General features: G+C 58.9%; 113 protein-coding genes, 2 tRNA genes and 1 pseudogene (2 of these 116 cut by a window edge). 71 read left to right on the forward strand and 45 right to left on the reverse strand.

The genetic code is table 11. The features are described 5' to 3' along the window. A protein-coding gene (locus D1224_RS14675) for a Zn-dependent alcohol dehydrogenase (protein ID WP_119380687.1) crosses the window boundary here: on the forward strand, positions 1–661 show its 3' portion. The gene continues 440 nt to the left of window position 1, outside the view; 661 of the gene's 1101 nt are visible here — the last part of the coding sequence; the start codon falls outside the window, past its left edge; its stop codon occupies positions 659–661. A 126-nt stretch (positions 662–787) separates the two neighbouring features. On the opposite strand, the gene D1224_RS14680 is transcribed toward D1224_RS14675, so the two are convergent. After that, positions 788–1531 carry a hypothetical protein gene (locus D1224_RS14680; protein ID WP_119380688.1) on the reverse strand — a complete coding sequence of 248 codons (744 nt, stop codon included), beginning with the start codon at positions 1529–1531 and terminating at the stop codon, positions 788–790. A gap of 249 nt (positions 1532–1780) precedes the next feature. On the opposite strand from D1224_RS14680, the gene D1224_RS14685 reads away from it, so the two are divergent. Further along, positions 1781–3022, forward strand: coding sequence for an AI-2E family transporter (locus D1224_RS14685; protein ID WP_119380689.1), 1242 nt, complete (start codon positions 1781–1783; stop codon positions 3020–3022). Here the strand turns inward: D1224_RS14685 and D1224_RS14690 are convergent. Next, complete coding sequence (locus tag D1224_RS14690; protein WP_119380690.1) at positions 3019–4329, reverse strand: MFS transporter; 1311 nt, start codon at positions 4327–4329, stop codon at positions 3019–3021. The two genes, D1224_RS14685 and D1224_RS14690, sit on opposite strands and share 4 nt — an antisense overlap. Positions 4330–4467: 138 nt before the next feature. Between D1224_RS14690 and D1224_RS14695 the strand changes: the two genes are divergently transcribed. Beyond that, the gene (locus D1224_RS14695) at positions 4468–5073 is read left to right on the forward strand and encodes a YqaA family protein (RefSeq protein ID WP_119380691.1); all 606 of its coding nucleotides are present in this window, start codon (positions 4468–4470) and stop codon (positions 5071–5073) included. An 84-nt stretch (positions 5074–5157) separates the two neighbouring features. Continuing rightward, entirely contained in the window at positions 5158–6360 is a 1203-nt protein-coding gene (locus tag D1224_RS14700) for a serine hydrolase domain-containing protein (RefSeq protein WP_119380692.1), read from the forward strand. Between the two features lies 1 nt (position 6361). Here the strand turns inward: D1224_RS14700 and D1224_RS14705 are convergent, their stop codons facing one another. Beyond that, a complete protein-coding gene (locus D1224_RS14705) occupies positions 6362–8260 on the reverse strand; it encodes a putative bifunctional diguanylate cyclase/phosphodiesterase (protein WP_182482323.1) in 1899 nt (632 codons plus the stop codon). A gap of 269 nt (positions 8261–8529) precedes the next feature. Between D1224_RS14705 and hslO the strand changes: the two genes are divergently transcribed. Together hslO and D1224_RS14715 are read left to right on the forward strand one after the other, a co-directional pair. Next, the gene (gene hslO / locus D1224_RS14710) at positions 8530–9450 is read left to right on the forward strand and encodes an Hsp33 family molecular chaperone HslO (RefSeq protein WP_233350570.1); all 921 of its coding nucleotides are present in this window, start codon (positions 8530–8532) and stop codon (positions 9448–9450) included. A gap of 155 nt (positions 9451–9605) precedes the next feature. After that, positions 9606–10616, forward strand: a complete 1011-nt coding sequence (locus tag D1224_RS14715; protein ID WP_407647475.1) for an NADP-dependent oxidoreductase — start codon at positions 9606–9608, stop codon at positions 10614–10616. Here D1224_RS14715 and D1224_RS14720 read toward each other — a convergent pair. Then, the gene (locus D1224_RS14720) at positions 10613–11200 is read right to left on the reverse strand and encodes a 1-acyl-sn-glycerol-3-phosphate acyltransferase (RefSeq protein ID WP_182482324.1); all 588 of its coding nucleotides are present in this window, start codon (positions 11198–11200) and stop codon (positions 10613–10615) included. The genes D1224_RS14715 and D1224_RS14720 overlap by 4 nt on opposite strands. A gap of 44 nt (positions 11201–11244) precedes the next feature. Then, the gene (locus tag D1224_RS16560) at positions 11245–11400 is read right to left on the reverse strand and encodes a hypothetical protein (protein WP_182481923.1); all 156 of its coding nucleotides are present in this window, start codon (positions 11398–11400) and stop codon (positions 11245–11247) included. Positions 11401–11492: 92 nt separating this feature from the next. Here D1224_RS16560 and D1224_RS16680 point away from each other — a divergent pair, with 92 nt between their 5' ends. Both D1224_RS16680 and D1224_RS16685 read left to right on the forward strand, forming a co-directional pair. Then, positions 11493–12362: a terminase large subunit domain-containing protein gene (locus D1224_RS16680; protein ID WP_233350572.1), complete on the forward strand. Its 870-nt coding sequence runs from the start codon at positions 11493–11495 to the stop codon at positions 12360–12362. Continuing rightward, a complete protein-coding gene (locus D1224_RS16685; RefSeq protein ID WP_233350593.1) occupies positions 12304–12750 on the forward strand; it encodes a phage terminase large subunit family protein in 447 nt (148 codons plus the stop codon). Before D1224_RS16680 ends, D1224_RS16685 begins: the two co-directional genes overlap by 59 nt. On the opposite strand, the pseudogene D1224_RS16890 reads toward D1224_RS16685, so the two are convergent. Continuing rightward, positions 12751–12819, reverse strand: a pseudogene (locus D1224_RS16890) (hypothetical protein); the annotation flags it as partial. 99 nt (positions 12820–12918) lie between these two features. On the opposite strand from D1224_RS16890, the gene D1224_RS14730 reads away from it, so the two are divergent. The 19 genes from D1224_RS14730 to D1224_RS14820 all read left to right on the forward strand — a co-directional run bounded on the left by D1224_RS14730 (position 12919) and on the right by D1224_RS14820 (position 27552). Further along, entirely contained in the window at positions 12919–14034 is a 1116-nt protein-coding gene (locus D1224_RS14730; RefSeq protein ID WP_119380697.1) for a phage portal protein, read from the forward strand. After that, positions 14031–14255, forward strand: a complete 225-nt coding sequence (locus tag D1224_RS14735) for a hypothetical protein (RefSeq protein ID WP_119380698.1) — start codon at positions 14031–14033, stop codon at positions 14253–14255. Before D1224_RS14730 ends, D1224_RS14735 begins: the two co-directional genes overlap by 4 nt. After that, complete coding sequence (locus D1224_RS14740; RefSeq protein WP_119380699.1) at positions 14252–14662, forward strand: HK97 family phage prohead protease; 411 nt, start codon at positions 14252–14254, stop codon at positions 14660–14662. Before D1224_RS14735 ends, D1224_RS14740 begins: the two co-directional genes overlap by 4 nt. A gap of 12 nt (positions 14663–14674) precedes the next feature. Beyond that, positions 14675–15850, forward strand: a complete 1176-nt coding sequence (locus tag D1224_RS14745) for a phage major capsid protein (RefSeq protein ID WP_119380700.1) — start codon at positions 14675–14677, stop codon at positions 15848–15850. 108 nt (positions 15851–15958) lie between these two features. Next, entirely contained in the window at positions 15959–16507 is a 549-nt protein-coding gene (locus D1224_RS14750; RefSeq protein WP_119380701.1) for a head-tail connector protein, read from the forward strand. After that, on the forward strand, positions 16504–16938 hold the full coding sequence (locus D1224_RS14755) for a DUF3168 domain-containing protein (protein ID WP_119380702.1): 435 nt from the start codon (positions 16504–16506) through the stop codon (positions 16936–16938). Before D1224_RS14750 ends, D1224_RS14755 begins: the two co-directional genes overlap by 4 nt. Continuing rightward, complete coding sequence (locus D1224_RS14760) at positions 16935–17354, forward strand: phage major tail protein, TP901-1 family (protein WP_119380703.1); 420 nt, start codon at positions 16935–16937, stop codon at positions 17352–17354. Before D1224_RS14755 ends, D1224_RS14760 begins: the two co-directional genes overlap by 4 nt. Beyond that, the gene (locus D1224_RS14765; protein WP_119380704.1) at positions 17351–17641 is read left to right on the forward strand and encodes a GTA-gp10 family protein; all 291 of its coding nucleotides are present in this window, start codon (positions 17351–17353) and stop codon (positions 17639–17641) included. The genes D1224_RS14760 and D1224_RS14765 overlap by 4 nt, the downstream gene beginning before the upstream one ends. Next, entirely contained in the window at positions 17625–17810 is a 186-nt protein-coding gene (locus tag D1224_RS14770) for a phage tail assembly chaperone (RefSeq protein ID WP_182482325.1), read from the forward strand. Before D1224_RS14765 ends, D1224_RS14770 begins: the two co-directional genes overlap by 17 nt. Further along, the gene (locus D1224_RS14775; RefSeq protein ID WP_119380705.1) at positions 17785–18174 is read left to right on the forward strand and encodes a phage tail tape measure C-terminal domain-containing protein; all 390 of its coding nucleotides are present in this window, start codon (positions 17785–17787) and stop codon (positions 18172–18174) included. Before D1224_RS14770 ends, D1224_RS14775 begins: the two co-directional genes overlap by 26 nt. Beyond that, positions 18171–18791 (forward strand): DUF2460 domain-containing protein, encoded by a 621-nt coding sequence (locus tag D1224_RS14780; RefSeq protein WP_119380706.1) that lies wholly within the window; start codon positions 18171–18173, stop codon positions 18789–18791. The genes D1224_RS14775 and D1224_RS14780 overlap by 4 nt, the downstream gene beginning before the upstream one ends. Positions 18792–18804: 13 nt before the next feature. Then, positions 18805–19446, forward strand: a complete 642-nt coding sequence (locus D1224_RS14785) for a DUF2163 domain-containing protein (RefSeq protein WP_119380707.1) — start codon at positions 18805–18807, stop codon at positions 19444–19446. Continuing rightward, on the forward strand, positions 19443–19874 hold the full coding sequence (locus D1224_RS14790; protein WP_119380708.1) for an NlpC/P60 family protein: 432 nt from the start codon (positions 19443–19445) through the stop codon (positions 19872–19874). Before D1224_RS14785 ends, D1224_RS14790 begins: the two co-directional genes overlap by 4 nt. A gap of 5 nt (positions 19875–19879) precedes the next feature. Then, positions 19880–23557 carry a baseplate multidomain protein megatron gene (locus D1224_RS14795; RefSeq protein WP_119380709.1) on the forward strand — a complete coding sequence of 1226 codons (3678 nt, stop codon included), beginning with the start codon at positions 19880–19882 and terminating at the stop codon, positions 23555–23557. A gap of 42 nt (positions 23558–23599) precedes the next feature. Beyond that, positions 23600–24457: a DnaJ C-terminal domain-containing protein gene (locus D1224_RS14800; protein WP_119380710.1), complete on the forward strand. Its 858-nt coding sequence runs from the start codon at positions 23600–23602 to the stop codon at positions 24455–24457. Positions 24458–24533: 76 nt separating this feature from the next. Then, positions 24534–24845, forward strand: a complete 312-nt coding sequence (locus D1224_RS14805) for a PepSY domain-containing protein (RefSeq protein ID WP_119380711.1) — start codon at positions 24534–24536, stop codon at positions 24843–24845. 10 nt (positions 24846–24855) lie between these two features. Beyond that, on the forward strand, positions 24856–25539 hold the full coding sequence (locus D1224_RS14810; RefSeq protein WP_119380712.1) for a response regulator transcription factor: 684 nt from the start codon (positions 24856–24858) through the stop codon (positions 25537–25539). A gap of 7 nt (positions 25540–25546) precedes the next feature. After that, the gene (locus D1224_RS14815) at positions 25547–26962 is read left to right on the forward strand and encodes an ATP-binding protein (RefSeq protein WP_119380986.1); all 1416 of its coding nucleotides are present in this window, start codon (positions 25547–25549) and stop codon (positions 26960–26962) included. Next, on the forward strand, positions 26959–27552 hold the full coding sequence (locus D1224_RS14820) for a tetratricopeptide repeat protein (protein ID WP_147372411.1): 594 nt from the start codon (positions 26959–26961) through the stop codon (positions 27550–27552). Before D1224_RS14815 ends, D1224_RS14820 begins: the two co-directional genes overlap by 4 nt. Here D1224_RS14820 and D1224_RS14825 read toward each other — a convergent pair whose 3' ends face one another. Continuing rightward, positions 27553–27897 (reverse strand): nuclear transport factor 2 family protein, encoded by a 345-nt coding sequence (locus D1224_RS14825; RefSeq protein ID WP_119380714.1) that lies wholly within the window; start codon positions 27895–27897, stop codon positions 27553–27555. It abuts the gene before it with no gap. Between the two features lie 140 nt (positions 27898–28037). Here D1224_RS14825 and D1224_RS14830 point away from each other — a divergent pair, with 140 nt between their 5' ends. From D1224_RS14830 to D1224_RS14885, 12 genes are all read left to right on the forward strand, one after another. Beyond that, positions 28038–28433, forward strand: coding sequence for a cytochrome c maturation protein CcmE (locus D1224_RS14830; protein ID WP_233350573.1), 396 nt, complete (start codon positions 28038–28040; stop codon positions 28431–28433). After that, a complete protein-coding gene (locus tag D1224_RS14835) occupies positions 28430–30334 on the forward strand; it encodes a heme lyase CcmF/NrfE family subunit (protein ID WP_119380716.1) in 1905 nt (634 codons plus the stop codon). The genes D1224_RS14830 and D1224_RS14835 overlap by 4 nt, the downstream gene beginning before the upstream one ends. Next, on the forward strand, positions 30331–30738 hold the full coding sequence (locus D1224_RS14840; protein ID WP_119380717.1) for a cytochrome c-type biogenesis protein: 408 nt from the start codon (positions 30331–30333) through the stop codon (positions 30736–30738). Before D1224_RS14835 ends, D1224_RS14840 begins: the two co-directional genes overlap by 4 nt. Positions 30739–30818: 80 nt before the next feature. After that, a complete protein-coding gene (locus tag D1224_RS14845; RefSeq protein ID WP_119380718.1) occupies positions 30819–32090 on the forward strand; it encodes a bifunctional alpha/beta hydrolase/OsmC family protein in 1272 nt (423 codons plus the stop codon). A 77-nt stretch (positions 32091–32167) separates the two neighbouring features. Next, positions 32168–33703 (forward strand): Do family serine endopeptidase, encoded by a 1536-nt coding sequence (locus D1224_RS14850; RefSeq protein WP_119380719.1) that lies wholly within the window; start codon positions 32168–32170, stop codon positions 33701–33703. Between the two features lie 23 nt (positions 33704–33726). Next, on the forward strand, positions 33727–34401 hold the full coding sequence (locus D1224_RS14855; RefSeq protein WP_119380720.1) for a response regulator transcription factor: 675 nt from the start codon (positions 33727–33729) through the stop codon (positions 34399–34401). Next, positions 34398–35801, forward strand: a complete 1404-nt coding sequence (locus D1224_RS14860; RefSeq protein WP_119380721.1) for a sensor histidine kinase — start codon at positions 34398–34400, stop codon at positions 35799–35801. Before D1224_RS14855 ends, D1224_RS14860 begins: the two co-directional genes overlap by 4 nt. Before the next feature lie 9 nt (positions 35802–35810). Next, positions 35811–38537, forward strand: a complete 2727-nt coding sequence (locus D1224_RS14865; RefSeq protein WP_119380722.1) for a bifunctional [glutamine synthetase] adenylyltransferase/[glutamine synthetase]-adenylyl-L-tyrosine phosphorylase — start codon at positions 35811–35813, stop codon at positions 38535–38537. A 48-nt stretch (positions 38538–38585) separates the two neighbouring features. Then, entirely contained in the window at positions 38586–39092 is a 507-nt protein-coding gene (locus D1224_RS14870) for an EF-hand domain-containing protein (RefSeq protein WP_119380723.1), read from the forward strand. 98 nt (positions 39093–39190) lie between these two features. Beyond that, positions 39191–39733, forward strand: a complete 543-nt coding sequence (locus tag D1224_RS14875) for a sigma-70 family RNA polymerase sigma factor (protein ID WP_233350574.1) — start codon at positions 39191–39193, stop codon at positions 39731–39733. Beyond that, positions 39730–40209 carry a hypothetical protein gene (locus D1224_RS14880; RefSeq protein WP_119380725.1) on the forward strand — a complete coding sequence of 160 codons (480 nt, stop codon included), beginning with the start codon at positions 39730–39732 and terminating at the stop codon, positions 40207–40209. The genes D1224_RS14875 and D1224_RS14880 overlap by 4 nt, the downstream gene beginning before the upstream one ends. Next, a complete protein-coding gene (locus tag D1224_RS14885; RefSeq protein ID WP_119380726.1) occupies positions 40202–40744 on the forward strand; it encodes a periplasmic heavy metal sensor in 543 nt (180 codons plus the stop codon). The genes D1224_RS14880 and D1224_RS14885 overlap by 8 nt, the downstream gene beginning before the upstream one ends. Here D1224_RS14885 and D1224_RS14890 read toward each other — a convergent pair. Next, positions 40741–41133 (reverse strand): GFA family protein, encoded by a 393-nt coding sequence (locus D1224_RS14890; protein ID WP_119380727.1) that lies wholly within the window; start codon positions 41131–41133, stop codon positions 40741–40743. The two genes, D1224_RS14885 and D1224_RS14890, sit on opposite strands and share 4 nt — an antisense overlap. Positions 41134–41140: 7 nt before the next feature. Next, positions 41141–42574, reverse strand: coding sequence for an amidase (locus tag D1224_RS14895; protein WP_119380728.1), 1434 nt, complete (start codon positions 42572–42574; stop codon positions 41141–41143). A 191-nt stretch (positions 42575–42765) separates the two neighbouring features. On the opposite strand from D1224_RS14895, the gene D1224_RS14900 reads away from it, so the two are divergent. Continuing rightward, positions 42766–43467: a hypothetical protein gene (locus tag D1224_RS14900; protein ID WP_119380729.1), complete on the forward strand. Its 702-nt coding sequence runs from the start codon at positions 42766–42768 to the stop codon at positions 43465–43467. A 20-nt stretch (positions 43468–43487) separates the two neighbouring features. On the opposite strand, the gene D1224_RS14905 is transcribed toward D1224_RS14900, so the two are convergent. Genes D1224_RS14905 through D1224_RS14925 form a run of 5 tightly spaced genes read right to left on the reverse strand, consistent with a single transcriptional unit; the run spans position 43488 to position 49430 of the window. Next, entirely contained in the window at positions 43488–43841 is a 354-nt protein-coding gene (locus tag D1224_RS14905) for a metallopeptidase family protein (protein ID WP_233350575.1), read from the reverse strand. 45 nt (positions 43842–43886) lie between these two features. Further along, complete coding sequence (locus D1224_RS14910; RefSeq protein WP_147372412.1) at positions 43887–44891, reverse strand: endonuclease/exonuclease/phosphatase family protein; 1005 nt, start codon at positions 44889–44891, stop codon at positions 43887–43889. A 21-nt stretch (positions 44892–44912) separates the two neighbouring features. Further along, positions 44913–47069, reverse strand: a complete 2157-nt coding sequence (gene scpA / locus D1224_RS14915) for a methylmalonyl-CoA mutase (protein ID WP_119380732.1) — start codon at positions 47067–47069, stop codon at positions 44913–44915. 5 nt (positions 47070–47074) lie between these two features. Further along, the gene (locus D1224_RS14920) at positions 47075–47482 is read right to left on the reverse strand and encodes a hypothetical protein (protein WP_119380733.1); all 408 of its coding nucleotides are present in this window, start codon (positions 47480–47482) and stop codon (positions 47075–47077) included. Between the two features lie 4 nt (positions 47483–47486). Continuing rightward, positions 47487–49430 (reverse strand): methylmalonyl-CoA mutase family protein, encoded by a 1944-nt coding sequence (locus D1224_RS14925; RefSeq protein WP_119380734.1) that lies wholly within the window; start codon positions 49428–49430, stop codon positions 47487–47489. A 179-nt stretch (positions 49431–49609) separates the two neighbouring features. On the opposite strand from D1224_RS14925, the gene D1224_RS14930 reads away from it, so the two are divergent. Together D1224_RS14930 and D1224_RS14935 are read left to right on the forward strand one after the other, a co-directional pair. Further along, the gene (locus tag D1224_RS14930; RefSeq protein WP_119380735.1) at positions 49610–49837 is read left to right on the forward strand and encodes a hypothetical protein; all 228 of its coding nucleotides are present in this window, start codon (positions 49610–49612) and stop codon (positions 49835–49837) included. Positions 49838–50060: 223 nt separating this feature from the next. Continuing rightward, positions 50061–50687 carry a hypothetical protein gene (locus D1224_RS14935; RefSeq protein WP_119380736.1) on the forward strand — a complete coding sequence of 209 codons (627 nt, stop codon included), beginning with the start codon at positions 50061–50063 and terminating at the stop codon, positions 50685–50687. 55 nt (positions 50688–50742) lie between these two features. On the opposite strand, the gene D1224_RS14940 is transcribed toward D1224_RS14935, so the two are convergent. Further along, positions 50743–51492 carry a pyridoxine 5'-phosphate synthase gene (locus tag D1224_RS14940; protein WP_119380737.1) on the reverse strand — a complete coding sequence of 250 codons (750 nt, stop codon included), beginning with the start codon at positions 51490–51492 and terminating at the stop codon, positions 50743–50745. Positions 51493–51657: 165 nt separating this feature from the next. On the opposite strand from D1224_RS14940, the gene D1224_RS14945 reads away from it, so the two are divergent. Beyond that, the gene (locus D1224_RS14945; RefSeq protein ID WP_119380738.1) at positions 51658–52227 is read left to right on the forward strand and encodes a carboxymuconolactone decarboxylase family protein; all 570 of its coding nucleotides are present in this window, start codon (positions 51658–51660) and stop codon (positions 52225–52227) included. A gap of 7 nt (positions 52228–52234) precedes the next feature. On the opposite strand, the gene arsH is transcribed toward D1224_RS14945, so the two are convergent. Both arsH and D1224_RS14955 read right to left on the reverse strand, forming a co-directional pair. Then, complete coding sequence (gene arsH, locus D1224_RS14950; protein ID WP_119380739.1) at positions 52235–52951, reverse strand: arsenical resistance protein ArsH; 717 nt, start codon at positions 52949–52951, stop codon at positions 52235–52237. A gap of 21 nt (positions 52952–52972) precedes the next feature. Continuing rightward, positions 52973–54595, reverse strand: a complete 1623-nt coding sequence (locus tag D1224_RS14955; protein ID WP_119380740.1) for an ABC-F family ATP-binding cassette domain-containing protein — start codon at positions 54593–54595, stop codon at positions 52973–52975. A gap of 185 nt (positions 54596–54780) precedes the next feature. Between D1224_RS14955 and D1224_RS14960 the strand changes: the two genes are divergently transcribed. Beyond that, positions 54781–56073 (forward strand): NADH:flavin oxidoreductase/NADH oxidase family protein, encoded by a 1293-nt coding sequence (locus D1224_RS14960; RefSeq protein WP_119380741.1) that lies wholly within the window; start codon positions 54781–54783, stop codon positions 56071–56073. Positions 56074–56170: 97 nt separating this feature from the next. Here the strand turns inward: D1224_RS14960 and D1224_RS14965 are convergent, their stop codons facing one another. Beyond that, positions 56171–56455, reverse strand: a complete 285-nt coding sequence (locus D1224_RS14965) for a hypothetical protein (RefSeq protein ID WP_119380742.1) — start codon at positions 56453–56455, stop codon at positions 56171–56173. 131 nt (positions 56456–56586) lie between these two features. After that, complete coding sequence (locus D1224_RS14970) at positions 56587–57393, reverse strand: SDR family NAD(P)-dependent oxidoreductase (RefSeq protein WP_119380987.1); 807 nt, start codon at positions 57391–57393, stop codon at positions 56587–56589. 97 nt (positions 57394–57490) lie between these two features. On the opposite strand from D1224_RS14970, the gene D1224_RS14975 reads away from it, so the two are divergent. The 4 genes from D1224_RS14975 (at position 57491) to D1224_RS14990 (ending at position 60335) form a co-directional block, all read left to right on the forward strand. After that, on the forward strand, positions 57491–58237 hold the full coding sequence (locus tag D1224_RS14975; protein ID WP_147372413.1) for a hypothetical protein: 747 nt from the start codon (positions 57491–57493) through the stop codon (positions 58235–58237). 95 nt (positions 58238–58332) lie between these two features. Then, positions 58333–59316, forward strand: coding sequence for an NAD(P)H-dependent flavin oxidoreductase (locus D1224_RS14980; RefSeq protein ID WP_119380744.1), 984 nt, complete (start codon positions 58333–58335; stop codon positions 59314–59316). A 201-nt stretch (positions 59317–59517) separates the two neighbouring features. Then, entirely contained in the window at positions 59518–59877 is a 360-nt protein-coding gene (locus D1224_RS14985) for a D-Ala-D-Ala carboxypeptidase family metallohydrolase (RefSeq protein WP_233350594.1), read from the forward strand. Further along, positions 59865–60335, forward strand: a complete 471-nt coding sequence (locus D1224_RS14990) for a hypothetical protein (RefSeq protein WP_119380746.1) — start codon at positions 59865–59867, stop codon at positions 60333–60335. The genes D1224_RS14985 and D1224_RS14990 overlap by 13 nt, the downstream gene beginning before the upstream one ends. A 66-nt stretch (positions 60336–60401) precedes the next feature. Here the strand turns inward: D1224_RS14990 and D1224_RS14995 are convergent, their stop codons facing one another. Next, entirely contained in the window at positions 60402–63320 is a 2919-nt protein-coding gene (locus D1224_RS14995) for a TonB-dependent receptor plug domain-containing protein (RefSeq protein WP_119380747.1), read from the reverse strand. 271 nt (positions 63321–63591) lie between these two features. On the opposite strand from D1224_RS14995, the gene D1224_RS15000 reads away from it, so the two are divergent. Further along, positions 63592–65616 carry an alpha/beta hydrolase family protein gene (locus D1224_RS15000; protein ID WP_119380748.1) on the forward strand — a complete coding sequence of 675 codons (2025 nt, stop codon included), beginning with the start codon at positions 63592–63594 and terminating at the stop codon, positions 65614–65616. 175 nt (positions 65617–65791) lie between these two features. Here the strand turns inward: D1224_RS15000 and D1224_RS15005 are convergent. After that, positions 65792–65866, reverse strand: a tRNA-Thr gene (locus D1224_RS15005). Between the two features lie 77 nt (positions 65867–65943). Between D1224_RS15005 and D1224_RS16565 the strand changes: the two genes are divergently transcribed. From D1224_RS16565 to D1224_RS15025, 5 genes are all read left to right on the forward strand, one after another. Beyond that, positions 65944–66090, forward strand: a complete 147-nt coding sequence (locus D1224_RS16565; RefSeq protein WP_182482326.1) for a hypothetical protein — start codon at positions 65944–65946, stop codon at positions 66088–66090. A gap of 91 nt (positions 66091–66181) precedes the next feature. After that, positions 66182–67465, forward strand: coding sequence for a UDP-N-acetylglucosamine 1-carboxyvinyltransferase (murA, locus tag D1224_RS15010; RefSeq protein WP_119380749.1), 1284 nt, complete (start codon positions 66182–66184; stop codon positions 67463–67465). Between the two features lie 14 nt (positions 67466–67479). Beyond that, the gene (locus D1224_RS15015) at positions 67480–67938 is read left to right on the forward strand and encodes a DUF2948 family protein (RefSeq protein WP_119380750.1); all 459 of its coding nucleotides are present in this window, start codon (positions 67480–67482) and stop codon (positions 67936–67938) included. A gap of 1 nt (position 67939) precedes the next feature. Continuing rightward, positions 67940–69250 (forward strand): histidinol dehydrogenase, encoded by a 1311-nt coding sequence (hisD, locus tag D1224_RS15020; protein ID WP_119380751.1) that lies wholly within the window; start codon positions 67940–67942, stop codon positions 69248–69250. Then, positions 69240–69725 (forward strand): UPF0262 family protein, encoded by a 486-nt coding sequence (locus tag D1224_RS15025; RefSeq protein WP_119380752.1) that lies wholly within the window; start codon positions 69240–69242, stop codon positions 69723–69725. The genes hisD and D1224_RS15025 overlap by 11 nt, the downstream gene beginning before the upstream one ends. On the opposite strand, the gene D1224_RS15030 is transcribed toward D1224_RS15025, so the two are convergent. Next, complete coding sequence (locus D1224_RS15030; protein ID WP_119380753.1) at positions 69722–70765, reverse strand: HWE histidine kinase domain-containing protein; 1044 nt, start codon at positions 70763–70765, stop codon at positions 69722–69724. The genes D1224_RS15025 and D1224_RS15030 overlap by 4 nt on opposite strands. Before the next feature lie 188 nt (positions 70766–70953). Between D1224_RS15030 and infA the strand changes: the two genes are divergently transcribed. Further along, positions 70954–71172, forward strand: coding sequence for a translation initiation factor IF-1 (gene infA, locus D1224_RS15035; RefSeq protein ID WP_018147535.1), 219 nt, complete (start codon positions 70954–70956; stop codon positions 71170–71172). A gap of 2 nt (positions 71173–71174) precedes the next feature. After that, positions 71175–71783 (forward strand): Maf family protein, encoded by a 609-nt coding sequence (locus tag D1224_RS15040; protein ID WP_119380754.1) that lies wholly within the window; start codon positions 71175–71177, stop codon positions 71781–71783. Here the strand turns inward: D1224_RS15040 and D1224_RS15045 are convergent. Further along, positions 71744–72574 carry a fimbrial biogenesis chaperone gene (locus D1224_RS15045; protein WP_119380755.1) on the reverse strand — a complete coding sequence of 277 codons (831 nt, stop codon included), beginning with the start codon at positions 72572–72574 and terminating at the stop codon, positions 71744–71746. The genes D1224_RS15040 and D1224_RS15045 overlap by 40 nt on opposite strands. 135 nt (positions 72575–72709) lie before the next feature. Between D1224_RS15045 and D1224_RS15050 the strand changes: the two genes are divergently transcribed. The 5 genes from D1224_RS15050 (at position 72710) to D1224_RS15070 (ending at position 76157) form a co-directional block, all read left to right on the forward strand. Further along, positions 72710–73447 carry a fused DSP-PTPase phosphatase/NAD kinase-like protein gene (locus D1224_RS15050; RefSeq protein WP_119380756.1) on the forward strand — a complete coding sequence of 246 codons (738 nt, stop codon included), beginning with the start codon at positions 72710–72712 and terminating at the stop codon, positions 73445–73447. A gap of 75 nt (positions 73448–73522) precedes the next feature. Further along, positions 73523–73831, forward strand: a complete 309-nt coding sequence (locus D1224_RS15055) for a hypothetical protein (RefSeq protein WP_119380757.1) — start codon at positions 73523–73525, stop codon at positions 73829–73831. A 33-nt stretch (positions 73832–73864) separates the two neighbouring features. Then, positions 73865–74137 (forward strand): hypothetical protein, encoded by a 273-nt coding sequence (locus D1224_RS15060; protein ID WP_119380758.1) that lies wholly within the window; start codon positions 73865–73867, stop codon positions 74135–74137. A gap of 222 nt (positions 74138–74359) precedes the next feature. Next, positions 74360–75154: a hypothetical protein gene (locus D1224_RS15065; RefSeq protein WP_119380759.1), complete on the forward strand. Its 795-nt coding sequence runs from the start codon at positions 74360–74362 to the stop codon at positions 75152–75154. A 64-nt stretch (positions 75155–75218) separates the two neighbouring features. Then, complete coding sequence (locus tag D1224_RS15070) at positions 75219–76157, forward strand: hypothetical protein (RefSeq protein ID WP_182482327.1); 939 nt, start codon at positions 75219–75221, stop codon at positions 76155–76157. A gap of 12 nt (positions 76158–76169) precedes the next feature. Here D1224_RS15070 and uvrA read toward each other — a convergent pair whose 3' ends face one another. Beyond that, positions 76170–79085, reverse strand: a complete 2916-nt coding sequence (uvrA, locus tag D1224_RS15075) for an excinuclease ABC subunit UvrA (protein WP_119380988.1) — start codon at positions 79083–79085, stop codon at positions 76170–76172. Positions 79086–79298: 213 nt separating this feature from the next. On the opposite strand from uvrA, the gene ssb reads away from it, so the two are divergent. The 3 genes from ssb (at position 79299) to D1224_RS15090 (ending at position 81926) form a co-directional block, all read left to right on the forward strand. Beyond that, entirely contained in the window at positions 79299–79784 is a 486-nt protein-coding gene (gene ssb / locus D1224_RS15080) for a single-stranded DNA-binding protein (protein WP_119380989.1), read from the forward strand. 76 nt (positions 79785–79860) lie between these two features. Continuing rightward, complete coding sequence (locus D1224_RS15085) at positions 79861–81228, forward strand: amidohydrolase family protein (protein ID WP_182482328.1); 1368 nt, start codon at positions 79861–79863, stop codon at positions 81226–81228. 101 nt (positions 81229–81329) lie between these two features. Then, entirely contained in the window at positions 81330–81926 is a 597-nt protein-coding gene (locus D1224_RS15090) for a hypothetical protein (protein WP_147372414.1), read from the forward strand. A 3-nt stretch (positions 81927–81929) separates the two neighbouring features. Here the strand turns inward: D1224_RS15090 and D1224_RS15095 are convergent, their stop codons facing one another. Genes D1224_RS15095 through D1224_RS15105 form a run of 3 tightly spaced genes read right to left on the reverse strand, consistent with a single transcriptional unit; the run spans position 81930 to position 84170 of the window. After that, positions 81930–82457 (reverse strand): GrpB family protein, encoded by a 528-nt coding sequence (locus tag D1224_RS15095; RefSeq protein WP_119380763.1) that lies wholly within the window; start codon positions 82455–82457, stop codon positions 81930–81932. Between the two features lie 27 nt (positions 82458–82484). Beyond that, positions 82485–83117 carry a YitT family protein gene (locus D1224_RS15100; protein WP_119380764.1) on the reverse strand — a complete coding sequence of 211 codons (633 nt, stop codon included), beginning with the start codon at positions 83115–83117 and terminating at the stop codon, positions 82485–82487. 30 nt (positions 83118–83147) lie between these two features. Next, positions 83148–84170 (reverse strand): Kelch repeat-containing protein, encoded by a 1023-nt coding sequence (locus D1224_RS15105; protein ID WP_119380765.1) that lies wholly within the window; start codon positions 84168–84170, stop codon positions 83148–83150. A 178-nt stretch (positions 84171–84348) separates the two neighbouring features. Between D1224_RS15105 and D1224_RS15110 the strand changes: the two genes are divergently transcribed. From D1224_RS15110 to tgt, 6 genes are all read left to right on the forward strand, one after another. Next, positions 84349–85584, forward strand: coding sequence for an acyl-CoA dehydrogenase family protein (locus tag D1224_RS15110; RefSeq protein ID WP_119380766.1), 1236 nt, complete (start codon positions 84349–84351; stop codon positions 85582–85584). Between the two features lie 154 nt (positions 85585–85738). Then, complete coding sequence (gyrA, locus tag D1224_RS15115) at positions 85739–88510, forward strand: DNA gyrase subunit A (protein WP_119380990.1); 2772 nt, start codon at positions 85739–85741, stop codon at positions 88508–88510. A gap of 54 nt (positions 88511–88564) precedes the next feature. Beyond that, a complete protein-coding gene (gene coaD / locus D1224_RS15120; RefSeq protein ID WP_119380767.1) occupies positions 88565–89059 on the forward strand; it encodes a pantetheine-phosphate adenylyltransferase in 495 nt (164 codons plus the stop codon). After that, positions 89056–89952 (forward strand): peptidylprolyl isomerase, encoded by an 897-nt coding sequence (locus D1224_RS15125; RefSeq protein WP_119380768.1) that lies wholly within the window; start codon positions 89056–89058, stop codon positions 89950–89952. Before coaD ends, D1224_RS15125 begins: the two co-directional genes overlap by 4 nt. 9 nt (positions 89953–89961) lie before the next feature. After that, a complete protein-coding gene (gene queA / locus D1224_RS15130; protein ID WP_119380769.1) occupies positions 89962–91014 on the forward strand; it encodes a tRNA preQ1(34) S-adenosylmethionine ribosyltransferase-isomerase QueA in 1053 nt (350 codons plus the stop codon). A 45-nt stretch (positions 91015–91059) separates the two neighbouring features. After that, complete coding sequence (gene tgt, locus D1224_RS15135; protein WP_119380770.1) at positions 91060–92205, forward strand: tRNA guanosine(34) transglycosylase Tgt; 1146 nt, start codon at positions 91060–91062, stop codon at positions 92203–92205. On the opposite strand, the gene D1224_RS15140 is transcribed toward tgt, so the two are convergent. Next, a complete protein-coding gene (locus D1224_RS15140; protein ID WP_119380771.1) occupies positions 92150–92869 on the reverse strand; it encodes a hypothetical protein in 720 nt (239 codons plus the stop codon). The genes tgt and D1224_RS15140 overlap by 56 nt on opposite strands. Positions 92870–92983: 114 nt before the next feature. Here D1224_RS15140 and D1224_RS15145 point away from each other — a divergent pair. Continuing rightward, positions 92984–93059 (forward strand) — tRNA-Lys (locus D1224_RS15145). Positions 93060–93131: 72 nt separating this feature from the next. On the opposite strand, the gene D1224_RS16895 is transcribed toward D1224_RS15145, so the two are convergent. The 17 genes from D1224_RS16895 to tviB all read right to left on the reverse strand — a co-directional run. Further along, positions 93132–93575 carry a site-specific integrase gene (locus tag D1224_RS16895; RefSeq protein ID WP_119380772.1) on the reverse strand — a complete coding sequence of 148 codons (444 nt, stop codon included), beginning with the start codon at positions 93573–93575 and terminating at the stop codon, positions 93132–93134. 21 nt (positions 93576–93596) lie between these two features. Next, entirely contained in the window at positions 93597–95174 is a 1578-nt protein-coding gene (locus D1224_RS15155) for a glucosamine inositolphosphorylceramide transferase family protein (RefSeq protein ID WP_119380773.1), read from the reverse strand. 63 nt (positions 95175–95237) lie between these two features. After that, on the reverse strand, positions 95238–96254 hold the full coding sequence (locus D1224_RS15160; RefSeq protein WP_182482329.1) for an EpsG family protein: 1017 nt from the start codon (positions 96252–96254) through the stop codon (positions 95238–95240). 73 nt (positions 96255–96327) lie between these two features. Continuing rightward, positions 96328–97515: a carboxylate--amine ligase gene (locus tag D1224_RS15165; RefSeq protein WP_119380775.1), complete on the reverse strand. Its 1188-nt coding sequence runs from the start codon at positions 97513–97515 to the stop codon at positions 96328–96330. Continuing rightward, positions 97496–98602 (reverse strand): glycosyltransferase family 4 protein, encoded by a 1107-nt coding sequence (locus tag D1224_RS15170; protein ID WP_119380776.1) that lies wholly within the window; start codon positions 98600–98602, stop codon positions 97496–97498. The genes D1224_RS15165 and D1224_RS15170 overlap by 20 nt, the downstream gene beginning before the upstream one ends. After that, a complete protein-coding gene (locus D1224_RS15175; RefSeq protein WP_119380777.1) occupies positions 98599–99828 on the reverse strand; it encodes a glycosyltransferase in 1230 nt (409 codons plus the stop codon). The genes D1224_RS15170 and D1224_RS15175 overlap by 4 nt, the downstream gene beginning before the upstream one ends. Before the next feature lie 31 nt (positions 99829–99859). Further along, positions 99860–100999, reverse strand: coding sequence for a glycosyltransferase family 4 protein (locus D1224_RS15180; protein ID WP_182482331.1), 1140 nt, complete (start codon positions 100997–100999; stop codon positions 99860–99862). 113 nt (positions 101000–101112) lie between these two features. After that, positions 101113–102153, reverse strand: coding sequence for a glycosyltransferase (locus tag D1224_RS15185; protein WP_233350595.1), 1041 nt, complete (start codon positions 102151–102153; stop codon positions 101113–101115). Positions 102154–102158: 5 nt separating this feature from the next. Further along, the gene (locus D1224_RS15190; RefSeq protein ID WP_119380780.1) at positions 102159–102956 is read right to left on the reverse strand and encodes a sulfotransferase family 2 domain-containing protein; all 798 of its coding nucleotides are present in this window, start codon (positions 102954–102956) and stop codon (positions 102159–102161) included. Beyond that, complete coding sequence (locus tag D1224_RS15195) at positions 102953–104278, reverse strand: glycosyltransferase (protein WP_119380781.1); 1326 nt, start codon at positions 104276–104278, stop codon at positions 102953–102955. Before D1224_RS15195 ends, D1224_RS15190 begins: the two co-directional genes overlap by 4 nt. A 9-nt stretch (positions 104279–104287) precedes the next feature. Next, positions 104288–106129, reverse strand: a complete 1842-nt coding sequence (locus tag D1224_RS15200; protein WP_119380782.1) for an ABC transporter ATP-binding protein — start codon at positions 106127–106129, stop codon at positions 104288–104290. A gap of 206 nt (positions 106130–106335) precedes the next feature. Then, entirely contained in the window at positions 106336–107496 is a 1161-nt protein-coding gene (locus D1224_RS15205) for a glycosyltransferase (protein ID WP_182482332.1), read from the reverse strand. Further along, a complete protein-coding gene (locus D1224_RS15210) occupies positions 107489–108586 on the reverse strand; it encodes a DegT/DnrJ/EryC1/StrS family aminotransferase (protein WP_119380784.1) in 1098 nt (365 codons plus the stop codon). The genes D1224_RS15205 and D1224_RS15210 overlap by 8 nt, the downstream gene beginning before the upstream one ends. Beyond that, positions 108583–109167: an N-acetyltransferase gene (locus D1224_RS15215; RefSeq protein ID WP_119380785.1), complete on the reverse strand. Its 585-nt coding sequence runs from the start codon at positions 109165–109167 to the stop codon at positions 108583–108585. Before D1224_RS15215 ends, D1224_RS15210 begins: the two co-directional genes overlap by 4 nt. Position 109168: 1 nt before the next feature. Further along, on the reverse strand, positions 109169–110254 hold the full coding sequence (gene wecB, locus D1224_RS15220) for a non-hydrolyzing UDP-N-acetylglucosamine 2-epimerase (RefSeq protein WP_119380786.1): 1086 nt from the start codon (positions 110252–110254) through the stop codon (positions 109169–109171). A 149-nt stretch (positions 110255–110403) separates the two neighbouring features. After that, positions 110404–111348 carry a Gfo/Idh/MocA family oxidoreductase gene (locus D1224_RS15225; RefSeq protein ID WP_119380787.1) on the reverse strand — a complete coding sequence of 315 codons (945 nt, stop codon included), beginning with the start codon at positions 111346–111348 and terminating at the stop codon, positions 110404–110406. A gap of 13 nt (positions 111349–111361) precedes the next feature. After that, positions 111362–112020: the 3' portion of a Vi polysaccharide biosynthesis UDP-N-acetylglucosamine C-6 dehydrogenase TviB gene (gene tviB, locus D1224_RS15230; protein ID WP_119380788.1), read on the reverse strand. Its footprint extends 616 nt past the window's final position; 659 of the gene's 1275 nt are visible here — the last part of the coding sequence; its start codon lies off the right edge, out of view; its stop codon occupies positions 111362–111364.

Raw genomic sequence — 112020 nt, forward strand, 5'->3', positions numbered from 1 at the left:
GCTGTGCGCCATCGATCCGGAAATGCCGATGGCGCAGGCGGCCTTGATCGGCTGCGGTGTCATTACCGGTGTCGGGTCGGTGTTTCACGCGGCGAAAGTCGAGCCAGGCTCGACTGTGGCGGTTGTCGGCTGCGGCGGGGTTGGTCTGTCGGCGATCAATGGCGCGGCGATTGCTGGCGCTTCGCGGATCATCGCGGTCGACCTTTCTGACGAAAAGCTGGAGATGGCGAAAAAGTTCGGCGCGACAGATTTCGTCAATCCCAAGAATGGCGATCCGGTCGAGCAGGTCAAAGAGCTGACCGGCGGCGGCGTGCATTACTCGTTCGAGTGTATTGGCCTGAAGCTGACGGCCGAGCAGTCCTATCTGATGCTGCGACCGCGCGGCGTCTCGACGATTATCGGCATGATCCCGCCCGGCGTGAATATCGAGGTGCCGGGCATCGAGCTTCTGGTGACCGAGAAGCGGCTGCAGGGCGCTGTCATGGGCTCGAACCGGTTCCGGGTCGATTTCCCGCGCCTGATCGAGCTCTATAAGCAGGGCAGGCTCCATCTTGATGATCTCGTGTCTGACCGGATTGGCCTCGATGGGATCACCGGGGCGCTACAGAACCTCAAGGACAATAAGGGCACGGTTGCCCGCCAGGTCGTGACGTTCGACTAGCTGATTTCTGACTTTCGCCGGCTGAGACGATGGCGGGTCCAACGCCTTGTTTGCGCTCATCCGGCGCGAGATAGAGAGAAACTCACGCGCTGTGGAGATGGCGACTGTGCGCCAGAGCGGCGGGCATCAGAAGCTTTTGGTGATCCAGAAGCGAATATCGTGATCAGGAGCACGGTCGGTCACACCGAAAAGCGCGCCAAGCGTCCAGCCCACGCCATTCCCGAAACTGCCATCGACCGCAGGCCCAAGCTGATGCCCTCGACCATTGGCGCCGAAGTCATCTGTGTTGCCAAGGTCGGTGAAGCTCAGCAGTGACAGGCTGTATTGATCGCTGGCTTTCCAGATGAGGCTCGAGCGGAGTTCAAAGTCGATCGTTTCGCCGGCATTGCTTCCGATTTCACGCGTTGCGATAAACTGGGCGCGGGCACGAAGGCGTGCCGGAAACTTCCACTGGTTCAGCCAGTTCAGACCCAGCCTGTCAGGATTGGGGCCATCGGAGAGCCTGCCATCAAAACGAATGCCTGTTTGCCAGAAGGGCGCATCCTCGGGCGAAAGCTCGATCAGGTATTCGGCATTGAGATTGCCGAAGCTGAAATCGCCGCCGGGATTGTCATCGAAATTGGCGAAGATCTTGATGGCAGTTCGCTCACTGAGTGAGAGTCCAAGATCAAACCGATGGCGAAAATCATCGTCGCGGCCGTCAGTGCCCGGCACCCAACCAAGGCGATATTCGGCTTCCCTTTCGCCGGCTGACACGGTTGGGCCTGATACAGAGGAGGTGTTCTGCGCTTCAGCAACCTGCTGCGCGCAGATCAGGAGCGATGCCAAAGCAAGCAGTGATCGGATATTGGCGTTCAGGGCGACACTCATTTGAGGATCCATACAGAGAAGACGTGTGGAGAATTTCAGCATGACACTTCTGTGTCAGCTTGGGTAGTCCGAGGCATGGCAGGAAGGGTGCGAGAAAGGTACGGTGCAAAAACATCCGTGGTCCATGTCTTTACGCAGTGATCTGGCGAGCGCGCTCAGCTAGCGCCGGGAACGCTCCCCGCATTAGCCCGTTATCGACCTGAGCTCCTGGCGCCTCTGCCTGGAGAAGGGCAATTCGGGTAGGGCGATTTGAAAAGCGGTATTCTGTCAGGCAAGGTCGAACCGGCCACACACTGGGCGATTATTGGACTGTTTGTTCTGATGTCGGTCGGCGCGCTTTCTTTCGCTCAGTCGTTCTTTATTCCCGTTGTCTTTGCTGTCTTCCTCGCGCTGATTTTCAGCCCTGTCCGCCGTTGGCTGGGCAGGGCCGGAATTGGCCCCGCATTGGCGGGCGCCATCATCATGACGGTCTTCTGTCTTGCTGCTTTCATAACGCTTTATGTCATTTCCAACTCACTCGCGACGATCCTGAGCGATGAGCCCCAGATCATGAACCGGATACAGGAGCGCCTGCAGGAGATTTCAGGCGTGCTTGAGCCTGTCCGTGAGGCTGGCAAGCAGATCGAAGAGATGCAGGCGAACAATGAAGGCCCGGAACGCGTTGTCGTGCGAGAGGAAGGGATATTCAGCCTCTGGGCAGAGACGACGCCTTACGTGTTAGGGCAAGCCGCGCTGGCTATTGTTCTTGCCACTTTCCTGATCGGGTCAGGCGACATGTTCTACGAGAAGCTTGTGCGCGTCATGCCGACCGCATCGCGCAAGCGCACATCCGTGGGTATCGCCCGCGAGGTGGAAAACCAGCTCTCCACCTATTTCCTGACCATTTTTGCGATCAACCTGATCCTTGGCGTCGTCGTTGCCCTGGCAATGTGGGCGCTGGGAATGCCCGACCCCGTTTTCTTCGGCGTGATCGCTTTCGCGCTGAACTTCATTCCCTATGTCGGCTCGCTCGCCGGGATCGGCTTTGCGTTCGTCATGGCGCTGGTGACCTTTGACAGCCTGTTCATGACGCTCGCGCCGCCCTTTGTTTACTGGTTGATCAATACGGCTGAAGGTCAGTTCATCACACCAGTCGCCGTCGGACGCCGCCTCAAGCTGAACGCGGTGGCCGTTTTCCTGTCGCTCGCCTTCTGGGCCTGGCTCTGGTCTTTCGTCGGCATGTTCCTGTCCACGCCGATGCTCATCGCGCTGAAAGCCTTCACCGAGCGCACGCCAGAGCTGTCCTGGCTTGATACCTTCCTGCAGGGCCGTACCGAGTGCGACCCGGAAGACAATGCTATCGTAAGTGAGGCACTGGACGATGAGGGCGCGGATGTCTGCGACGCGCCGGACGCCATTCCACAGGATGAGCTGGCCGATAATGAAGAGCAGTCTGGCGACGATGTGCCGGATGATGATGAGGATGACCGGCTGGCCCCTGCCATTACCTAGTCTTCGCTTTCCTGCACTTCCTTGAGACCGAGACTGGCCAGAACGGAAAGTGCGCTCATCGCGGCCAGCACGCCGATGACGACGGGGACGCCAGCATACTCTGCGATCAGGCTGAATGCGCCGCCAGCGGCAAGTAACAGGCCGATGATCGTATTTGACAGCGCTGTGTAGGCTGCGCGCGTGTCCTGTGTCGCCATATCAACGAGATGGGTGGAGCGGCCGAGACGTACGCCTTGATACGCAAGCATCAGGGCAAAGATGACCGCGGGCAGGCCCCAAATAGCACTCAGAAGTCCAGCCGCGTTCAGGCTGAGCGTTGCGACCAGGGCGATCGTCGCTGCGACTGCAGAGAAGATCAGAACCTTCCGGCTGGAGCGGTCTGCAAGGCGTCCCCAGACATAGGAGCTCAGGAGCGAGGCACCCGCTGACGCGATGACGAGCAGGCCGAGCCCGCCGAATGCGTTTTCGGTGTCGCCTTCAGAGCCGAGCGCCACCATGAAGGGCGGCGCAAGCGCGGTGGATATGAGAAGGCCTCGCGCAGCGATGAAGCGGCGTAGCTGCGCGTCCTTTGCCAGCAGCCCAAAGTTTTCAAGGGCTGCGTTCAGAGGATTCGCGCCGCCCTCGGTCGCGCCTGCTTCTTCCTGCAGCGTAGAGAAAAGTATGGCGGCGAGAAGCCAGAGTCCGGCGGCCACCAACAGCCCAGCAAGAACGACCGGCATTCGCGGCACGGCGCCCGTAGCGAGGAGGGCGCCGAAGATGATGACGAAGACGGCCGCCAGCGAGCTTGCCGTGCCCGTCGCCGTGCCGCGCCTTGCCTTGGAAACGGTCTTTCCCAGCACGTCCTTATAGGTCACCGAACAGACACTCCGCGCGAGTGCGAGGACCCCTAGCGCGCAAACGATGGCGAGACCTGCTGCGGACCCTTTGAGAAATATGGCAGCGAGCGCGATGGACGCGGCGCTCAGCCCCTGCACGGCACTGCCGACACTCCACGCCCATTTGCGTTTTGAAAGCCGCCGCAAGCTGGCCGCGGTGAGAAGCTGGGGCAGGAGCGCGCCGGACTCGCGAACTGGCACAAGCAGGCCGATAAAGACGGCAGGCGCGCCAAGCTGGGTCAGCAGCCATGACAGGACGAGTTTCGGGTCGATCAGGCCGTCGGCTGTCTTCGTAGCGCCGAGTGACGCAATATGGGTGACAAAGTTGCGTGGTTGGTCGTTGCAGGCGCTTTCGGGGATGTCCTTACAGACCCGTCCCTCATCTTCTGACGTCAGCATTCGGTATGCCTTGTCGAGTGTCGTGTCGGACATCCCTTCAGATCCCTCCTGCCGCCCCGGGCTTCAGCGCAATTAGGGCAAGGTCATCGCGCGTCAATAAGGGGGCATCGGCGGGGTGCGGGTTTACCGGCGAATGAGGGAACATCGCGGTCGCCCTATCGTTTGCGATGCATGACGGAGACCCTGACAGAGCAGCCCGACCAATCAGTACGAGCCAGAATTGTGTCCTGGGCCAAGGGGCCGCTCTTTTATCCCATCGCCGTGCTGGTGGGCTTTCTGGAAGGCAGCTTTGTCGTCGTCCCGATGGAGCCCGTCTTTATTCCAATGATGGTGATGAGGCGAAAACAGGCCTGGCTGGTCGCGCTGGCGCTACTGCTTGGCAATGTGATCGGCGGCCTCGTGATCTACTGGCTGGGCGCGGTGCTGGCGGATGACCTGTTGCAGCCCATGATTTCCATGTTTGGAGCGCAGGAAACCTATGATGCCACGCTGCAGAAGCTAAGAGATGATGGCTTCACCACGCTGTTCATGATCGGCGTGACGCCGTTCCCGTTTCAGCTAGGTGTGGCGGCAGCGGGGGCAGCTGGCTTTTCCGTGCTCCTTTTTGTCGTTGCGGTCGCGACATCACGCTCAATCCGGTTTCTGGTCATAGCAATCCTTGTGATGATTGTCGGCCAGAGCGCCGAGAAGCTTCTGAAGAAGTATGATGTCGAAATCTTCATCGGCGGTCTTTTGCTCTTTGTCGGCTTTGCAACCTATCTCCTCTTCTTCAGCTGACGCTGGGTCAGAAATCTCTTGGCTTGATATCGCAAGAACGCTCGGCTCTTATCCGCGTCAAAAGACGAGGGAGAAGAAAGCATCATGTCAGATCAGGTCCACGGACATTGCGATCCGAAGTTCGCTGAAGTCCGCGAAGAGTTTGAGCGCAATTTTGCTGAACGCGGTGAGCAAGGCGCGTCGGTGTGCCTTAGCGTTGGCGGCGAGACACTGGTCGACCTCTGGGGCGGTGTTGCCGATGTGAAGACGGGCGACGCCTGGCGCGAAGATACCGTCTCCATTGTTTTCTCCTGCACCAAGGCGGCGACGGCGATCTGCGCGCACATCCTGATCGACCGTGGCGAACTGGAGTTGCAGGCGCCCGTATCCAAGTACTGGCCGGAGTTTGCAAAGGCCGGGAAGGAAAAGACTACCGTTCAGATGATGCTGAACCATGAGAGCGCCATCCCAGCACTGCGTGAGCCCGTGAAGGAGAAGGGGTTCCTCGACTGGGACTATATGATCAAGCGCATGGAAGACGAGCCAGCCTGGTGGGAACCGGGCACACGGAACGGCTATCACATGGTCAACTTTGGCTGGACAGTTGGCGAGCTGGTGCGCCGCGTGTCCGGCAAGTCTCTGGGGCAGTTTTTTGCCGATGAGGTGGCCGGGCCGACCGGCGCCAAGTTCTGGATCGGCCTGCCTGATGGCGTCGATCCACACATGGCAGACATTCTGCCTTACATTCCGCAAAAGGGAGATCCCGTATCCGATTTCGCTGGGTTACTGATGGGGGACCCGACATCGATCCAGGCGCTGTCCTTCATGAACAATGGCGGTTGGGGCGCCAATGACAAGGATGCGCACAAGGCAGAAATCGGCGGCGCGGGCGGTATCTCCAATGCGCGCGGACAGGTTGCGATGTACACACCGCTGGCGGTGAATGACGGCTCGCTTGTGTCGAAGGATCGTCTCTCGGCGATGTCGATGGTGTCGACGGCGACGCAGCGGGACGCGACGCTTTTGGTACCGACACGCTTTGCGTCCGGCTTCATGAAGTCGATGGACAATCGCGCCCTGCCGGGGGCGCAGGCACAGTCTGCGATTATCGGCAAGGAAGCATTCGGTCATGTCGGCGCGGGCGGTCATATCGGTTTTGCCGACCCGGAATGCGGCCTCGCCTTCAGCTATACGATGTCACAGATGGGCCTCGGCCTTCTGATGAACGATCGCGGTCAGTCCCTGATTGACGCGGCGTATCGTGCCTTGGGCTATCGGTCGAATGCGCCCGGTGCCTGGGTTAGATAGATCAGCTGGCGAGCGACATGAGCTGATCGTGAAACTCGATCTGCAGGACCATGTGAGTGTCGCCGCCAGATAGCGGTTTAGAGTAATAGAAACCCTGTATCTGGCCGGCGCCGAGGTCGCTGATCAGGTCGAATTGTTCCTGGGTTTCCACGCCTTCAACGACGCAGGAAAGGCTCATGTTTTCGCACAGGTCGAGGATTGAGCGCAGGACGTTCGCGCTCTTCTCATTATGGACCACGTCCCTGACGAAGCTGCGGTCGACTTTCAGCGCGTCAATTGGCAGGCGATGGACATAGGCGAGGCTGGAAAATCCGGTGCCGAAATCGTCGATGGCAATGCGGGCACCCGCAGTCTTGATTTCTTCCAGAACCTCGAGCGCTGTTTCGAAGTCCTTGAGAACCGCAGATTCCGTGATCTCGAAAACCAGCCGGGACAAGGGAAAGCCGGCTCTCCGGGCGATTGAGAGAAGGCGTGAGACGGCCCCCGGCGTGTTGAGGCTGACGGCGGAGAGGTTGAAGCTGAGCGTCAGCTTCCCCGGCCACTGGCAGGCTTCGGTGACCGCCTTGCGGAACAGGACTTCGCTCAGCCGGCCAATGATGCCAGTGTTTTCGGCGATCTGGATAAAACGATCCGGACGCACATTGCCGAGCGTTGGCGAGTACCAGCGCGCGAGGGCTTCGAGCCCGGAAGTGTGACCCGCGTGCAGGTCGAGGACAGGCTGGAACTCAACCGACATTTCCTTTTCCAGGTCCGCATGGCGCAGCCCCTGCTCAATGGCGCTGTTCTCGAAGACGAGGCGCTCATGTTCCTGGGAGAAGAAAACCGGTTCAGACTTGTTGTGATGTTTGGCGAAGTAAAGCGCATAATCGGCCCGGTCGAAGAGATGGCTACGCGTCTCGGCGCTGTGTGGGAAGCGCGCCAGGCCAACCGTAGCTGACAGGTTTGCCGAGCCGTCTCCAAAATCGAAGGGGTGCCGAAGCGCTTCGCACGCCTGGCGTGCAATCTCGGTCACTTCGTCATCGCTCAATTTGCTGCGGATGAGCAGGCCGAATTCGTCGCCAGCCAGTCGGGCAACTGTCGCGTTATAGTCGGCAAAGACCGTGCTGAGCCGTTTTGCGGTTTCGATAAGCACGGCGTCGCCGGCGGGGTGCCCGAAGACATCGTTGACGGCCTTGAAGCCATCAAGGTCGAGCAGCGCGACGACGAAGGTGCAGTCTTTGCCCTGGCAGGCCTCAACAAGTTCATCGATCTCATAGAGGAACTGGCGGCGGTTTGGCAGCGAGGTGAGACTGTCGGTATTGGCGAGGCGATAGTTTTCTTCGGAGAGCGTCTGTAGCTTCGTGTTCTGGCGGCCATGCTCGATCTCCTGCTCAACCATCTGAACGAAGTCGCGCTCAAGATTGATCAGCATATAGCCGAGCACGATCGAGACCAGGAGCAGGTTGAAGGCCACTGACGAATAGGCGAACGAGCCCTGAGAGAAGAGGAGGATACATGTCAGCGGCGTGACCGTTGCCAGCACGAGGACCGACGCCTGGCGAAGGTGCACGAGGCAGAAGGCGCAGGCGGAAACGGAGACAGCGTTGAAGAAGATCGCCTGGGCATTCTGGCCAGTGTCACCATAGGGCAGAAAGAAAATGCCCCAGACGCCAAAAATCGCACCGATCGGAACGACGAGAAGGTTGGTGTTGCGGAGGCTGGCGAAAATCTGGGCGTCCGTCAGCGACTTGTCTCGATTGCGCAGGTATTTGATGGTTCGCAGCACCATGAAGCTGAGCATCACAGCAGGCAGGTAGATCGTCATGAAACTCGGCGCGGCGCCAATATGGGTCAGCGACAGGCCAAGCAGGTTGATACCAAGGATGGAATACATCAGCGGTATCTGTTTGCTGAGAGCCACATACCGGGCGCGGTTGACTTCGACGTCTTCTGGATCAAGTGTTAGAAATGAACGCAGGTTCAAAAGCACAGCGACGTCCTCTTTGATCTACTGGGACTCCTGCTTAGGTAATTGAGCCTAATTTGCGCTTTCAGGCTTATGTTCGATTTCAACTAATTCGGTAAGATGCAGGCATTCGGCCAGTTTCCAAGGCCTGCAACCGCCTTCTTGTCTGTGGACACGCCTGCCGCCACATAGCGCGCGAAGACGAGAAAGAGCGAGGACTGAAATTGAGCTCAGTATCACCAGCGCAAGACGATTTCGTGGCGGCATTCACCTCCGAGACACTACCTATTTCGGGGCGTGTCGTACGGATGGGGCCGCGGTCGCTGTCGCCAATACTACAGCGCCACGCCTATCCAGACCATCTGGGTGAAATCCTTGGTGAAGCCGTTTTGCTGTCCACGCTGATCGGGTCGGCGATGAAGTTTCAGGGCCGTATTCTGGCGCAGGCAGAAGGCGACGGGCCTGTCTCCATGCTGGTCGGCGAGTACAATACAGATGGCAGTGTGCGGGCCTATTCGCGCTATGAGGCCGAACGCTGGGCCTATCTGGAAAAGGTAAACCGCGGAGAGAAACCGCACATGCCCCAGCTCTTCGGCCCACAAGGTGCGCTTGCGCTTATCATTATTCAGGATGATCGCAATGTTCAGCCCTATCAGGGTATCGTTCCGCTTGTAAAAGGGTCGTTGGCAGACTGTGCGGAAGACTATTTCCATCAGTCACAGCAGGTACAGACCTGCCTGGCGCTCTCCGTAAAACGCGATGCGGCCGGTGAGTGGCATGCCGGCGGTATGATGATCCAGAAGATGGCCGGCGACGATGCACGCGGCGACACCGATGAGGGCTGGCGCGAAGCGATGGCGTTGTTCAACACGCTGGACCCCGAGGAGCTGTGCTCTGAAGAACTGCCCGCGCAGGATCTGCTCTACCGCCTTTTCCATGAGGGCGGCGTGCGGATGCAGTCGCCAGAACCGCTGGACGACAATTGTACCTGTAATGAGGAAAGACTTCGCCACACGCTTGCCGGTATGCCGGACGAGTCACTGCGCGAAATGGCTGAAGACGATGGCATGCTTGGCGTCGACTGCCAGTTCTGCGCGCGCCATTACGATATTCCCGTGGAGGCAGTGACCGGCGCTGCGAACTAGAGTCCTGATACACGGCCGCAGGCGGCGCCCAGCTGCTTCCCGTGAGGTCAATGTTGATCAGGACGCGGGTTCTGCGCTTCAAACGGGTGAGCGAGACTGCGCCTCTGGCGTAGCCGGTATCATGCATGAAGCGCGAGGAGCTTACCGTGGCACGAGTGAACAAGACCTGGATCCTGAAGAAGCGACCCGTTGGCGATGTCGGCGAGGGCGACCTTGATCTCGTTGAAAGCCCTGTTCCCGAGTTAAAGGATGGCGAGGTCTGCCTGCGCACGATCTATCTCTCACTGGACCCGACCAACCGCATCTGGATGTCGGACCGCGAGCAGTACATGCCGCCCGTACAGATCGGCGATCCTATGCGGGGCGGTGGTATCTCCGTGGTTGAGGAGAGCAAGTTCGACGGCCTCAAAGCTGGCGATATCGTCAATACCGGTCTCGGCCAATGGTCGCTCTACCAGGTGAAGCCGGGGGCTGAAGTCAACAAGCTGCCGGAACTGCCGGGAGTGCCGCTGACGGCCTTCATGGGGCCGATCGGCATGACGGGGATGACGGCTTATTTCGGCTTGATGGATATCGGTAAGCCAAAGCCGGGTGAAACAGTTGTGGTGTCCGCCGCTGCTGGCGCTGTCGGCTCCATGGTCGGGCAGATCGCCAAGATACAGGGGTGCCGCGTTGTTGGCATCGCGGGCTCTGATGAGAAGTGCAAATGGCTGACAGAGACGGCTGGGTTCGACGCCGCGATCAACTACAAGACGGAAGATGTTGGCGAAGCGCTGGACCGTCATTGCCCGAACGGCATCGACATCAATTTCGAGAATGTCGGCGGCGAGATCATGGACGCGATCCTGATGCGCCTGAATGACTTTGCACGGATGGCGCTTTGCGGCCTCATCTCGTCCTATAATGCGACCGAGCCGGTGCCGGGACCCTACAACTTCTCCATGCTGCTCATGCGCCATGTCACGCTGAAAGGCTTCATTGTGACCGACTATATCGAACGCTTTCCGGAAGGGATGCAGGCGATGGCCGGATGGCTGATGGAAGGCAAGCTGAAATTCGAGACCGATGTGGTCGAAGGTCTTGAGAACGCGCCGTCTTCACTGGATCGGCTTTTTACGGGCAAGAACCTCGGCAAGCTGGTGGTCGAAGTTTCGAAACCGGACTAGGCGCTTTCGTCATCCGCAATCGAGAATTTTGCGCGATGCTTGCCTTTGGCGTTGGCGTATTTTTCGCGGATGGCCGGCAGGTCTGCTTCATAGTCGCCGGTTGTGTGAAAGAGACCGCGCACCTCAACGGTGCGTGAGCCATAGTCCAGAACCGTGATGAGCAGGGGGACCCTTGCGCGAAGGGCAATACGGTAGAAACCGCTCTTCCAGACAAGGGTGCCTGCGCGTGTGCCTTCCGGTGCAACGGCAAGGATAAGCCTGTCGGCGGTTTCGAATGCATCGGCCATCTGGTCGACGAACTCGCCCGCGGCATCCCGGTCTACAGGCACGCAGCCGAGCCAGCGGATAAAGCCGCCAAGCGGGTGATCGACGAGAGATTTCTTTCCCATCCAGCGCAGCTTTACCCGATAATAGCCGGCCGCCATAAGCATCCAGAAGCCGTCCCAGTTCGACGTGTGCGGGGCTGCGACGAGGACCACCTTGTCTTCCTGTGGCCAGTCGCCATCAACCTTCCAGCGTCCGGCCCAAAGAATGAGGGCACAGATCTGCCGCCAGACCCATGAGACGGCTGACGAACCGCCCAAGGGGGCCGGCCGCTTGCGCGAAAGTGTCGAGGTGGCTGCCACCGTCAGTCTTTGCGCTTCTTCACCGCACCTTGCAGCGTGAAACTGAAAGCAAGCGAGAGGATGAGGGGGACCCAGATCGGCAGCGTGCCGAGCCCTGGTGTTTCCAGCGCGGCAGCCAGATGATCGTCTACGCACCACCAAAGCAAAAACAGGAACATGATGACTTTCTCCCCACGCGTGCGACCTTAGCAGGATAGGGCGGGGCGGCAATCTCTCCGACCGTGTTGCTCGCACGATTAGTCTGCCAAGCATGACAGATACGACAATTTCAATGGCAAGCGATACCGCGCTGCCATTCGTGCTGACGGCGCGTGCGACGCAGTGTGCGCCAGAGGGTGACTGGAATAGCTGGCTGGCGCTTGGTGGGCGCGGCGCTGGTAAGACAAGAGCAGGGGCCGAATGGGTGCGCTTCGGCGCGCTGTTCGGTGGGCTCCGCTCCATCGCTCTGGTCGGGCCGACATTGCATGATGTGCGCGAAACGATGATCGATGGGGTTTCCGGTCTTTGCCAGATCGCACGGCTAGGCGAAACGCCGCCCGTTTATGAAAGCTCGCGCCGGCGGCTCGTCTGGCCGAATGGCGCGGTAGCGCAGGCTTTTTCTTCCGAGGATCCAGACAGTCTGCGCGGTCCGCAATTCGATGGCGCCTGGTGTGACGAGGTGGCGGCCTGGACGCGGGACAAGGACACGTTCGAGATGCTTCAACTCGGCCTGCGGCTGGGTCGGCATCCGCGCACGGTCATCACGACGACGCCGCGGCGAACGCCGCTCATCCGGCAGCTTATGAGCGAGGGTGGGGTCGCCGTTTCCAGAAGTGCGACGCGGGACAATGCCGGCTTCCTGTCGCCTGCCTTCATCACCCATATTGAAGCGCGCATGGGCGGCACACGGCTTGGCAGACAGGAGCTGGAAGGCCAGTTCCTTGAGGCCGAAGACGGTGTTTTCTGGACGCGTGCCATGCTGCTGGCCGCGCGCGCAGGCAGGCCGCCCGCGAAACTTAGAGACGTTATTGTATCGGTAGACCCGCCTGTGAGCGTCGGGGAGGGGAGCAGATGCATGCGGCCTGGTCGCGGCAGCTACGGCGAATGCCCCGGGTGGCGGTGTCCAGTTCTGGGTCCTTGAGGATGCCACGCTACAGGGACGGTCGCCCGCGGTATGGGCCGAAGCCGCGGTGTCTCTGGCCCAGCGTATCGGCGCAAGCCGGATTGTTGCGGAGGCCAATCAAGGCGGTGAACTGGTCCGCTCAGTACTTCGGTCGGGTGGGTGCGACATACCCATCCAGCTCGTCCATGCGCGCCTGTCGAAGACGGCGCGAGCTGCACCCGTCATCGCGCTTTATGAACGTGGACGTGTGTCCCATGCCGGTCAGTTTTCCGAGCTGGAAGAAGAGATGCTGGAGTTTGGAAGTGGCGCCATGCAAGGCTCTCCCGACCGGGTCGATGCGCTGGTCTGGGCGGTTACCACCCTGGACGCTGCAACCGGGCGCCAGCCGAGTATCCGCTCGCTTTAGTCATGATAGGCGGACGGACGGCGCCGTGTCCCGTGCGAAAGTACCGTCACTGTTGGCGAATACGCGCTCGGTCCGACCGGATGCCTCTCCCGTCTAGGACTTCCTCAACGCTGAGAAACAGGGAGAGCGCCCCAGCGGCGCGCCCCGAGCGAAGGAGAGCGGTGAGATATGAGATGGCCCTGGCAGACAGTCGAAACGCGTTCGGCGCAGACCTCCTTCATCGCGCTGGCAAGCCTGCCGGGCGCGGGATGGGGCAGTCATGATGCGAGTGCGCTGATGCGCGACGGCTATGCCGGAAACGCAATCGCCTACCGGTGTGTGCGGATGATTGCCGAGGCAGCCGCGTCCATTCCGCTGAACACGAATGTTGCGGATGTCGGCGCGCTGCTGTCGCGGCCGTCACCCGATGAAGCGGGCAGGGTGCTGCTCGAGCGGCTCTATGGCGACCTGCAGATTACCGGCAACGCCTGGGCAGAGGCCGTGACGCTTGCGGGCGAGGCGGCCCCAAAGGGGCTATTCACGTTACGTGCGGATGCAGTCCGTCCACAAACAAATAGCGAAGGCGGCCTGATAGGCTGGGCCGTGCGCAAGCGGCGCGGCGAGCGGATCATCTACCGCGAAGCCGATGGCTGGAGCCCCGTGCTGCACCTAAAACTCTATCATCCATCGGACAGCGTAATGGGGCTTTCGCCGCTAGCGGCCGCCCGCAAGGCGCTCGACCTGCACAATGGCGCAGCAGCCTGGGCAAAGGCGCTGATCGAGAATGCGGCGCGGCCCTCCGGCGCACTGGTCTATGACGGTGAGGGGGCGGGGCTGACGCCCTCGCAATTCGACCGTCTGAAAGAAGAGTTGGAAAGCGCGCATTCCGGCGCGGCAAATGCCGGTCGCCCTCTGCTGCTGGACGGCGGTCTCGACTGGAAGCCTATGTCGCTGTCGCCCGCAGAGATGGATTTTGCAGGCACACGCCATGCGGCCGCGCGGGAGCTCGCGCTTGCCTTTGGCGTGCCGCCGATGCTGCTCGGCATCCCGGGCGACAATACTTATGCGACCTACAAGGAAGCAAACCTTGCTTTCTGGCGCCTGACGATTCTGCCGCTGGTCCAGAAAGTGGCGGATGCCCTCAGTGTCTGGCTGTCCGGACGGTTCGACGATGTCGAGGTGCGCCCCGACCTTGAGGACGTGCCCGCCTTTTCAGGCGAGCGTGATGGCCTGTGGGCGCGGCTTGAGGCGGCAAGCTTCCTGACCAGTGAAGAGAAACGCGCCCTGGCAGGGCTAAGCCAATGATCGAGCGCAAGATAACGGCCGGTTTTGTACTGGCGCTCGCGCTACAGACGGGTGGCGCGCTCGTCTGGGCAGGGGCCGCAGCAGAGCGGATTTCCATGCTGGAGCAGCGCGCTGATATCGCACGTCCGGTCGCAGAGAGACTGGCGCGGGTGGAAGCGCACCTCGAGGCCATCGAGAACCAGCTGGACCGCATTGAAGCGCGGCTGGAGGCCAAGCCGTGAGGTCCGCGCCGTTTCTTGTCGAAGGCTATGCCGCCTTGTTTGGGGCGCCTGACCTGTCTGGCGACGTGGTGAGGGCCGGTGCCTTTGCGCGCAGCCTGCGGGCGGGCGCTGTGCCGATGCTGTTGCAGCACCGGTCCGGTGCAGTCGCCGGACACTGGACACGCATGATGGAAGACGGGCGGGGGTTGTTCGTCCGTGGGCTGATTGATGGTGAGGTCACTATGCGTGCTGTCACGGCAGGTCTTTGCGGGCTGTCGATCGGGTTTCGCGCGCGTCTCTGGAAGCCGCGGCCAGAAGGTGGCCGCGATCTGATCGACATCGACCTTGTCGAGATTTCGCTGGTGGCGGCGCCAATGCAGCCACTCGCCCGGTTCACGCAGATTGGAGGGGCCGCACGTGCGGCCTGAGGAAGGAGAAAAATGACCAAGGAAACAAAAATGGCAGCCGATGCAGGCACTGCTGCGACGGCCGAAGTGATGGCGGCGTTCGAGGCCTATAAGCAGGCCAATGATGAGCGCCTTGCAGAGATCGAGGCGAAGGGCACGCATGATCCGCTGCTGGATGCAAAGCTGAGGAAACTTGACCGCCGCCTCGATGAGATCAGCCTGAAAGCTGCGCGCCCGGAAGAGGCCTCCTCGGCACCATCGGGCACGGAGCAGCGCGAGGCCTGGTCGCGCTATCTGCGCAGCGGCGACGAAAGCGGGCTTGCGCGGCTCGACGTCAAATCGCTGTCCGCAGGCACGGACGATCAGGGCGGCTATACCTCGCCGCCAGAGCTCGACCGCTTGATCGAGGCAAGGCTGACGCAGGCCTCGCCGATGCGTCAGATCGCAAGCGTGCGCCAGACGAATGCTGGCGTTTATCGCAAGCCTGTCAGTCTTGGTGTTGGGGCAGCCTGGGTCGCTGAAACGGGGGCGCGGGCGCAGACGACGACGGCGGGGCTCAGCCTGCTCGAATTCCCGGCGGGTGAGCTATATGCCATGCCGGCAGCAACGCAGACCCTCCTCAACGACAGCTATGCCGATGTCGATGCCTGGCTGGCCGATGAGGTTGAGGCGGCCTTCTCAATTCAGGAGAGCGCAGCCTTCGTAACGGGCGACGGTGACGGCAAACCTCGGGGCTTCCTCGACTATGATGTCTTGACTGAGGCCAGCCATGTCTGGGGCAAGATCGGTTCGGTCGCGGGCGACTTTACAGCGGATGATGCGGGCGACCAGATCATCGACCTTATCCAGACGCCGAAGAGCCAGTACCGGTCCAATGGCCGCTTCGTAATGAACCGCAAGACCGTCGCAGCCGTCCGTAAGCTGAAGGATGGAGATGGCCGATATCTCTGGCGTCCCGGCATGAATGGCGAGGCTCAGTCGATCTTTGGTTATCCAGTCACCGAGCTCGAAGACATGCCGGATATCGGCGTGGGCAATGCGGCGATTGCGTTTGGTGATTTCCGACGCGGCTACCTGATCATCGACCGCCAGGGCGCGCAGGTATTGCGCGATCCATACTCTGCCAAGCCCTATGTTCTGTTCTACACGACCAAGCGCGTTGGCGGTGGCGTACAGAATTTCGATGCCATCAAGGCCATGGTCTTCTAGCGCGGTGAAACCTCTCAGCCTGCGAGTGATCGCAGGCTGATACCGCCCCGCGAAGCGACCTCCGCGTCGCTAAACGGTCAGGCAGTATTTAACAAACGGATAACGAACATGACGCTGACGGTTCTCACACCGCCAGACGAAGAGCCTGTGTCTCTTTCAACGGCGAAATCATATCTGCGCATCGGGCATGACGGCGAAGACGAGCTGGTCGCCGCCCTCATCGCGGGGGCGCGGGCTGCGCTGGAAACGCAAGCCGGGCTGTGCCTGGTGCGCCGCACGCTGCGGTGGAGCCTCTCGGTCTGGCCGCGTGATCTCGTGGAGAGGTTGCGGATCAGGCTGCCTGCGGGGCCTGTCAGCGGGCTTGTGTCTGTCCGAAGCATTGCGGGGGAGGTGGTGACCGGGCTTACCAGCCGTTTCGTGTTGGACGGCCAACGGTTGTGTCTGCGCACAGGTAGCTGGCTGTCGGCAATCGAGACCGGAGCGCGAGTCGAGGTCGACTTCACCGCGGGCTTTGGCGGCGCAGAGGATGTGCCCGAGGATCTCTCGCTTGCACTACTGGCCATGGTCGATGCAGCCTATAGCCGCGGCGGTGTGAATGGTGGCTTGCCTGAGACTGCCGAGACGCTGATCGCGGCGCGCCGGGAGGTGCGGCTATGACTACCGCGCCCATGCAAGCTGGTGCGGAGAAGGCTCTTCAGCTTTCCTTGCTCAACGCACTTCGCAGCGACCCGAATATCCAGGCCTTTCTCGGCAATCCGGCGCGCATCTTTGATGGTGAAAGCGATCAGCCGATCTTCCCTTGCGTTGAACTAGAACGCCACGATGTGCGCCCTAATGGCAGTGCAGGTCATGCGGGCAGCACCCATACGCTGACATTTGGCCTGCGCGCCAGGGCAGGTGGGCGTGCCGAAGCCATGCGTATCCTTGGTGAGTTGCGCCGGGTCATCGACGCATTTGCGTTCAGCTCTGAGGGGCTGCGATCTGTGCTCTCCCAGACCGTTTATTGCGATGTCATGCGAACTCCGGACCTGCGCGAATTTCGAGGCGTCATTCGTGCACGTATTATCCTGGATGAGGTGGTGGCATGAGCGGTCAGAAAGGGCGCGATGTCCTGATCAAGATTTCTGATGGCGGGGCACCTGAAGCTTTCACTACAGTCGCCGGTATCCGCACGAGTAGTTTCGATCTTAAGCAGAAGAGCGTCGACGCCACCAGCATGGACAGTCCGGGTGGATGGCGTGAATTGCTAGGCGGGGCAGGGCTGCGGTCCATGAGGGTGCGCGGTCGCGGGCTGTTCAAGGATGCTGCAAGCGATGCCCGGCTGCGCGCGGTTTTCCTGTCGGGAGAGCTATGCGGCTTCAAGCTTTGTGTGCCGGATTTCGGTGACTTCACAGGGCCGTTCCAGATCGCTCAGCTTGGCTGGGCGGGTACGTTTGATGGCGAGGCGACATTCTCGATCGACCTTCGGAGTGCAGGCCAGGTCACGTTCGAGGAAAGCGCATGAATGGCGCGCGTGGAGAGGTCGCACTCGAAATTGGCGGAAAGAGGCGTGTTCTCTGCCTCACGCTTGGCGCTCTGGCGGAGATCGAAAGTGTGTTCGGATGCGCCTCACTGGCGGAGCTTCAAGCTCGGATGAGGGGGCTGTCCGCCAGCGAGCTCCTACGAGTAGTGGGTATACTGATGAAAGGTGGCGGCGAGGGCGTCGAGCCAGGCGAGCTTCAGCGGTTGAATATTCGACCTGCAGCTGCGGCAGCCGCTGTCGCGGAGACGTTCCATGCTGGCCTGGGCTGAGATGCTGAGGGCTGCCGCCCTGATCGGCATCCCACCCGAACAATTCTGGAAGTTGAGCTTGCGCGAATGGCGGGCGCTGACGGCGCAGGCCGGTCGGTCCCTGCCGCGCAAGGAATTCGACCTGATGATGAAGAAACAGCCAGATGAAAGGGCTGATGCGGATGGATGATTTTACCAAAGAGCTGGACCACGCGGGCGACGCGCTTACCGCACTCGTAGATGGGCCGGGACGAGATGCGGCCGCTTCGCTGGAAGCGGCGTTCAGCGAGGCCGGCGCCAGTATTGAGGCCGCGCTGTCACGCGCGGCACGTTCTGGCGAACTCGACTTCTCGCAGATGACGCGAGCGATTTTCGCTGACCTGGCAAGCATGGCGGCAGAGGCTGTGCTCGCGCGGGCCGGTATTGGCGCGGCGGGAACATCTTTGACCTTCAACCTGCCGCAGGCCGCTGAAGGCACCCCGAAGACTGCCACGGCGCGCGAACTTTCCAAGGCTGTCGCGAAAGCCGCCGCAATCGGCCGGAGGTTCGCATGAGCCTTGTTGGATTCCATGAAGAACGCCTGCCGGTGCCTTCCGGCTTTGGGTCTACGAGCGGTCCGGTCTGGCAGACCGAAACACTTGTCCTGTCGAGCGGTAAGGAGGTGCGGAATGCCCGATGGTCTCGCCCGCAGCACCGCTGGGATATCGTGACGCCGCCGCTAAGTGCAGAGGCGTTCGAGCAGCTGGTCAGCTTTTACAATGCGCGCCTTGGCCGCTTGAACGGGTTCCGCTTTCACGACCCCTCAGCATTTTCGAGCGCGGCGCCAGGTATGATTGTTGCGCCTCTGGATCAGGTGCTTGGCACCGGCGACGGTATGCGCGCCGAGTTTCAACTCGTGTTCGCTGATGGCGGCATTGAGCGCCCTGTCCTGAAGCCCGTCGCAGGGACTGTGAGCATCGCCGTGGACGGGGCGGAGCTCACCGGCGGTTGGTCAGTCGATACGACGACAGGCGAGCTCACTTTTGACGTTGCCCCCGAGCCGGGTGCGGTCCTGACGGCCGGTTTTGAGTATGACTGGCCAGTCCGTTTCGACACCGATGCGCTTGAAGTGAGCTTCGACACAGCCGGGGCTGGCCGGGTCGTGAGCCTTCCTCTGATCGAAATTTTCTAGGGGGCGATCAGCGATGAAGCAGATAGATGAATCATTTCAGGAGAAGCTCTTGAGCGGTGCGGTCACGACCTGTCTTTGCTGGCGTCTGGAACGCCAGGATGGGCTGACAGTCGGCATTACCGATCATGAACATGTGCTGACTTTCGATGAGGTGAGCTACACGCCGGGGGCTGCGTTGACGTCGGCGAGGTTCGAAACAGCAGGCGGTCTTCGGCCCGGCCGGGCGAGCGCGGATGGCGCGCTTATTGCCGACGCGCTGACAGAGGAGGACCTTGCTGCAGGGCTGTGGACGCGGGCGCGGGTTTATGTCTACCGCGTCGACTGGCAAGAGACCGACAATCGCATCCTGACCTGGACAGGCTTTCTGAGTGAAGTCACCAAACGCGGAGATCAGTTCGAAGCTGAGTTGATCTCTCTCAAGGCAGAGCTTGAGCGGCCCGTTGGGCGCCTTGTCTCGCGCCATTGCGATGCAGCGTTGGGAGATGCCAGATGTGGGCTGTCTGATGTTGGGGGGCAAAGCTGTGACAAGCGGTTCGAGACCTGCCGCGATGTCTTCTCGAATGCAGAGAACTTTCGAGGTTTTCCGCATCTACCCGGACAGGACGTTGTACTCTCAGGGCCTGCAGCCGCGGGTAATGATGGGGGCCATCGATGAGGCGCGCCGATATCGTAAAGGCTGCGCGCGGCTGGCTTGGCACGCCGTACCAGCACCAGGCGAGCCGACGGGGGGCCGGAACTGATTGTCTTGGCCTCGTGCGCGGCGTCTGGCGCGAGCTGATTGGCGAGGAGCCAGAACCCGTACCGCCATACACTCCCGACTGGGCGGACCTCAGCGATGAAGACATGCTTTTGCTGGCAGGGCGAACCTGGCTGCGCGAGATCCCTCTCGGGGCGGCTGATGCCGGCGACGTACTGATGTTTCGGATGGGCGCAGGCTGCGCGGCCAAACACTGCGCTATCGCAACCGGGCCCGACACAATCATCCACGCCTATTGGGGGCGCAGCGTCTGCGCGACGCGGCTGGTGCCGTGGTGGCGACGGCGCGTTGCAGGGGCTTTTTCATTTCCCGGTCTGGAGGACTGACACAGATGGGACAGATCATTTTATCGCAGGCCGGTCAGGCGCTTGGCAATGCACTGCTGCCGGGCGGGCTAAGCGTGCTGGGCGCGGATGTCTCTGGCGCGGCATTGGGCGGTGCGCTGGGCGGGCTTGCGGGCCGCACCATAGACGGCGCTTTCGCCGGCGACGTTCACGGCCCGCGAATAAGCTCGCTTCATCTGATGGAGAGCCGCGAAGGGGCGGGTCTGCCGCTCATCTACGGACGCGCGCGTGTCGGTGGGCAGGTGATCTGGGCCGCCCGTTTCAAGGAGAAGCGCCGCGAGCGATCTGCTGGAAAGGGCGGGCCGAAGATCAACGACTATAGCTATTCAGTCAGCTTTGCGGTCGCGATCGCTCAGGGAACCGTAAGCCGCCTCGGCCGCGTCTGGGCGAATGGCGAAGTGCTGGCGCTCTCAGATCTGAATTACCGTTTCTATCGCGGTGATGAGAGCCAGCTGCCCGACCCCCTTATCGAAGTCATCGAAGGCACCGGCAGTGCGCCAGCCTATCGGGGAACGTCCTATATCGTCTTCGAAGACTTGCCGCTGGACCGCTTTGGTAATCGGCTGCCACAGCTCAGCTTTGAAGTGTTTCGTGCGCTTGAGGATGAAGGCAGCCTGCGCCGCGTCGTTGAGGGAGTGAACATCATTCCCGCCACCGGTGAGTTTGCCTATGCAACGGATATCGTCCGAGAGCGGAGCTTTCCCGGTGTCGAAACGCCCCTCAACATGGACAATTCGACCGGTGCTGCGAACTTCGTACAGTCGCTAACGCAGGCACAGGATGACTTTCGCCAGCTTCAGCGCGCCGCCCTGACGGTTGCATGGTTCGGGGATGACCTTCGCGCAGGCACGTGCCGCATCCGGCCCGGCGTCGAAACGCGTGAGCGTATTAGTGTTCCCTTCGGCTGGGAGGTGGCCGGCCTGTCACGTGCCGAAGCGCGTCTGGTCAGCCAGTCTGACGGCAAAGCGAATTTTGGCGGGACACCTGCGGACAGGTCAGTGCTAGAGGCGATTGCGCTAATGAAGTCAGACGGGCTCGAGGTGACGCTGTCGCCCTTCCTGCTGATGGATATTCCGCCCGGAAACGGATTGCTGGACCTTTATGGCAGCGAAGAGCAGGGGGCGTTTCCCTGGCGCGGACGCATCAAAACATCAAGCGACGGTACAGCGGCGGCCCGAACCGAGATCGACGCATTCATGGGTGAAGATGGCGGGTTCGGATATCGTCATTTCATACTTCACCATGCGCGCCTCGCAGTCGCGGCCAGTGGTGTCGATGCTTTCCTGTTAGGCAGTGAGATGGTTGCCCTGACTCGACTGCGCGATGACGCAGGCGCGTTCCCATTTGTCGAGGCGCTGGTCGCACTGGCGGGCGAAGTTCGCGAAATCGTTGGTCCCGGTACGGCCATTTCCTATGCTGCAGACTGGACCGAGTATGGCGCTCACGTGCCGGAGGGTGGGTCTGGGGATGTCCTTTTCCCACTCGACGCGCTCTGGGCTTCGCCTGATGTCGATTTTGTGGGCATCGACTGGTACCCACCGCTTGGAGACTGGCGCGGCGACGCGAACCATCTCGACGTCCTTGCAGGTTTCAGAGGGTCTTCAGACGCGGCGTATCTCGCCGCCAATCTGCAGGGCGGTGAAGCCTATGACTGGTGCTATGCCTCACCGGAGGCACGCGCGGCGCAGGACCGATCGCCGATCCTCGATAGCGCTTATGGTGAGCCCTGGGTCTTCCGGCAGAAGGATATCGAGAACTGGTGGAAGAATGCGCACTATCCAAGGCCGGGTGGCACCCGGTCTTCGACGCCGACCAGCTGGACGCCGGGCCTGAAACCCATCCGCCTGATGGAGATCGGCTTTCCGGCCGTCGATCGGGGCACGAACGCGCCGAACGTATTTTACGATCCGAAGAGTTCTGAAAGCGCGTTACCTCATTTCTCGGACGGGACGCGAAATGACGCGCTGCAGCGGCGTGCCCTGGAGGTTTCCCTTTCCTATTGGCGGTCGCAGCCCTTCGTCGAAGCCACCTTTGCCTGGGCCTGGGATGCGCGGCCCTGGCCGGATTTCCCAGTCCGCGAGGAGGTCTGGAGTGATGGACCAAACTGGTCGCTTGGTCACTGGCTGAACGGGCGCTCAGGGCTTGTTCCGCTATCTGCCGTGATCGAGGATCTATCATCGCTAACAGGTGTCGAAATGGTGTCTGACGGTCTTGAAGGGCTGGTCGAGGGCTTGGTCATACCGACGCCGTCCACGCTTCGATCAGTGCTCGAACCCCTGCAAGCGTTACACCGGTTTAGCTGCCATGAAGACGAGGCAGGGCTATCATTGCAGCCAGTACCGGACCGTTCCGTGCGGGAAGTTGCGGCCGGCGACATTGCAGGCGATGGCACATCCATGACGCACGTTCTGCTCGACAAGCGTCCGGGCCATCTCACGCTCACCTATATCAGCTCAGACAACGCCTATGGATCAGCTATGGCGCGGGCACGCAGAACGGATGGCGATGAGGGCTACCGGATCGAAGCGAGCCTGCCATTGCTAATGTCAGAGGCGGAAGCAAACCGCGTCGCGAACGATCTCCTCAAGGCGGCGGTGGAAAGCGAGCGAGCCTCTGTAAAACTACCGCCTCATTTCCTGAGCCTCCAGCCCGGTGACCGGATATCGGTTGCGACGCTTTCCGGGGCGTGGATGATTGACGACATTACGGATGACGGGATCGCCCGCATTCTGGAGCTGTCGCGTCCAATAGAGGTGATATCGGTGATCGCTGGCAGCGTGCCAGAGGCGGGGAAGGCAGCCGTGCTTCCAGCTTCGCCTGAACTTATCCTGATAGATGCGCCTGCCTTGCCCGGCTTTTCGAGCGCGGGTCCGCTGACCGCAGCCGCGGCATCGCCATGGACTGGGCCCGTCAGCGTGAAAGCCGGACGCGGTCTGGCTGATCTGTCGATACGCGCAAACGTTTCTGCGCCAGCAGTCATGGGTAGACTGCTCGCGCCATTGTCGGCTGGGCCAACGCACCGATGGGACGGGGCATCACAAGTTTCGGTCGAACTATTCGGCGGAGAGATCGCAAGCGCGTCACCTGAGAGAGTACTGGCCGGCGCAAATCGCCTGATGGTGCAGGGCAACGGCGGTTGGGAGGCTCTATCCTTTGCGCGGGCTGACCTTCAGGAAGCCGGACGATGGCACCTCTCGGTACTGCTTCGCGGCCTCTATGGCACTCAGCCCGCGCCAGCCCTGCGAGGGGCGACCGTCGTACTTGTTGATGACAGTCTTGAGCAGTCGGTCCTCACGCGCGATGAAATTGATGTCGATTTGTCCTGGCGCACCGGCAGCGCAGACCCGCAAGTCTTCAGGCACGAGGACAAGGCGGGCCTGCCCTGGCAGGTTGCCCAGCTGCGGGTTAAGAGAAAGGCTGTCGGCACGCAAGTGAGCTGGCTCGCCTGCGGGCCGGATATCCCAGATGGCTGGGATCTGCCGGACCCGACGACGCCGCGATTGTTTGAAGTCAGCGGTCTATTCGAAGGCACAGAAATGGTGAATTGCCGAACGGCGGAATCCGCCGTCACGGTTGAGGTTCTGGTGGATGAGGTGCGTGTCGCCGAGGTCGCAGCTGACGGTCGATTAGGACGATGGGTTTCAATCGGCGCGGGCGCACTCTAACTAGGCATTGGAATTTCAGCGTGAAGAAAGAGAAAGACGTCCTTGACCCGCGATCCCTATCAGACACTCGGTGTGACCAAATCTGCCTCGACCGAGGAGATCAGGAAAGCCTATCGCAAGAAGGCCAAGGAGTTTCACCCCGATCTTCACCCCAATGATGAGGAGAAGGCCAACGCCTTCAAGGAAGCGTCCGCCGCCTTCGAGATCCTGAGCGACGAGACCAAGCGCGCGCAGTTCGACCGCGGTGAGATAGATGCAGATGGCAACCCGACCGGCTTTGCCGGTGCAGGCGGGGGTTATGGCGGCGGCTTTGGCGGGTTCCGCAACCAGGGTGGCTCGTTCCAGGGAGATCCGTTCGAGGACATCCTGTCGGGCATGTTCGGCGGGCAAAGACGCCGCGCCGGGCCGCGAAAGGGCGCGGATATTCGCTACCGGGTCGACATTTCGTTCGAAGACTCGGTGCTTGGCGCGAAGCGTCAGATGACCATGGCGGACAATAAGAGCCTGAACGTATCGATCCCGCCCGGCGTCACGACAGGGCAAGTGCTACGCCTGAAAAGCCAGGGCGAGCCGTCGCATACTGGCGGTCCCCCGGGTGATGCGCTGCTCGAACTGCATGTCCGGCCGAACAAGACCTGGACACGCGAGGGTGCCGATCTTCGCATGTCGCTGCCCCTGCCGCTGAAGAAAGCGGTGCTCGGCGGAAATGTCGATGTTGCGACCCCCGCAGGCTCAGTCACGCTCAAAGTGCCAGAAGGCTCAAATACCGGAATGGTCCTGCGCCTGCGCAACAAGGGCGTCCAGTTCAAAGATACGCCGGGGCATCTATATGTCCGTCTGGAAGTTACGCTGGAAGATCCAAAGGATGAAGGCCTCCGCGAATGGGCTCGCCAGCATTGAGCAGTCTTGAAACCTGACTAAACTCCCGTCTTGTCATTCAGCATGTATTCAGGGCGAGGGGTGCATAAACCGTCACATGAAACGGATCATTCTTTCTCTCTGCGTTGGCCTTGCCGCCATTTCGCCATGTGCCACGGCACAGGGCCAGTGGAGCAATTCCTTTACCGCAGATGATGCACGCAATGCGCGTGAGCGCGGAGAGATACTTCCGTTGAAGGATATCCTACGTCCTATTGAGTCGCGCTACGGAGGCGAGATGCGCCGTTTCGTCGGCCTCTTTGATAGGAACGGACAAAAAGTCTATGTCATTGACTGGACAACGCGTCAGGGTGAACTCGTGCAGTTCACGATCAACGCGCAGACCGGTCGGATCATAAGCGTTAGCTAGGTAAATATTTATGCGAATTCTTGTTGTTGAAGACGATGCAGATCTTCGCCGGCAGCTTGCCGATGCGCTGACCCAATCGGGTTATGCGGTCGATCTGGCTGCGGATGGCGAAGACGGGCACTTTCTTGGTGATACCGAGCCTTATGATGCTGTTATCCTCGATCTCGGCCTGCCCAAGATGGACGGCGTGACGATTCTCGAGCGCTGGCGCGATGACGGTAAGGACTTCCCCGTGATGATCCTCACGGCACGTGACCGCTGGAGCGAAAAGGTGGCTGGCTTCGATGCAGGCGCTGATGATTACCTCACCAAGCCTTTCTACACCGAAGAGCTTCTCGCCCGCCTCCGCGCGCTCCTGCGCCGGGCAACCGGCCACTCTGCCGCCGCGATTGAAGCCGGAAGCCTGCGTGTCGATACCCGCGCTGCCCGCGCCACGGTCAATGGCCGGCCGGTCAAGCTGACCGCGCATGAATATCGCGTTCTGTCCTATCTGATGCACCATCAGGGCCGGGTCGTGCCGCGCACGGAGCTGGTCGAGCATATCTACGATCAGGACTTTGACCGTGACTCCAATACGATCGAGGTCTTCATTGGACGGCTTCGCAAGAAGATAGGGACCGACCGGATCCAGACCGAACGCGGACTTGGCTATCGACTGGTCGTGCCGGAAGGTGAGACAGCGGGTCTTGCCTGATCAGGAGATGACTGGCGATGCCGGGCGGGTTGATGCCGCGCAGTCCGCCAAGCCGAGCCTGTCGCTGTCGCGTCGGCTGTTTCTTGGCGCGATCGTCTGGAGCCTGATCGTCGTAGTTGGTGGCGTGATCGCCATGACGGCGGCGTATCGCACGCAGACGGTCCGCATCCTGCAGCAGGAACTCGACTCGACACTCGTCACCTTGCCGCGTGCTCTCGAAATTCTGCCTGACGGCCGGGTCGTGGACATTCCCGAACGACTCCCAAGCGATTCGCGCTTCCAGCTTCCGCTGTCGGGCCGGTACTGGGCGATGATTGCTGTCCAGGAAGATGGCAGTTTCGGCAATGATATCCGCTCACAGAGCGTCTGGGACGGCCCCTTGCCGTTGCCGCGTGAGCTCGCAAGTGCTGCACTCGCCGCGCCGGGTGTGACCCAGTATGGCAACACAGATGGCCCGAATGATGAGCGCCTGCGCGTAGCTGTTCGCTCTATCACGGTGCCGAATCGCGAAAACCCGATCCTGTTGATGGCCGCTGCAGACCGCGCTGTGACGGATGAAGGTGCAAACCAGCTTCGACTTATCCTGCTGACAGCGATGGCGACACTGGCTGGGGGCACGCTTCTCGCCCTCTGGATCGGCCTTCGCATGGCGCTTCGCCCATTTGATCGTGTACAGGCGCACATCGCAGAGATTAGCGAGGGACAGCGGGCACGGCTCGATGGCGAATACCCGGCAGAAGTCCTGCCGCTCACTGATGAGCTCAACAAGCTGCTCGACAGTAATCGCAAGATTGTCGAGCGTTCCCAGACCCATGTCGGCAATCTCGCTCATGCTTTAAAGACGCCGCTGGCGGTGCTGCGCAATGAAGCTACTGGCGAAACCGGGTTGGACGATGTCGTCCGGCGCCAGACTGAGTCGATGCGCGCCAATGTCGAGCATTATCTGAAGCGGGCGCAGGCGGCGGCACGGTCTGAAGCGCTTGGCGTTCGCACGGAGATCGCGCCCGTCGCTGCCGGGCTTGCGCGTCTCCTGAACCGCCTGTTCGAGGCGCAGGGTATCAGTGTCAGCACAGAAATAAGTGCAGACCGGGTCGCGCGTATCGAACAGCAGGATCTTGAAGAGATGCTGGGCAATCTGATGGAGAATGCCTGCAAGTGGGCCAATTCGCGCGTTGAAGTTTCCTGCAGCCGCGGCCAGAACGGCTTCATGCACATTCACATTGATGATGACGGCAAAGGTCTTGCGCCTGAGGCCCGCGAAGCAGCGCTCCAGCGAGGCGTGCGCCTCGACGAAACCGCGCCGGGGACCGGGCTCGGCCTGTCGATCGTGGCGGACATTTCCGAGATGAATGGTGGACGGCTGGACCTGTCCGAAAGTCCTCTTGGCGGACTTCGCGCTACAATAACGCTGCGCGGCCAATGAAACACGCAACCTTGATATGGATGGGCGTGGCAGTCCTGCTCGCAGGCGGGGCCTATTTGTTGAAAGGCCAGCCGCTGCTTGCGGACCAGCCCTATGCCGAGCGGGAGGCTGAGATTGCGTCACGGCCAGCCGAAGACCTGTCTCCGGGGGAAATGCTGGCGCGCCTGCAACGCACCGCGCGTGAACGCCCGGATGAGGCAGAGCCGCAATACTATATCGGCGTCCTTCTGCGCGCGCAGGGACGCACAGATGATGCTCTTCGGGCGTTTCAGTCAGCGCTCCGGCGCGACTCCGAGCATATTCCAGCGCTGATCGCGCTCGCAGACGCTGTGGTGACCCGCGACGGTGGCACGATTACCGAACCCGCCGCACGCCTGTACGATCGCGCCTGGCGGCTGGACAATTCCCAGACCCGTGCGGGGATCCTCGCAGCCATGCCGGCCTACCTTGCCGGCGACCTCGAAGCTGCGCAGGCACACTGGGAACGTGTCTTCGCGGACTTGCCGGAAGACGATCCGAGGCGTGCGATGCTGAACGCGATGCGCGCCGAGGCCGATGCGGCAAGGGCGGCTCAGGAACCGGCTGACTGATCAGGCAGGGGTTTGCTGGTGCTGGATGATGCGCCAGTCGCCATCGACAAGGATATAGGTCGAGCTGCAATAGGCCTCGTAAGTGTCACTGCCTTTCAGCCCGCGGCCAACATAGGCGAGCGTGACAGTCGTATCATTCGACTGGGTTTCGCTGACGCTGTCGAGTTCGACATCGTCCCAGCGCGGCGCCATTCTGACTGTTTCGATAATCGCATCGCGCGACAGGATGCCTGCGGGCAAGGGGAACACCATCACGCAATCTCGCGCCATCAGCTTGTCGTAATTTTCGGCTGGACCGGTCCAGAGCTGCTTCTCGACTTCCCAGAGTTGAGGAAATTTCGGCATGACGAACCTCTTAGCGCATGAACTCCACAAGGCTTGCGATAACCCGCGAGCAGTCTGGATGTTTCGGTCGCAGTGTCAAATCCTGCAGTTTCGATTAAAACTCGCGGACTATGAGAGCGAGATCTAAAAGACTTTGGGGCGTGGCCATTGCTGGCGTGCTTCTGGTGAGCGCGGTGACGCTGTCAGCTGTGGCGCTGAAACAGCATGCCGACCTCTTCTATACGCCGCAACTGCTGGCCGAACAGGGACAGCCTGAGGCCGGAAAACGCGTTCGCATCGGCGGGTGGGTCCAGATTGATTCGATCAAATATGGCGAAGGCGCAGACATGATCTTCCTGATCGAGGACGGCTCGGGCCAGACGCTTGAGGTCAGCTATACAGGTGTTGTTCCGGATCTTTTCCGCGAAGGCGAGGGCGTCGTTGCAACAGGCCGATTCGATGAGACAGGTGCCTTCACTGCCGAAAACATCCTCGCCAAGCATGATGAGAACTATCAGCCGCGCGAACTCAAGAATGCCCGGCAGGCGACTTCATGATTGAAGCAGGCCACTTTGCGGCTTTCCTTGCTCTGATCCTGAGCTTTTTTCAGGCCGGGCAGGGGCTGATGGGCCAACGCCGCGCGGCGGGGCTCTCGGCAATCGTCGCGTTCGGCGCGATGACGTTCTCGTTTGTCACGCTCATCGTTGCGTTCGCAACCTCCGACTTCTCGGTGCAGCTCGTCGCGGCAAACTCCCACACGTTAAAGCCGTTTGTGTACAAGATTGCCGGAACATGGGGAAACCATGAGGGCTCCATGGCGCTCTGGTGTCTCGTCGGAATTGGCTTTGGCGCGGTCGCTGCGAAGCTGCTCGCCACGGGCAGGCCGAAATTCGAAGCGCGTGCCCTCGGTGTCCAGGGGCTGCTCAATGGTGGCGCGCTTCTCTATCTCCTGCTGGCATCATCGCCTTTCACACGTCTCGATCCGGCACCGCTTCAGGGCGCAGGGCTGAACCCGTTGCTGCAGGACCCGGCGCTCGCGGCTCATCCACCGATGCTGTATCTTGGTTATGTCGGATATTCCTTCGTGTTCGCGCTTGCTGCGGCAGGGTTGATCGAGGGACGCATCGACAGGGTCTGGGCACGCACCGCGCGTGTGTGGGCGCTCGCCGCTTTTGTGCCTCTGACCCTCGGCATCGCGCTCGGCAGTTACTGGGCGTATTACGAACTTGGCTGGGGCGGCTGGTGGTTCTGGGACCCGGTTGAGAATGCGAGTCTTATGCCCTGGCTGATCGGGGCAGCACTCCTCCATTCCGTGATCGTGACTGAAAAGCGTGGCAGTTTCGGCGTCTGGACGGCGCTCCTTGCGGTTCTGGCCTTCTGCTTTTCGATGCTCGGCGCGTTTCTTGTCCGCTCGGGCGTACTGACCTCCGTTCACGCCTTTGCCGTTGATCCACTGCGCGGCTCGCTCCTGCTAGCGGGGCTTCTCGTCTTTGGCGGCGCGGCGCTCATCCTTTTCGCACTGCGTGCTGGCAAGCTAGAAGCAGGTCCGGGCTGGACAACAGGCAGCCGCGAAGGCGCGCTCATGGGCAACAATCTCGTCCTCATCGTTGCCACCGCGACCGTTCTGCTGGGCACGCTATTCCCGCTCATCGCCGAAGCTGCGGGCCAGACCATGTCGGTTGGCGAGCCTTACTTCAATCTGACTTTCACGCCGATCATGTCGCTTGCCCTCATCGCACTGCCAGTCGTGCAAGCATGGAGCTGGGGAAAGGCGGACCTATCCTCTCTCTGGAAATGGGGCGCTGCCTTTGCCGGTATCGTCGCCGTCTTCTGGCTTGCGGGAATCGGCCCGTTCGACATTCCGCTTCTGGCAGGAATTGGCCTCGCCATCGCGGTCTGGCTGATTGCGGGCGCTGCAATGGAGATCTGGCGCCGCGCCAAGACGGCAAAGCGTCTCGGCAAAATGCCTGCACGCGTATGGGGCATGACCCTCGCCCATGCGGGACTTGGCTTCTTCGTGCTGGGCGCCGTTCTCGAAACGTCAGGGCGCGCGCACACCACGATAGCCTTGCAGGAAGGTCAGGCGACCAGTGTGGCGGGCTGGCAGCTCACACTTGATGACGTGGAGAGCATTGAAGGCCCGAACTGGTACGCCGAACGTGCAACCCTCACCGCACGCCGCGGCGGCACGGTTGCTGAGCTGCAACCGCACAAGCGCTTCTATCCGGCAGCCCAGATGCCGACCACGGAAACCGCCATCCACAAGACGGGACTTGCCGACCTCTATGTCGCGCTTGGTGATGGGCGCAGGAATACGCAGGGTGAGACGCGCTGGACGTTCGAGGTCTTCCTCAATCCGTTCATTGATCTCATCTACCTCGGGACAATACTGATCGGGCTCGGCGCCCTGCTTAGCATGTTCGGGCGCAAGACGAGGGTGAAGGAGGCGGAGGCATGAAGGCGGTTCTGGCGTCGATCATTCTGTTGTTTGCCGCTGAAGGGCCACTTGCCGATCCGAAGGAAGAGGCGCGAGCGCAAGACCTCATGCGGGAGATCCGCTGCGTAGCTTGTGAGAATGAGCCGATCTCCAATTCTGGTTCGGACATCGCCGCCGACATGCGCGAGCGCGTGCGGGCCATGGTTGCAGAAGGCCAGAGCGATCAGGAAATCCGAACATGGTTTGCAGAGCGTTATGGCGACTTTGTCCTTTTTCGCCCGCCATCACGGGGTATCGGCGGCTTCCTGCTCTGGGGTGCCCCTTTCATCTTTCTTCTCGCGGGCGGCCTTCTTGCGTTCATGATCAGCCGCAACCGCCAGCCGTCGGGACGGGTCGAAGCTGTCGCGCCTGAAGACAGCGAATAAGGCATTCGACCTGATTGCTGGCAACTCATGTCCGGCGGGCCTATGTCGGTTCAAGGCGCACGGGTCTTGAGGGAGACGACATGTACAGCGAAAAGGTGAGCTTCGAAGGCAGTCTCGGCCAGACCATCTCAGGCAGACTTGAGCATCCGGTGGGCCGTTTTGGCGGATGGGCGATTTTCGCCCACTGTTTCACCTGTTCAAAGCAGTCCCGTGCGGCCGTCGCCCTGTCGCGGGCACTCGCTCAACACGGCATAGGCGTCCTGCGTTTTGATTTCACGGGGATCGGGGAATCGGAGGGCGAATTCGCCGACACGGATTTCTCCAGCAATGTCGCTGATATCCATACCGCCGCTGCATGGATGGCAGGGCAGGGGCGCCCGGTCTCGCTTCTGGTTGGTCATTCGCTCGGTGGGACAGCCTCGATAGTTGCGGCCACCGGCATTGAAACATTGAAAGCGCTGGTGAGCATCGCGGCACCCTCTGAGGCCGCGCACGTCATCAGCCAGTTCGGGGACGGCAGCGGCAAGGCCGAAGCCGATGGTTCTGCGCAGGTCAAACTCGGTGGCCGTCCTTTCACGATTACACGAGAGCTGATCGAAGATCTTCGTGAAGCGCGGGTCGGGCAGGCGATTTCCAGCTTACGTCTGCCGGTCCTTTTGCTTCACGCGCCAGGCGACCAGGAAGTCAGCGTGAATCACGCAACCGCGCTCTTCATGGCGGCGCGCCACCCCAAGAGCTTTGTCAGCCTTGATGACGCGACGCATTTTCTCGACCGTGATACCGACACCGACTTCGCCGCCAGCGTGATCGCCGGTTGGGCTGAACGGTACGTGACACCCGAGGACGACAATGACGATACCTACAGCGGTGAAGGTGTGCTCGTTCGCGAAACGCAAGGCCCAGGCCCCTATCAGAACGAAGTCTTGAGCCGGGGATTTCGCCAGATCATTGATGAGCCGCGCAAGCTTGGCGGCAGCGACACCGGTCCAGACCCTTATTCCATGCTCTCTGCAGCGCTGGGAGGCTGCACCTCGATCACGCTGCGCATGTATGCCGACCGCAAAGGCTGGCCTGTAGACCATATCGGCGTTGCCGTTGCTCACAAACGCGAGCACGCTGAAGACTGCACCGACTGCGGCGAAGCCGACAAGATCGACACATTTACGCGCACCGTATCGATCGAAGGCGATGTGGATGAAGACCAGCTCGCACGCTTGCTTGAAATCGCAGACAAGTGTCCCGTGCACCGAACACTGGAGTCTGGCAGCAGGGTGCGCAGTTCAATCGAGCGAAAGTCGCGAGCAAACAAGGTTTCCGGAAAACCGAAAAATTCAAGTCTAACCGATGTTTAATCAGTCTGTGGACTGGTACACACTGAGGATTAGGCACAATATTCGAGTCAATAAATTCTGAGGAGTATGTGAGGAATATGAAAGCGATCTCTATGTCGAAACAGGCCCTCGTCGCCGCTGTCTTTGGTGCTGCTGGCGCAGGCGCTCTGGTCTATGCCCCGGCTCTCTATCAGCAGGCTGATGCCAGACAGCCGATTTCGATCGAGCCGCCAGCTGGCGCGCCGATGAGTTTTGCAGACCTTATCGAGAAGGTAAGCCCCGCTGTTGTCAGCGTGAACGTCGTTTCCGAACGTGAAGTCGGTAACATGGGCAATATGGAAGAGTTCTTCGAGCGCTTCCGCGGCCTTCCAGGCTTCGATGACTATATGCGCGAGCGTGAGGAAGAGCTCGAGGATGAGCCACAGACCCGTGAGGCGCGCTCGCTCGGTTCTGGCTTCTTCATTTCCGAAGAAGGCTACATCGTCACCAATAATCACGTCGTCCAGGACGCGACCGAGATTGAAGTCGTCCTTGAAGATGGACGTGAGCTTGCCGCCGAACTGGTCGGTACCGATACGCAGACGGACCTCGCCGTCATCCGCGTAACCGAAAGCGGTCCGTTCCCCTTCGTGGAGTTTGAAACAGATACGCAGCTACGCCGCGGCGACTGGGTCGTGGCGCTGGGCAACCCGTTCGGCCTCGGCGGAACGGCAACCGCCGGCATTCTCTCTGCCGATGGCCGCGAGCTTGGCGGCAACAACCCGTACACGGACTTCCTGCAGATCGACGCAGCTATAAACCGCGGTAATTCCGGCGGCCCGACCTTTGACCTTCAAGGCCGCGTCGTTGGTGTGAACACCGCGATCTTCTCGCCAACGGGCGGTTCGGTCGGGATCGGCTTTGCCATTCCGGCGCAGCTCGCAGTGACCGTTACTGATGCGCTGATCCAGGATGGCCGTGTCTCGCGCGGCTGGCTCGGTGTTACCATTCAGGATGTCACCGAGGACATGGCGGACGCTCAGGGTCTCGAAGAGGCCCGCGGCGCGATCATCGCAGACGTCAATCCAGACAGCCCGGCCCAGTCCGGCGGTCTCCAGCGCGGCGACATCATCCTTTCGGTCAATGGCACGAACACGACAGACGCAACGTCTGTGACGCGTCTGGTCGGTGGCCTTATGGCGGGGTCTGACAACACGTTCACTGTCCTGCGCGGCGGTGAGCAGCAGACTGTCAACGTCACGGTTGGTGAACGACCAGAGAACCCGAACGAGATCGCGTCCTCCAACTCGGACTCGACTGACAAGAGCACGTCGGATTCGGCGAAAGACGGCCCCCTCGGCCTGTCGCTCCGCCCGTTCACGGATACCGACCGTCGCACGCTTGGCCTCAATGCTGATGAAGCCGGCCTTATGATTTCCGGCGTCGACAGCGATAGCCCGCTTGCCCAGTACGACCTTCGTGCAGGCATGGCGATCCTGAGTGCTGCCGGTGCGCCGCTGCGCTCGGTCAGTGATCTTGAGACGGCCATTGCCGACATGAAGGAGAAGGGCCGTGACAAGCTGCTTCTCGCCGTGCGGAACGGTCAGCGGACACTGTTCGTTACTGCCGACATCAGTGAGGCAGCGTCGGACTGACGCTCAGAGAGGAGATCCGGTTCATGCGGATTCTAGTCATCGAAGATGATCGCGAGCATGCGAAATTCATCAATCAGGTCCTTTCAGAGGCTGGTCATGAGGTCGCAATCGCCGAAAACGGCGCGGACGGCCTCGTCCAGGCCCGGGAAGGCGAGTTCGATGCACTGGTTGTGGACCGGATGCTTCCTGAGAAGGACGGGCTCAAACTCGTCGAGGAATACCGGAATGGGGGCGGGCAGACGCCGGCCCTCTTCCTCTCCGCCCTGTCGGATGTCGACAACCGCGTTGAAGGCCTGAAAGCTGGCGCTGATGACTATCTCGCCAAGCCTTTCGCCCCGCAGGAACTGGCTGCGCGCGTCGAGGCGCTTGGTAGGCGTCAGACCACCGGTGAACCGCCGGTCACCAAGCTCAAGGTCGCTGATCTCGAAATGGACCTGCTCGCCCGCAAGGTCTGGCGGCAGGGCCAGAAGATCGACCTGCAACCCAGAGAATTCCGCCTGCTGGAATTCCTGATGCGCCATGCCGGCCAGGTCGTGACGCGCACCATGCTTCTTGAGAAGGTCTGGGATTATCATTTTGACCCCCAGACCAATGTGATCGACGTCCACGTTTCGCGCCTTCGCGCCAAGATCGACAAGGATTTCGACGAGCAGCTCCTGCAGACCGTTCGCGGCGCAGGTTACTGCCTGCAAGGATGAAATCGGGCCGTTTCGCATTTGTCCGGACGACAACGTTCCGGCTTGCGCTGGTCTATTCAGTCCTGTTCGGCCTCTTTTCCTTTCTTCTCCTGTCCTATCTGTTCCAGGCGACGGTCGGCTCTCTGCGTGCAGAGGCGGACCAACGCCTCGAAGCCGAAATGGGCGCGCTTGAGCTTGCCTATTATACCGGCGGCATGGAGCGGCTCGAGCAGTCCCTGATTGAGCGCGCGCTCGTCCCGGGCGCGCCTTTCCGCTATCAGCTTGAAACGCCGGACGGCGAGCGCCTCATCGGTGATTTCCCGAACTTGCCCGTGACACCGCCTGCAACGGTTGGCGATGTCAGCAATGTCAGCCTCACCATAGAGATCCCGCGGCCGGGCGCAGAACCCGGCCTGACGGAAGCTGAAGGCCGTATTGTCCGCCTGCCGAATGGCAACGTTCTTCTGGTCGCGATCGAAACCGGTGAGCGTGGGCGTATCGTCCGCCGTATCACGCAGGCCGTGACGACCGCAGCTCCGATCGGTGTCCTCCTTGCCCTGATCGGCGGCATCTTCATCTCGCGCTATGCGGCCCGCCGCGCTGAACAGTTGACCCGCACGACTGAGGCCGTCGTTGCGGGCAACCTCTACGTTCGCGCCCCGGTTCAGGGGTCCGGCGACGAGTTCGACCGGCTTGCCACCCACCTCAACACCATGCTCGAAAAGCTGGAACGCCTCATGGCGTCCAGTCGCCACACGGGCGATTCAATCGCGCATGACCTCCGTTCACCGCTATCGCGCCTTCGCAACCGGCTTGAGACGGCACTGCTGGGTGAAATGAACACAGAAACCGCCCGCGAAACACTCGCCCATACGGTCGAGGAAGTCGACCGCGTCCTCGCGACCTTCAATGCGATCCTGCGCCTCTCGCGCCTTGACGCGGGCGCCGAAGGCCGGCTGGTCCGCTTCGATATGCGGGAAATGCTGCTGGAGCTCGCCGATCTCTATGAACCAGCCTGTGAGGATGCGGGCCTTAAATTCGAGAGCGAGATTGGCCACAACCTGTTCGTGCTGGGCGACCGTGAGCTTCTGGCACAGGCCATTTCCAACCTTCTCGACAATGCCATCAAGTACACACCGGAGAATGGTAGCATCTCGCTCGAGGCCATGCGGACCCCTGATGAGATTATCATTGAGGTGAGCGACACCGGCCCCGGCATCTCCGAGGATATGCGCGAGCGCGCCAAAGAACGGTTCTTCCGCCTCGACGAAGCCCGCACGCAAAGTGGCTCCGGCCTCGGCCTTGCGCTGGTGGATTCTGTCGCGGATCTGCACAAGGGCGAGATCGAACTTCTCTGGGCGCATGAAGAACCAGAGCCTTTCGGTCTGAAAACGGTTTTTTCTCTGCCGCGCGAACGCTAGAACCCGGGGATGTTGAATATCCGCCCCCTTGCCGACACCGCAGCCGACGCTTTCCAGACCGGTTCAGACATTGCGCCTTACCTGGCCCGACTCGCACGGCGCGTGCCCGAAGCGCTGGAACTTCTGAAGAGTAAGGGCGCCGGCGCGCTCCACGACGAGGCGATCCGGCAAGCTGAAGCCGCGGCAGACGCGTCTTCCATTGACGAGACAATGGCTGCCCTCCGCCGTGCCAAACTTGCGCATCATATGGCCGTCGCTGCTGGCGATCTTGCTGGTGAATGGCCCTTGGAAGATGTCGTCGCAAAGCTGACTGCGTTTGCAGACGTTGCCTTGAGGGCCGCGCTTCAGGCTGCGCTGAATGCCAAGGGGCTCAAGCCTGATGGCCTTTTCATCTTCGCGCTCGGCAAGATGGGGGCGTTTGAGCTTAACTACTCTTCGGATATTGATGTCGCGGCCTTCTTCGATGCTCAGGTCTTCGATGGCGGCTCCGCCGAGGCGCAGGACAAGGCGAACCGGGTCATCCAGGATACAATGCGTATCCTGGAAGATCAGACCGGCGATGGATACGTCTTCCGGACGGATCTCCGTCTGCGGCCTGATCCGTCATCCACCCCGCCAGCGGTCTCAACACGCATGGCGAGCCTCTACTATGAAAGTGTCGGCCAGAACTGGGAACGGATGGTCTGGATCAAGGCGCGCACGGTGGCGGGTGATCCCGGCTGTGCCGAAGAGTTTCTTCAAACGCTCGCGCCTTTCGTCTGGCGCCGGCATATGGACTATTGGGCCATCGCCGATGTTCAGGCGGTGAAACGGATGATCAACTCCAAGGCGGGGGTCGCGCTGGCAGATGAAGCGCCAGATGTGAAACTCGGGCCGGGCGGTATTCGTGAGATCGAGTTCTTCGTTCAGACGCAGCAGATCATTCTCGGTGGACGTGATGAATACCTGCGCGGGCGCCAGACCCTTTCCGGCCTTCAAGCACTTGTGGCGGCCAAGGCGGTCGAAGCTCCGGTAGCGCAAGAGCTTTCAGAAGCCTACGTCGTGCTTCGCGCAGCCGAGCACCGTATCCAGATGCTGCAGGACGAGCAGACCCACCGTATGCCGAAGGACGAGGAGCGCCGCACGCTGGTGGCTCGTCTCTGCGGCTATGATGATCTCGCAGCGTTCGATGATGACCTGCAGGCCACACGCACCCTGGTGTCACGCCACTACAGCAACCTGTTTGCAGAACAAGAGCGCAAGACCCGTTCGGCGGCAGAGGGGAATCTCGTCTTCACCGGCGTTGACGATGACCCGGGCACGGTCGCGACGCTCTCCTCTCTTGGTTTCTCTGATCCGTCCCGCGTGATCTCAACCATCCAGAACTGGCATCGGGGCAGGACGCCGGCGACTCGTACAGAGCGGGGCAGGGGGCTGCTGACCGCGCTCCTGCCAGACCTCTTGCTGAACATGAGCAGGACGGGCGAGCCGGACACGGCATTCCTGCGTTTTACCCAGTTCTTTGAAGGGCTTCGCGCGGGCATCCAGACGCTTTCCATGCTCGTCGCCGAGGAAGACCTGCTGGAAGACCTCGTCACGACGCTCGCCATTGCGCCGCGCCTGTCCCAGACGCTGGCGCGCCGCCCGGTTTTGCTCGAAACGCTCGTGTCGCAGAACGCCCCCGAATTTCCGCCATCATTCGATAAGGCGATGGATTTCGAGAGCCGGATGGACGAGGTCCGGCGCTGGAAGAATGAACGCGCCTTCCTGATCGGCCACAGACTGCTTCATTCGCGGCTCCCGGCCTCTCAGGCGGCGCTCGCTTGGAGTGATCTGGCTGACACCTGTGTACGTCTGATGGCGGATGCGGCGGCGATTGAGACAGCCCGCAAATATGGCCCCCAGCCCGGGCACTGGGTTGTCGCAGCGCTTGGCAAGCTAGGGGGGCGAGAACTGACAGCCGGGTCTGATCTTGACCTTCTCATCGTTTTCGAACCGAGCGAAGAAAGCGCGCTCGAAGCAGGCGGCTGGTTTACCCGGTTTGCGCAGCGGCTGATCACCGCAATTTCAGCCGATACGGCCGAAGGCAATCTCTATGAGACCGACATGCGCCTTCGCCCATCGGGGCGATCAGGTCCCGTTGCCGTCTCGCTGTCTGCCTTCGACAAATACCAGCACAACGAGGCCTGGACGTGGGAGCTGATGGCGCTGACACGGCTTCGCAGTATCGCTGGCAATGAAACGCTCGCCCGGCGAATGGAAAATATTGCCTGTGACGCCATCGTGTCCGGGAAGACTGATGAAGAGCGCAAGGCCGATATTCTGGACATGCGCCAGCGCCTCTGGCGTGAGAAGCCGCCGCGCGGGGAATGGGATATCAAGCTGACGGAAGGCGGGCTGGTCGATCTCGAATTCGTCCTGCAGCAGGGCATGCTTCTCAGCCGTAACCCGGAGGTTATTCGCGCCAGTACCGGCGAAGCGGTCGAGACACTTCGCGATGATGGATTCCTGTCCGGGGACGAAGCGCAATCGCTAAACCATGCTTTCAGCCTCCTGCAATCATTGCAGCAGGTTCAGCGCGTCGCTGTTGGCAGCGAGGTCTCCTCACAGGACTTCTCGAGAGCGCTCAAGGAGCGCCTTGCACTAGCTGCAGATTGCCCGGGTTTTCAGGTACTTGAGCACCGCTACAGCGAGGTACGCCGTGCGGTCGCTGACATTCGCTGCAAGAAAATCGGGCCTCTTGCGACGGATTCCTGACAGCTCTTCGTCTCACCTGTCGGGTAACGCAAAAAAAGAGGACCCGATATGAAGAAACTTGCACTTGCCGCAACAATGACCGGCATCCTGTCCGTGGCCGCAGCTGGCCTTGCTTTCGCTGACCATCACAAGGATGGCGATCGCTCTGACCGCCGCGAAATGCGCACGGAGCGTATGCTCGAGCGGTTCGACACCAACTCCGATGGCGTGATCTCGACCGCAGAAGTCGACGCGCTGAAAGCCGAACGTTTCGCCGCAGCCGATACCAATGGCGATGGTGGCCTGAGCCTTGACGAGATTGAAGCCTTCCGTAAGGCCGAGCGCGAGCGCCGTATGGAAAAGCGCAAGCAGCGCATGTTCGACCGTCAGGACGATAATGGCGACGGCGTGATCTCGATTGATGAGTTCGAAACGCGCGGCATGCCGATGTTCGATCGTGTCGATGCCAATGGCGACGGTGAGATCACCGAAGCTGAACTTTCCGAGATGAAAGGTCATCGCGGTCATCGTCGCGGCGGCGGTCATCGCCGCGGTGAACGCCAGGTCCAGGAATAGTCCGCTAGGACTAGCCAGGAATGAGCGATGCGGCGGCCATAGCGAGGTTTGACGATTTCCTCCCTCGCAACTCGCATGGCCGCCGCTATGCTCAAAACGTGTCAGATTCTTCTGAGAGAGATCAGATCGCGCGGGCAGCTGCCGGAGACCGGATGGCCCAGTCCGCGCTGGTCAATCGTCACATGCCGGTTGTCTGGCGTGTGGCCTTTCGCATGCTTCGCGATCGTCAGGAGGCCGAAGACGTGACGCAGGAGACATTTCTGCGGGCATGGAAAATGCTTCCCGAATGGGAAGGCAGGGCCAAATTCTCGACCTGGGCCTGCACTGTAGCCATCAATCTCTGCCGGGACCGGATGAAGAAGAAAACGCCCGTGCTGATGGAGACGCTGCCTGAGCGTGAAGCAGGTGACCTGCCGCCAGAGCAGGCCCTCCATCAGAAACAGGCAGGCGCTCGGATAGCGACGATGATAGACGCGTTGCCGGAACGCCAGAAAGAAGCCCTTACCCTCTCTGCCCTGGAGGGACTGGGAAACAAGGAAGCGGCCGCAGCCATGCAGGTCAGCGTAGAGGCACTGGAAAGCCTGTTATCGAGAGCGCGCAGAACGCTCCGGCAGGCCTTGGCAGAAGGACAGGAAGAATGACAAAGACAGGAATGACTGACGCGCGCGTCCTTCAATTGCTGCAAGCCTATGGAGCCTGGCCAATGGCCTGGCCAGAGCATGAGCGTGAGGCTGCCGAGGCGCATCTTGCCGCGTATCCGGAGCGCTTTGCGGACGCACTGGCCGATGCCCGGCTTCTGGATTCGGCTTTCGAAGCAGAGCCGATGCCCGAGCCGGACCCATCGCTTGCTGCACGTATTCTTGCCGACGCGCCACAGCCGCGCACTTCGCGAGACAGTCTCGGAACCCGGCTTTCCCGTATCCTGATGCCGAATGGGCGCCGCTGGCCAGCGGGCGCCGCGCTTGCCAGTCTCGGCATGGGGCTGTTCGCGGGCTACACTGCATCGGCCTCCAGCGTGCCTGTCAGCTATGAGACCGAAGCTGAAGCTGTCGTCTATGCTGCGCTCGGCTATGATCAGTACGACACCTATCTTGAAGAGGCGCCGCTAGATGAGTGACCGCAGCCGACTGTCCAAAACCTCGATTGCGCTTATCGTCTCACTGGTGGCGAACACTTTGCTCATCGGCTTCCTTATCGGCGGCCAGCTGGGCGAACAGGAGAGGGAGCGCCGTGGACCGCGTGGCGGCACGGAGCACATGATCGCGCGCGGGATCGAGTCCATCGTGCCAGAAACAGAGCGGGGCGAGATTCGTAGCGCTTTTCGCGATGCTTTCCGTTCTGCGCGCGGGCAGTGGCAGGAAAAGCGCACGGCGCGGGACCGGCTGGTCGAGGCACTTCGCCAGACACCGTTTGACCGTGCGGCCGTCGATCAGGCTTTTGCTGACATACGCGCAGCCGACGTCTCGCTTAATGAGAACTTCCAGACCACGCTGACAGACCAGCTCGCCGCGCTTGATGACGCCCAACGCCGCGAACTTGTTGAATGGCTGGAAGAAGTCGAGGCACGCCGGGCTGAGCGGCGTGGCAGGTCTGACAGACGCGGCCGATCCGAGGGCAATGGTGAGAGACCGGGGCCCCCGCCGCCGCGCTAGTCTTTGGACTTATGCGCCAGGGTTGCGGCGTTGGCTTCCCAGTTCTGGCCGTCAAATTCCTCGATCGCAGCATCGATGGACTGCCAGTCATCAAGGCAGCGCCACGTCACTGCATAGCCGTCGGGGTTGGAACGCGGCACATAGAAACTCTTGATGCCGCAGACCTTGCAGAAGAGATGACGCGCCGCGCCTGTATTGAAGCGGTATTCGGTCAGTGCGCTTTCACCCTGAAGCAGGCGAAAGCGGCTGGCGGGTACGATGATATGATCATTGCCGCTCATCGCGCAGATCGAGCAGTTGCAATCTTCCACCTCGACCTGGGCCGCCAGCGCGACTTCAAAGCGGACGGCGCCGCAGTGGCAGCCGCCCTGATGCGTCGTCAAAGCCATGCCTTGCCTAACCCACCCAGACAGGCGGGCGCTTGTCAGCCCAAGGCTGGGCGCGCTCGATCTGGCCTGCGATCGAGTAGAGGAGCTCTTCCTTGCCGAGACGCGCGCCGAACATCATGCCGAGCGGCAGGCCGTCATCGGTCCAGTGAAGCGGCAGCGAGATGGCTGGCCAGCCGGTCTGGTTGAAGACGGGACACCAGGCTGCGAAGCTCGAAATGTCGACGCCATACTGATCGAAATCAGGCGGATCGAGTCCAAGTACGCCCAGCTTCACAGGCGCACGCGAGAGGGTGGGCGCCAGGATAAGGTCATAGCCGCCCTCATCCATGAAGGTCTCCATCTGCCAGGCTGCTTCCATGAAGGCGTTGTTGGTTTTCACCAGTTCAGACATCGGGATCTGGCGGCCAAGTTCGATGAAGCGCAGCGAGACGGGCTCGAAATCCTCTTCGCCCACCTGTCGGCCAAAGTGAGCAGCCCGTTCGTCTGCGACCGACGCCATGAAGGACGAGACCATGATCATCATGCCCTTGCCAAGCGCCTCTCCATCAAGAACCGGTCCGGCCTCCTCGACATGATGGCCTAACGCGCCGAGTAACTTCATCGTCGCATCAAGGCCTGCCTTAGCGTCCTTATCCGGCTTCACGCCATTCGGGGCCGTATTCCAGACGGCGATCTTCAACGGTCCGGGCTCGCGTTCGACTGCTGAGAGGAAGCTGTTTTCAGGCGGCGGGGCGATATAGCGTGCACCCGGTTCCTGTCCGTGCGTGACATCCAGCAGCGTCGCGCTATCGCGCACTGACCGCGCAACGCAGTGATTGGTCGATAGACCAAACCAGTTCTCGGACAGGGGCGGACCCATGGGCACGCGTCCACGAGAGGGTTTGAGGCCGACAAGACCGGTACAGGCCGCCGGGATCCGGATAGAGCCGCCGCCATCGCTTGCATGCGCCATCGGGATCACGCCAGACGCGACGCAGGCCGACGCCCCGCCGGAGGAACCGCCAGATGTATGCTCAGTGTTCCAGGGGTTGCGCGTCTGGCCGTAGAGCGCGCTTTCAGTGGATGTGGTGAGACCGAATTCGGGGCTGGTCGTCTGGCCAAAGATCACAAGCCCCGCTTCGCGCTGGCGCTTGACGAGCTCGGCGTCCATGTCGGCAATCGTGCCTTTGAATGCACGCGATCCGCTAGTGATCGGCTGGCCTTTCAGCCGCGCGCCAAGGTCTTTTACGGCAAAGGGAACGCCCGTGAACGGGCCTTCCGGCAGGCCGTCCTTGATCTGCTTGCGGGCGGCATCCTCGAAGAAGGATGAGAAGCAGTTGAGCTCACCCTGGGCTTCCTGCGCGCTCTCGAGCGCGAGATCCAGTAACTCAGTTGGTGAGACTTCTTTCTCGCGTACCATGGATGCCAGCTCAGTCGCGTCGCAGTGTCCAAGTTCCTTCACTCTCGATTCCCTCCAATACCTGTTCTCTCGCCACTCTGTCGGATGGAGGCGTCGGGGGGAAGACCTTACAGAGCAAGACGTAGCATTGCGCGCATCAGTAAAGATAAAGCGTTTTGAAAAACGATAAAACCATATTGAAAAACAATAAACAACATGGTAATTCGGCCCATTAGAGCTCACCAGAGGCCACCATGATGACCATTCTTATGCTGCTGCACATCATCGCTGGGACCGCGGCCGTTGCAGCGGGTGGCCCGGCCCTCGCTCTGCGAAAGGGAAGCCCCCTGCACCGGGCAAGCGGTCTCGGCTTTGTCGTCTCGATGGTCATTTCGGCGCTTGCCGGGACAATTCTCGCGGGCCTGAAACCAGAGTTCATCACCCTCCTGGCAGGTTTTTTCACGATCTATCTCGTATTGAGCTCCTGGATGACCATGCAGGGCTGGGGGCAGGGGGGCGGCGTGGTTGCAGGGGGTTGCCTTGTGCCGGCAGTCCTCATCGCAACTGTTGGCGGCATTTGGGGGACAGAAGCGCTGGCGTCTCCGGACGGGCTCAAGACCGGCTATAGCGCCGAACCTTACTTGGTTTTCGCAGCGATTGTCGGTCTTGCAGGTCTTGGCGACCTTTCAGTTATTGTGCGCAAAGGCATTCGTGGCCGACAACGTACCGCGCGCCACCTCTGGCGCATGTCGCTGGCGCTATTCATTGCGGTTGGGTCGCTCTTCACGGGGCCTGGTTCCAGTATCTTCCCTCAATCAATTCGCGACACTGGTCTTCTCTCTCTGCCAGAGCTTCTGGTGCTGTCTCTCATGGTTTTCTGGCTCATTCGCGTTTTCGTTGGCCGTGAGCTACGGGCACGCAGCCCGGTTTCCCGGCCCGCTTTGAAAATGCGATGACAGGCTGGCCACTGGCGCGCTCAGTCTTCCTCCAGAAGCTGGTGCATTTCCTCGTCGGACCAACCGAAATGATGACCAAGCTCATGGATCACGACATGTTCGATCAGTTCCTCCAGCGTCACATCCGGGCGCGTCTTGATCTCAGCCAGCAGGGGCTGGCGGTAGAGGAAGATGCGCGGGCTGTCGGGGCTCGGAAACGTCACGCTGTCATGAATAAGCGGGATCCCCTGATAGAGGCCTGTTAGCTCCCAGCGGTCGCGAATGCCAAGATCTGCCAGCACGTCCGCTTCAGCAAAGTCGCGCACATGGATATCGATACGCCCCGCTGCGCGCCGAAAGTTTTCAGGCAAGCCCAGATAGGCAGCTTCTGCCATCTCCTGAAAGCGGTCGAGGTCCGGTTCCTGGGGCAGGGGTTGCTCCTATTGGCCGTTGCCGGTTCCAAGGCTCACGCGGAAGCTCGTCGAGCGATGATCGGAGCCGAGATGCTGCCCGACCTTGTGCCCTCCGCAGGCAATCTCCCCGCGACAGAACGCAAGGTCGATGGGGATCGCGAATGTGGGGGCAAGGCTGGTGCTCGGAACGTTGAATTTGAGCGGCAAACGCGATGGCCAGGTCCCCGCGCGGGGGTCGTTGACGAGCGTGAAGCCATGCTCCTTCGTGAGCGGTGACGCGATCCGGCCCCAGGCCGCCGAGTTTACATCGCCAAGCATGATCATCGGACCGTCAATGTCAGCAACGACATCAAGAAGGCCGTCCAGCTGGCGGATCTGGGCCTCTGGCTCCTCGAAGGGCCAGGGGCGGGTGAAATGAATCACGAGCACAGTCAGGATGCCCTCTGGCGTCTGCAGGCGCACAGCGAGCGTCGCTGGCGACCCGGCAGGGTTCTGGCCGACTGCGCTCAGTATCTCATAGCGTGAATAGACGCGCAGGCCCGATGGTCCGCTACCTTCGATCTTGTTGAGCGAATAATAAGGCCAATGCGCTTCCAGCTTTTCCTCCACCGGGCCCAGCCTGTCGCCATAGGCTTCGATGAGCACGGTAATATCCCGGTCGGCTTTGATGGCGCCTTCTACTGTGCGGGCGGGATCGGGGTGATTTCCCCACATATTGTGCTGGTAGACGCTGACGCCCTGATCGGCCTCGACATCCGGCGCTGTCGGCAGGAGCCAGTACCAGCCAAACGCTGCCACAATAACGGCGGCATTGGCGCAAATCAGATTGACCAGGTGACCCTTGCTGAAGGGCATCGTCGCGACCAGCACGATAGCGGCAGTCATCATGAGCCAGAGCGCGGGCAGCTGAAACTGGCCGACAAAGTCCAGTATCCAGTGAAGCGATGAATAACGGCCGCTCAGGACCACAAGGATGCAGCCAGCAACGACAATCGCGCTGAGCCCTGTCAGCAGGCCCGCCAAACGTCTCATGCCGGCTGCTCCGGTTTCAACCTATTCGGCCGCCGCCGGGGCTGGATTGTCTTCCAGCGACTCCAGCATGGCGCGCGCGGCATCCGCTATCACCGTGCCGGGCGGGAAGATGGCCGACGCACCAGCCGCCTTCAGCGCATCATAGTCACCAGGCGGGATCACACCGCCTGCAATGATCTGTGTGCTGACGGCGCCTTCATTGCCGAGGGCACGTCGAAGCTCCGGGATGAGCGTCAGATGGCCGGCAGCCAGCGAAGAGGCGGCGACGATATCGACATTGGCGGCGCGGGCGTCACGGGCGGCTTCTTCCGGCGTCTGGAAAAGGGGGCCGATCTCGACATCCCAACCAAGGTCCATGAGCGCGGACGCGACGACCTTCTGGCCGCGATCGTGTCCATCCTGACCCATTTTCGCGATATAAATCCGGGGCTTGCGGCCTTTGCTTGAGGCGAACGCCTCCGCTAGATTACGTGCCTCCTCGGCCTTGTCATCCTTGCCGATAGAGCCGCCATAGACGCCCTTGATCGAGCGGATCACGGCCTGGTGACGTCCCTGACTGCGTTCGACAGCTTCGGAAATTTCGCCAACGGTTGCCTTTGCACTGGCCGCTTCGACGGCGAGCGCGAGAAGGTTGCCCTTGCCGTTTTCGGCCGCGAGCGCAATGGCGTCGAGCTTGGCATCAACTTCGGCCTGGTCGCGGTCAGCCTTGAGGCGTTTCAGCTTGTCGAGCTGCATGCGGCGCACGGTGGCATTGTCGACCTTCAGAACCGGCACGTCCTCATCCTGGTCGAGCAGGAACTTGTTGACGCCGACCACGGTCTGCTCGCCGCTATCAATGCGCGCCTGCGTGCGGGCGGCCGCTTCCTCGATGCGCAGCTTCGGCACGCCTTCCTCGATCGCCTTGCGCATGCCGCCGAGCCTCTCGACTTCCTCGATATGGGTGAGCGCCTTGGCGGCGAGATCATGCGTAAGGCGCTCGACATAGTAAGAGCCGCCCCAGGGGTCGATGGTCTGGCAGGCGCCGCCTTCCTGTTGCAGGAAGAGCTGCGTGTTGCGCGAGATGCGGGCCGAGAAATCGGTCGGCAGGGCAAGCGCTTCGTCGAAGCTGTTGGTGTGCAGGGACTGGGTCTGGCCGCCGACAGCCGCGATGGCTTCAAGGCAGGTGCGGATGACGTTGTTGTAGACGTCCTGCGCGGTCAGCGACCAGCCGGAGGTCTGGCTGTGCGTGCGAAGGCTCAGTGATTTCGGGTTCTTCGGATTGAAGTTTTCCTTCACCAGCTTTGCCCAGAGCAGGCGTGCGGCGCGCATCTTGGCGACTTCCATGAAGGTGTTCATGCCGATCGCCCAGAAGAAGGAGAGGCGCGGCGCAAACTTGTCCACGTCGAGGCCAGCATCGACCCCGGCCCGGATATATTCAATGCCGTCTGCCAGCGTGTAGGCAAGCTCAAGGTCTGCCGTCGCACCAGCCTCCTGCATGTGATAGCCGGAGATGGAGATGGAGTTATATTTCGGCATGTTTTCAGACGTGTAGGCGAAGATGTCCGAAATAATGCGCATCGATGGCTTGGGCGGATAGATATAGGTGTTCCGCACCATGAACTCTTTCAGGATGTCGTTCTGGATCGTCCCGGCGAGCTTGTCCGGCGAAACGCCCTGTTCCTGCGCGGCTGCGATATAGAGCGCGAGGATCGGCAGGACCGCGCCATTCATGGTCATCGACACCGACATCTGGTCGAGCGGGATGCCCGAAAAGAGGGTGCGCATGTCATAGATCGAGTCGATGGCCACACCGGCCATGCCGACATCGCCCGTCACGCGCACATGGTCGGAATCGTAGCCCCGGTGGGTCGCGAGGTCGAAGGCAACCGACAGGCCTTTCTGACCGGCGGCGAGGTTGCGGCGATAGAAAGCGTTGGAGTCCTCCGCCGTCGAGAAACCGGCATATTGGCGAACCGTCCAGGGCCGCTGGGTGTACATGGTCGGGTAGGGGCCACGGCCGAATGGCGCGAGACCTGGATAGTCATCAAGGAAGTCGAGACCCTTGGTGTCCGCCGCCGAATAGGTTTTGGCGAGGTCGATACCCTCAGGCGTTTCAAGCGACGGCTTGTGCGGCTTCGCAGGCGCTTTCGCACCCGGCGTGCCAAGGTCGAGCTTAGTAAAATCGGGAAAGGTGGTCATACGTCTTAGGTCTTTCTCTCGATGTAGGTGGCCAGGATGCTGAGCTCCCGGTCGAGGTCTTCTACGCTCCCTGGCATTTTAAAAAATGGCCAGCGAGCCCATGTATCTACTATCAGGACGGGTGCTAGAATGGTGCCCAAGGCGGACGCCAATACCAATTCCGATTCGAAGTGCAGCCCGCCGAAACGGTATGCGAAGATCGCCAGAACAACTGCAATCAACGTTGGGATGGCAACGTACGAAAGCACTTTTAGACGCCTCGCCACGCGAGGCCTGATGTTTGTCAGGTGCTCTTTGCGCCGCTGCATCTCCCAAACTGGAGGCATCCTGCCAGAAGCACCGCGCAGCCGTTCTTCGATAGCGATAAAGCGCTGTCGCTCCTCTCTCGGAAGGTGATCGTAGTCGTAGTCCATGGCGCTACGCTTTCTCGACTCCCAGTTCAGCTTGGGCGATTTGCAGCATATCGACCGCGTCGCAGCCCATGAAGATATTGTTGTCGATGCCTGGCGCTTCGAACTTGCCAGCGAGGAAGATGCGGCTGGCGCCTGCATCCTTGAGCGCCTTCGCGGCGGCCTCGGCTTCGTCCTCATAGCGTTTGTCGGCGCCGCAGATGACGGCGATCCGGCAGCCAGACGCCTTGAATGCATCGGCCAGAACCTCTGGCGTTTCTGGCGTCTTGTCGGCGTCGATGCCCATCACACCGCCAGCGGCGAAGAGGTTGCGGGCAAAATCGGCGCGGGCATTGTGCTCGGCGAGCGGTCCCAGCGTGGCGATGAAGATGGCTGGCGGCTTGCCTTTGCGGTCTGCATGGGCGCTCGCGCGGTCGCGCAGCGTTTCGAAATCACGGGCGAGGCGGATTGGCGCGAGCGGCTCGGCTTTCGTCGCTGCGCCAGACTTGTCCGGCAGGTCTTTCAGGAAGCTGTGAAGGCCTTCGCCAGAGACAGATGTCGCGCTGCTCTCGAACTTGATTTCCGCGACAGGCGCGGCCTCGCCATCGAGGAGGGGGAATTCGCTGACCCCGGTCAGCGGTTGTTTGCGTTTCGCTATGGCGGCAAAGCGCGCATCGCGCGTTTCGGCGATCCGGGCCTGCAGCTTGCCATCAACAAGGCTCTGGACGAGACCGCCTTCGGCCTCGATTTGCTGGAAGACGGACCACGCCGCTTCTGCCAGCTCATCGGCCAGCGTTTCCTCAAACCAGGCGCCGCCAGCCGGGTCGGCAATCTTGCCAAGGCCTGACTCTTCCATGGCGATGATCTGCGTGTTGCGGGCCGTGCGGCGGCCAAGCTCTTCAGGCACGCCGAGCGCTTCGTTGAAGGCGCGCACGGTGACGATATCGGCGCCGCCGACCGCACCTGCAAAACAGGCCGCCGTATTGCGGAGCATGTTCACCCACGGGTCGTAGCGGGTCAGCATCCGGGCAGAGCTGACCGACTGCAGCGTCATCGGCTCAATCTCGAGGTCCATCGCTTCAAGGATACGGGCCCAGAGACGGCGGGCGGCGCGAAGCTTCGCGATTTCAAGGCCATAATTGGCGCCAGCTGCCAGCGTGAAGACAGTCTGCGAGGGGTAGGCGTTGATATCATAGCCCGCCGCAGCGAGGCGGCGCATTGTGTCGACGGCATGCGCCATGAGCGCGCCGAGCTCCTGGGCTTCAGAGCCGCCAGCCTCATGGACCGGGCGGGCATCGGCGCGGAGCGTGGTCGCTTTCGGATAGCGAAGACAGAGAAGGCGCGAGAGCTCAGCGGTGCGCACGAAGGCAGCATCGATGCCGCCCGCGATTTCGCCGGTGCGCAGAAGCAGGCCGACCGGGTCGATATTGAACGCGAATTTTAGATTGTCCGAGCCGCCTTGCTGCTCTCCCCAGAGCGCGAGAAGACCGGCGACCGAGGTGCCCGAGCCCTGTCCGCGATGGTCGAGCGCGATGGTGGCCATGTCAGCGCGCACGCCCTTCAGGGCCGTGGAAAGCGTCTCTGCATCCTTGACGGCAACCCCGTCAGTGCCCGTGCAGTCGATAGAAAGTTCAATGGAAGATACACCGCGCTCAAGGTCTCTCAGGATCTCGGCATTGGTCACTTCCGGATCGGGATGGGCGAAGGCCTGACGAATGTCCCAGGGCAGGAAGGCATCCGGCTCTGCGCTCGCGCCGCGAAGGAATGGCGCTTGGCCTGGTGCGCCGCGCGGATCGGAGGCGCTCGCGAAGTCGCTCTCGCGATAGAGCGGATGTATGGTCAGGCCGTCATCTGTCTGGCGCTGGAGCCGTTCGACCCCGCCGCCTTTCAGGGCCTTGGAGACCGCGTCCAGCCAGTCTGCCTCGTTCGCTTCTTCGAAAGCGCCGCTCAGTTTCAGAAATCCGTCTGCCATATCTCAGTCGTACCCAATTACCTGCACCGCTGTATAGGGTTTGCGCCGCTTTGAAGGTCAAGAGTTTCCATCGCGGCATAACTGCACTGACGGGCCTGCGAATATGTATTTTCCCTCATTTGACTCAGCTGAGAGAACATGTGCAAATGAGAATGAATCGCAATAAGGAGGCTTCGCCCATGTATAATCTCGACAGCGACCATTATTCGCTGAGACCGGTTTCGGCGGCTGCGACGTCTGGCAACGGGCAGGGCAGGCTTCTGGACTGGATCGACAGCCAGGCGAAGGTTACCCGTATCTGGCTGGACCAACTCATCGCAGAGGGTGACCCTGACGACATGATCAGCCTGATCCACCGGCAGGCGGCCTGGCTGGACATGATGCGTTCGCGGCTTGCTGGAAACTGAGGTTGGGTACGGTCGGAAAGTGTGAGGGATGCACTGTAGGATAAAGCGCGTCTTTCCCTGCAAATCCATGGTGCAGTGACGGTGTAATGGCGGTGTTTCTGAGCGGTGCACTCAGAGCCCTCGAATGACGCTGCGGAACACTTTCAGCGATCCATGCCCAATAGCGACGGGCGATTGCAGAATTTCATCCGACATCGGACCTCTACGTCGATAGTCGGCGGCGATGAGAAAACGCCTGCCTGACTTTGCCCGTCTGCCGACCGGGCGCATGCTGACCCTGCTCAAGCTGGAGACTGGCCTGCGGCGCGGCGACACCTATGAAGCGTTAGCGAAACGGCTCGGCATCAGCCTCGGCTCTTCCAAGGTCTGGGCGCGCGAATTCGGCTTTCGCAAATGCGACCTCGATACGGAAACGGCAGATGAGCAGGCGGCGCGCCATGCGAGTTGGGCTCTGGCACTGTCAGACCTTGGCCGCCAGGATGAGGCAGCAGGCTATGAGGCGGAGGCGCGCAAGCTCGAAGCGCTGCTGTCCCGCCTATCCAAGCGGGCGGCGAAAGATCCGGAACGGCCTGACCCACTGGAACCCGCGCTTGTCTTCGTTGAGAGGGTTCGCGTGGCACTCGGCCCCCAGGCGGAAGTGGACGACGTCTTCAGACATATAGCCGATTACTATCGCGGGCTTCGAGCGCTTGGGGCCACCTTGCTCGGTGACGGGCAGGCGCGCTGGGTAAAAGGCCCGCCGAAAGGCGAGTTACCTGCGACACCGGATTGGCTGCCCTGTGACCCGTGGGCGGTGGTCGATGGTGCAGAATGGGAGGTGGAGGTTGGACGCGCGCTGGCGCTTTTGTGAGACAGAGCTGAAAGACTGATCTTCCGGGCTCAGGACGAAGGTCGCGTCTGGCGGTCTAGACGACCTGGCCGCAGGCGCGGCGGAAGCGGCGGACGGTTTCGGCCATGCCATAAGTGAGCGCGTCGGCGGTCAAATTGTGACCGATGGACACCTCGGCGAGATCAGGAATGCGTGCGACCAAGGCGGGGAGATTGTCCACGGTGAGGTCATGGCCGGCATTGATGCCGAGGCCATGCTGGCGCGCGGCGTCGGCGGTCTGGCCAAGTTTCTCGAGTTCGGCCGCCGTGGTGACGGCGTCATTAAAGGCCCCGCCATAGGGACCGGTATAAAGCTCGACCCGGTCGGTGCCGGTGCTGACAGCCGCTTCGAGTTGCTGCGGGTCGGGATCGGGATCAGCAAAGAGGGAGAGGCGCGCACCGGTTTGTTTCAGCCGGCTGACAATCGACTGGAGCTTGACCGCGTGGGTCTTGAAATCCCATCCATGATCGGAGGTTGGCTGTGACGGCGCGTCGGGCACGAGCGTGATCTGGTGCGGCCTGATCTTCTCGACCAGCGCCATGAAAGCCTCGTTCGGATAGCCTTCGATATTGAACTCGCGGTCCGGAAACTCACTCGTGATGAGGTTCATCAGGTCCGGCACGTCGGCGCGGGTGATGTGGCGCTCATCGGGGCGAGGGTGAACGGTGAGGCCAGCCGCGCCTACCTCAAGCGCGATGCGGCCAAGGTCCACCACGCTCGGCCAGGGCAGGCCGCGGCGATTGCGCAGAAAGGCAACAGCATTGAGGTTGACTGAGAGGTCGGTCATGGCCGCTCCGATAGGCTCTGCTTGGACTGTGCATGTAGAGCTAGCGGGCTCAAAGTGCCAGAGTGCGAGGCTGAGAACGCGGCGTCAAATTTCGGCGGCACTTGCACAAGCATTGTCTGGTGTCTCTATTCGACAAGCAAAACAGAACAGGACTCGAGGACCGCAATGCGACTGAAGAAGGCGAGGATCAATCCGCTCAGCAATGAAGAGATGAGCGATGAGATGAAAGCGATGCTGGGTGAGCGGTTTGATCGCGGAAAGGTTTTCAATATTTTCCGCACGCTCGCGCATGCGCCAAAGGCCTATAAGCAGTTCATGCGCTGGGGCGGGTATATCCTGTCTGACCGCAATGACCTTTCAGCGCGCGATCGGGAGCTCGTCGTCCTGCGGGCGGGCTATAACTGGAAAGCCGGATATGAATGGGCCCAGCATGTCGTGATCGGCAAGGAAGCGGGCCTTACCGATGAAGAGGTCGAGCGGATCAAGGCCGGGCCGGACGCCAATGGCTGGAGCGCAATCGATGCCGCCATGCTGCAGGCGACTGATGAGCTGACCTCCGACGCCTTCATCACCGATGCGACCTGGTCGCGGCTGTCGGACCTTACCGACAAGCAGAAGATGGACCTTGTGATGACGGTTGGTCAGTACACGCAGGTTTCCATGATGCTGAACTCATTCGGTGTGCAGCTGGATGAAGGGCTGAATCTCGATCCTGATCTGGATGGGCGGCGCTGAACGCAGATCACATCGACCGCTGGCTGACGCGCTTTGAAACCTCAGCTGCACTCTCGCGGCGTTCGCTGTAGCGGTCGGTGAGGTAGGGAGAAATGTCGCGCGTCAGGAGCGTGAATTTTACCAACTCCTCCATCACATCGACGATCCGGTCGTAGAATGCGGAGGGCTTCATCCGGCCATCGTCGTCGAACTCCAGCCAGGCCTTGGCGACCGAGGACTGGTTCGGGATGGTCAGGAGGCGCATCCAGCGGCCGAGGATGCGCAGCTGGTTGACCGTGTTGAAGGATTGGGAGCCGCCGGACACCTGCATCACCGCAAGTGTCTTTCCCTGCGTGGGGCGGACACCGCCGAGGGCGAGCGGGATCCAGTCGATCTGGCTCTTCATGATGCTGGTTATCGAGCCGTGCCGCTCTGGCAAGCACCAAACCATGCCTTCGGACCAGATGACGAGGTCGCGAAGCTCTTTCACCTTGGGGTGATCGGCTTCGACCGTGTCGACCTGTGGCAGGCCGTGCGGATCAAAGACTTTTGTTTCACAGCCTAGCGCTTCAAGAATACGGGCGGCTTCCTCATTGGCGAGACGGCTAAAGGAGCGCGCGCGAAGCGAACCATGAAGCAGCAGGATGCGCGGTTTGTGCGTGCTGCGCCCGGACGGAAAAAGCGCCTCAGGGTCGATGGCGCGAAGTTCGCTGGCGTCGAGAGCGGGTAGGTCGTCTTGGGACATGCGGGTTAGGCCTGCTTTATTTCAATGATCGTTGAAATATTGGTGTCCGGCCCTGACTTCAACCCGCTTGCCGAGATCCACCTGTCTTTCAATTCCGATCGCTTCCAGAAACCGCTTATCATGGCTGATGGCGAGGATGGCGCCGTTATAGGATTGGAGGGCGGACTCAAGCAGGCTGACAGCTTCCATGTCGAGATGGTTGGTTGGCTCATCGAGAAGGAGGAGTTCGGGCGGCTGGGGCGCGGCGAAGGCGGCGGCCAGGGCGGCGCGAAGGCGCTCTCCGCCAGATAGCGTGCCGGCGAGTTGCAGGGCATCGCCCGAACGGAAGGCGAAGCGGGCAAGCTGGGCGCGCGCTTCATTCTCACTGAGGGCCGGGGCGAGGCGTCTCATATTTTCGATGAGCGAGCTTGCGGGGTCGAGCGATGAGCTGTGCTGGTCGAGCAGGGCGATACGATCAGTATGCAGACTGATGCCGCCGGAGGTTGGGGAGAGCTCTCCGGTGATGAGCTTGAGAAGCGTCGATTTGCCGGAGCCGTTCGGCCCCTTGATGGCGAGACGCTGGGGCCCGCGAACCTCAAACGAGAGGGGGCCGAAAAGCTGGCGCTCACCAAAGCGCATTTCGGCGTCCTCAACGCTGAGCAGCTGACGCGAAGCGGGAAGGTTGCAGGCGGGAAGCTCAATGGTCAGCGGAGTGACGCGTTCGAGCTGGGCGTCTGCGTCGCTCAGGGCGGCCTGCGCCTCACCAAGCTGGCGGCTGGCGAGCATGTTGCCGCGCCCACTGGTCGCCTCGGCGCGCTGCGCGCGGGCGTCGAGGACGAGCTTTGGCTGGTCGCCGCGCGCGCGCACGGCCCGGCCTCGCGCGTCTGACCGGTCCTGACGTTCCTTCGCCTGCTGGCTCTTGCGTTCGGTGGCTTTGAGGCGGTTTGCGGCGGTTTGCGCTTCTGCCCTTGCGCGGGCGCGGGCAGCATTGCGCGCCGCTTCAAACTCTGACCAGCCGCCGCCGAAGACGGTGCAGCCAACGGGGGTCAGCTCCACGATCCGGTCCATCCGTTCCAGCAAGGCACGGTCATGGCTGGCGACCAGCAGCCCTCCGGACCAGTTGTCGATGAGCGACATGACACTGGCGCGGCCTTCGGCGTCGAGATTGTTAGTCGGCTCATCAAGGAGGATGAGGTCAGGCTCTGCCAGCAGCAGGCGGGCGAGGCCGATGCGCGTGCGCTCACCGCCGGAAAAGCTCGCGATCAGGCGGGTGGTGTCGACGCCAGCGAGGCCCGTGTCGGCGAGCGCCTTTTCGAGGCGCACCTCCAGCGTCCAGTCGGCGGCGTCGAAATCCTCCTCCGTGCCGTCGCCAGCGGTGATGATGGCGAGGCGGGCAAGGTCTGTTTGGACGCCCAAGGCTTCGACGACCGTGTCCGCCTCATCAAAACGCTGCTGGAGCATGGCGGCGCGGTCGTGCACGCTGATCTGGCCGCGTGCGGGGGTGAGATCGCCCGCGATTGCTTTGAGCAGCGTGGACTTGCCACAGCCATTGCGTCCAACGAGGCCGACAGCCTCGCGTCCGAGTGACAGGGTCAGGTGGTCGAAAAGTGTGTCGCCTTCAGGCGTGGCGAGGGACAGCGAATCGATTGTGAGGAAGGAAGACATGAGGGACCTCTCGGGTCAGGCAAACAGGCAGCGCGAACGGGATGCGTGCTTGATCCATGTCTCTTGTTTCCTTTCAGCCTCTTGGGTTGCGAAGATAGGCGCCAGTGGCGCGGGGCGCAAGGAAAAGCCGTGGACGCCCCGCGCGGGCTAGGCCATGCTGCGCTGAAGCCACGGAAGGGCACGCCATGACCAGCATTCTTGAACAACCCCTGGACCTGCCATGCGGCGCGCGCCTGCCGAACCGGCTGTGCAAGGCGGCGATGACCGAGCAGCTGGCCGGGCCGTTGAACCGCGCCGATGGACGTCATGTGAAGCTTTATGAGACATGGGCGGGCAGTGGCTGCGGCCTGCTCCTGACGGGCAATGTGCTGGTCGACCGGATGCATCTGGAAAGCCCCGGCAATGTCGCGATTGTGGGCGATCAGCCGCCTGAACACATTACGGCCCTGAAGGCGTGGAGCGCGGCGGCGAAATCGCAGGGCGCGGCCGTCTGGATGCAGATCAGCCATGCCGGGCGCCAGACGCCGACCATCGTCAACAAGACGCCTGTGTCCGCCTCCGACGTCCAGCTGGCGCTGCCTGGCAACCAGTTCGGCAAGCCGCGCCCGATGACGGTGCAGGAGATACAGGACACGATTGCAGCCTTTGCGCATACGGCAAAGGTCGCGAGGGAGACGGGCTTTGACGGGGTGCAGGTGCATGGCGCGCATGGCTATCTGATCAGCCAGTTCCTCTCGCCGCGCTCCAACATCCGCAATGATGAATATGGCGGCTCGCTGGAGAACCGGGCGCGCTTCCTGCTCGAGACGGTGGACGCGGTGCGCGCGGCGGTAGGGCCGGATTTTGGCGTGGGCGTGAAGCTCAACTCGGCGGATTTCCAGCAGGGTGGTTTCAGCTTCGAAGACTGCATCCAGGTGGTCGAGTGGCTGAACGAGAAGTCCATCGACCTGCTTGAGATTTCAGGTGGCAATTATGAGCAACCGGCGCTGCTCGGCATTGAGGGTATGCAGGCGCGCGAGGAGCAGGCCGTACGCGCCAGCACCAAGGCGCGTGAGGCCTATTTCGTCGACTATGCCGCCATGGTGCGCGAGCGCGCGAAGATGCCGGTCATGGCGACGGGCGGGTTCCGCTCCAAAGTGGCGATGGAGGAGACGGTGTCTTCTGGCATGGCAGACATGATCGGGCTCGGTGCGCCACTTTGCGGGGACCCGCACGGGCCTGCGCGCTTACTGTCCGGGGAGAGCGAGCGACTGGAAAATCACGCCAAGAAGATGCGCCTCGGCCCCGGTTTTCTCGGCCCCAATAGCGGCATCGGCATGATCAAGATGGTCAACGCGCTGGGGCAGATGGCATGGAACTACCTTGCGATCGAGGCGATGGCCGAGGGGCGGCAGCCACCGAAGGGCAAGGGGCTGCTGTCGAGCTTCACAAAGCATCAGGCGCGCCAGCAAAAGCAGGCCAAGGCTCTGCAGCGTTAGTTGAGCGGGGTTGGTTATCTTGCTCGGCTCGACCTTCGACTTCGCTCAGGATGAGCCATTCTGGCGTGGTCTGGAGCGGCTGATTGTACGGATACTGCTAGCCGTTTTGGTAAATAATCAGCGACATAAGCGCCAATATGACTATGGAAAATATGTACCCTGTCCAATACATGACGTACAAAGACGGGAATTTTACTTTAGCTTCTTTGAGTGTGAGATTGTGGTAAAATCGAAGTGGTTGCCAGAGTGTGTGAACTAAGATCCCCACAAAACCACAGATAGGCAATACATAGCGTTGCACCTCCTCTGGCGCAAACGCCAGAATAGCCGCTGCCAGCAATACCATTATCGTGGTGTTGACCAGGTTTTTTACATAAAACATGTGTTCAATCCAACGAGCCGCAAATGGTTGTATTCTCCGCTTCGCTCAGGATGAGCCTTTTGGAGCGCTTTCCAGAGCCGCTCATCCTGAGCGAAGGCGAAGGGTAAGCGGCTATTGGTGGTCCTTCTCGATTAGATACTGCCGCGCTCGCGGATGCGCTGGATGTAGTGGCGGACATCGTATTGCTCGTCGCCCTCATGGCGGGGGGCGTAGCGGGCATAGGCGTCTTTCAGGGCATCCATGCGTTCATCGATCCGGACGGTATTGTAGGCGTGCGAGACCACGAAGCGTTCGCCTTCGAGGATTTGAGGATAAATGATCCCGGCGAACTCATCGGCATGCATGGCGACGTCTTCGAAGCCGGGTGTTAGCTCGGTCGAGACCCAGCCGGGGATGATGAGGCCGACGGTGATGAAGTCTGGCATCTGCTCACGGAACGTTTCTGTCAGGCCGAGGACGGCGTGTTTGGAGGCGATGTAGGCGGCAGCATTGGTGGCGCAGAAAAAGGAGTTCTCTGAGCCGGTATTATAGATCATGGCGGGCGTCCCCTGATCTTTCATGCGCTCGCCGAAAACCCGGCAGCCATGCCAGACACCCCAGAAGTTCACGTTCATGATGTGGTGCGCGTCTTCCATCGGCACGTCAGGCAGGCGCTTCTCGCGGCTCCCGACGCCAGCATTGTTGATCAGCACATCGCAGCCGCCATAAGTTTGCCAGACATGGTCAGCCAGCGCCTCGACCTGATCCAGATCAGTGACGTCACAGACATTGTAGCTGGCTTCTGCGCCCATCTGTTTCAGCGCCTCGCATGCTTCCTGAAGCCGATGCTCTCGCGGTTCAGCCAGCATGATCCGCGCGCCGTCTGCGCCAAATTGCCTGGCCAGCGCAAAGCCGATGCCGGTCGCGCCACCTGTGATCACGACTGTCCTGTTTTTCATATTGGTGGCCATGTTGCGCTTCCCCCGTATTCACGCTCGATTTTCGAGATGCTTTGGGCAAGGATGCAGGCCTTGGTGCGAGGGGGCAATCGAAACCATGTTACTTCGTCGGTTAAGTCGACATATCGGCGAGCAGAACTGGCTCGCCGTGGTGCTGGATTTCTTCATTGTCGTCCTGGGTGTGTTCATTGGTGTGCAGCTAGGCAACTGGAACAGCGCGCTTGCTGACAGGGCGGCCTATGAAGATGCGCTCGAGCGCTACCGCGCAGAGCTCGCGATCAATCTCGAGACGCTGGAGACCGAGAACGCCAATATCATGCTCGGGCTTGAGGTGGTGAGGGACGGCATCGACGCTTTGCAATCTTGCGAGGATAGCGAAGAGGCGACTGACGCAGTAAACCGGTCAATCAACCTCGCCTTGGGCACGTTCGGCATATCGGTACGTGATAGCGCCCTGCGCGAGCTCACCACATCGCCGCGCTTGCTGGCGCTGAAGGCAGACGATGAGAGACGGCGCCTGAGCGATACCGCGCACATCGTCGACGTGTATTCGCGGGAGGCGGGCTTTATCGAAATCATACCGCTGGAGAAACGCCTCCAGGACAATGCGTTGATTAGTGTCGGAAAGCCGGTCACCGTTCAGACGACCTATTTCGGGCAGGACTTTTCCCGTGTGAACCGGATGCTGCAACTGGCAGTGCCCGTCTCCATCGCGTGCGCCGATAATGCCTTGATCAAGGATCTGTACACCTGGGAGCGTTGGCAGTCTGCGCAGCCCGCGGTGGGGCGAATACTCGCCGAGCGGTTCCAGGCGGACCTCGACTGGCTTGCTGCGCGCAGCTGAGCGAAAGAAGATTTTCGCAACGTCATGTCTTGCCGCGCGCGCGGGCGAAGTTAGGTCTGCGCCAGTGAGGAATTTGCTTTAGAGGGAAGCGTCCAATGTCCGTGCCATCCATTTTTTCAAACCTGCGCCTGCCGGTCATCGGTTCGCCGCTTTTCATTATCTCCGGCCCAGAGCTTGTCATTGCCCAGTGCAAGGCCGGTGTTGTCGGCTCGTTTCCATCGCTGAATGCCCGCCCGATCAGCCAGCTCGATGAGTGGCTTGATCAGATCACCTCTGAACTGGACGCCTATAACAAGGCCAATCCGGACCGTCCGGCTGCGCCGTTCGCGGTGAACCAGATCGTCCACAAGACGAATAACCGCCTCGAAGAGGACCTTGAGCTTTGCGTGAAGTACAAGGTGCCATTCGTGATTACGTCGCTGGGCGCGCGCACCGAAGTGAATGACGCCATCCAGTCCTATGGTGGCATCGTCATGCATGACGTCATCAACACCGTCTTCGCGCACAAGGCGCTGGAAAAGGGCGCCGACGGCCTGATCGCCGTCTGCTCGGGGGCAGGCGGCCATGCAGGCACACTCTCGCCATTTGCCCTGATCCAGGAGATCCGCCAGTTCTTTGACGGACCGCTGGCGCTCTCAGGCTCTATCGCGCATGGCGGATCGATCGCTGCGGCGCAGGCCATGGGCGCTGACTTCGCCTATATCGGCTCTGCCTTTATCTCTTGCGATGAAGCGCGCGCAGCGGACGGCTACAAGGACATGATCGTCGACAGCGCGTCGAAGGACATCATTTATTCGAACCTGTTCACCGGCGTGCACGGCAACTATCTCGCCCCGTCCATCTCGGCAGCTGGCCTTGACCCGAACGACCTGCCGGAGAGCGATCCGAGCGCGATGAATTTCGGCTCAGGCGGCAACCAGAAGTCCAAGGCCTGGAAAGATATCTGGGGCTGCGGCCAGGGCATTGGGGCCATTGAGGAGCGGATGTCGACGGCGAAGTTCGTTGACAAGCTGGAGCGCGAATACAATGAAGCCATCGCGGCCCTGTCGACGGGCCGGGCGTTCGCTTCTGCTGGATAAGTTCCTTTGTTCCGCATGCGGAACAGGTTGTAGTCCATTGATAATGTGGCACTAATCGCCCCGTCTGACTGATTGGTCAGACGGGGCTTTGTTTGGAGCGATCCTCATCTCTGTCGAAGGAGGAGCTCGCGCTTGCTTTATCCCAATCTTGCCGCCGCCAGCCGCGCGCTGTCAGCGCAGTGGCGCTGGCCGCATTTTAGTGTGCGGGAACTTTCGTGCCGATGCGGGGACCGGTTCTGCAGCGGGCAGTATTGGCACGATCCTGATTTTCTGGACGCGCTTGAAGATATGCGGGCGAGGGTGGACAGGCCGCTTGTGCTGACATCGGGACACAGGTGTGCCGGATGGAACGCGGCGGTGGGCGGGGCGCCGCTCTCGCGCCACAAGCAGATCGCGGCCGATATCCAGATCGCGGGGCATAGCCGAGAGGCGTTGCTTGATGCGGCCGTCGGGGCGGGCTTCACCGGGCTCGGCCTTGGGCGAAGCTTCCTTCATGTCGACAGGCGGGCGCGGCCAGCGCGCTGGTATTATCCAGGAAGCGAGAGACTATGGATCCAATAACGGGCCTTGCCGCGAGTGCGGCAGGCGGCGGGCTGTTTGGCCTTATCGGTACAGCCCTTGGGCGGGTGGCAGGCTATTTCGAGACGCGCCAGCGCCTGCAGCACGAAACAGAGCGCTGGGCGCATGAGACAAAGCTGCTTGAGCTTCAGCGGCATGCGCGCGCGGAGGAAACCGAAGGCGAACTGGCGCTGGCGGAGGCGAGTGGCCGGTGGGCTGGGTTGTCGGCCTCCATGGCGGCTGATGCGGCAATCGGAGAGAGCTATAAATGGGTAAGCGCGGTACGCGGCGTGACGCGGCCAGCGCTGACTCTGCTTCTCTGGCTGATCGCAGGGCTGATCTGGATCGGCGCTGACGGGGCAGGGCGCGCCTCGATTATCGAAACGGCGACGTTCGCGGCGACGGCCGCAACGCTCTGGTGGTTTGGTGACCGTGGGCCGCGTCGTGGATCAGCTGGGTAGCAGGCAAGAAAAAAGGCGGGCCGATAAACGGCCCGCCTTCCTTGATTTGGTTTCAAGCCGTGTGGCTTAGAACGACTTCTGCAGGCGAGCGAAGACGCTGCGGCCGCGATAGTCGTACTGCGTACCAACCAGGGCCACAGAGCCGCGGCGGGTTGCAGCACCGGTCGAAACGATCGGTGGAGCTTCGTCGAAGACGTTCGTCACACCGAAGGTCACGCGCCAGTCGTCAGCACGGTACTGAGCCGACACCGAGTGCAGGAAGTAAGGCTCGGTGTACTGCTTGTAGTAACGAACCTGACCGTCACGGTATGGGAACAGCGAACCACCGAAGATCTCGTCGTTCGATGTACGGCTGACGAAGTCGGTGAACCAGTTGAGGGTCACGTCGCCGGTGACGAACTGGATACGGCTGTTGGCCGTGAAGTCCGGATCACCAATCGTGCCGTTGTTCTCGTCGACGTCGGAGTCGATGCCACCGAACAGCTCGACATTATCTTCGAACGTCCAGGTACCCTGGAGGTCGACGATAAGGTCACCGAGGTCGAACTCGTGCTCGTAGCGAGCGGTGAGGTCGAGACCGCGGTTGGTCTGGCTGTTGATGTTCACGTAGCTGTCGTTGACGTCCGTGATCTGCAGGTAGGTTGGGCTTGCAGGATCAAGGTCACGGTTGAACAGCTGGCAGAGTGCGTCGTTCGGGAACGAGTCGGATGCATAGCAACCCGAAACAATCGAACCGGCACCGAGCTGAGCGATCTGGTCGTTCACTTCGATTTCGAAGTAGTCGACGGCGACCGACAGGTTCGCGAAGGTTGGCGTGTAGATCGCACCGACCGTGATGGCTTCGGAGGTTTCAGCATCGAGGATGCCTGCGCCGCCGCCCGTGGTGATCAGAGCGGACGAGCCGAACGGATCATAGTCAGCCGGAACCTGCGTCAGACAGTTCTGACGGATGTTCGGGTTGGCTGGTGGGTTTGCCGGATCGGAGAAGTCACACGGGTCGATCGAAGCCTGGCCGAGGAACGAGGTCTGGTTGCCCAGGAAGAGCTCGTAGAGGGCCGGGGTACGGTACGACGTGCCATAGGTACCGCGGACGCGGACCGACGGGGTGATCTGATAGTTCAGACCAGCCTTGTAGACCGAGTCAGAGCCGTAGGAGTCATACTCGAATACACGGCCGGAGAGGTTGAGCGTGAGCTCTTCCGCAAACGGCATGCCTGCGAGGATCGGGATTTCGACTTCGCCGAAAGCTTCGATGACGTTGTCGCTACCAGCGGTCACACCTGCAGAGGAGAGACCCCACTGCATGTTGTTGCGCGAGTAGAAGCCTGGCTGGTCGTCGAGTTCGTAGTCACGATACTCAACACCGAGAGCCACGCCGACATCACCAGCTGGCAGCGTGAAGAGCGAACCGGTCACGAGGCCGGAAAGCGTCAGCTGCTCATAGGAGGTCGAACCGCTATCGTCCTGAATGAGGAAGTCCAGAACGTCTGGTGCAATGTTACCTTCGACGAAATCACGGGAGAAGTAGTCGTAGGTGACAGGGCAAGGCACATAAGTGCCGTTCAGGCCGTTGTTCGCGAAGTCCTGATCTTCAATGTAGAAACACTGATAGTTGCCAGGCGTGCCAACATTGGTCGCACCACCGCCGCGGACCGGGTCAACGACGCGGTTGAGCGGGAAGGTTTCACGGGTGTAGTCGCCTTCGGACTTCGAGTAGACAGCCGAGGTTTCCCACGTCCAGTCCTGAAGCATGTTGCCGAAGTCGCCGCGAAGACCAGCGGTCACGGAGTAGTAGTCTACGTCTACGCCGGTGCTGAACGGAGCGATCGTGATCGGACGCGCAAAGTTGCCGTACGGGTTCTGCGGGTCAGCTGGCGAGGACCATGGGAAGAACTGACGGAAGTATTCCTGCTCAGTCTTACGGTTGGTGTAGAGCGCGTCGCCGAAGAACTCTGCCCAGCCGAAATTGTAGTCGGCGGTTGCAAAGATGCTGGCACGTTCCGTTTCCGGAATCACAGCTGTGTCGCGGTACTTCTCGTTGTAGTACTCACGCTCTTCGAAAGCGGACGGGCGGAAATCGCCGATCGCTTCGTCATAGATGAGACGTGGGCCTGCGTTGATGTCGATCGCGTCCGTGATGGACAGAAGACAGATCGGACGGCCGGTGTTCGGGTCGATCGTGTCGACGCGGTTGCCACCCTGCTTGTCGTAGACATACTCTTGCGGGCAGTCGAAATAGTCGCGGTCACGGAACGAAAGCTGCTCAAGCTTCTGGTAGGAAGCAGAGATAACTGCGTTACCGCGATCGAAGTTGAAGCCGTAGGCACCGTCGACAGACCACTGCTCACCACCGCCCTCGTAAGGAACGTTGAAAGAGACGTTGATCTCTGGCGCGTCGATCGAACGACGGGTGATGACGTTGACCACACCGGCAACAGCGTCGGAACCGTAGATGGACGAAGCGCCGTCCTTCAGGATTTCAACGCGCTGGACAGCGGAAGTCGGGATGACGTTGAGGTCAACCGCGCCAACCTGGCCCTGAACACCGGATGGGCCGAGACGACGGCCGTTGAAGATAACCAGCGTACGCTGTGCGCCGAGGCCGCGCAGCGAAATCGTGTTAACGCCGGTACCGCCTTCGACAACGAAGCCACCGAAGTTACCGTTGATCTGGGTCGAACCGGAAGCAACCGACTGCGACTGGATGATATCGGTCGCGTCGATGAGACCTTCAGCCGTTGCGGTTTCAGCGGTGATCACCTGGATCGGAGAAGAAGAGCTGTACTCGTCACGGCGCAGAAGCGAGCCGGTGACAACAACGCGTTCCTGACGCGATTCTGCTTCGTCTTCGTTGTCCTGAGTTTCGGTCGTGATGACCGGTTCGTCAGTTTCGGTTTCTTGCGCATATGCAACGCCGGTAAAGGCGAAAACGCTGTAGGCTACAGAGCCAAGCGCAAGATACCTCAGATCGTTTTTAATCGACATGGATACCCCTTCAAAAATCGGAATAAATTCCCTGAGTCCCGCCCTGAGTGCCGGGATGGTCAAACGAATGCACCCATCATTACAATTCCGCAAACCCTAGTTGCACGGATTTCGGACGTTGGGAGATTGTGTGACATTTCGGTAACGGGAACGGGCATGTCCTGCCCCTAATTCGCGTTTGGAGGGACAATTATGCGCCTGCAAGGCGAAGTTGACCAACGCCGTACATTCGGCAACTGTCCTAATTCATGCGTGATGGAAGGGAGCATCTATGAAGCGGCAAATTATTGCGGCGGCCGGCCTTGCTGGGCTGGCATTCGGAGCTCAGGCGGACCCGGTCTCGATTGAGTCCTTTGCCAAAGAGCCAAATATCAGCAGCCTGTCGATGTCGGATGATGGCACCTATATGGTCGGTCTCATTGCGACCCCGGGCGATGACAATGAAACTTTGTCACTGGCCAGCTGGGAGCTGCCAGATACGATCGACACCTCGAAGCCATTGGTGCCAACGCGCATCACGCCGCCGAATAACAAGATGCGCTTCGCAGCCATCCAGGCGTTGCCGGGCGATAAGGTGTTCGTTGTGGGCCGTCAGGCCTGGACGGGTCAGACCTTCTGTACCGAAGGCGGTGGCTTTGGCGCCACGAAGACCTTCGTGACGAAATTCTATGTCGGGTCCAAGGACCTTGACGATCTTGACGAGGGCATCGCCGGTCTCGGGACCGAGCGGCTTCGCGACAAGCAGCTGGAGCAATGCCGCGACATCAACAATACGACCGGCATCTCGAACACGCTTCCGCTGGAAGAAGACAATGTGATCGTCACCTATAACAACATCGCGAGCGGTGAGACCGAGTATTATCGCGTCAACATGCGCACCAATAGCAAGACGTTCCTTTATAATGGCTCCGGCCGTCAGGACATCAGCTTCACCGATCCGCGCAATGGCCGCATCCTTGTCCGTCAGGGCCTTGAGCCTGCGGGTGGGGGCGACCAGCGCGTTGAGACCTACATGCTCAACGAAGAAACGGGTGCGATGGAGCGCGAAGAGCCGCTCGATTACCTCATTTCAAATCGCTACCAGATGGATGTGGCTGGCTATGACGAAGCGTCGGGCCGCTACTACATGATCACCGATAAATTCTCGGATAAGGCGGCGGTCTATTTCTATGATCCGAAGACCAACCAGTTCAGCAATGAGCCGGTCTTTGCGCACCCGGACTTCTCGGCGACGGGCGTCGTGCTCGGCACGGACAAGGAAAACTGGAATGAGCCGCTCGGCTTCCGCTATGCAGCGGCAACCATCGAGACCTACTGGCTCGATCCGGAGCGTCGCTCTATCCAGGAAGGTCTGGAGCAGGCTTTCCCTGGCCAGATGATTGAGATCATTGATGGTGCAAAAGACGGAAATCGCATCCTGTTCTCGACAGAAGCTTCCGACCAGCCGCCAGCATATTATATGCTGCTTAACAAGAACAAGGTGGTGATGATTGGCGATAGCCGTCCATGGATCGACGAATCAGACATCGGCACGACCGAGCTGATCTACTATCCGGCGCGCGATGGCCTCAGCATTCCTGGCCTTCTGTCCTTGCCAGACAGCTACAACAAGGACACCGATGGCCGCATCCCGACGATCATCCTGCCGCATGGCGGTCCTTGGGCACGCGATTATGCGGGCTGGGACATTTCCGGCTGGGTGCCTTTCCTGACCTCGCGCGGCTATGCCGTGCTCCAGCCTCAGTATCGCGGCTCGACCGGCTTCGGCCGTGAGCTGTGGTTTGCTGGCGACAAGGAGTGGGGCCAGGCGATGCAGGACGACAAGGATGACGGCGCGCAATACCTGGTGGATCAGGGCATTGCCGACCCGGACAAGCTGGCGATCTTCGGTTATTCCTATGGTGGCTTCGCAGCCTTCGCAGCGACTGTCCGCGAGAACAGCCCGTATCAGTGTGCGATCTCTGGTGCTGGCGTGTCGAACCTTTCGCTGTTCAATCGCCTATGGAGCTCCAACCGCGTCCAGCGAGCCCTGCAAGGCAATACACTTGCCGGGATGGACCCGAGCAAGAACACTGCAAAGGCGAACATCCCGATCCTCGTCTATCACGGTGACCGCGACGTGCGCGTGCCGATCGAGGAAGGACGCGGCTTCTACAACGCGGTTAAAGGTCGCGTGAATGCCAAGTTCGTCGAGATCAAGGATATGCCACACAGCTTGCCTTGGTGGCCTGACCACCACCGTCAGTCGCTGAAGGCGATCGATGACTGGCTGAAGAGCGACAACTGCTTCGGCTAAGGCTGACGCCAGAATGACAGGAAAGGGCCGCGCCATATGGTGCGGCCCTTTTTTACTCCGCGAAGGAGGGGGAGCGGCGCGTGATGGGACTAATCAAATCCCGGTCGCGCGCATGGCTTAGCCGCCTCCGCCCGTCGGGGCAGGGTGTTTCAATATCTGGTGGAATGGGGGAGGATGGTGCCGCGAGACAGAATTGAACTGTCGACCTCGTCATTACCAATGACGCGCTCTACCACTGAGCTACCGCGGCAATTGATGCTTGCGAGCGGTGGCCTTAGCTTAAGCTGGCAGTGAAGAAAAGACCGTTTCAGACATGGAGCTGAAGAAATGGCAGCAAAGGAAACCGCAGCCGAGCGTGATGCCCGTCTCAAGGCGGCTTTGAGGGACAATCTGAAGAGACGCAAGCAGGCGGCGCGCAAGGCGAAGGATAGTGAGAGATCTGTCGACACGGGCGGGGATGAGGACGGCAGGTGAGGGTTGCGTGAGGACGTGCGGCTGCGCTGTGTACAGAAATCTGCTCATTCGCGCCTTTCCGGCGCCTAGAACCGCCTTATAAGTCCAGCGCATGGACAGTCTTAAAATCATTGGCGGACAACCGCTTTCCGGCGAAATACCGATTTCGGGCGCGAAGAACTCTGCGCTGAAGCTGATGGCGGCGTGCCTGCTGACGGCGGAGCCGGTGACGCTCACCAATATGCCGAATCTGGCAGATACGCGCTTCCTGTCGCAATTGCTGCAGACGCTGGGCGTGGAAGTCTATTGGCCGAAGGGCGATTCGGAGTGCCGGCTGAATGCCGAAAAGCTGACATCGACGATCGCGCCGTACGAACAGGTGCGCAAGATGCGCGCGAGCTTCAACGTGCTTGGGCCGATGCTGGCGCGCTATGGGCATGCCACCGTGTCGTTGCCGGGAGGATGTGCAATTGGCGCGCGTCCTGTCGACCTGCACCTGCAGGCCTTCGAGGCGATGGGCGCCGACCTCCTGGTCGAGCAGGGCTATGTGAAGGCTGCCGCGATACACGGCCTGAAAGGCGCGCAGATTGTCTTTCCATTTGTCTCCGTCGGTGCAACTGAGCACGCCATGCTGGCGGCGACGCTGGCCAAGGGGGAGACGGTGCTGGAGAATGCCGCGCGCGAGCCTGAAATCGCTGACCTTGCAGACTGTCTGATCTCCATGGGGGCGAAAATAGAGGGCGCTGGCTCCTCGACGATCACCATCCAGGGCGTCGACGAGTTGCACGGGACGAACCACAAGGTCATGTCGGACCGTATCGAGGCGGGCACCTATGCCATGGCCGTTGCGGCCGCTGGCGGACATGTCACGCTGACCAATGCGCCTGTTGGTGCGCTGAGCGCGATCAACCATGCCCTGCGCAATGCGGGTGTGAAGGTCGAGGCGGACAAGGATGCCGGCACGATCGAGATCGAGACCACTGGCCAGCCGCTGGCACCAGTAAATGTCGATACCGCGCCGCATCCGGGTTTTCCCACGGACCTGCAGGCCCAGTTCATGGCGCTCATGTCAGTTGCGCGGGGTACGTCGGTCATTCGCGAGAACATCTTCGAGAACCGGTTCATGCACGCACCTGAACTGTCACGTCTGGGCGCCAATATCGCTGTGCGCGGATCAGAGGCAATTGTGACTGGCGTTGAGAAGCTGAAAGGCGCACCTGTCATGGCGACCGATCTGCGCGCCTCTGTCTCTCTTGTCATTGCCGGCCTTGCTGCCCAAGGTGAGACGACCGTTAGCCGTATTTACCACCTCGACCGTGGGTTTGAGCGGCTGGAAGAGAAGCTGAGCGCTGTCGGGGCGAATATCCGCCGGACGAGCGAAGAAGATGAAGGCTAGGGGCCGAAGACGCCATGGCAACCAATACACCGCTGCGCCTGATCGCTGAAGACAGCGAAGACCTGAAAATCATTTCGGCCGCTGTGCAGGATTGCGTCATCAAGGCGGAGAATATCCGGTTTGAGCGCAGCCAGCGGCGCTTCGCCCTGGAGGTAAATCGCTTTCGCTGGGAAGACGCGGCAAAGAAAGGGAAACGGGCACCTAAAACGCGCGTGCGTTCGCTGCTGGCGATCGACGGCGTCCTGTCAGTGAAGACCCGCGGTGTGACGCGTTCCGACCCTGACATGGTCTATTCTTTGCTCGCGGTTGAATTCGAACCAGATCAAGATCCGCCGGGTGGTATTGTGCGGCTGCACTTTGCTGGCGATGGCGAGGTTGAGCTGGCGGTCGAAGTGCTCGATGTGACGCTGCTCGACAGCGACTATGAATGGACAACGCGGCACACGCCGCAACACGACCGCAGGAGACGCTAGTATGGCCAGGTGGCTGGACGGCACGAAAGGCAATTTCGCAGACGAGCTCGCAGCCTTCCTCGCTGAGCCGCGCGGAGAGGTCGAGGACGTTGCGCAGACCGTGACCGATGTGCTGGCAGACGTGCGCGCAAAAGGCGGCGAAGCCGTGGCCCGTTATACCGCGAAGTTTGACCGGCTAACGCTAGACCCAGTCACGCTGCAGTCGGACAATGTTGACCTTCACGCGCTGGCCGCCGGATGTCCGGCGGACCTCCGCGAGGCCATCGATTATGCCGCCGAGCGGATCACGGCATATCATGAGCGCCAGCGGCCTTCGGACAATTTCTTCAAGGACGCAGAGGGGATAGAGCTAGGCTGGCGCTGGACGCCGCTAGACAGCGTTGGCGTGTATGTGCCGGGTGGCCTCGCCTCCTATCCAAGCTCTGTGCTGATGAATGCGGTGCCGGCAAAGTTGGCAGGGGTGAAGCGCATCGTGATGACCGCGCCCGCGCCAGGTGGACAGCTTTCCAATGCTGTCGCCTATGCCGCGTTGAAGGCTGGGGTCGATGAATACTATCCGATCGGCGGTGCGCAGGCTGTTGCCGCGCTGACCTTCGGTGCGGGCCATCTCACGCCGGTCGACAAGATTGTCGGACCGGGCAATGCCTATGTTGCCGAAGCCAAGCGGCAGGTGTTCGGACGTGTCGGCATCGATACGATTGCCGGCCCGTCAGAGATTCTGGTCATCGCAGATGAGAGTGCGAACCCTGACTGGATTGCCGCTGACCTGCTTAGCCAGTGCGAGCACGACACGTCATCGCAGTCGATCCTGATCACTGTGGAAAAGCCTGTGGGTAAGTCTGTGGAAGAAGCTGTGGAAAAGCAGTTGAAATCTCTCTCCACAGAAGTGCGTGCGCGCACGTCGTGGGAAACGCATGGCGCGATCATCCTGGCGAAGGATCTGGACCAGGCGGCAGACATTGCGAACGAGATCGCGGCCGAGCATCTGGAGCTCGCGATTGATGATCCGGACATCCTGCTTCCCCAGATCCGGCATGCAGGTGCGGTCTTCCTCGGCCACCACACGCCAGAAGCGCTCGGCGACTATGTCACCGGATCGAACCACGTCCTGCCGACCAGCCGGGCGGCGCGCTTCAGTTCTGGCCTTGGTCTTACTGATTTCATGAAACGGATGAGTGTCCAGCGGGCAGGCCCTGACGGGTTTGCCGCCCTGGCGCCGTCTGTACTACGCCTTGCAGAGGCCGAGGGCCTCCCGGCGCATGCGCGCTCTGTCTCCATTCGGACCAATAGCGGTGGGAGCGATGGCAGATAAGCGCCTTGTTGCCGTCGAGATTGATGAAGAGACGCTGTCATCGAGCGGCCCTGATGCTGAGCATGAGCGGCGGGTGGCCATCTTTGACCTGATCGAGGAAAACTCGTTCGGTGTAAGAGACGATGAGCGCGGGCCCTATGTGCTTCATCTCTCCATGATGGAACGCAAGCTGGTCTTCGATATCCGGCTGGAGGACCAGACCAAGGTCCACATGTTTATCCTGTCAGTGTCGCCGTTCCGTGGGATCATTCGCGACTATTTCATGATCTGCGAGAACTATTATTCGGCGATCAAGACGCAGTCTCCTCACCAGATCGAGGCCATCGATATGGCGCGCCGGGGGATCCACAATGAGGGTTCTTCGCTGCTGGCCGAGCGTCTGGAGAACAAGATCGACGTCGATTTCGATACATCGCGGCGGCTGTTCACGCTGATTTGCGCGCTGCATGCCGGACAGACGCGGGCGCCGACCTAGGGCTTCGGGAATTCGATTTCTTCAGGCTGTTTCAGAGGGTGAAGGAGCCGTGCTGTCAGCTCCAGCCGAAGGCCGTCTTCTTCAAACACACGCTCAAAGTTCACATTCGGCATGAAGCTGAACAGTTGAGAGCCGAAGCCTGTTGTCTCCGGAGGCGATACGCCAGAAAGGCCGCTTTCCTTCCAGCGCACTTTGAAACAGTGGGCGTCGTCGCCTCGGGCTGTTTCAATATGTAGCTTGCCGTCCGGTATGGAGAAGCAGCCATACTTCGCGGCGTTGGTTGCCATCTCATGCACCAGAAGCGACGCATGCTGTGCGCCGCGTGGGCCGAGCTGCAAATCAGGCCCGCAAATGGTGACGCGGTCGCAATTACGGCCGCAGAATTGATCCAGCCCATCCCTCAAGATGGCGTGAAGGCCAAGGCCGTCCCATTCACTGTCGCGAAGCTGGTCATGGGTGCGCCCCATGGCAACAAGACGTGAAGCGAACTGATTGCGGAATTCCTCAATACTTTCAGCCTGGTTGCCTGACAGCATCGCAACGGCCTGTACCACCGAAAAGATGTTCTTTACCCGGTGGTCGAGTTCCTGCTGGATGATCTCGTTTCTCTGCTGCAGCTTCTCGGATTCGGTAATGTCTTCGGCTTGCTGGACGATATAGGCGACTTTACCGTCAATGCCGTAATAGGGCGTCTGTACACATTGCCAGCACTTTGTGCTGACCGTCCCGTCGGCATGACGGAAATGGTAATGGGTCCGGTCCAGCCGCGTCGTCTCACCGTTCAGTGTCCGGATAAATTTCTCGCGGACTGGCGCGGTCCGGTCATCCGTCTCGGGGAAGGCGTGGAAGATATTCTTGCCGACGATGTCAGCCAGCTTGCGCTCAACCGAGTCGAGATAGGCCTGGTTCGCGTATATGATCGTAAGGCTGCGATCCATGATCATGTATGGGGTCAGCATGCCGTCAACGAGATGGCGGAAATTCAAGAGGGCCGAGCCAGCTGGCAAGGCATTATGGGTCGCAAGACGATGCGGCATCATTCACACCAGGAATTGAATTTCCCTGATCTGACACCAAATTCCTCTCCAAGCCGTTACCAGGCGCAAGGCGCCGGTTTCGCCGCGTTGTCTTTTACGGCTTGCCCTTACAGGTGACGAAAGTTACGAACCGCGCCATATCTGGCCCGCAGGGATGGTTGACAGTCGCTGCGGCTGAACAAGGAGTGCCAATGTCAAAAGAAGAACTGATTGAGTTCAACGGAACGATCATGGAGTTGCTGCCGAACGCGACTTTCCGTGTGAAGCTAGAGAATGATCACGAAATCATCGGCTATACGGCTGGCAAGATGCGCAAGAACCGCATCCGGATCCTGACGGGCGACAAGGTCCTCGTTGAAATGACGCCTTATGATCTGACCAAGGGCCGGATCACCTATCGCTTCAAATAGTGATGACGCCTGCGACGCGCGCGCCCCTGATCCTGGCGAGCGCGAGTCCAAGGCGGCTAGACTTGCTGGCGCAGGCCGGAATTGTGCCAGACGAGGTCCGGCCCGCCGATATTGATGAAACCCCGCTAAAAGATGAGACGCCCGCTGCGCTGGCCGAACGCCTCGCGCGCGAAAAGGCGTTGCACGTTCACAAAGCTGGTAGCTTTACCCTGGCGGGTGACACGGTGGTCGCGATGGGCCGTCGGATCCTTCCCAAGGCAGGTGATGCGACAGACGTCAGCGATTGCCTGAAACTGCTATCTGGTCGCGCGCATCAGGTGCTTTCCGGTCTGGCGGTTTGCGCGCCGGATGGACGTAATTCGGTGCGGACTGTCCGCTCCCGGGCCCTGTTCAAGCGGCTCACCAACAGTGAGATCGAGCACTATGCCCATGCGGGGGACGGAGTCGGCAAGGCCGGCGGCTATGCGATACAGGGGCAGGCGGCGCCTTTCGTGCGCCGGATCAACGGATCCTACACAGCTATCGTTGGCCTGCCGCTCTATGAGGCTGTTTCCATGCTAACGGGGCTCGGCTATCGAAGCGGCGCAACCTCTCCGAGCGGCGCGGAATAGCGCCCAAGGTCCGCCCGCCCGCTTTCATGCTGCGGAACATGGGTGTTGGTCAGGCTGGCCGACACCGTCGCATTTGCGGGTACGGTTCGGCCCAGCGGTATCTGGAAATTCCGGCGGCTTTCCGGCAGCACGATGAGACTTGCGAGGGGCAGGGACATTCTCTCGTCAATCGCGTCGATCTCGATTGAGCCCTGAAGGCGGGCGTGGGCGGTTCCACCATTCGAAACATCAAGGCGTAGCGCGTCAGACCCGTCCGGCAGCCTTATCCGGCTGATGTTGTCTAAGACGGGCAGGCTATCGGCTGCGGGACCCGACAGATAAACCAGACCCGTCACTTCAGTCTTTTGCAGAAGAGTGCGGCCGTCTGAGGTGTTTACCGGCGTGATGGTTGAGGCAAGCAGCGCGGTCCTGTTTGAGGCGGCTGGGCTCACCGTGTCGGGGATGTTTATATCCACTAGAACGTCGCGCGCTTCACCGGGCGCGAGGGAGACGTAGGCTGGGCTGAAGCGGACCCAATCTACCATAGTGTCCGAAGCATTTCCGGGCGGAATGAGGTCCAGCCCGCCGTCTGTGTCTATGGCCCAGTCGGCGAGACCGATCGTGAGTTCCATAGTGTCGGCCGCACTATCGTTGCGCAGGGTGAACATCGCGCGCTCTCGAGAACCGGGGGCGGCGCTCAGCTCCAGCGATGTCGGCTCCAGAGAGATCTGCCTGCCATGAGCAGGGATTGTCGTCCCGGCCAGACAGGCGATCAGGAGGAGGCCTGCACGAATTGAGCGGGTGAGCTTCATGTCCTGTCCCAGCTGGTCCAGCGCGTAGGCATGCGCTGGGGCAAACCTATGGGCGGGCGGTTACCGGGGGGTTTAGAGGCGCGTCGTGCGTGCCAAGCTTGCGCCAGACGCCGGGCTTGGTTAGCCAAAACAGCGATGACCCAGCCTGATCAAGAGCCTGAGCGCAAAGCCGCGCCGAAGAAAAAGAAGAAGCGCAAGAAGCCGCCACATATCGCGGCGGACCTGGCGACGGCAGAGGGGCGGCGCCGTGCTCAGCTAGAGATGGTGCTAAGCGACCATGGCTTTCTGCGGGAAGGCTTTCAGAACCTGCACCAGATCAGCCCCGAAATGTGGCGCTCCAACCAGCCAAACCCGCGGCAGGTGGCAGAGCATGCGCGCGCACGAGGCATCAGGACAATCATCAATCTGCGCGGTGAGAGCACCAAGGGGTATTATCTCCTGGAGAAGGAAGCCTGCGAAGCGGTCGGCATAAAGCTGGTGGATTTTCAGGTCTTCTCACGCGACACGCCGACGGTGGAGCGCATCGAGGCGGCGCGCGATCTGTTCGAAACGATCGAGTATCCGGCGCTGATGCACTGCAAGTCCGGCGCGGACCGAGCCGGTCTGATGAGTGCCTTCTACATGATATTCCGGCAGGACATGCCGGTGGAAAAGGCGCTCAAACAGCTCTCTGGTCGCTATCTGCACGTCAAATCCGGAAAGACCGGGATGCTGGACGCGTTCTTCGAAGCCTATCTGGACAGCTCGCGCGAGACGGGAAAAGACTTTATGGCGTGGGTTAAGGAAGACTATGATCGTGATGCAGTGAAGGCTGATTTCCTTCGGAAGCGGCGAGGCCGGATAAGCTTCGACCGTATTCTCCGTCGGGAATAAGATCGGTTTTTCCCTGGAATCTCTACCGGGTTCGTCAGAATCCTCTTGCCTAGGAAGCCTAAGAAGGAAGTGAAAATGAAATTTCCAGTCTCAGTCCTGCTCGCCGGCTTCATACTGGCAGCCTGCGACGGAAGTTCAGGTGACCGTAGGGCCATCATGAAGTTCTGCGAGACGGAAGTCGGCATGGAAGCAGCAGAATGCGAGTGCCTGACCGATGCGGCTGAAGAAACGCTCGATGATGAGCTTTTTGCCAAGTTTGCCGACATCGCCAGGAATGGCGGCGAGGAGGAGATCTCAATACCGGGAAATTCTGCGAGGGAGCAGGAACAGATCTTCGCTTTCATCTTCGAGGCAGCACCGCGCTGCGCATTTGGCCAGGAATAATCCAAAGGCCATGGAATCTTTTGGGGGTGTGACGTGAAATTCTTTATTATCAACAGTTTTCGGGCAATGGTTTATGTTGCCTATCTGGCGATCATCGTATGCGGCGTGCTGCTGGGTATCTATCAGGACGGCCTGTTCGCGGCTGAGTATGGCCTGACGGGTGATATGGCGCGCGTCGCCGAGATCGCAGGGTTCACCATTGCAGGCTGGATTATTGCGAGCGTGGTCTGCGGCCTGATCGTCGCCGTTCTCGATATCCGCGACGATATCAATGACCGCCTGCCGGACGCGCGAAGCGATAGCTAGTCGACGCCAGGTCTGGATTTGATGGCGTGGTGGGACACGATGTCCTGCCACGGCCATTTTCTGTCGACTTTCCCCCGGCCTGCATGCTTAGCCTAGTGGCGTGATCTCAGTATTCTCGCAAGCAGGGTAGCGGCCTTGGCCTTACACACCGCCTCCATTTCGAGAGACGCTTTTCGCCATGCGCGCGAGGTGGCGCTACCGACGCTGCCAGGACTGTTGCTCATGGCTTCGGCCGTCTTCGCGCAAAGCTATGTGAACCGCTTGGCAAGCGAAGGCGGTGAGCCAGTGTTCTACTGGTTCGCAATGGGGCTGCTCGTAATCTTTGTCGGCAGCTTCTGGTCGGCGACCATGTATCGTCAACTTCTTCCAGAGGCGGGCACGACTGGTATTCTTGGGGATGCGTGCCGGCTGTTTCTCGCGAACCTTGCCGTATACGGCCTCTATTTCATCCTGATTTTCCTGATGACACTGTTCTTCTCGATCTTTGCAGGCGTGCTGATCGACGCGTCCGGATATGACCCGTCTGCGAGCGGTCAGGCCGCTGACGAAGTGTGGCGGTCGATTGATGCGCTTTCAGGATCCGGAGCGGCGATCATTCTCTACCTGCTGCTGGTTGCCTCGGCAGCGGCACTGATCTGGCTGGGGCTTCGGCTGTTCCTGTTTGGCGCCGCGACGATCGCGGAGCGTCATGTCACTATTTTTCGCAGCTGGCCGTGGACAGCGCGGCACGTGTCCAGGCTCGCCCTTGTCTGGGTAGGCCTGCAACTCGTGCCATGGCTGATCCTGTCCCTGATTGCATCACTCGTGCTTCATGCTGGCGGGATCATGACGGTGATCAGCGTTTATGCGCCGCCTGCCGCCTCCGCTGAAGCGCTCGGCGATCTGGAGTTCGCCGGACTTGCAGCGCTTGCCTTTCTCATCCTCGCACCGTTCTACTGGCTCGGGCATGGTCTCGCTGTCGCGCTTTATCAGCGGCTCGCGCCAACCCGAGTTGACGCCGAGACGACTTTCGGCTGAGTGCTGAAGCTGTATCACGTCCGGGGAGGGCATGGTGGAGCACAGGTTCAGTTTCGCAAATGCCATGCTGCATTTTGCCCAGGCGCGCGGGCCTGGCGGTTTTATCTGGAAGTATGCGCTAGCTTACCTGCTTGCCGTGCTCCTCATGGGCGGGCTGGCCTATGTCCTGTTCCAGCCATTGATTGGTCTTTTCACCAATGTCCTGCTTCAGGTCGCTCAGGAGGCGATGTCGGGTGACGACATTGAAGTCGTGATGACGCGCGAAATTTCCGGCATGGCCGGCCGGATCGTCTTCTCATATATCGGACTGCTGCTTTTGACGGCGCTGGTCTGGTCGATGTTCGAAGCGGCGATCCAGCGGCGCTATGTCCGTGAAGAGGGGTTCAGCATCGGCATTGGTGCCGATGAATTCCGGCTCCTGCTCGTGGCGTTCATGTGGTTGTTGTTCAACATTGTCGGCTATCTCGCCAGCGCAATCATTGCGGCCATTCTCGGTGCAGTGATCATGGGTCTTGGCGGGGGTGAGAACTTCGCGCTTGGTTTCAGCTTTCCCATCGTCTTCCTGCTTGCAGCATTTGGATGGCTGTACTGTACAGTTCGCCTGGCGCCAGCGGCTGGCCTGACGATACGTGACAGTCGGCTTCAATTCCTGAATGCGTGGGGTGCAAGTAGAGGCCGGTTCCTACCACTGTTCTTTGCCTATGTGTTTCTTGGCATCATTTTCTGGATCATTTTCACGGTGCTCTATTCGGGCGGGGCTGCAGCAACCTTCTCTATCTTCATGGCGAATTTTGGCAGCATCGAGCAAATCGAAGCGAATCCGGCAGAGCTGATCTTCTTCGTCCTTCAAGGACGCTTCATCGCCAGTTTGGTCGGCATCTATGCCGTGCTTCTGACGATCAACGGATTGCTTGCCTATGTCTGGGCCGGGCCGGCATCGCTTGCCGCGAAGACCGATCCGCGCGGCGGCGGTATCGCACAGGCCCCAGACGTCTTTGCCTGAGAACAGGCGGCGCTATTCGGCCGCCTGTTTTGATTTCAGCTGTCTGGCATAGGCTGCGCGCCGCTCATCCTGACGGCGGAACGTCTCTGCGAGGAAACGGCCCGTCCAGCTTTCCTCGATAGCTGCCACCTCTTCAGGGGTGCCGACGGCGACCACGCGCCCACCGCCATCGCCGCCTTCAGGCCCGATATCGATCAGATGATCGGCCGTCTTGATGACATCGAGATTGTGCTCAATCACTACCACGGTATTGCCAGCATCGACGAGCTCGTGAAGCACTTCGAGAAGCTTGCGAACATCTTCGAAGTGGAGGCCGGTCGTCGGCTCATCGAGGATATAGAGGGTCCGGCCAGTCGCGCGTTTGGACAGCTCTTTCGCGAGTTTGACACGTTGCGCTTCACCGCCCGACAGAGTCGTCGCCTGCTGCCCCACCTTGATATAGGTGAGGCCCACCCGGCTCAGGGTTTCCATCTTGGACTGAATACTGGGGACGGCGTGGAAGAATTTCTCCGCTTCCTCGACCGTCATGTCGAGGACGTCCGCGATCGACTTGCCCTTATAGAGGACTTCCAGCGTCTCACGGTTGTAGCGCTTGCCGTCGCAGGTCTCGCAGGTGACATAGACGTCTGGCAGGAAGTGCATCTCGATCTTGATGACGCCGTCGCCCTGACAGGCTTCGCAGCGCCCACCTTTAACGTTGAACGAGAAGCGGCCCGGCTTGTAGCCGCGCGCCTTGGCTTCCGGCAGGCCAGCAAACCAGTCGCGGATCGGCCCGAAGGCACCCGTATAGGTCGCCGGGTTGGAGCGCGGCGTCCGCCCGATGGGCGACTGGTCAATGTCGATGACCTTGTCGAGATGGTTGAGACCTTCGAGACTCTCATAAGGCGATGGGGCCTGCGAGGCGCCGTTCAGCTTACGGGCGAGCGCCTTGTAGAGCGTCTCGATGATCAGCGTCGACTTGCCGCCGCCGGACACGCCGGTAATGGCGGTGAACGTGCCGAGCGGGATCGTCGCGTCGACATTCTTGAGGTTGTTACCGGTCGCGCCTTTGACAGTCAGCGAGCGGGACTTCTTCTTGAGGCGCCGCTTGGGCGGAACCGCGATCTCTTCCTTGCCTGACAGGAATGCGCCCGTCAGGCTGTCAGGGTGGGAGATCACTTCCTCGGGCGTGCCTTCGGCGATGATCTGGCCGCCATGGACGCCGGCGCGAGGACCCATGTCGATGACATGGTCAGCGGTCAGGATCGCGTCCTCATCATGCTCGACCACGAGGACGGAGTTTCCGAGGTCGCGCAGACGCTTCAGCGTTTCCAGCAGGCGCTCATTGTCGCGCTGGTGAAGGCCGATGCTCGGCTCATCGAGGACGTAGAGTACGCCCTGCAGGCCGGACCCGATCTGGCTCGCAAGACGGATACGCTGGCTTTCACCGCCCGACAGCGTGCCGGAGGCCCTTGATAGCGAGAGGTATTCGAGGCCGACGGCGTTGAGGAAGATCAGCCTGTCATTGATTTCTTTCAGGATACGCGAGGCGATCTCTTTCTGCTGGTCGTTTAGCGTGTCGACCACCTGGCCGAACCAGTCGCCGGCTTGCTTGATCGAGAATTCGGCGCTGTCGGAAATATCGAGGCCATCAATCTTCACCGCGAGCGCTTCGGGCTTCAGGCGCTTGCCGTTACAGGATGGGCAGGGAGCGGCGGACTGGAATTTTGAAATCTCGTCGCGCGCCCACTGGCTGTCGGTCTCACGGTAGCGGCGGTTGAGGTTCGGGATGACGCCTTCAAAGGTCTTCTTCACCTCATAGCGGCGCAGACCGTCATCATAGACGAAGTGGATTTCTTCATCCCCCGTGCCGTGCAGGACGACGTCGCGGACATTCTGCTTCAGCTTGTTCCAGGCGGTATCGAGATCAAAGTCGTAATGATCCGCAAGCGCCTGCAGCGTCTGCGTTTGGTATGGAGAGGCGGCGCGGGCCCATGGCGCGATGGCGCCTTTGGCGAGCGACAGGTCCTTGTCGGGGACGACCAGTTCTGGGTCGACCTTGGACTGTTCGCCGAGGCCATCGCAAGCCGGGCAGGCGCCGAACGGATTGTTGAATGAGAAGAGGCGCGGCTCGATCTCCGGGATGGTGAAGCCGGAGACAGGGCAGGCGAAGTTCGCTGAATAGGTGATGCGCTTGGCTTCCGTCTCGCCTTCTTCGAGGTCGGCATATTCGAGAACAGCGATGCCATTCGCGAGGCCGAGAGCGGTCTCGAAGCTTTCTGCGAGCCGCTGCTCCATGCCTTCGCGGATGACAACGCGGTCAACGACGACATCGATGTCGTGCTTGAATTTCTTGTCGAGCGTCGGTGGGCTTTCAAGGTCGTGGAATTCGCCGTCGACCTTCACGCGCTGGAAGCCGTTCTTGAGGAGCTCTGCGAACTCTTTCCTGTACTCACCCTTGCGGCCGCGGATCATTGGCGCGAGCAGATAGAGGCGTGTCTTCTCTGGCAGGTCCATCGTCCGGTCGACCATTTCGGACACCGTCTGGCTCTGGATGGGAAGGCCGGTGGCGGGCGAATAGGGGATACCGACACGCGCCCAGAGGAGGCGCATATAGTCATAGATTTCGGTCACGGTACCGACAGTCGAGCGCGGATTCTTCGAGGTGGTCTTCTGCTCGATCGAGATCGCAGGCGACAGACCTTCAATGCTCTCGACATCGGGCTTCTGCATCAGCTCAAGGAACTGGCGCGCATAGGCTGACAGGCTCTCGACATAGCGCCGTTGGCCTTCAGCGTAGATCGTGTCGAAGGCGAGCGAGGATTTGCCCGAGCCGGATAGCCCTGTCAGCACGACAAGCTTGTCGCGGGGAATGTCGACATCGACATTCTTCAGATTGTGTTCTTTCGCGCCGCGCACGCGGATCATGCGAAGATCAGGTGACGTCATCGACATAGCCTTTCGGGACCGCGCCTCGTCTTGCGTTGAAGTATCATGTGTAACTGGAGTCCAGCTTGACGACCAGAACAAAAGATGAACATTGTGCCGTCTGCAGCCATTTAAGCTGCCGATTGTGGAAATATGGGGTGTGAGGGCGACATGCGCCAAGTGTCGTATTACACCCGGAAGCTGGATTCGAACCGGAAATGAATGGAGCGCGATATGGCAGGCTCAGTGAACAAGGTCATTCTCATCGGCAATCTGGGAGCAGACCCGGAAGTGCGTCAGTTCCAGAATGGCGGACAGGTCTGTAATCTGCGTATTGCGACGTCGGAGACCTGGAAAGACAAGAATACAGGTGAACGCCGCGAGAAGACCGAGTGGCACCAGGTGGCCATCTTTTCCGAGGGGCTGGTGCGGATCGCACAGCAATACCTTAAAAAAGGCTCGAAGGTTTACATCGAAGGCAAGCTGCAGACCCGCAAATGGCAGGATCAAAGCGGCGCAGATCGTTACTCGACCGAGGTCGTGCTTCAGGGCTTTGATGGTACGCTGACCATGCTGGACAGCGCTGGCGGCGGCCAGGGCGGCGGTGGCGGTGGCCGCTCGGGCGGTGGCAGCTATGGCGGCGGCGGTGGTGGTCCACGTCAGCTCGATGGTCCGCCGCAGGACTTCAATCAGGACTTTGAAGACGAGATTCCGTTCTAGGGTGACGCCAAACCGGGGCAGGGCGCCGGGCCTGGCGCTGGCGATGCTTCTCCTGTCGGCTTGCGCCGGCAGCCCTGTGGCTGAGCAAGAGCCAGGCGATACAGGCGCGCTGCTTCTTACCAATGCCCGGCTGATCGACCTTTCAGGTGAAGCGCCCCGGATCGAGGAGCCAGCCTTCTTGCTGGTTCGCGGTGGCGAGATTGCCGCCATCGGCGATGCCACTTCGAACTTCACCGCAGATGAAATCATTGACCTCGAAGGCCGTACGGTAACGCCAGGCCTCGTGGACATGCATGTTCATGTCTGGGATGAGGCTGAACTCAACGCCTATCTTTCCTATGGCGTGACGACGGTACGGAACCTCTCCGGCATGCCGTTCCATTTGAAGCTTCAGGATGAAATCGCGCGCGGCGAGCGTCTTGGGCCCCGGCTGCTGACATCGGGGCCTATCCTCAATAGCGCCGGAGCGAACCAGCAGCCGAACCACCAACTTGTCGAAACGGCTGACGAGGCCCGCGCCGCGGTTGCCTGGCAGGCGGATGCCGGGTTCACGCGCCTGAAAGTGTATTCGAACCTCTCGCGCGACGCCTATGAAGCGGCACTGGATGAAGCGCGTCTTCTCGGTATGGCTGTGACCGGCCACAGCCCGGAGGGCGTACGCGGCCCGGGCGTGCCAGAGAGCGAACCCTTCGATATTGCGTTCGGTGAAATCATCGACGATGGCTTCGAGACGCTGGAACATGTCGAGACGATGGTCTGGCATGGCCTGCGTGGGCGAAAGGACGAGGCTGCGGCCAGGACGCTTGCGCGTCGGCTGGCGGAGGCCGGTGTTGCCGTGACACCGACGCGTGTGGCGCACCATAATTTGCTTCGTATGGCTGAGACGGGCGGCGCGGCAGCCGATCGGGATGGTATGAATTTGCTAAACCCCTTCGTGCAGGCGCTCGAAGCAGACGTGAAAACCTATTGGGCGGCAGCCGATGCAAGGCCGATTGCGGAAGAAGATGCGCTTCAGGCGCGAATGACGAAGATCCTCGCGGAGGAAGGCGTGATGCTGGTGGCGGGCAGCGACGCAGGCATTTTCATCAATGCACCGGGCCAGTCGCTGGGTGACGAGCTCCGTCTTCTCGTGGTGGCCGGGCTCACGCCTTATCAGGCGTTGCAGGCTGCCACCTGGAACGCTGCGGTGGTGCTGGGTGAAAGCGATGATAATGGATGTATTGAAGCGGGCTGCGCCGCTGACCTGGCAGTCTACAGCTGCGACCCTTTGGCCGATATTGATTGCGCCGCGTCGGTGTCCGGCGTTGTGCGGGCTGGCGAATGGCTGGGGCCGGAGCGACTTCAGGGCCTTCGCCGGGCGGCAGCACAGCACGATGTCGAGCGGACGCAGGCGAACCTGTTTGAAGGCCTTGAGGCGCAGGGAACGCCTATTCCCAATTTCTAGGCCCTCATGAGCGAGCGCGTCTGACGACGGCGTATGCGAGGGGGCGGGAACGCCTTCGTGAGCGGGCCGTTTCCAACCGATCTGTTTGGAGCTTTCAGGCCATGATGAAATACGCGCTATTACCTTTTGTCTGCATGGCAGTGACTGGCTGTGGTCTCGATGGGCAGGGTACGGGTGCGGCCGACGTTCCGCGAGAAGAAGCGCGCATGGGAAGCGATGCGAGTTCGCTCGTCGATAACGCTATCGAGGATGACAGCGCGGAGGCTCGGCGTGACCAGCCTGTCGATGCGTCGATGCCTCCGGTTGATGCTGGAGACCCTGCAGATATCGCGCAACGTTGGGCCAGCGCACTTGAAGCGCGCGATTGGGAAACGGCCCGTCTGTCCTGGGGCGAAAGCGGTATGGCGAGCGGCCTCGACGCCGAAGAGTTTGAGGTCGCTTTCAGTAAATACCGTACGATCAATATCAGCTTTGGCGAAGCCCGGCAGGAGGACACGGCTGGAACGCTGTATTACGAAGTACCTGTGACCATGGCGGGCGAACTTGAGAATGGTAATGCCTACCGGATGGAAGGCCCACTCCTGCTTAGCCGCGTGAACGATGTCCCGGGTGCGTCCACCGAAGAGCGCAAATGGCATATCGAGATGAGTGATTTGCGACCCAGGCGTGTGGACAAAGAAACCGGCAGCATTCGATAGGCGCTACTGGGGCTTGTCCGGTCTGGCGATCATCATGACGCGATCGATGAAGTCGCTTTTTGCCTGCGTATAGGCTTCCCTGTCATTGCCATAGGTTTCAGCAAGCTTTCGCTTGAGACGGGCGTAGGCTTCGGCCTCTTCGGGGTGTGTGTACAGATAGTCGACGAATGCCAAGCGACCATGGAGGTCGCTGCCGGGTTCGCTGACATGTATGTGATGAGTTCGCTTCTCGCCTCGGGGCGGCATGCCCCGCACGAAGAAGAGGCGGTCTGTCTTTGGATTGTCGGCCCAATAGTCGTAGCCAAGTCTATCCAGTTTTGCGGGTAACGCCGCTTTTGCTGAATTGAGGTCCGGCACGATGAACAGCATGTCGATGATGGGTTTGGCGGGCATCCCTTTGATCGCAGTGCTTCCGAAATGCACAATGTCGATGATAGGGAAGTCCGCAAGTGCAGAAAGGATCCGTTCGCGCTCGCGCTGGAACGCCGCGGGCCAATCGGGATTGTGCTCGGCGATCTCTATTTCGTCCATTTGAGCGAATTCCAGACTTAGGCAGGCTCAGCTCATCCCGCGATAGCGGCCGGGGCGGTGGTTGATCGCGACGGTGAGGTTCAGAACGAATGCGCCGACGATAGACAGCGCCACGAGCTTCAGCGGCAGCATAAAGAGCGCGACGACCAGGATGAGCAGGTCGACGATGAGCTGAAATAGACCAGCGCGAATGATGCCCCTGTCCTGAAGGAACTGGGAGAGGATTGTCACGCCGCCAATGCCGGCGCGGTGGCGCAGCAGGACGACAAGGCCGACCCCCATCATGGCAGCGCCAGAGACGGCAGCGAACGCTGGCGCCAGAAAGCTGAAATCCACCCAGAGCGGAAGCAAACGCGTCTGGACCGATACAAGCGCCACTGACGCGAACGTGCGAAGCGTGAAACCCCATCCCATACGAAGGATGGAAAGGGCGAAGAAGGGCAGGTTGAGGACGAAGAAAACCGGGCCGAAAGTTAGAGATGTACCGAACTCGACGAGGAGGCTGGTGCCTGCAACGCCGCCAGTGATCAGCATGGCTTCGCTATAGAGGATCACGCCGAAGCTCAGCAGCAAAGTGCCGAGGATCAGTGCCTGTACGTCTTCGTACCATTTGTGGGGAACGACGGCGGCTTCAGCTTCGGTTTCAGGTGTATCGGACATGGGCGCTCATTGCGCGAGGCGAACGCCGCGTCAAGGCGTGTAAATTTCTACTGCCGCGCTCGTTCGACTGCCGCCACGCTCCAGCGCACCACCGATAAGATAGATGTCATCGCCGACGGTTACGCCGCCCAGGCCGTGGCGAGGCTTTGGCATATCCTCAATTGCCGACCAGTGATCTGTCCGGGCATCGTAAACCCATGCGTCTTCGTATACGCCGCCACCATTGTCGAACCATTCGCCGCCGAAAGTGTAGAGCTTGCCATCAACCACGCCGCTGGCGAGGCCACCCTGGGCGCGCGGCATGGGGGCGAGGGTTTCCCAGCGATCGGTCCCCGGATCATAGACTTCGTGAACAGCAGTGTTGCCGCCATCTACAGTGCGGCCAGCCACGACATGAAGACGTCCATCGATAACGCCAGCGACGGCGCTGTTGCGGGCGGTCGGCATCGACGCAAGCACTTCCCAGCGTGCGCCATCAAAACAAAGCAGCGTGCCGACATCAGTGTGGTCGTTCCAGTCGAGATTACGGGTGCCAGAAGGCTGGCGACCCCCGGCAAGGTAGAGCTTCCCGCGGATAATGCCGCCGCTACTCTCACCATTCACGACTGGCAGAGGCGGGGCAGGGCGCCAGGCATCGCCGGTGGCATCATAGCGCCAGGCCGTATTCTGCATTTGCCAGCCGCCCTCCGGCCCGGATTCAAAGCCACCAATGCAGTAGAGCACGTTGTTCAGGCTGACGAGTTGGGGGTGGTGCCTGGCGACGGGCAGGTTAGCGAGCGGTGTCCATTCTCCGGTTTCAAAGTCGAGTGCGTGGTGGGCACTGGTGGGGCCTGTGATACGGCCATCTTCTGCAATAAAGCCGCCGGCCTGGTGAATGCGTCCAGCATGAAGACATGGATAGATCTCCTGCACGGGGAACGGCAGCGAGGGACCATCGCGCCAGCCTGACAATCTTGCTCGCCGTTCGCTGCTGGCGGGGCGCGCAATCGATGCGGCAGCAAGACCGGCCGCGAACCATTGAAGAGACTGGCGGCGTGTTGGTGTCGTTGCCATCTACGAATTCCTCTCAATCCTGCGCCCTGACAATAGGCTGGCTGTCGTCATTGGCAAAGACGAGGCCAGCAAGAGAAGAATTCTTGATCTTTCCGTTGGACAGCGACGCGGCGTGAGGCCTGTGCAGTATCGCGATTCCTGCCTAGCCTAGCGCGAAAGAACGACCAGGGAGAGAGACATGGCGATTGATTTCACAATTCCGGAAGACGCAAAAAAGGTCCGCGAGAAGGTGCGCCAGTGGGTGCAGGACGAGTGTATTCCGGCCGAAAAGCGGCTTACCGACGGCGAGGACTACAAGACGGTCCTGAACGACTTGCGCGGCAAGGCCCGCGCCCAAGGACTGTGGCTGCCATTTATCCCTGAAGAACATGGTGGCATGGGGCTTGGCCCGCTCGCCAATGCTCTCGTCCAGATGGAACTCGGCCAGAGCCATCTCGGCGCGCTGTCGATGAACTCGCAAGGGCCGGATGACGCGACCATGCTGACGCTGCTCGCGCATGGTACCGATCACCAGAAAGAGAAATTCCTCAAGCCGATCCTGAATGGCGAGAAACGCGTCTGCTATTCGATGACGGAGAAAGCGGCTGGCGCTGACGCGACCGGCATGCAGACGCGCGCCGAAAAGGACGGCAACAGCCACTACGTGCTGAATGGCGAGAAGTGGTATTCTTCTGCCGCCAGTGTGGCCGACATCGCCGTGGTCATGGCGAAGACCAATCCGGAAGCGCCGCGCCATGAGCAGTTCTCGACCTTCATCGTCGAGTTGCCGAATGAAGGCTATAATATTGTCCGCGATATCCCAACCATGGCCGTGCATGGCCCGCTCTATGAGATCATGGGCGGCGGTCATGCCGAGGTGAAGATCGAGAACCTTCGCGTCCCGCAGGAGAATCTGCTCGGGGGCGAGGGCAAGGGCTTTGCCATGGGCCAGCACAGGCTTGCCTATGGGCGCCTGCGCCACGGCATGCACAATGTCGCCATGGCGCAGCGGGCGCTGGACCTTGCGACCGAGCGAGTCACCAGCCGCACCACGTTTGGCAAGGGCCTCGAGGACCGTCAGGGCGTCCAGTTCATGCTTGCTGAGTGCGCGAGCCAGCTCTACATTGCCCGCCTCATGCTGATGCATATCGCCTACAAGGCCGAGAACGGCATGGACCTTCGCCAGGAGAATGGCATCGCCAAAGTCTTCCTCGCGAACATGGTCCACAAGGTGGTCGATACGGCGATCCAGCTACACGGCGCGCTTGGCTATTCGCTCGATACACCGCTGGCGGCCTGGTATACGCATATTCGCTCACAACGCCTCGTCGATGGCCCGGATGAGGTCCACAAATGGATTACCGGCAAGAACGTTATCCGCGCCTTCAAGAAGGACGGCACGACGGCGGCCGCGGCGGGCGGCGACCTGCTGTAATTACAAGGCTTTGTAGCCGGTTTCGCGCCACAGGGGAGCGCTGCTGAAAAGCGGCGCTCCAGTTTGTGTCGGGTGGCTGCGTTTGCTAGTCTGAAAGCTAGTGATCGCGGGCGATTCGACGCCGCGCGCAAAGCAGACAAAGAGGCTAAAGCCCGTGAGCGACGAGACCACTCCGCCGGACGAGCCGGAAACGCCAGAAACCCCGCATGAAGACGGTATCGATCCGGTCGATATCGAGGATGAACTAAAACGGTCTTATCTCGATTACGCCATGAGCGTGATCGTCAGCCGCGCTCTGCCCGATGTTCGTGATGGCCTGAAGCCGGTGCACCGGCGCATTCTCTATGCGATGCAGGTCAACGGCAATACACCGGACAAGGCGTACAAGAAGTCCGCCAACATTGTCGGTGCCGTGATGGGTAACTTCCACCCGCATGGCGACAGCGCGATCTATGACGCGCTCGTGCGGATGGCGCAGCCTTTCTCAATGGGTCTGACGCTGGTCGACGGGCAGGGTAATTTCGGCTCGATCGACAACGATCCTCCAGCCGCGATGCGTTACACGGAATCGCGGATGACCAAGGCGGCGCAATACCTGCTTGCGGACATCGACAAGGACACGGTCCAGTTCCAGGACACCTATGACGGTGTCCAGCAGGAGCCGATGGTTCTGCCAGCGCAGTATCCGAACCTTCTCGTCAATGGCGGCGGTGGTATCGCTGTCGGTATGGCGACCAATATCCCGCCGCACAATCTGGGCGAGGTCGTCGATGCGACGCTGGCCATGATAGACGAGCCGGGCATCGATGATGAGGCGCTGCTCGAAATCGTGCCGGGCCCCGATTTCCCGACAGGCGGCCTGATCCTTGGCTATGCAGGCTCGCGCAAAGCTCTCCTCGAAGGGCGCGGCTCAGTGCTGATGCGGGCGCGGACGGAGATTGAAGAGGTCAAGTCCGGCCGCCAGGCGATCATTGTTTCCGAGATCCCGTACCAGGTGAACAAGGCATCGATGGTCCAGAAGATTGCCGAACTGGTGCGTGACAAACGTATCGAAGGCATTGCCGACCTGCGCGATGAATCCGACCGCCACGGCATTCGCGTGGTCATTGAGATCAAGAAGGATGCGAGCGCAGATGTCGTGCTGAACCAGCTCTTCCGCTTCTCGCCGCTGCAGACCTCCTTCCCGGTCAACATGCTGGCGCTGAATGGCGGGCGCCCTGAGCAGCTGAACCTGCGTGCTGTCCTGCAAGCCTTCATCCAGTTCCGCGAGGAAGTGGTTGCCCGGCGTACCAAGTTCGAGCTGAACAAGGCGCGTGACCGTGCCCACGTTCTCGTCGGTCTTGCGCTGGCCGTTGCGAATATCGACGAAGTCATCCGCATCATCCGGAACGCGCCGGACCCGAACGCGGCGCGCGAGCAGTTGCTCGCCAAGGCCTGGCCGATGATGGACATGGGGCCGCTGATCGACCTTATCGCTGACAAGCGGACACGCCGGGCCGAAGGCGATACGATCTATCTGTCTGATGAGCAGGCACGCTCTATCCTCGCCCTTCAACTGTCGCGCCTTACTGGACTTGGCCGCGACGAAATCGGCAATGAAGCCAAGGGCTTGTCCGACAAGATCGCCGATTTTCTGGACATCCTGCGTTCGCGCCCGCGTATCCTCGACATTATCCGCGCCGAGCTGCGCGAAGTGAAAGAGAAGTTCGCTGTGCCGCGCCGGTCGGAGTTCACCTTTGTCGATGCCGATCTCGACGATGAAGATCTGATCGAGCGGGAAGACATGGTCGTGACCGTGACGCATGGCGGTTATGTGAAGCGCGTGCCGCTTTCCACCTACCGCACCCAGCATCGCGGCGGCAAAGGCCGCTCTGGCATGTCGATGAAGGATGAGGATTTCGTCACGCGGCTGTTTACGGCCAATACGCACACCGAGATCCTGTTCTTCAGCTCTGAAGGCATGGTCTACAAGGAGAAGGTCTGGCGCTTGCCAATCGGGTCTCCGCAAGCGCGGGGCAAGGCGCTGGTAAACATCTTCCCGTTGTCAAAGGATGAGCGTATCGAGAGTGTTATGCCTCTGCCGGATGACGAGGCGGCGCGCGAGCAACTTGACCTCATGTTTGCGACGCGATCCGGCAATGTACGACGTAACAAGTTGTCCGATTTCACGCGGGTAAATCGCAACGGCAAGATTGCCATGAAGCTCGACGACGGCGATGGCATCGTGTCGGTGAAGATCTGTTCCGACATGAATGACGTCATGCTGACCACGGTTCTGGGCAAGTGTATCCGTTTCCGTGTCGATGATGTTCGTGTCTTTGCGGGCCGTAATTCTACCGGGGTGCGCGGTATCCGTCTGGACAAGGGCGATGAAGTCATCTCACTCGGTATCCTGCACCATATCGATTTCACGTCTGGAGAGTCCCGCGCCTATCGCAAACACGAGATTGCGAAGATGCGCGCGATCTCCGGTGAAGAGGTAGATGAGGACGAAGCCATTGCAGACGACGAGGACGATGGCGGTGAGGACGACGTCTCGCTGAGCCCGGAGCGTATCGCAGAGATGGGCGCAGCCGAAGAGTTCATCTTGACGGTTGCCGACGATGGCATGGGCAAGCGTTCGTCTTCCTATGACTACCGGGTCACGGGCCGCGGCGGTAAAGGCCTTGTCGCGCATAACATCTGGGGCTCTGACAAGAAGAAGGGGCCGGTCAAACAGATCGCTCAGTCCTTCACCGTCGACGACAATGACCAGGTGATGCTGGTGACGAATGCGGGGCAATTGATCCGCACACGGGTCGACCAGATCCGTATTGCAGGCCGTGCGACGTCGGGCGTCTGGGTGCTTCGCACAAATGAGGGTGAGCGGGTTGTCTCCGTAGCACGCCTTGTAGAAGACGGCGAAGACGATACAGAGGAAGAATAAGTCAGCCCTGCTCTGGGGCGACGCCAGAATGATGACTATGCGAGGAGAGTGTCCATGCAACGTGTCGGGCTTTATCCGGGGACGTTCGACCCCATTACTGCGGGACATCTCGACATTATCGGCCGCGGGCTGAAACTGGTCGACAAGCTGATCGTCGGCGTTGCCGTGAATGATGCGAAGAAGCCGCTCTTCTCGCTAGATGAGCGCACCGCCATCGTCGAGGAAGAGACGGCAAAGCTGCATAATCCTCGCAACGTCGAGATCGAAGTCCGCTCGTTCGACAATCTGCTTATGCATTTTGCTGAAACCTGCGGCGCGCACGTTATCATTCGCGGGCTACGTGCTGTTTCGGACTTTGAATACGAATTCCAGATGACCGCGATGAACGAGCAGCTGAACCGCGAGATTGAAACCGTCTTCCTTATGGCGGATGTTCAGCATCAGGCTGTTGCTTCGCGTCTCGTGAAGGAAATTGCGAAGTTCGGGGGCGATATTTCATCGTTCGTCACGCCAAGCGTGCGGGCCAAGCTTCTGGAGAAGTATAAGTGAGATTTTCGACATTTGCGGTGAGCACGCTGGTTCTTGCAGGCATGGCGGGCGCAACCGCGTGTGCGCAGGGGACATCTGAGGCGCCGGAGCCACCGGTCTTCACAGTGGAGGACGTCGAGGCGTCGCCGGATGCCTGGCGACAAGCCGATCCCGCGAACCTGATGGTCATGGAGACCACCAAGGGACGTATCATTATCGAAATGCTGCCAGAGGTGGCGCCCGCGCACGCCCAGCAGTTCCGCACAATCGCCAGTGAGGGCAAATGGGACGGTACGAAGTTTCATCGTGTCATCGACGACTTCATGGCTCAGGGCGGCGACATCATGGCCATGAATGGCGAAGGCTCCGGTCTTCCCAGTATCAATGGTGAGTTTACCTTCCGCGCCAATCCGGGCGAGATGCCGATGAACGTCATCGGGCCGAGGGATTCAGCGACGCAAGGTCTCTACATGGGCTTTCCGATGGGCACGCAAGCGCAGTTCCTGGCTGAACTGACAGGCGACGCGGCCGTGGAACGCTGGATTCCGCATTGCGCTGGTGTGGTGTCGACCGCGCGGACCGGTGATCCGAATTCTGCGAACAGCCAGTTCTTTCTGATGCGTCACCAGGGCGATCACCTCGATAAGCAATACACGGCATGGGGCCGCGTTGTGGACGGTTTCGACGTCGTGCGCTCGATCAAGCATGGTCCAGCGGGTACGGGTGTGCCGATCAATAATCCTGACCAGCTGACCCGTGCCTATATGGTGAGCGACCTCCCTGAGGGTGAACAGCCGCAGGTTTTCGTGCAGCGCACCGACACCGAAGAGTGGACCGCGCGCCTTGCCGAAGCTGACCAGACCGATACCGATATCTGCGACGTGATGCGCGTACCTGCCGTCGTCGCAGACTAGGAGGGCAGGGTGGACCTATCCGCCTTTGCTTTTGAGCTTCCTGACGAGCTGATCGCACTGCGGCCTGTAGAGCCGCAGGATTCCGCGCGCCTGCTCGTTGTGCACGGCGATGGCCGGCTGGAGGATGCTGGCATACGTCACCTGCCGCGCTATCTCACATCTGGCGACACGCTGGTTTTCAACGATACGCGTGTCATTCCGGCCGCGCTGAAGGGCGTACGCCCGGCGCGAGACGCGGCAGGCACAGATGTGAACATTGATGCCAATCTCGTTGAGCGTGTAAGCCCCGACACCTGGAGAGCGCTGGCGCGGCCCGGCAAGCGTCTGCGCTTGGGCGATGCGATCGCGTTCGGCGAAAACTTCGAAGCAATCATCACGGAAAAAGGTCAAGGCGCGGATCTGTTGCTGCAGTTCAATCGGGCGGGAGAGGCGCTGGACGAGGCGCTGGACGCGTTCGGGGCGATGCCATTGCCGCCCTATATCGCGCGGCGCAGGTCGGCCGATGCAAAAGACCGTGAGACCTACCAGACGAGCTTTGCTGGCGAGGAGGCCCAATCTGTGGCCGCGCCGACCGCGGGCCTGCATTTCACGCCACGCCTTCGTGACGAAATCACGGCTTCAGGTATCGCGAGCGAGTGGGTGCGCCTGCATGTCGGTCTGGGGACATTCTCTCCCCTGCAAGAAAGCCAGCTGGAAAGCGGACGCCTGCATGAAGAATGGCGTCGGGTGAGCCCTGAGGTTGCCGACCGGCTGAACAAAGTTCGTGCAGCGGGCAGGCGGGTCGTCCCGGTCGGCACGACGGCGCTGCGCACGCTGGAAAGCTCTGTCGAGGATGGGAAGATCGTGCCGACGCTAGGGCCGACCGATATCTTCCTGAAGCCCGGAGACAGGCTGCAAGCGACCGATGCGCTGGTGACAAATTTTCACTTGCCGGAAAGCTCGCTCTTCATGCTGGTATGCGCGCTGATGGGGACTGAGGTAATGCAGGCAGCCTATGCGCATGCGGTCAAGGAGAAGTACCGCTTCTATTCCTATGGCGATGCTTGCCTGCTGCTTCCCTGACTGCCTGGACTTGCCTTGCGAGCGATAATCGCTAGAGCCGCGGCCATGGCGACATTCCCGTTTGAGATAAAGGCCCGCGAGGGCAAAGCCCGCACCGGCGTTCTGAAAACGCCGCGCGGCGATATTCGCACACCTGCTTTCATGCCAGTCGGGACCGCAGCGACGGTGAAGGCGATGTATATGGACCAGGTTGAACAGGCCGGGGCCGACATCATCCTTGGCAATACCTACCACTTGATGCTGCGCCCGGGTGCCGAGCGGGTAGAACGCCTCGGCGGCCTGCACGCATTTTCGGGGTGGAAGGGGCCGATGCTGACAGATAGCGGTGGTTTTCAGGTGTGGTCTTTGTCACAGCTTCGCAAGATGGATGCGGACGGCGTAACCTTCAGGAGTCATATTGATGGCTCCGAACATCGTCTGACGCCAGCACGGAGTATCGAGATCCAGGCAGATCTGCTGGGCGCCGACATCTCCATGCAGCTCGACGAATGCACCGATTTTCCCTGCACCCATGAAGAGGCCGAGCGCTCGCTCGATCTATCGCTGGACTGGGGCGCGCGGAGCCTGGAGGCTTTCGGAGACCGTGACGCACAAACGCTGTTCGGCATCGTTCAAGGATCAAACTTTCCGGATCTTCGCGAAAAGTCGGCCAAAGGCGTCGTTTCGCAGGGCTTTGGCGGCATCGCACTTGGCGGTCTCGCCGTCGGCGAGGGCCATGATCAGATGTGCGCGACCATCGATATGACGGTACCACACCTTCCAGAGGCGAAGCCGCGTTATGTGATGGGGGTGGGAAAGCCAATCGACCTCGTCGAGAGCGTCGCGCGTGGCATCGACATGTTTGACTGCGTTCTGCCGACCCGCGCCGGACGGCACGGTCAGGCATGGACATGGGAGGGGCCTATCAACCTCAAAAATGCGCGCTTTTCCGAGGATATGTCGCCTGTCGATGAAGCTGTTCCATCACCGGCAAGCCAAGATTATACAAGAGCTTATTTGCATCACCTGATAAAGTCCGGTGAGTATCTCGGCGCCATGATCCTCTCATGGCATAACACCGCCTTCTTCCAGGCGTTGATGGCGGAGATACGGCTCTCAATAGTCGAAAACAGGTTTGAGGCTTTACGCGCAGAGCTCAGTCATCGTTGGGCAGCGACGAAGTCGTCTGCACGCGCGCCGAAGAGTGCCTGAGGTCAACTGGGCCCTCCTGCTGCGGCGGTGTTCGGGCCTCTGTCGCGGTTGGCGTCGGTGCAGGTGACGATGTGGCAGGCGCCTCGGTCTTCAGCGGTTTGTCACCACGGTAGACCACCGCTGGCTCATTTTCCTCAGCAAAGACGGGCGCCGCGATCCCCTCGCAATTCTTGGTACGGCCAATCGCTTTCAGATAGGTCCGGCGTGCGCGTCCGCGATCGAAGGCTGCACGCACTTTTCTATCGTGGCTATTGGCACCGCTGAGACGTCTCACCCAACCGCGATAGGGGATGAGGCCACGCGCCTCGGACGCCACTACGCCGAGCACCCCATCCGAAGCTGTGTCTGCGGCGCGCTCTGAAAGGGTGGCTTGTTCTTCTTCCGTCACTTCATCCCAGTCTGGTGGAAGAACGGCATCCAGGGTCTCGATCTCTGCGGCAAGTTCGCTGCAGGTTGCGGCGGTATTCACCTTGTATGGGTTTGAGATCGCAGCAAGGACTTCCGGCACCTCATCCTTGCGCAAATTGAGGTCCTCAAGCGGCGAAAGGGCCGCGTCGGTAAAACCCGAGCGCGTTTGCGATACAGCCTGGCCAGCTGGCTTACTGGCGCAGGCGGCCAGCGCCAGAGACGTGGAAAAAAGGACAAAGAAAGCGACCTGTTTCATGCCGCATAGAAGACAACAGTAAGTCGGCAGAAAAGTGGCGCAATTTCATCTGCAATTAGGACGTTGCAGCGCGTTGACCTCCGGACCGCAGTCGACTAGTTACCACGCTTCGGCGCGCCCATAGCTCAGTTGGTAGAGCAACTGACTTTTAATCAGTAGGTCACAGGTTCGAATCCTGTTGGGCGTACCATATTCTCCGTAAATTCAGATGTTTGTGGCGAAGTACTCAGGCGTGCTTCGACGCCCTCTTCGGCTTCAGAAACTAGCGTATTTTTGCTTTTGGTGTGCGAAGCTTCACCTTCGCGGGCCGCTGGGCTTTTCGAACAGGCATTGGCTTTCTTCGTGGCGCAGCGTCTCGAGTGCGCTGAGTTATTGCCTGCGAGACCTGCTCAGCCGCTTCCAACAGCGGCGCATCGTATAGATGGGCGTATCTTGCGGTCGTTTGAGTCTGCGTGTGACCGAGCAGGGCACCGATAACCGGCAAACTATTTCCCTTGGATACAGCTAGGCTCGCAAATGTGTGGCGGAGGTCATGAAGCCTGAAACCTTCGATCCCTGCTTCGTTCAAGACCCGCGCCCAGGTTCTTCTCACTTCTTTTAGCGCAGTGCCTGTTCGAGATGGAGAAACAAAAGGACATTCTGCGTCTGATAAGTGGGACTGTGGCTTCTTGAGCAGGATAGCAACGGCTTTTGAGAGGGGTTTAATGCATTCCCGATACTCACTCGCCTATGCTGCGCCCTTGGCGAATTTCGCTAGTAACCGCCGCCAACCTGCTGCGAATGAAAAAACGTCCTTGTAATAATCTAGGACAAGAGTTTTTTGGTCTGGGCTCTTATTGAGGCAATGAGGTCCGAAAGCGCCGTCTACAGAAACGTTTCCGCAGACAGTCTCAACGTATCGGTTCGGGTTAAGTTCTTTGATCCTATAAACGTTGACTGCTTCGCCGTATCCGCGTTGGTTGTCTTGCCCCAATCGGTACAGATTTTTGTCTTTCCGGAAAATAGCGCCTCCCATTCGCGCGCCGGCGGGATCCAAGCATATAGGGCTAGAGGGATGGGGTCTAAACTCTGAAAAAAGATCGCTAGCGATCCAAAGATTCAAGATCGCATGTGCGGTATCCGCAAAGCCAAAAAACAAGTACCAGTATCCATCTTCGCAATGCATCGTTGCGTCCACGATACGGCTACTCTCCAAACCTTTTAGAGAAAATTTCTCCGATTGATCACCGATTTTTTCGATGTATTGTGCAGAATGACTGCCAACTTCAGGAAGCAGAAATTCGTCGCCGTTGTACACAAAAGACTGAGGATATGAATAGTGTTTTCCCTTTTTAATTGGGTTTGGGGAGATGCTTCCATCTGATGTTATTTCTAGTATTTCGCCGAGGCCCGTCGCCTTATTGAGCCCCTCCAACCGTATTGCTTTGCCGTCCGAAGAAAAAAAAGGGTCTGCGAAAAAGCGATAAGCAGAGTGGGTCGGTATCTCGACGATATCAGCTTTTGTGAGCTTCGTTTGATCTAAGGGACTAAAATCAACTTTACTGGTCCCAACACTCCAGTTTTTCTCAAAGAAAGCTCCGTAGACAAGTCTCTTAAAGCTTTTGAGGAACGTTTGGAGCACGACACTCAAGACTGCAGGGCCAGAAAGCTCATCCTGTATCGTCTCTAAGCTCGAAGGTGAGAAGATGGGGGCCTGCTCGGATTGATTGAATGAAGTGATAAGAGTAGCATTAGCCATCCGCTGGAATTCTTGGTATGACCTTCGAAGCGAATACGGATATACTTTAGCCCATACGGGCAATAACCGACTAACTCCATCTCCGGGATGTCCTGGCTGATGCGAGTACGATAGTTGGCCTATCGGAGTTTTGGATTGCTCCCTGACAAAGCTGGACAGCACTAGTTTCTGAGCTGCGCTTTCGGAATACGAAAAAATCGTCGTCCCATGAAACTTCGTTAGGCCACTGGCGAATTGATCCAAACTGCTATCAACTATCGTGTCGATTTGGTGAGCTTCCAAGGCATCTTCGCATATGTGTTGGTCAGTTGTCGGACAGATGAATCGATAATCAACAGAAGACTGTTCTAGTTGCTTGGAGCCCTTATTCTGTTTCGGTACCCGTAGCCATATTGATCTAACAGCTTCAATGACGAACTGACGAGCTGCTATCTTTTCCCCATGCTGCGTCTTCCTTAGCGCAATAATGAGCACAATCTTGCTTTTATGCGAACCCTGTCGCAGCGCTTCGGTCTGCCAAGCGCCGTATTGCAGACTATCAGTTATAAGGGCGATGCGTCTTGCCATGTAAGGAGCGGAGTTAAGATACGCCCAGCTTAAAGCGACAAGTCCACACGGCCATTCGCTGCGCTATAACGTCCAAGTATTTTCGTAAGGAACGTAACACAACTGGGCGTGTCGTGATGAAAGAAACCAAAGCAAAGAGTAAATCCCATAAGAAGCGAGAAAGAGTAGATGCCCGGTCTGGGTGCGCCGCGCCAACACCGCGCCGACATATACACATAGTAATATAGACCCTGGCATAACATAATAGTTAATGCGGTGCAAAGCGATAGAGGAAAGTATTATAAGTGGCGATAAAGAGAGTATAATTAATGCGATCAGTTTCAAAAAAGGATAGACACGTGGAAAATCTATTCTAATGCGCCTGTGATAATAGAGAAAAAACGGAACAGGAAGCGCGATTAAGGCATATCGAATAATTGCTCCCCCGGATGAGACAGATCCATAAATTTGGTCGATATATCGATCTGCGTAGGTGTCAAAACGATCAGCAAGCAGCAATGACGCGGCGGGTCCAATAACTGCAACGGCTACTGCAAGCCTAATCGTATCGACTTTCTCGCCAGCCAATAGTGCAATCGGTAGGAACATCACAACTGAGGTATGAAACTGCATGCCGACAAGAATTAGCATAGCCGTACGAATTTTTTTCTCAGATATAAATGCATTAAAGGCGAGCATTAAAAATGCGCCAGCCAATGCTTGTCGAATGCCGGACATTCCAAGTTGAACAATCACGACTGGAAATAGTAATGCTAAAATAATGCCGGACCAGCGATGCGCTTTTGCAAAAATAGAATAACAAAAAACGAGTATAACGGAGGCAAAAACATTCAGCCAAGTATAGTCTAGATTTATAGACTTTACGGAGTAAACTAGGAGCGAAAATCCTATTTCCTCGCCCTTGAAAACATTGCTTAGGTCGTTTGGTAGAGCGTAATTGTTCCACCTATTCAGGTAGCCTGTATAATCGCATCCGGTATAGTATCTGAATCCCATGAACCAAATCAGAAAGAGGGATACAAAAAATATATAAATGCCGATTTTCCTGACGCCGGAAGATAATCCCGCGAAGGTTAGCATGGAGTAGATACCAAGGTAGGTTAGCATTTTAAGCTTTCACTGAGCTCTTTGCAGGCACATAATTTGAACATATTTATCGGCGCCGACTGATACGGTTAAACCCTTTCGCTGCGTAAGAGGCGATTTCGCTAAGTGCGGGTCGTGGGTCGGTTATGGAGAAAACAGCCGATGTGTGCGCGCGGGCAGGGCCAGAGCGTTCAGAATTTGGAGCGCCCAAGATAAAGTCGCGGTGGGTCGCGTAAAAGAGCCGGGACGCCACGTCTTTCAGCCAATAGCGCCATCGGACGCCGTCTAACTGACGCGCCGATGAAGAAGTTTCGGTGTCCCGATCACTGTTCAGATAGCTTTCCACTATTTTTGAGTTGGAATATGTGCTGACTGAGAACCAGAGAGATGGCCGAGGATTGATCTCTATCAGACTAAGTTTTCCAGTCGCTGGTTCCCTTTTGAATTCAGCAGCTGCGACGCCCTCATAGCCTAGGCCCAACAAGAGCTGTTCAGCAATTGATGCGGTTTCGCCACAAACTTCACTCTGAACAAGTGAGGCTGACCCGAAACCTGGCGGATACTGCCTGAGCTTTCTGGCGGTGAAACGTTGCCGAACTCGACCATTCTCGTCGATATGTCCCGCCCAAAGCATGATCTCGCTTTCGGGACCTGCCACAATTTCTTGTACTAGGATCAGGTCGATTTCATCAGGTATACTGCGGATGGTCGCTTCAAAATCACCTGCCTCTTTTACTACCCAGCCCTTTTGGCCTTTCATAAGATGTTTCACTTCATGTATGCGTGCAGGTTTGATCATACAGGGATAAGCAATGCTGTCTTTGAGCGATTTCGCCTCACTCAACGTCGACCTCCAAATTTTTGGATAGCTCACGCCGAAAGTATCGCAGATAGAGTAGAGCTGTCCCTTATCCATCAGACGAATTGCCAGTCCATCTTTGTAGGACTTAGGTAATTCAACGACCTTCGACAGGGCGCTAGCGTTTGCGGAGACCGCTGCTAAATCTTGATCTGATGTAACGATCAATTCCGGCTTCTTGCTTTGATAGGAGGAGCCGCGCTTGATAACGGCTGCGACACGGGCTTCGGCGCTTTTCTCAGCAATGTGATCAGTGAGGAAGCGGGACCGCAGACCTGGTGAGCCCGGTGCGCCTACTCCCAGGACGGTGTACCCAGCCTGCGCGGCCTCCCTCACTGCATAAAGGCCTGTTGGAGATAGGCCAAGCACGATCACATCAATGGGTTTTGACGTCATCTATCACCTGTTTCAGCAGCAACGCCAAATCATGAGCAATCGTAGCCGGGGCAAAACGCTGTTCAACTTCGTTTCTGGCCGCATGAGCGATACGCTGACGCAGCTCTGCACTTTCTATGAGCTTGCTTAGATGGCTCTCCCAGTCGTCGAGTGTCTCGCACAGAAAACCGGTTTCTCCGTGACGGATGAGTTCTCTGTTATAGCCGATGTCCGCTACCACAGGCACGACGCCTGCAGCCATATAAGTTCTTGCTTTGCCGCCCGATTTACCTCTCGCCCAATCTTCTGGCGGCAGGGGCATGAGGCCAATATCGAAGCGGGCGAGCGCAGCTAGCTCGTGATCTAGCGACCAGTCGGTAAGCGTCCAATTAATCCCGTCCATCGTGAATTCTTTCCCACCCATGATCTCCCATCTAACATGGGGATTCTTCTGGGCGATCGCCTGCAGTGCTGGCTCAATAAAATTCAAATACTTTACTGTAGACGGAGAACCCAGCCAGCCGATCGTCACCGGCGCATCATTTGAATGCGGGGTATGCATGGGGATGCGTGCAGTGTCTTCGGCCACTTCCAGCGTCACCGCCCGCAGCGCCCCAGCCTCGACGGCCGCATCGCGCAGCCAGTTGTTTCCGGCGACTACGCAATGCACCAGTCTAAACAGTTTGCGCGTCTTGTCTCCTGAGCGGAGTGCGGTGGCTATCCAGTTGTAGCGTGACGGCTTTTTGATGAAGAGCGCATCGTCATAGTCGAAGAACAACACGGCACCGCGTGTCTTCAGCCAACCTTCGATCACGGGGCGTCCGAAAGGCAGCAGTTCGCGTTGTAGATATAGCGCGTCGTAGTGGCGCCATTTTCGCAGGGCCCAGAGTCGATGGACTGTCGCTCTAAGGGTGGCGAGGATTTTTGCTATAGTATTGCCAGAGCCGAGCGATAGGTGGTACATCGGCGTGTTCATAAAGCTCTGAACCGTGGCCTCGACCCCATGGCTTGCGAGATACGGAATATACTGGAAGACCCGATAACGACTAGAGGCCCCCTCAACCGGGTAGCGCGTAAGAAACAAGACGCGAATTGCTCGCTCTGTCATGGGTGCAACTGCTTCAGCCAAGTGTATATTGCTGCGTAGTCTCTCACGCCGCCCGATAAGGAAAACCGCGCCTCGGCGGCCGCACGGCAGCGCTGAGGCATCTCGGGATCTGCGGCCATTTCAAACAATTGTTGCAGGCCGGCGTCGAGATTGTCCAGAACCACCCCATCTAACCCTAGCGGCGGCAACGCAATTCCCGTGCCGGTTTCATTGATATCCTCGGCCACGTCCCCCACACCGCCATTTGTCAGGCACGGTTTGCCGCAGGCTAGGAACTCTCCCATGCGCGTTGGGCAGGAGGCGCGTTTCGACCAGGCCGGACGGATGAAGAACAAACCCGCATCCATCCGCCCGATATGGGCGCCGACCTCGTCAAACGCCGCGCCGTGGATTTCGACGCGAGCCAAATCTACGCCCGCTGCTAGAAGTGTTTCGCGCACATATTCATGATTTCCCTTCGTGATTACAAGAAAACGCGCGTCCGGACGCATCTCAAAGGCGCGGGCCACAGTCTGGGCCACCGCGTCGAACAGATACCAACTGCCGACCGAGCCCACATACCCCAAAGTGAAGTCCGGCGCGTCGTTAGCGGAGGTTTCGGAAGGCGAGAGTGGAAACATTTCAAGGTTGGTGCAGGTCGGGATAACGGAAGAGGGGGGCGTGCGTCCCCTTAGATATTCGAAGGCCTCGAATTCTCGAATGCCCGCACGCGTTAACGAAACTACGTGATCGGCGCCCAAGAAAAGCTGCCGCTCGACCAGTTTGAAGACGCGGTATGGCAAACTGTTTTTTGACCAGATCCCGCCATCAACACGCTCGTCTGGCCAAAAGCCGCGCATGTCGAAAATATAACGCGCTCCGGTCGCGCGTTTGACCGCTAGGCCCATCAGCCCGGCAATATAGCTACGGCAGTGCACGATATCAGCGTTTATTTCTCGGGCCAACCGGATCGCTTGCTGCCGGCCTGCGATAAGATCGTACAATGTCGCCAAAGTACCACTAGGCCTGTTGTGCCAGATGCGTGGACGCCACGCAACGCCGGCTGCCTTGCACTGCGCGCGCACGAGGGCGACGCGAGTGGTATCCGATAGAGCATCGGGTTTCTCAAAACTGAGTACCGTCATGCGATATCCCGCGCGCCCAAGGGCCAGGATGTATTGCAGAACCTGGCTTTGACCCAAAGGATCCATCAGACCTGTATAAGAAATGTAGAGAACTGACGTCATAGAATCTGTGGCCTCGTCAGCGCGCGCCTGGCTAATGCTCAGACGTCAGGCTTTCGTAAATCTCAATTAGTTCAGAAGCAATCGTTGGTAGACTGAAATGTGCCTCTGCCCGCGAGCGTGCTGCCCTTCCCATTGCCCCGCGCAACACGGGATCATCAGCGATCTCTAAAATGGCATCCGTCAGCGCACCCTTGTCACCAATCGGCACTAGCCGCCCCGTATCTCCCATAAGTTCGGGCAACCCGCCAGCCTTTGATGCTATCACCGGCTTCGACAAACTCATGGCTTCGAGCGCGGTCAGTCCGAAACCCTCAAACCGGGAAGGAATTACAACGATATCCGCGGTCGCGACGGTGGTGAGGAGCTCGCGGTGCGTGAGCCATCCCGTGATGGATGTACGGTCTTCGAGCCTATTGGCGGTAATTCTCGCCTCAATCTCACCACGCATAGGCCCATCCCCAGCTAAGGTCGCCTTGAAAGGGAGCCCTGCGGTTCGGAGGCTGCAAAGAGCATCCAGAAAGTCACAATGCCCCTTTTCGTGGACGAGCCGTCCGGGAAGAACCAGATGAACTGACGAGCGATTGTCGGTATCGCCGCCCGATAGTGCGCTTGACACACGATCAACCGCGTTTAGATCGACCGGGTTGTGCAAGACTGAGATTGAGGTGTCGGCGAGCCTGAGCGCATCTTGATAATGGCTGGCAACAGGACCGCTGATAGCTAGCTTATAATCAAAACCGGGAGGAACAAGACGTGCTAATAATTGACGCCTCGCCCACAAGCCTACGCCAGCCTTGTTAGCCCCAGGTGCATAGGCAAGGTTGTGAAACGTCACGCAGGTTCGCGCTCGGGTCATCCCTCGGAGCCTAGAGAGCGCTGTATAAACAGTGGGAAAGTAGAGATGCGCATGAATAATATCGCAATCAAGCTCTTCAGCTTTGGACGCAATGTTACGCGCACCAGCGACAACATTCCATTTGCGGTGGGGGGGCAGCACGTGGACCGGGATGCCAGCGGCCTCAAGCTGAGGTTTCAGGTCAAATGGCGGTTTAAGCACGAAAACTGAGACGTCATGGCCTCGACGTTTTAGCTCCGGCAGAACAATGGTCAGAAGCGTCTCCGCACCACCGCGGCCTAGTGTTTCGATGACGTGGATAATGACAAAACTCAAACGACTGCTTTCGCACGGCCCCAAAGCTTCAACTAGTTAGAACACCCTGCTCGCAAGCGAGACGTTAAGCGTTGAACCCTGCTTGCTTAGAACTATTGAACAAACTTGAAAGGCTACCTTGGTTTTGAATTCCATATTCTGCTACCAACGAGTAATCGCAGGAAGTCTTTTGCCAAGGCCCGCAATCCTAAACTTCGAAACGGGTTACCAATGTATCCGTGTGACATGAGCAATGAGTAAAAAGCCCCAGAGCGTTCTAAGAAAGATGAGTGCGAATATAATTTTTCTCGCAATTCATAAGTCCGACGCAGTCCTTCAAAATGACTTGCTGAAATCAAAAATTTTTCAGCTTTGTCCTTGTTTACCACTTGCTGCGCTGTTCTTTCTAAGGCTGACACACAAGACCGGGCTGCGGCAGCGAGATGATTGTAGTTAGCAGCTCCTACTCGACCCGCTTCAAGCGTACGCTCAACAAAGGTTTTCCTATCGTACTTCCCCGTGACTGTTCCGCCGTGACGACGATACAATACCGACTTTCGATCAATGATATATACTCCGCCCAGAGCATTCCCGATCATAGAAAACCACTTATCGTGAGGTTGCTGACCGTCCGGACGATAGTAACTGATTGGTCTAACAGAATCATCTAATTGACGTATCAGATCAGAATTCACGGCCATTAGAAACCCTGGCCAAACCCAAAAGCCTGGTCGCCTATTTGCTCCGAAATAACCTTTACCTGGATGTGGCGGAAAAGTACCGCGCAACACATTAAGATGCTCATCACACAGCTCGGCCCGGTGTAAAATGAGGCTCAGTCCCGGGCGCTCTAGAGCTGTTGCTTCGACCTCGATGAGCCGATCTGGAAGCCACACATCATCTTGATCGCAAAAAGCCACCCATTGCCCTGAACATCGTCTGGCCGTGTTGAGAAAGTTTTCAGCAAAACCGAGCCTTGCACGGTTCTGATGTATCTTCACGTCGAACGGTGCTTTTGAGCGAAAAGCATTCAAAATATGGATCGTGCTATCTTCAGATAGATCGTCACCAACAACAAGCTCATCGGGCAATCTTTTTTGTGCCAAGAGGCTATCAAGTTGCTCAGTTAAAAACCTTTCACCGTTGAAAGTCGTCATGGCAACAGATAAAAACACGTTACTCAATCAGCCGACCTTCCTCTCGCCTTTAACTCTCTCCAAATTTCAAAATCCCTTGCATAATAGTTATCTATGAAGTCCCGAAGCCATTTAGTCATATAAGTCCTGCTCAAACTAGTTTTAGCGGGCTTATACATTATCTCTCTTGCCAAATGAGATACCATTGGAAGCTTTTGACCGAGCGAACGAACAAGATTAATTTGCTTTGCAAGCTGAGTTAATTTTCGATGGGCGGAACTTTGAAAAACTCGGGCCGCATTTTTCTCTCCCACTTCACTTGAGGGCTCATCAGTAATCTGCGCTATGATATCTAGCAGTCGTTGTGCTTCGCTAACATCAATAACAGTTTTAACGACCCGAGTTCCGTCTATTTCGAGAAAATTCGATTGTTTCTCGAAGTGAATGAAACGGTAATCATCGATCAAGTCTTTCTGAGAAATCTGATCACAAACACTGTTTGCACTCTCAATAACTTGTTTTTTACTCATAGACGCGATGTTTGTGTTTAGGTAAACACGAGAGTGCTGGGACAAAGATGAAAAAAATCTCTCGTACGGATTTCGTATGAGCGCAAAGCTCTCGTACGCACAAACCTTTTCAAAAGCATAAAAAAAGTATTCGTTCAATTTTGCTAGTGGTATGTGTGTATAGTCCATAAATCCACACATCGGATGGCTATTTATTCTTCCGGCAGAGAACTCTGAATATTCATTAAGGTGGTCAAGATGATTCCTTATGCTTGTTCCTGCACATTTTGGGATGTGAATAAATGCAAATTGAAATTTGTCACTGATGATCATGATTTTTGAAGTTTACACATTTGATAGAGTGCGTTGAGGAACTGTGTTGCTTGATAGTCCCTTCTGAACATCTGAACATCTGCAGCCGACCGATACGGACTGGAGTGCGCCATCAGCTTGTCAATTGCTTTAGAAATGCCGGCAACGTTCTGATACGAAGCCACTTCGCCCAGATCATATTCATTAACAACCTTCGAAAGCTCTATATTGTTATTATTCAATAGAAGTATTGGAGATCCTGACCCGATATATTCGAATAGTTTACCAGTCAAAACACCTGCCTCGGCATGCTGAAGCAGCACAAGTGCTGATGCAGACTTCATCAATTTTATTGCTTTTGAATGATCTACATAATCCAAAAAACTACACCAGTTTTTGCCAGAGCACCGATCAATTATACGTTGGTACTCAGAAGGATTATTTGATCCAACAATTTCGAGGTGAACGTCTTTTAGTCCCTCATCCCGTCGACGCTGATTAATGATAGCGGTTGCCTCAATAAGCTTATGGAGGCTGTCTGGATGTGTAATGAAACCAATGTACCTGATGACCTTCTCGTCAGATGACGTCTCGACATTATCTCTCAATGTAAAGAAATCTTCTGTGTCGTATCCATTGTAAATGAGACTAATTTGCTTCCCATTAATATTGTAGTAATTCTTCAATATGCTATGATAACCTTTGGATACGACGCTAAAGGCATTCGCGGAATTAAAGATACGTTTCTCAATACCATCGATTCGAAAACTTGAAAACGGGCGTGGCGATGTTATACGTTTTCGGTTAAATCGATTTTTATTTTTGAGGTCTCGAATGTCAATAAATAAAGGTTTCTTTGCAATATATGAAATTTTCGCTCCAGCTAGCAGAGCCGAAATACTTCCATAACTTACAAATATAGCGTCGATCTGGCGCGAACGGGTGATCTTGATACCTTCTACGATGGCTGCGGTGCGCCATTCTGCGTTTTCATCAAGAAAAAAAGCCTTCGATAGTTTTCGGGTAATCTTAGTCAGTGTTTTGTTTTTTGAGAGAACTGAGTCGGCCACCCTGTGAACCTCAAGATCCTCGGGCAAATCATCAAGCAGCGTCTCGTCCAGCAGACCTCCGTCAAACTTCGCTGTGACAACGATTGGCTCAGCGCCCATGCGTTTGGCGTACTTGCAAAATTTTGCCACGCGTTGCACGCTTGAGCCTCCGCGCGGCGGAAAGGTCGATGTAATGACCAAAAAGGTCAGAGGGCGGTCGCCAATGCGAGCGTAGTCTTCACCCCGCAGAACATGATCCTCAGAACTGGGCTTGTCGGAGGGTTCCGTCGTCATTGCTTCACCTTAAGCTCCGCCAACAATGGCTTGAAAAGCTTCGCTATCAATCATCAATTCAGTGTATGGGCCCTGAGCGACCAGTTTGCCTTTCTCTAACACGAGAATCATATCGCATTCGCGAACCGTGCTGATGCGGTGAGCTACCATGATAATTGTTTTCTGCCGACTAAGCTTATCAACTGCGGCCATGACCTCTTTTTCAGTCAGATTGTCGAGTGCGCTCGTGGCTTCGTCGAATACGATGAGATCGGGATCGTGATAAAGCGCACGAGCTATCCCCAGGCGTTGACGCTGACCGCCTGACAATCGAACACCGCGTTCACCAACCTTTGTGTCGTAGCCCTCGGGTAGATCCTCGATAATAAATTCGTGAACTTGCGCCATACGCGCGCATTCGGCAACGCGAACACGATCAATTTGTTCGGACGGCATACCGAGCGCTATGTTTTCAGCGATAGAGGCATCAACCAAAAATATTTCTTGGGGTACATAACCGATAGTCTGTTGCCAGGAGCGCACATTGTCCGATGTGATAGGCTTACCATCGATCAACATTTCTCCAGAGGTTGCCTCCAACAGGCCCAACAGCACATCCATCAATGTCGTTTTTCCAGCACCGGTACTGCCCACGACGCCTACGCGGCTGCCGATAGGGATGGTGACTGAGACTTCTTTGAGGCCCACGCCGTCTGAACCCGGATAGCTAAATGAAAGGGCCCTGAATTCGATGCTGTCATGCAGACCCAATGGCTCTACTGTTCCGCGCGGCAAAGGGTGCAGATCTTCGCGCAGAACCAAGTCTTCATAAACTGAATCAATGGCAGCAGCGCCAAAGCGCATCGCTGAGATAGACTGATAGGCCGACTGAAATGTCGGGAGCAGGCGGTAGCCGGCAAACGCGTAGAGCCCCAGAATCGGAAGCACCTCCCCAAGCGCTTCTCCATCCGCACCTCCCTGGCGTGCCATCAGGACCAGGCAAAGAAGGATAATGCCCCCAAATGCGACCGCCTCAATGGCGAATTTTGGCAATTGGCCGAGTGTCATACTTGCCGCCTGAGAACGAGCAACTTTAATGGCTGCCATGCGAAACCGCTTGAGATAGGTTTGCTCGCGACCAAGAACCTTAATTACCTTTATGCCGTTCAAAGCGTCACTGACGGAGGCGAAACGTTCCCGGTTTGCTACAACCCGTTCCTGTCCGATCCGCGACAGAAACCCTTTGGTAACCGCAAAAATCAATCCATAGGCCCCACCAAGTATGCTGCCAGCCACTAGAGCGGTCACAGGGTCGACAACGACTAGTAGGGTTATGATCATGGCCATCGTGATGATGCTCGCCACTAAAGTCATGAAGGGTTTGATTGTGGCGCTGACTGCCTGACTCGACTCTACAATAGTTCGTGCGGCAAGGTCACCACTATGTCGGTCAAGAAAGAATGGATATGCTTGTCTGAAGTAACCATTTAATAGTCGTTCGGATACACTATAGGATCTCATTTGTGTGTAGCGGTTAATGGCGTAATTTGTGACTATCCGAACCGCTGCGGTGATAACCAATAGAATGAACGCACCAGATCCAAGGAGAAAGAGGAACCGGTCAATGCCAGGCGTTCCGATGATTTCATAGGTCTGACTCAGAAGCGGATTTGTCTCAATAAGCGAAGGATTGCCCAGCACCGCCAAGAAAGGCATTGTCGACGCGATGCCGACGGTTTCAAATGTTGCCATCAACACAACTAGCGCCAAAACCGCGAGTGCCCGACGTCGCTCACTTGGGGTGAGTAATGTGATGAGTACCGTCCTTGCGCGAGGGGCTTTGCTTGTTTCTCTTGCGTGCAAAATTGGCATAAAAATCTTGAAGCGAAGTCTTCTAAATAGATGGGTGTAGATTGTTGGATGGGCAGACGATGTATTGATTGAAACCCGCTTAGATCGGATCCCAACTTCGCGGTGAACCGGGATCATTTCCTAAATGACAAATCGTGAGCCGGTTCAGTTTTCAGTTCAGGAAAGTCTTAGAGGCGCGTGGTAACAGGTTCATATTTAACCTGAAGCTAGAGGATTTCTCCAAAACGCTCTAGTTCCCGCTCCATTGAGGCAGCTAGTGCAGCTCGCTCGCTTCGGCTCTTGAGTTCTGTAACGTGCTCCACGGACAGTTCATTCAATGCCTCGGCCAGGCTTTCGACCGTAAATTCCTCAGATATAACGCCGCATTCATGTTCCGACAGAAATGCTGCCATGTCCGGCGAGGGGCCTATCGCCACAGCGAGGCGCGCCTGGATATACTCGAATATCTTGTTCGGCATGCAGTGTTTTAGATTGAAACTTGTTGGCTCATAGTAAATTAGACCAATGTCATATTGGTTCATCTCCTTGACGATTCGATCGTAGGGGACTGGGGGATGCAGCGAAATCCGACCATCGGCCTCGGCTTTTCTTTTCATCTCGGCAAGGCGCTTTTCGTCGTTGGTCACAATGTAGAGATCGAGAGTGAAGTTTTGGCCCAATTGATCCATCAGCGCGAAGTAGTTCTGGAGCCCGCGATTGCGGTTTGCCACTCCGTGATAGACGAGGCGAATAGGAGACGGATCGACAGGGGTCGGAGCGATGTCGTGGTAGGCTGCTGCGCTGTGAATGACTGTTGGTGAGACCCCGAAATTGCGAGTGTAAGCATCAGCCAATCCTTGCGAGACCGTTATGACGCCATCACAGCGGGGCAGGTCGCGTGCGCACAAGCGTATCCGTTCAGGCTGCTCAAAAATCCGGAAGCGCCGATCTTCTTCGTTTTGGGCCGGATAATATTCACGGGCATCGAAAATGATACGCGCACTCTTTTTTTGGCGTAACGCGATCGGGAGCAGCGCAAGGTCTTGAACCATGATCACGTCGAAGGTGTGCGCCTTCAACGCATTTCCCAACCCGTGGAGGCCATGCCGATGGGTATTCGCAATGTCTTTCAGAAAGTGTGTTGGCAAGAAGGCCGCAAAATAGGCGTAGCCCGGAAGGCGGCGTGTCAGTAGCCCCTTTGGCTTGGGCTCGGGACCGAGAGGGATATGGGCGTCGCAGGCCATATCGCGGGTGAGGGGCTTGGAGGCAATCGTGATGTGATAGCCTTGCTCCCTCAGGTGCTGTGAAAAGCGTATCGTGCGCGGACTCCAGCTCGCATCGCCAAGACACATGAGCAGTGCGCGCTTTCCGGCTCCTTGATCAAACATGCTGTTGCTGCAGAGACGTACGTACCGCATCAGCGATCATAGCGATATCGGAAGGTTCAAGGTCTGCATGCATCGGCAAGCTAAGGACCTGGTTCGCCAAGCGCTCGCTGTCTAGGTACACTGCGTCGACGGCGAATGCGGGTTGGCGGTGTAGCGGCAGTGGGTAATGGACTGTCGTCGGAATACCGGCCCGTTTTAATTGCTCGGCCAGGCTATTTCGGTTGTCGCATTGCACGGTGTACTGGGCCCAGACGCTCGTGTTGCCGGGATGAACAGCCGGGAGTTGAAGATCCAGCCCGGAGAGATGCTCATCATATAGTCGGGCGGCCTTGTCGCGCCGCACTACCTCGTCGTCAAAAACATCGAGCTTGGCCAGCAAGATCGCGGCCTGGATTGTGTCCAGCCGACTATTGATGCCGATGCGAACATGGTGATAACGGCGCTCCTGCCCATGGCGCGCGATCTGGCGTAATATCGGGGCTAGGGAATCGTCGTTTGTGAAGACGGCACCGCCATCGCCGTAGCAGCCGAGTGGCTTGGACGGAAAGAAGCTCGTGCAGGCGATCCGGGACAGGGAACAGGACTTCTGACCATTTTGCGTAGCGCCGAAGCTCTGGGCCGCGTCCTCAATGACCGTGAGCCGGTGCCGTTCCGCGATGGAGTTAATCGCTGACATGTCCGCACATTGCCCGTATAGAGAGACGGGAATAATGGCCCGTGTGCGTTCGGTAATGCGAGCCTCGATATCCTTGACATTGACCAGACAAGTCTCAGGGTCGACATCGGCAAACACGGGCTTTGCGCCCAGAACGGCGACGGTTTCAGCTGTCGCGAAATAGCTGAATGAGGGCGTAATCACCTCGTCCCCCGGTCCCACGCCGATGGCCATCAGAGCAATCTGTAACGCATCGGTGCCGTTGGCGCAGGTCAGACAATTCCTCACGCCGACATAGGCGGCGAGCCTTTCCTCAAGTTCGGCGACTTCGGGGCCGAGAATATAGCGCCCATGGGACAGTACATCCGCGATGCGGCGATTTAAATCGGCACGGATGCGTTCTTGCTGGGCCGCAAGATCAACGAACGCAATCATGACGGTACCTCTCTAACCACGCAATCGCCCGTCAATGCGTACCGCTCTCCGCTGTGTGGACAGTCGGCATATCCTTCGCCGGTCAAGGGCAAATCAAGTCGCTCACCAAACGCGCTCATCCAGCCGATCTGCCGGGCTGGGACGCCGGCGACGAGGGCAAAATCCGCAACATCCTTTCGGACCACTGCACCGGCAGCAACAAACGCAAACGCGCCGATCTTGACCCCGCAGACGACGGTACAGTTGGCCCCAAGCGTAGCGCCTTCGCGGACAAGCGTATCGCGATATTCGCTCTTTCTCTCGACCCGAGCGCGCGGGTTATAAACGTTCGTGAAGACCATAGATGGCCCGCAAAATACCCCATCTTCTAGGATAACATTGTCATAGACGGACACGTTATTCTGGATCTTGACATCGTTGCCGATGACAACGCGATTACCCACAAAGACGTTTTGCCCCAGCGAGCATCTTGCTCCAATGCTGGCGCCCGAACAGATATGAACCCAATGCCAAACCCGTGTTTCGGGCCCTATGGTTGCTCCATCGTCAATGATGGCGCTCTCGTGACAGAAATAGTCCATATTAGGCTTTCGCAATCAAACTGGCGATTTTAGGTCCCGCATGCCCGCCCCCGTAGAGCGAGCCGTCATTTTCAGCAACCATATCGAGCCGCCTGATGCCTTCCCTTTCGATAGTTCGCGCATCTGTCCCGACAAGAACGTTCACATCTTCGTCAAGTAGTTCCACCCATTCTGTTGAGTCGCGTAATGTGATGCAGTGCTTACCATGGAAGAACGCTTCTTTTTGCACCCCGCCGGAGTCGGTTGCCACAAGCCCACAATGTTGTAGGAGCCAAAGCATCTCCAAATACCCGACTGGTGCGATGGTCTTGAACTCGAGCGCCACGTCCAATCGCGCGAGTGCATGACGCGTGCGCGGGTGCAGTGGAAGAACAACCGGGCGTACTTGATTGAGAGCATTCAGCCCCTTTACGATACCTTTCAAGCGCATCTGACAGTTTGTATTTTCGGCCCTATGCGCGGTCGCGAGAATAAAACCGCGTTCCAACTCGCAATTCTGCGGGCGTCGTGATTTGTCACCGAACAGGCGCGTCGCGTCTTCCATTACGTCGCCGATGCGTACTATTTGGGCCGGGTGTTTCCTGTAAATTTCCTCGTTTGATAGATTCCGCACGGCCGACTCAGTAGGGCAGAAAAGAATGTCTGACACTTGGTCAGTGAGAATTCGGTTGATTTCCTCCGGCATTTTTCGATCGAAACTTCTCAGGCCTGCTTCGACATGCGCCACTGGTATATGCAACTTGACCGCCGCGAGCGCTGCCGCAAGCGTACTATTCGTATCGCCGTACACAAGAACGCGATTGGGCTGTTCCTTTAGAAGTACCGCTTCGATTTGTTCCAGCATTCGACCAGTCATTAGACCGTGCGTTCCGCCCCCAAGATTTAGCATGTATTTCGGCGCAGGAATATCTAGCTGCTGGAAGAATACATCGGACATCGACGTATCAAAATGTTGCCCGGTATGCAGCAACACCTCTTGCACGCCTTCTTCTCGTTGCAATGCGCGGCTGACCACGCTCGACTTAACGAATTGTGGGCGAGCACCCACTACAGTAACAACTTTCTTCAGAGTCGGATCAGACCGCATTTAGCCTCCACGAACGGATGAATTTCGTTTCCTCTGAGTCTTGAAGGTAGGGGCCGTCTCAAACCACGACAATCTTTCAGCCGCAATGTTCGGTTCACACGAGAGCATCTTATAAGATGCTTGTTTGGACCGGCTTTCCGACATCGTCCTTATACGCTCACCAACGATACGAACGGGTGTCGTTCGCCGCCGGATTCGGGAGTTGCATTGCGAATTTGTGAAACTGTTTCGATCGCCACACGATTTTCTTCCAATCCGAACCCTCGACCAGCAAGGATTTCCTCGTAGCTGCGTGTATGAAGGTCGGTAAAGCCACCTGAGAATTCAATTTGCTGTCCATCGACCGATATAGACCGGAACGTGCGTTGCCCCTGATCCAGGACTGAATTTGGGATGTCGTTGAGGTCGATCGAAAGAAACCAACGCACACGTGCATGTTCGTACTCAAGGTATCCGGCCGCGCGAGTATCTTCACAAAGATGCGTCTTGTTTTCCTTCAACTGGCCAAAGACGAAGTGCAGCATATCGAAGAAATGCACGCCTATATTTGTAGCAATTCCCCCAGACTTCTTTTCGTTGCCTTTCCAGCTTTGCAGGTACCAGTTGCCGCGCGAAGTGATATAAGTCAGATTGACCTCATGCTTGGTGTCCTTGGGGGCGCGTAAGATGCGTTCACGCAATTCAGTGATCGCGGGATGCAAACGCAATTGCAGGATCGTGTTGACTTTCTGTCCGGTGTCACGCTCGATCTCTTGCAGACCGTCGATGTTCCATGGGTTCAAAACCAGTGGCTTTTCGCAGATTGCATCTGCAGCCGAACGCAGTGCGAAGCGCACATGGCTGTCATGCAAGTAGTTGGGCGAGCAGATCGAGACAAAATCGATGCCTTTGCCGGCCCGATGCTGTTTGTCGATATGACGATCGAAGCGTTCGAACTCGGTGAAAAAGTCGGCGTTGGGAAAGTAACTATCGATGATACCAACCGAGTCGTTGGGATCCAGAACAGCCACCAGGTCGTTGCCGGTATCACGCATGGCGGCCATGTGGCGGGGGGCGATGTAGCCTGCGGCTCCGATCAATGCGAATCGTCTCATCCAAATACTCCAATTAGAGTTGCAGATCGCTTTGGTCGCTGGGCAGGACGCGCTTTAAATCGTAAAGAACATGTTCGGAATTCCCTAAGCGACGCAGGCGAATCTCTCCCATTTCACTGAATTGGCTGTGCGCCACGGCAAGGACGATGCCGTCATATGCGTCATTATCGAGTTGGCTGATCGGGTTGATGCCGTATTCAAGCTTAGCTTCGGAGCTTTCGACCCAAGGGTCGTATACGTCGACCACGATCCCATATTTTTCTAGTTCTGCGATCACATCGACGACGCGCGTATTACGCAGGTCGGGGCAGTTTTCCTTGAAAGTGAGGCCGAGAACCAGCACGCGACCGCCTTTGATGGCGATTCCCTTGCGGATCATCGCTTTCACCATCTGACTAGCGACGTAGGCACCCATCCCGTCATTGATACGCCGGCCGGCCAAGATGATCTGCGGATGATGCCCGAGAGCTTCGGCTTTGTGGGTCAGGTAGTAGGGGTCAACGCCGATGCAGTGGCCTCCGACGAGTCCGGGGCGGAAGGGAAGAAAGTTCCATTTGGTGCCTGCCGCCTCAAGCACCGCCTCCGTATCGATGTTCATACGGTTGAAAATCATCGCGAGCTCGTTGACGAGCGCGATGTTGAGGTCCCGTTGCGTGTTCTCGATAACTTTGG

The sequence above is a fragment of the Henriciella barbarensis genome (assembly GCF_003576345.1).
In the GTDB taxonomy this organism is placed as follows: Bacteria; Pseudomonadota; Alphaproteobacteria; order Caulobacterales; family Hyphomonadaceae; genus Henriciella; species Henriciella barbarensis.

What these genes read in the sequence shown, in the direction of transcription:
- D1224_RS14680 (WP_119380688.1), bottom strand. Translation starts at nt 1,531, where the DNA reads ATGAGTGTCGCCCTGAACGCCAATATCCGATCACTGCTTGCTTTGGCA.
- D1224_RS14690 (WP_119380690.1), bottom strand. Translation starts at nt 4,329, where the DNA reads ATGTCCGACACGACACTCGACAAGGCATACCGAATGCTGACGTCAGAA.
- D1224_RS14695 (WP_119380691.1), top strand. Translation starts at nt 4,468, where the DNA reads ATGACGGAGACCCTGACAGAGCAGCCCGACCAATCAGTACGAGCCAGA.
- D1224_RS14700 (WP_119380692.1), top strand. Translation starts at nt 5,158, where the DNA reads ATGTCAGATCAGGTCCACGGACATTGCGATCCGAAGTTCGCTGAAGTC.
- D1224_RS16560 (WP_182481923.1), bottom strand. Translation starts at nt 11,400, where the DNA reads ATGTTCCTGTTTTTGCTTTGGTGGTGCGTAGACGATCATCTGGCTGCC.
- D1224_RS16680 (WP_233350572.1), top strand. Translation starts at nt 11,493, where the DNA reads ATGACAGATACGACAATTTCAATGGCAAGCGATACCGCGCTGCCATTC.
- D1224_RS14730 (WP_119380697.1), top strand. Translation starts at nt 12,919, where the DNA reads ATGAGATGGCCCTGGCAGACAGTCGAAACGCGTTCGGCGCAGACCTCC.
- D1224_RS14735 (WP_119380698.1), top strand. Translation starts at nt 14,031, where the DNA reads ATGATCGAGCGCAAGATAACGGCCGGTTTTGTACTGGCGCTCGCGCTA.
- D1224_RS14745 (WP_119380700.1), top strand. Translation starts at nt 14,675, where the DNA reads ATGACCAAGGAAACAAAAATGGCAGCCGATGCAGGCACTGCTGCGACG.
- D1224_RS14750 (WP_119380701.1), top strand. Translation starts at nt 15,959, where the DNA reads ATGACGCTGACGGTTCTCACACCGCCAGACGAAGAGCCTGTGTCTCTT.
- D1224_RS14755 (WP_119380702.1), top strand. Translation starts at nt 16,504, where the DNA reads ATGACTACCGCGCCCATGCAAGCTGGTGCGGAGAAGGCTCTTCAGCTT.
- D1224_RS14760 (WP_119380703.1), top strand. Translation starts at nt 16,935, where the DNA reads ATGAGCGGTCAGAAAGGGCGCGATGTCCTGATCAAGATTTCTGATGGC.
- D1224_RS14765 (WP_119380704.1), top strand. Translation starts at nt 17,351, where the DNA reads ATGAATGGCGCGCGTGGAGAGGTCGCACTCGAAATTGGCGGAAAGAGG.
- D1224_RS14770 (WP_182482325.1), top strand. Translation starts at nt 17,625, where the DNA reads ATGCTGGCCTGGGCTGAGATGCTGAGGGCTGCCGCCCTGATCGGCATC.
- D1224_RS14775 (WP_119380705.1), top strand. Translation starts at nt 17,785, where the DNA reads ATGAAAGGGCTGATGCGGATGGATGATTTTACCAAAGAGCTGGACCAC.
- D1224_RS14780 (WP_119380706.1), top strand. Translation starts at nt 18,171, where the DNA reads ATGAGCCTTGTTGGATTCCATGAAGAACGCCTGCCGGTGCCTTCCGGC.
- D1224_RS14785 (WP_119380707.1), top strand. Translation starts at nt 18,805, where the DNA reads ATGAAGCAGATAGATGAATCATTTCAGGAGAAGCTCTTGAGCGGTGCG.
- D1224_RS14790 (WP_119380708.1), top strand. Translation starts at nt 19,443, where the DNA reads ATGAGGCGCGCCGATATCGTAAAGGCTGCGCGCGGCTGGCTTGGCACG.
- D1224_RS14795 (WP_119380709.1), top strand. Translation starts at nt 19,880, where the DNA reads ATGGGACAGATCATTTTATCGCAGGCCGGTCAGGCGCTTGGCAATGCA.
- D1224_RS14805 (WP_119380711.1), top strand. Translation starts at nt 24,534, where the DNA reads ATGAAACGGATCATTCTTTCTCTCTGCGTTGGCCTTGCCGCCATTTCG.
- D1224_RS14810 (WP_119380712.1), top strand. Translation starts at nt 24,856, where the DNA reads ATGCGAATTCTTGTTGTTGAAGACGATGCAGATCTTCGCCGGCAGCTT.
- D1224_RS14815 (WP_119380986.1), top strand. Translation starts at nt 25,547, where the DNA reads ATGACTGGCGATGCCGGGCGGGTTGATGCCGCGCAGTCCGCCAAGCCG.
- D1224_RS14820 (WP_147372411.1), top strand. Translation starts at nt 26,959, where the DNA reads ATGAAACACGCAACCTTGATATGGATGGGCGTGGCAGTCCTGCTCGCA.
- D1224_RS14825 (WP_119380714.1), bottom strand. Translation starts at nt 27,897, where the DNA reads ATGCCGAAATTTCCTCAACTCTGGGAAGTCGAGAAGCAGCTCTGGACC.
- D1224_RS14835 (WP_119380716.1), top strand. Translation starts at nt 28,430, where the DNA reads ATGATTGAAGCAGGCCACTTTGCGGCTTTCCTTGCTCTGATCCTGAGC.
- D1224_RS14840 (WP_119380717.1), top strand. Translation starts at nt 30,331, where the DNA reads ATGAAGGCGGTTCTGGCGTCGATCATTCTGTTGTTTGCCGCTGAAGGG.
- D1224_RS14845 (WP_119380718.1), top strand. Translation starts at nt 30,819, where the DNA reads ATGTACAGCGAAAAGGTGAGCTTCGAAGGCAGTCTCGGCCAGACCATC.
- D1224_RS14850 (WP_119380719.1), top strand. Translation starts at nt 32,168, where the DNA reads ATGAAAGCGATCTCTATGTCGAAACAGGCCCTCGTCGCCGCTGTCTTT.
- D1224_RS14855 (WP_119380720.1), top strand. Translation starts at nt 33,727, where the DNA reads ATGCGGATTCTAGTCATCGAAGATGATCGCGAGCATGCGAAATTCATC.
- D1224_RS14860 (WP_119380721.1), top strand. Translation starts at nt 34,398, where the DNA reads ATGAAATCGGGCCGTTTCGCATTTGTCCGGACGACAACGTTCCGGCTT.
- D1224_RS14865 (WP_119380722.1), top strand. Translation starts at nt 35,811, where the DNA reads ATGTTGAATATCCGCCCCCTTGCCGACACCGCAGCCGACGCTTTCCAG.
- D1224_RS14870 (WP_119380723.1), top strand. Translation starts at nt 38,586, where the DNA reads ATGAAGAAACTTGCACTTGCCGCAACAATGACCGGCATCCTGTCCGTG.
- D1224_RS14880 (WP_119380725.1), top strand. Translation starts at nt 39,730, where the DNA reads ATGACAAAGACAGGAATGACTGACGCGCGCGTCCTTCAATTGCTGCAA.
- D1224_RS14885 (WP_119380726.1), top strand. Translation starts at nt 40,202, where the DNA reads ATGAGTGACCGCAGCCGACTGTCCAAAACCTCGATTGCGCTTATCGTC.
- D1224_RS14890 (WP_119380727.1), bottom strand. Translation starts at nt 41,133, where the DNA reads ATGGCTTTGACGACGCATCAGGGCGGCTGCCACTGCGGCGCCGTCCGC.
- D1224_RS14900 (WP_119380729.1), top strand. Translation starts at nt 42,766, where the DNA reads ATGATGACCATTCTTATGCTGCTGCACATCATCGCTGGGACCGCGGCC.
- D1224_RS14905 (WP_233350575.1), bottom strand. Translation starts at nt 43,841, where the DNA reads ATGGCAGAAGCTGCCTATCTGGGCTTGCCTGAAAACTTTCGGCGCGCA.
- D1224_RS14910 (WP_147372412.1), bottom strand. Translation starts at nt 44,891, where the DNA reads ATGAGACGTTTGGCGGGCCTGCTGACAGGGCTCAGCGCGATTGTCGTT.
- scpA (WP_119380732.1), bottom strand. Translation starts at nt 47,069, where the DNA reads ATGACCACCTTTCCCGATTTTACTAAGCTCGACCTTGGCACGCCGGGT.
- D1224_RS14920 (WP_119380733.1), bottom strand. Translation starts at nt 47,482, where the DNA reads ATGGACTACGACTACGATCACCTTCCGAGAGAGGAGCGACAGCGCTTT.
- D1224_RS14925 (WP_119380734.1), bottom strand. Translation starts at nt 49,430, where the DNA reads ATGGCAGACGGATTTCTGAAACTGAGCGGCGCTTTCGAAGAAGCGAAC.
- D1224_RS14930 (WP_119380735.1), top strand. Translation starts at nt 49,610, where the DNA reads ATGTATAATCTCGACAGCGACCATTATTCGCTGAGACCGGTTTCGGCG.
- D1224_RS14935 (WP_119380736.1), top strand. Translation starts at nt 50,061, where the DNA reads ATGAGAAAACGCCTGCCTGACTTTGCCCGTCTGCCGACCGGGCGCATG.
- D1224_RS14940 (WP_119380737.1), bottom strand. Translation starts at nt 51,492, where the DNA reads ATGACCGACCTCTCAGTCAACCTCAATGCTGTTGCCTTTCTGCGCAAT.
- D1224_RS14945 (WP_119380738.1), top strand. Translation starts at nt 51,658, where the DNA reads ATGCGACTGAAGAAGGCGAGGATCAATCCGCTCAGCAATGAAGAGATG.
- arsH (WP_119380739.1), bottom strand. Translation starts at nt 52,951, where the DNA reads ATGTCCCAAGACGACCTACCCGCTCTCGACGCCAGCGAACTTCGCGCC.
- D1224_RS14955 (WP_119380740.1), bottom strand. Translation starts at nt 54,595, where the DNA reads ATGTCTTCCTTCCTCACAATCGATTCGCTGTCCCTCGCCACGCCTGAA.
- D1224_RS14960 (WP_119380741.1), top strand. Translation starts at nt 54,781, where the DNA reads ATGACCAGCATTCTTGAACAACCCCTGGACCTGCCATGCGGCGCGCGC.
- D1224_RS14965 (WP_119380742.1), bottom strand. Translation starts at nt 56,455, where the DNA reads ATGTTTTATGTAAAAAACCTGGTCAACACCACGATAATGGTATTGCTG.
- D1224_RS14970 (WP_119380987.1), bottom strand. Translation starts at nt 57,393, where the DNA reads ATGAAAAACAGGACAGTCGTGATCACAGGTGGCGCGACCGGCATCGGC.
- D1224_RS14975 (WP_147372413.1), top strand. Translation starts at nt 57,491, where the DNA reads ATGTTACTTCGTCGGTTAAGTCGACATATCGGCGAGCAGAACTGGCTC.
- D1224_RS14980 (WP_119380744.1), top strand. Translation starts at nt 58,333, where the DNA reads ATGTCCGTGCCATCCATTTTTTCAAACCTGCGCCTGCCGGTCATCGGT.
- D1224_RS14990 (WP_119380746.1), top strand. Translation starts at nt 59,865, where the DNA reads ATGGATCCAATAACGGGCCTTGCCGCGAGTGCGGCAGGCGGCGGGCTG.
- D1224_RS14995 (WP_119380747.1), bottom strand. Translation starts at nt 63,320, where the DNA reads ATGTCGATTAAAAACGATCTGAGGTATCTTGCGCTTGGCTCTGTAGCC.
- D1224_RS15000 (WP_119380748.1), top strand. Translation starts at nt 63,592, where the DNA reads ATGAAGCGGCAAATTATTGCGGCGGCCGGCCTTGCTGGGCTGGCATTC.
- D1224_RS16565 (WP_182482326.1), top strand. Translation starts at nt 65,944, where the DNA reads ATGGCAGCAAAGGAAACCGCAGCCGAGCGTGATGCCCGTCTCAAGGCG.
- murA (WP_119380749.1), top strand. Translation starts at nt 66,182, where the DNA reads ATGGACAGTCTTAAAATCATTGGCGGACAACCGCTTTCCGGCGAAATA.
- D1224_RS15015 (WP_119380750.1), top strand. Translation starts at nt 67,480, where the DNA reads ATGGCAACCAATACACCGCTGCGCCTGATCGCTGAAGACAGCGAAGAC.
- hisD (WP_119380751.1), top strand. Translation starts at nt 67,940, where the DNA reads ATGGCCAGGTGGCTGGACGGCACGAAAGGCAATTTCGCAGACGAGCTC.
- D1224_RS15025 (WP_119380752.1), top strand. Translation starts at nt 69,240, where the DNA reads ATGGCAGATAAGCGCCTTGTTGCCGTCGAGATTGATGAAGAGACGCTG.
- D1224_RS15030 (WP_119380753.1), bottom strand. Translation starts at nt 70,765, where the DNA reads ATGATGCCGCATCGTCTTGCGACCCATAATGCCTTGCCAGCTGGCTCG.
- infA (WP_018147535.1), top strand. Translation starts at nt 70,954, where the DNA reads ATGTCAAAAGAAGAACTGATTGAGTTCAACGGAACGATCATGGAGTTG.
- D1224_RS15040 (WP_119380754.1), top strand. Translation starts at nt 71,175, where the DNA reads ATGACGCCTGCGACGCGCGCGCCCCTGATCCTGGCGAGCGCGAGTCCA.
- D1224_RS15045 (WP_119380755.1), bottom strand. Translation starts at nt 72,574, where the DNA reads ATGAAGCTCACCCGCTCAATTCGTGCAGGCCTCCTCCTGATCGCCTGT.
- D1224_RS15050 (WP_119380756.1), top strand. Translation starts at nt 72,710, where the DNA reads ATGACCCAGCCTGATCAAGAGCCTGAGCGCAAAGCCGCGCCGAAGAAA.
- D1224_RS15055 (WP_119380757.1), top strand. Translation starts at nt 73,523, where the DNA reads ATGAAATTTCCAGTCTCAGTCCTGCTCGCCGGCTTCATACTGGCAGCC.
- D1224_RS15065 (WP_119380759.1), top strand. Translation starts at nt 74,360, where the DNA reads ATGGCTTCGGCCGTCTTCGCGCAAAGCTATGTGAACCGCTTGGCAAGC.
- D1224_RS15070 (WP_182482327.1), top strand. Translation starts at nt 75,219, where the DNA reads ATGCTGCATTTTGCCCAGGCGCGCGGGCCTGGCGGTTTTATCTGGAAG.
- uvrA (WP_119380988.1), bottom strand. Translation starts at nt 79,085, where the DNA reads ATGACGTCACCTGATCTTCGCATGATCCGCGTGCGCGGCGCGAAAGAA.
- ssb (WP_119380989.1), top strand. Translation starts at nt 79,299, where the DNA reads ATGGCAGGCTCAGTGAACAAGGTCATTCTCATCGGCAATCTGGGAGCA.
- D1224_RS15090 (WP_147372414.1), top strand. Translation starts at nt 81,330, where the DNA reads ATGATGAAATACGCGCTATTACCTTTTGTCTGCATGGCAGTGACTGGC.
- D1224_RS15095 (WP_119380763.1), bottom strand. Translation starts at nt 82,457, where the DNA reads ATGGACGAAATAGAGATCGCCGAGCACAATCCCGATTGGCCCGCGGCG.
- D1224_RS15100 (WP_119380764.1), bottom strand. Translation starts at nt 83,117, where the DNA reads ATGTCCGATACACCTGAAACCGAAGCTGAAGCCGCCGTCGTTCCCCAC.
- D1224_RS15105 (WP_119380765.1), bottom strand. Translation starts at nt 84,170, where the DNA reads ATGGCAACGACACCAACACGCCGCCAGTCTCTTCAATGGTTCGCGGCC.
- D1224_RS15110 (WP_119380766.1), top strand. Translation starts at nt 84,349, where the DNA reads ATGGCGATTGATTTCACAATTCCGGAAGACGCAAAAAAGGTCCGCGAG.
- coaD (WP_119380767.1), top strand. Translation starts at nt 88,565, where the DNA reads ATGCAACGTGTCGGGCTTTATCCGGGGACGTTCGACCCCATTACTGCG.
- tgt (WP_119380770.1), top strand. Translation starts at nt 91,060, where the DNA reads ATGGCGACATTCCCGTTTGAGATAAAGGCCCGCGAGGGCAAAGCCCGC.
- D1224_RS15140 (WP_119380771.1), bottom strand. Translation starts at nt 92,869, where the DNA reads ATGAAACAGGTCGCTTTCTTTGTCCTTTTTTCCACGTCTCTGGCGCTG.
- D1224_RS15155 (WP_119380773.1), bottom strand. Translation starts at nt 95,174, where the DNA reads ATGGCAAGACGCATCGCCCTTATAACTGATAGTCTGCAATACGGCGCT.
- D1224_RS15160 (WP_182482329.1), bottom strand. Translation starts at nt 96,254, where the DNA reads ATGCTAACCTTCGCGGGATTATCTTCCGGCGTCAGGAAAATCGGCATT.
- D1224_RS15165 (WP_119380775.1), bottom strand. Translation starts at nt 97,515, where the DNA reads ATGACGTCAAAACCCATTGATGTGATCGTGCTTGGCCTATCTCCAACA.
- D1224_RS15170 (WP_119380776.1), bottom strand. Translation starts at nt 98,602, where the DNA reads ATGACAGAGCGAGCAATTCGCGTCTTGTTTCTTACGCGCTACCCGGTT.
- D1224_RS15175 (WP_119380777.1), bottom strand. Translation starts at nt 99,828, where the DNA reads ATGACGTCAGTTCTCTACATTTCTTATACAGGTCTGATGGATCCTTTG.
- D1224_RS15190 (WP_119380780.1), bottom strand. Translation starts at nt 102,956, where the DNA reads ATGATCATCAGTGACAAATTTCAATTTGCATTTATTCACATCCCAAAA.
- D1224_RS15195 (WP_119380781.1), bottom strand. Translation starts at nt 104,278, where the DNA reads ATGACGACGGAACCCTCCGACAAGCCCAGTTCTGAGGATCATGTTCTG.
- D1224_RS15200 (WP_119380782.1), bottom strand. Translation starts at nt 106,129, where the DNA reads ATGCCAATTTTGCACGCAAGAGAAACAAGCAAAGCCCCTCGCGCAAGG.
- D1224_RS15205 (WP_182482332.1), bottom strand. Translation starts at nt 107,496, where the DNA reads ATGTTTGATCAAGGAGCCGGAAAGCGCGCACTGCTCATGTGTCTTGGC.
- D1224_RS15210 (WP_119380784.1), bottom strand. Translation starts at nt 108,586, where the DNA reads ATGATTGCGTTCGTTGATCTTGCGGCCCAGCAAGAACGCATCCGTGCC.
- D1224_RS15215 (WP_119380785.1), bottom strand. Translation starts at nt 109,167, where the DNA reads ATGGACTATTTCTGTCACGAGAGCGCCATCATTGACGATGGAGCAACC.
- wecB (WP_119380786.1), bottom strand. Translation starts at nt 110,254, where the DNA reads ATGCGGTCTGATCCGACTCTGAAGAAAGTTGTTACTGTAGTGGGTGCT.
- D1224_RS15225 (WP_119380787.1), bottom strand. Translation starts at nt 111,348, where the DNA reads ATGAGACGATTCGCATTGATCGGAGCCGCAGGCTACATCGCCCCCCGC.